The organism is Streptomyces sp. CB02366 (genome assembly GCF_001905905.1).
In the GTDB taxonomy this organism is placed as follows: Bacteria; Actinomycetota; Actinomycetes; order Streptomycetales; family Streptomycetaceae; genus Streptomyces.
The window spans coordinates 344,082-439,309 of record NZ_LIVT01000006.1; the positions used below are offsets into that span (position 1 = coordinate 344,082).

The window sequence follows — 95,228 nt, forward strand, 5'->3', positions numbered from 1 at the left end:
CTCCGGCGTGATGGAACAGGGCGAGCACGGTCATCGGTGCGCCTTCCTGAAGGGTGGGGGGCGGAGCAGCGGGACCGGAAGGGACGCGGGGGCCCCGGGGGTCCGGGCCGGGCGCGCGGGCGCGGCGGCCGGCCGGTGCGGGGGCCGCGGTGGTGGGGCGGTGCGCCGCCATGTCACCGCCGCCCCCGCACCGGGGCGGGGCCGCGGTGCGACGGGGCGGTGGACCGCCGTGCCGCCGCGCCCCTTCCGGGCGTCGCCGGTCACGTGCCGCGGGACCGGCCTGCGGGCCGGGCTCCCACGGCCCGTGCGGCCGGCCCGCCGGCACGGTCCCGGGGCGTCAGCCGCTGTACGCCTCCCGGAAGTCCCACGGGCTGAACCTGCGGCCGCGGCGGTTCTGGTCGGTGATCCTGTTGTGGCCGTACTCGTCCTTGCCGGCGACGAGCACGGAGGCGAAGTTGTCCAGCGGGATGGTGCCGCCGTACTCGGACACGTCGCCGAGGTCCGGGTAGACCTCGACCTGGGTCGGCACGTACCGGGTCGCGAACCCCATGCGGTAGTCCTTCTTGCTGCCGGTGTGCGGGAGCGAACCGTGCATCAGGGTCGACCAGAAGATCACGCACTCGCCGGGCTGCATGACGAGGGAGAACGCCTTGGACTCGTCGGGGCGCCAGTCGGGGTCCTTCTGGAGGTCGCGGTAGTCGTATCCGAAGAAGCCGCGCCGGACGTTGTCCTTCTCCCGCTTGTTGATCGTGTCCGGGTTGTAGGACATGCCGAGGGACTCGTCGTAGTTCATCACCCGGTGCGTGCCCGGCATGAGCTGGAGGCAGCCGTTCTCACGGGTCGAATGGGTGAACGCCGTCCAGGCGGTGATCGTGCCGCCGAACGCGGGCGCGTTGTTCTCCGCGGGCCACCGGATCTGGGGGCGGCCGCTGGAGTGGGCGAACGTCGACGCCTGGTGCCAGTCGGTGCCCTCGTCGCCCTGGTACTTCGGGAAGAACTCGGTGCGCCAGCACAGCAGGTCCGGGCCGAGGATGGAGGCCACCCGCTCCACGATCGCCTGCTGCATGATGTGCTCGCTGAGCAGATCTATGTCGAGGTGCCGGTCGTAGTTGGAGAGGTTGGTCACCGCGCCCAGCGCGTCTTCCGGGTAGATCGCCCGCGACCGGTCCGGAATGGCTCGGCGTATCTGGTTCCAGCGCTTCTCCATCTCCTCGGGTTCATACACCTTGATGGGGCCGATGAAGCCCTGCTCCTCGAACGTGGCGAGTTCTTCGGGGCTCAGTCGGAAATCAGCGGTGCGGTCATTCACGGCTACTCCAGTCTCTGGTCCGAATACTGGGTGAACGAATTACCTGGCAGGCTGTCCGGCCATCCGCCCGTGCAGTTCTGCGATCGCGCTGCCGAGCGACTCCTCGAACAGGACCTTCATGTCCAGTTCGTGTCCGAAGCGCTGTTGGACGAGTGTGTTGAGGTTCATGGCGATGAGCGAGTGACCGCCGAGATCCAGGAAGTTGTCCTCGGGGGACACGTCCGGATTCTCGACGGCCTCGCCCACCCAGTCGACGAGCAGCTTCTGAAGTTCGTGCACGCCCTCAGGAATGGAAACGGGCATGGCCGCCAGACTCCTCTCGTAGGGTCTCGTACGTGCCTCCGGCCATCGTTGGAATCATGTGCGAGCCGGAGCGTCTCCGTACGCTTTGCACAGGGCCAGGGAAATGTGCTTGGCTTGCTGCGCGCCTCACTCTATGGCCGCCCGGACGAGCGCGGTAATGCCGGATGCTTGGGGGGTATGCCCCGCGAACATATGCCAGGAAAATTCGCCACGAACACGGTGCTGATTTCTGCCGGACGAGAGCCCCGCCCCCTCGGCCCGGAGCGCCGGAACGGCTGAACACCCGGTCGGTCGTGACCGAACCGGACCGGTCTTCCGCCGACGTACCGAGGTCCACGGCGCCCCGCCGGGAAAACGGGTGACCACTCCGCCGGGGCGTCCGGCGCCACGAACAGCGGGACGCGGCCCGGCGCCGGGTGCGCCGCCGTCCGGGCTGGTGTGGCCGTGCCAGGCGGTGACCTGCGGCCGTGCGGACGTGCACGTGTCCCCTGGAGCGGGCCCGAGGCTACGATGAATGACTGCCCTGGACCGGTGGGCGGTGGGCTGGAGGGAGACGGGTGGGAGAGCAGGGGCGTGCCCGGCGTGGTCAGGGTGAGCTGGAGGCTCAGGTGCTCGGTGCGTTGCGCGCGGCGGAGGCTCCCGTGGACACGGCCTGGGTGCAGGAGCGGGTCGGCGGCGGTCTCGCGTACACGACCGTGATCACGATTCTGACGCGGCTGCTGGCCAAGGGGGCGGTGACCCGGGAGAAGGCGGGGCGGGCCTTCGTGTGGTCACCGGTGGCGGACGAGGCGGGTCTGGCGGCGTTGCGGATGCGACGGCTGTTGGATCGGGAGAGGGACCGTGAGGCGGTGCTGGCGAGCTTCGTGACGTCACTGCCTCCGGGGGACGAGCGACTGCTGCGGGAGTTGCTGGAGCGTGCTGCGGAGCCGGAGGGCTGACGCGGCCATGGGGGTTTTCGTCTTCCTGCCGCTGGTGCTGCCGTTGACGGCGTGGCCGATGGCACGGCTGGCCGAGCAGCGTCTGCATCCGCGGACCGCCACACCTCTGCTGTCGGTGGTCGCGGGGGTGCTGGCCGTGTGCAGCACGGTCTGTCTGGTGCTGCTGATGGTGGTGGGGACCGCGCAACTGCCCGGCAATCCGCTGCCCGATGGCTGGTCGGACGAGGAGGTGCGGGAGGCGGTCCCGTACGACGAGGTCGCCGGCCTGCTGGCCATCCCCGCCCTCGGGGCGGTGGTGGCGGCGTGCTGCCGCACGGTGTGGGTGCATCTGCGGGTGCGGCGCCAGGCGGAAAGGGCGGTGGCCGGTCTGCCGACGTCGGTGGTGGTGCTACCGGACACCGGTCCGTACGCCTACGCGCTTCCGGCTCGGCGCGGTGGGAAGGGCCGGGTGGTGGTGTCGACGGCGATGCTCTCGTGTCTGGAGGCGGCGGAGCGGCGGGCGCTGTTCGCGCACGAGCGTGCCCACCTCGCGGGCCGGCACCACCGGTTTCTCCTCGCTGTGCAGCTGGCGGCCCGGGCGAATCCGTTCCTTGGGCCGTTGCGTACGGCGGTGGCCTTCACGGCGGAGCGGTGGGCGGATGAGGAGGCGGCCGGCGCGATCGGCAGCAGGCGGGCGACGGCGAGGGCGATCGGCAAGGCGGCGCTGGTCTCCCAGGGCGCTCCGGCGGTGACGCTGGCCCATTTCGCGCAGGCGGGCCCGGTGCCCCGGCGGGTGAGGGCGCTGCTGGGGCCGGCCCCGGCGGTACGCAGGTGGCCTTCGGCGTTCACCGCGGTGGGGCCGGCGGCGTGGACGGCCGCGGCGGGCACCGCTCTTTCGGCGTTGTCGTCGGCGAACGCGACGGTGACGCTGTTCTTCGTGCTGAAGGCCGCCACGCCGCTGTAGGCGATGGGGGTGTGCCTCGGCCGCCCGGCGGGATGGCGGGCGGCCGAGGCGGGAGGCGGCGCCTGCCTACAGGTCGAACTCGTGGGGCGGCAGGTCGAGGGTGAAGCACGCCTCACGGACCACGGCTTGTTCGGACTTGTCGAAATCGCCGTCGGCGCCACCGATGACGATGCCGATCTGGATGACGGCGCGGGCCTCGGCGGGCTTCTTCCTGGCCTTGGCGATCTCCTGCAGGACGCCGACCTTGCCGAAGGCGAAGTCGGCCGTCAGCTTGGCCAGGTTGTCCTCGAAGCGTCGGCGCAGGTCGTCGGCGTCGAAGTTGTTCAGCACCTCGTTGGTGGCGATCAGCTGCGCCACGCGCTGACGCTCGGCAGGGTCGATGGCGCCGTCGGCTGCCGCGACGAGCGCGCACATCGCCATGGAGGCGTCCCGGAACGCGCCGGATGTGAGGTCGTTCTTCTTCGCCGTCAGCTGGGTCTGCATCGTCGATGCGGATTCCCGGATGCGGTCCCACAGGGCCACAAGAGCTCCTTCGTCGTGCGGCGCCCGGTCCGGGCGCCTGCGTCATGGGTGGGGGTCAGGCTTCTTCGTCACCCTCGTCGTCGCCTTCGAAGAAGTCGCCGACCTCGTCGACGACCTCGGCGGCGACGAGGCCGCCGGCCACGCCGACGGCGAGCCCGGCCGCGCCCGCGGCGATGGCGGTGCCCATGCCGGGCCCGGAGCGGTGACCGCCCTGGCCGTCGTGGTGGCTGTGGGCGTAGTGGGCGTCTGCGTGCCCGTAGGGGGCGGGGACGCTGTGGTGGCCGTGGCCGGCGACCATCTGACGGATCCAGGCGTCGAGGACCGTATTCCAGTCACGCTGGTCTGCGCCGTCGTGGCTGACGACGTGCCGGTTGACGACGTCGTGACTGGAAGAGAAGAACCCGCCGGGCTTGTCGGCCTCCAGGACGACCTCCATGCCGCCGGGGCCGGCCAGGAAGGTGACCTCCAGCTCCCGCATGGCGTGCCCGTACTGCGGGGCGGGGGTGAGTTCGATCTCCTGGTAGAACGGCAACTGCTGGCCGGTACCGCGGATGTGCCCGTATTCGAGGTCGGCGGACTTGAAGCCGAAGCCGAGCTGACCGAGGGCTTCGAGGACCGCCTCCTGCACCGGCAGCGGGGCGACGGTGAGCGGATCGAGGTCGCCCTTGTCCCTCGCCCCCGCCACCGCGAGCTCGGTACGCACCCCGAGCACGATGCCCAGCGCCTGTCCGTACAGCTCCGTGATCGGCGTCTCCCACGGCAGCGCCACCGTGAACGGCACACTGCGCTGCTCGCCGGCAGTCAGGCGGAAGCCGCCGGCGACGGTGAACCGGCCGAACGCGGCCACCCCCTCGGCCTCTCCGCCGTCGTGCTCGGCCTCCACCCGGGCCACCAGCTCCAGGGTGATCTGCTCGATGTCGAAGTCGGCGCTGCCGCCCTTCAGATGCACCTGGCCCGTCAGACCGCCGCCGGGCCGCACCGCGCCCGGCTCGAGAACCGTGTCCACCGTGGGGCCGCCCACGCCGAGCGAGCCGAGCAACTTCTTGAACACCATCGCGGCGTTCACTCCTTCATGTACGGGATCTGCCGACGCGGTGCCGCGGGACCTCTGCTCAAGGGCGCCGACGGCACCGCGCGGCCGGAGGATGGTGACTACTTCGCCTCGTCCAGCGCGGCCAGCGCCTGAGCCCAGCGGACGTACTTCAGTTCGGCGAGCTCGGCGACGGTGGTGATGCCGAACGCCTCCTTCAAAAGCTCGCCGTCACGGTCGGACACCCCCTTCAGGGCCGCGACCGGAGCGGCGAGAATCTCGTTCAGCGGCTTGTCCGCCCACGCCTTGTCCAGCACCTTGTCCAGATCGATCGAAGCCACGTATGCCCTCCCAGGCCAACAGCGAGTCAAACCAGCGGTGCGCGGCCGCACGGCCACGCAGCCGCCGCCCGAAAGCGACGGCTGCATGGGGGCGCCCAGGGGTGGCCGGGCACAATCCGACCGCCCCCTCATGTTTTCTACACGACTGTAGAAGTATAGAGCCGGGCCGGCGGGGCAAGGGGCACTTCGGGGTTGCGGGGGGTTAAAAGTCCGGAAACGCACCGTGACCGGCTGCCCCCGGGCCACTTTGCCGTTTCCTCCCTCACCGCGGGCGGGCGCGCTGATCCCGAGCGTGCCGCCGAGGCCGGTGAGCGCGGTGCCGACAGCGTCCTGAGGGCGGGCGGCTGGCCTCCCGCCTTCTGGGATCGTTGGCACGAGCAGGGAGGGGAGGGCCCCGGCCGGTGCACGCGCTGACGAGAACACCACCACCACTGGAGGAGGAACATGCCCGTCGGGCCGGTCATCAGCGGAAAGCAGACGTGCCTTGTCCCCACGTCCGAGGCCGACCTGGACCTGCTCGCGCGTTGGTTCGCCGACCCCGAATTCGTGGAGCACTGGGGCGGGCTGCCGATGCCGCGTGAGGAAGTCGCCGCCAAGTACGTAGGCCGGCGCCGCCCGCGGGTCGAGTCCTTCCTGATACACGCTCAGGGGGCACCCGTCGGCTACGCGCAGTACTGGCATGCCGGCGCCGATGAGGGCGGAATCGACATGGTCCTGGCCGTCGGGGCACGAGGCCGAGGACTGGGGCCGGACGCGGCCCGCGCACTGATCGCCCACCTGTGCACCACGCTCGGGTGGCGACGGGTGACGGTCGACCCCTCGGCGACGAACGTGCGGGCCGTGCACGCCTGGGAGAAGGCCGGTTTCCGGCGCATGGCAGGCGAGGGGGAAACCCTGTCGATGGAGTACCGCCCCGCACCCTGACCGACCCTCGACCGTCATGGAGCCTTCGCGTGGAAGTCTCCGGGCAAGGGCTGGGGGCGTGGCGAGGTGGAGGGCGCCGGGCCGTTGGAGCGGCAGGGCCGCTGCGGGCCGCAGCCCTGGAGCGGGTGGGTGAAAGGCCCTTTCATCGGCTTCCCCGAGTTTTGGTTACCGTTCACTCGAAATGTTGACGTTGTCAACTGAGGGTGTGAAGTATTTTCAGTGGCCCGTTGAAGTGTGCGCTCCGTCGCGATCACTTTCGGTCGGTAGGTGGTCGCGATCATTCTTCGTGCGGTCAAGAGTGAGGGATGCTGCTGGCGCGCGCGTGCGCACGGGGGAGTTTCCTGTTCCGTTTTCACCGCTGTCGTGCGCCTCGGCGGCGGTTGGTGCTGGGCTAGCTTCCTGGAAGGCACGGACTTCCTGGAAGGAGCGGAAAGAGCCTCCGAGTCGAGTGGCGGCGTCGGAGCCCCCCCCCGCGTTCCGGATCGATGACGCACCAAGGAGTAAGAAATTGATTCAGCGCGTTCGCCGGGGAATCATGTGATTCATTCCGGGAGACCCCGAGGCCGGAATTCCGCTCTCCGCTCTTGTGTGAACTTTTACCGGCAGGCCCTTTCGGGCGACGCTCCGCCTCGGCTCGCTGCCGCGGACGGGTCTCGTCGCGGCGACGGCCGTACGCACCGAACCGCTCCACCCGCAGGCGCCGATGACGTTCTCGGCGGCGGCCCGGCGCGACCGCAGTGCCATCGCGTACCTCAAGGTCCGGCGCCGAAGCCGACGCACCCGCGCTGACCGGGCGCCGGCCCCGCCGGAGACGGGTGGACCGCACCCCCACCGCCCCGTCCGCGCCCCGGGGACGTGCGGCCCTGGGCTGCGGCGTGCTGAACAGCCGCCCTCGGGGTGCGGCCCCGGCTACCTCACGAGTGGGAAGGTGAGCGACGTGCCGACGCGCTCGGCGAACGTCCTGGTGAGCAGGGCCGAAAGCGCCGTCAGAACCGCCGTGCGGGCGTCGGACGCCCCGGCAGGGCGAGGGCTCCGATCCGCGCTCGTCTACGACGCGTTCTGCTGTGACCGCCGGCCCGTCTATCTGGCCTTCGGTACGGCCGCGGCGGGCTGCTCCCGTCTCGGCGCGGACATAACCGGTGACGCACTGCGCGACCTCGCCTCCCGGTGGGACGCCGCACTCCGTACCGCGGCCCCTGCCGCCGTGGCCTGGGAGTTGCTCTCGGCCAAGTCCGTTCCGCATCACACGCCATCCGTACGGCGACTGAGCCGTGTTCTCGGTCCGCGCGAGGTTGACGCCCTGCTGCTGCGCTACCGCCTCGGTCTCTCCGCTCCTGACGCCGCCCATGCCATGGGGCTGGACAGGCCCGGATTTGAATTGCTCCGGACGCGTGCGCTGCGAGGGATCGCCCGGAGGCCCCTTTGGTGAATATGCCGGTGACGAATGCGCTGCCGGGTGCGGGGGAGTGCGCCGGAGCGTCGGCGTCCGGGAGCCTGACTGATTCGCGTCAGGATGTTTCGCCCGTTCGGGGATACGGGTAGCCCCCGTGCCAACGGCCCTCCTAACATGGGCGATCCGTCTTCGGGGTCCGTGGCGTCTCGCGGGAGACGTGTACGCCCGAAACCGTGAGGAGCGACTCATCGTCGACATCAGCAAGCCCAGTGTCGCCAGAATGTACGACCACCTTTTAGGCGGCACCGACAATTACCAAGTAGACCGCGACGCCTGTGATGAACTACTCCGCATGGCGCCGAGTACCCGAAGCCTGGCCTTGGCCAACCGGGCTTTCCTGGTCCGCTCGGTCAAGTACCTGGCCCGCGAATTCGGCGTGAGACATTTCCTCGACCACGGATCAGGGCTGCCGACACGTCCGAATGTCCACCAGGTGGCGCAGGAAGTCAATCCCGACAGTCACGTCGTCTATGTCGACAACGACCCCATGGTCATCGCGCACGGACGGACGATGCTCGCCGAGGACCCCAGGACGACCGCCGTTCTCGACGCCGACTTCCGCGACACCGAGAAGATCTTCTCCAGCCCCGAAGTCCGGCGCCTCACACGTGAAAACCTCCCCGTAGCCGCTCTCTTCGTTTCCGTACTCCATTGCATTCCCGACAGCGACGACCCCTGGTCCCTCGTCGCCGCGGTCGCTGAGCGTCTCCCGTCCGGCAGCTACATGGTGATCTCGCAGCTCGCCAGTCCGGACGCCGAACTGCGCGCCGAGATCACCGACTTCATGCACGGCATCACCGACGGACGCTGGGGCGAAGTCCGGCCGCCGGACGAGGTCGACCGCTTCTTCGACGGCCTTGAGCTCGTCGGGACATCGACGCCGGTCGAGGTGTCCCGGTGGCTGCCCGACAGCGACCTCGCCCCCCGGCAGAAGACCGACGAATGGATCGAGTACGGCGCGGTCGCCCGTATCCGCTGACCTACGCCTCGGGCTCCATGGCCAGCCGGTCGATGTACGTCTGGAGCAGCTCCAGCGTCTCCTCCTTCGCCAGGGCCCGCTCCCACCAGTCGTCCATCGACGCCTGATAGGTCTCCACCTCGGCGGGATCGACGAGGAACTCCCCGCCCCGGTTCTTGTTCTCCAGGTAGACGGCCTTCCCGGTCTCGCTCTCATGAGGTTTGAAGAGGGTCATCGCCGGATGGAGCGGCGAGCCCTGCCTCATCGCGCTTCCGGGGAGAACGTGGATATGGATGTTCGGCCTGTTCTCCACCAGGTTGAACAGGTGGCGCAGCTGCTCCCGCATCACCTTGGCCCCGCCCAGCTCCTTGTTGAGCACCGACTCCGCGAGGACGACGTGAACGATGGGGGCGTCCTCCTGGTCGAGGAGGCGCTGGCGCATCAGACGCATCTCCAGCCGCCGGTCGATCAGTTCCAGATTCCGCCGCCGTACCTCGGAGTCGTGCTGCGCACGGGAGTAGTCCGTCATCAGAGCCCGTGCGTAGCCGGCAGTCTGGAGAACGCCGGGGACGTTGATCTCCTGGAAGACCCGGATCACCTTGGAGGTCGCCTCCATGGCGAGCACGGTGGCGAGCAACTCGCCCACCACGTCGGAGTAGTTCGACCACCACTGCTGTCCCTGGGACTGCCGCATCAGGGTCGCGGCCTCGTCTATGACGTCCTGCGGAGCCTTGTAGAAGGTGAGCAGGGCGAAGACGCGATCCTCGTTGAGCTGCTCGCCCAGCGCCCGTTCCATCCGGCTCAGGGTGGCCGGCGACCCGAGGCCCGGCACGTCGGCGACGTCCGTGAGGTTCAGCCGTCGCTGGGCACGCAGATGCCGCAGCAGGGCTCCTACGAGCCGTGCTGCGGCCTGCGGGGTCGAAGGCGGCCCCTGCTCCTGCTGGCCCACCAGAGCCAGAATCCGACCGGACATGTTGAACTCCTCGCGCGTTGACGGCAGTTTGCCGCCACGCGTTCAGAATGAACAAGCCGCCACACCAGGTGCAAGCGTTGGCCGCCGCTTTTCAGACAGTCAGTTCGGCGAGATCTCCTGTGGCCGACCCCTCGACGAAGGCGATCATGGTGCCGCGGCCGAATACCAAAGCGGGGCCGTCCGGCGCCTTGGAGTCCCGGACCGCGACCTGGTTTTCAGCGGGCTCGCATACTTCGACGCAGTTGATCGCGTCGTCGCTCCACGAGGACTTCCTCCATTGCGCTCCGGGAATCGAACTCGCGGTCATCCCGGTGTAGAGATCCTGCATGTGTCATCGCTCCTTCCCTGCCTGAGCTGCACTGATGCCCGCGTGCCGCCCAAGACGCACCTGACGATCCGACGGTTTCGCAGGGTGGTGAAAATTTCACGACCCCTTGAGAGCACGTGAAATCCTAGGCCCTTCAGCGCGTTGGTGGAGTCCCCCGAAAGAGCGGTATCGGTGAGACGGAAAGCATTAATATGCTTAATTCGCCGTTCGGGATCGATGCCGCCTCTCTGTCGCCGAGGTTGGCTGGACTTGCCCTGTGGAGAACAGAGAGGGAAGCGGTCGGTCGACCGGGCAAGAAATTCAGCATTCAATAGATCCGACGCGTGCGGGGAAGCCGGCCCTCCCGCTTCCGATACGGGCACGGGTAATCGCGATCATGAAGTGTCCCTTTGCCGCCACCGCCACCGCCACCGCCACGGACGCGGCATCCGCCCCCTGCTGATTCGGACAGTCCTTGGGCAGGAGTGGTGCAGGCTCGGCCTTGGGGTGGGGCCCGCGCCCGGGCCCCCGCGCCCGCTACGACGCCGCGGACAGTTCTGTGTGCAGGCGCGGCGGTCTGTGTACCCGCCGCCGCGATGGGTCCCCGCACCGAGCCGGGCTTCGTGGCTGATGGGCCGCGGCCGGCAGCCGCCCCCGCTCACAGCCCGCACGAGCGGACCCACCGGCAGCCGTGGCCGGCGGAGGTCCGCCGGCCACGGCTGCCGCGTGTGCGCCTCCGGGGCGAGGAGAGCCGGCCCGCCCCCGCCCGCCGGGTCAGGTTCCGAGGGCGTGCCCGGTCGTGGAGTCCACGTGCTCCGGGATCTCGTCGTGGCGATCGCCCACGGACGGCGTCCCGGTGGGCTCGAACAGGAGGATCGCGGTGGGGGACGGAGCGTACGGCTTGTGCTCCGTGCCCCGGGGAACGGTGAAGACCGCCCCCCGGGGCAGCAGGACCGTGCGCTCACCGTCGGGCTCGCGCAAGGAGATGTGCAGCTCGCCGTCGAGTACCAGGAAGAACTCGTCGGTGTCGTCGTGGACGTGCCAGAGATGTTCGCCCTCGACCTTCGCGACGCGGACGTCGTAGTCGTTGACGCGCGTGACGATGCGGGGACTCCACAGGGCGTCGAAGGAGGCCAGAGCCTGGCTGAGGGAGAGGGGTTCGCTACTCACGGGCTCATCCTGCGCTGTTCGACAGGGCCGCCGTGAGTGCTAGGAATCGCACATGACGAAAGAATCCTCGCAGGCGGTTCCCGCGGCGGACGTGCACCGGGTCGTCGTGATCGTGGACGAGAACTCCAACCCCTTCGAGCTCGGCTGCGCGACCGAGGTCTTCGGTCTGCGCAGACCGGAGATCGGCCGTGATCTCTACGACTTCGGACTCTGCTCCCCCGAGCCCCGCACCCTCATGAGGGACGGATTCTTCACGCTCACGGGAGTCGCCGGGCTGGAAGCGGCCGACACGGCGGACACCTTGATCGTCCCCAACCGCCCGGACGTCGAGGCGCCCCGCCGCCCCGCTGTACTCGACGCCGTCCGGCGGGCGCACGCACGCGGTGCGCGGCTGGTCGGCTTCTGCAGCGGCGCCTTCACCCTGGCCGAGGCCGGAGTCCTCGACGGGCGCCGGGCCACCGCGCACTGGCAGTGGGCGGATTCCTTCCGGGCCCGCTTCCCCTCCGTCCGCTTCGCCTCGGACGTGCTGTTCGTGGACGACGGCGACATCCTCACCGCGGCGGGCAGCGCGGCCGCGCTCGACCTCGGGCTGCATGTGGTCCGCCGCGACCACGGCGCGGAGATCGCCAACTCGGTGAGCCGGCGCCTGGTCTTCGCCGCGCACCGGGACGGCGGGCAGCGGCAGTTCGTGGAGCGGCCCATGCCCGACCTGCCCGACGAGTCCCTGGCGCCCGTCCTGGCCTGGGCCCAGGAACGGTTGGACTCGCCGCTCACCGTCCCGGACCTCGCGGCCCGTGCGGCGGTCAGTCCGGCGACGTTGCACCGCCGCTTCCGGGCGCAACTGGGCACGACGCCGTTGACGTGGCTCACGGGGGAACGCGTCGCTCTGGCGTGCCGGCTGATCGAGCGGGGCGAGTCCCGGTTCGAGGTGGTCGCGCGACGCAGCGGGCTGGGCACCGCCGCCCGTCTGCGCGCCCTGATGCGTCGCGAGACCGGCATCACCCCGTCGGCGTACAGGAGCCGGTTCGGCCCGGGGGCGGGCTGACGGCACGTGTCCCCGGGCGGCGAACCGGCGTTTCGAGGCAGACGTGCCCCGGCCCGGTGGGACCGTCCTCGCCGGGCGCCCCGACCACGACTGTGCGCACGGCGGCAGACTCGCGGGCCGGGCGCGGGCAGCGGGGGCGTGCCGGGACGGCGGCCCGCACCGGGCGAGGGCGTACCTGTGCGAAAGCCGGGTTCACCGACTCGTCAGGATCTGCGGGGACAGGTTCTTGACCATGGTGGTGGTCCAGCGCATCTGCCGCAGCGTCCGGGGGTGGCAGGACGTCGCCAGGTCCAGCAGACGTGTGTCCTTCGCCGCCCGCGCCGCCTGGGCGAGCATCTCCCAGTACAGGGAGTTGCCCGCCGCGCCGAGATGGAGTCCCCGCAGGTCTTCGAGCAGGAGGAGACCTGGCGGGGGCCGATGGTCCGGGATCGCGGCGGACTCCTCGCGGAACGTCGGCGCCGGACCGGCGGTGGGCCGGTGCGCGGGACCGTCCAGGTCCAGGCCGTAGTGCCCGGCTGCCGCCGCCAGGCGGACGCAGTGCTCGTTCGACCAGGCGACCAGGTCCTTCGCGACGTGGTGGACCTCGTGTTCGGCGCTGTGGCGTTCCGCGACGGCGGCCAGTTCCCCGGCCAGCCGCCGCTCCCCGTCGTGCAGCGCCCGCAGGACGAGGGCGATCGCGTTCACCGCGAGGCTCCGTCGGTACCGTCCCCGTGGGTGTCGGTCGTCTCCCGGACCCGTGCCGGGGGGCCGCCCCGGGTGGGGCGGATCCCGCCCGTGCGCAAGGGCGCCGACGCGGTGGTCGTGGGGGCCGGAGCGGAGCGCCCCGCGCCCTTCTCGACGAGGGCGAGCGCGGCGGCGGCCGTCTTGAACAGCGGCTGCTTGGACGCCGGATCCCAGGCGGTGACGGTCGTCTCGTTCGCCGCGCGCGGCGGGGTTCCGTCGCCCGGACCCGAACCGGAGGCCGTGTCCCAGTAGCCGTAGTGGAAGGGGACGAACAGCAGGCCGGGCCGGATACCGGTGATCCTCAGACGCCCGCGCAGAGCGCCCCGGGGGCTGGTGACTTCCACGAGGTCGCCCTCCTCCAGTCCACGGGCTGCCGCGTCCGGGGAAGAGATCTCCACCCATACGTCGGGCGCCGCCGCGTTCAGCTGAGGGACCCGGCCCGTCTTGGTACGGGTGTGGAAGTGGTAGAGGGTGCGCCCGGTGGTGAGCTGGAACGGGTGGTCGCCGTCCGGCGCTTCCTGCGGGGGAACGTACTCGGCGGCCTTCAGCATCGCCTTGCCTCCCGGGTTGAGGGACCGGTACTCGACGGCTGTGGCGGAGGCGCCGGTGAGGAGGTCCTTGCCGTAGCTCTCGCACACGTTTGGGTCCGCCCAGGTGATTCCCCGGGTGTACAGGCGGTGGGTTCCCTCCGGCGCCTGCTCGGTGCACGGCCACTGGATTCCGCTGCCCCCGCGGAGCCTTTCGTAGGTGAGACCGGTGTAGTCGCAGGGGCGGCCGGCGCTGCAGCGCTTCCACGCCTCGAAGGCGGACTCAGGGTCGTGCCAGGTGATCAGCGGCGCACCGTCCTTGTCGGTGAAGCCCATGCGCCGGGCGTAGTCGAGGAAGATGTCCAGGTCCGGCCGTGCCTCGCCCGGCGGTTCCACCGCCTTGTCGGACAGGTGCACGGTGCGGTCCGCGTTCGTGAAGGCGCCGGTCTTCTCGCCCCACGTCGCCGCCGGCAGGACCACGTCCGCCAGCTGGGCGGTCTCCGTCGGGAACAGGTCCTGGACCACGACGAACAGCCGCTCCTGGGACAGGATGGAGCGGATGCGCGACAGCTCGGGCAGGGATACGGCAGGGTTGGTGCCGCTGATCCACAGCATGCGGATCGAGCCCTGCTCCGCGTAGCGGAACATCTGCATGGCGTGGGTGGGCGGGGCGTAGTGCGGGATCGTCGCGGGTTCGACGTTCCAGACCCGGGCGAGGTCGGCCACGTGCTCGTCGTTCTGCCAGTTCCGGAATCCGGGAAGGTCGCCGTTGGCGCCGCATTCGCGGGTGTTCTGCGCCGTGGGCTGCCCGTTCATCTGCAGTACGCCGGCGCCCGGCCGTCCCAGCATGCCGCGCAGGAGGTGCAGGTTGTTGATCTGCACGGCGGCGGCGGTGGCCTGGTGGGACTGGTAGACCCCCTGCAGGACGGTGGAAAGGAGCCTGTCGGCCGTGCCGAGCACCTCGGCCGCTTCCCCGATCCGCGCCGCCGGAACGTCGCAGATGCGCGACGCCCACGCGGGGGTGCACTCCTGGACCGTCTTCGCCAGTTCGTCGAATCCGACGGTGTGGGCGTCGACGTAGGCCTGGTCGACGCGGCCGCCGCGGATGATCTCGTGCAGGATCGCGTTGAGCAGGGCCACGTTCGTCCCGACCCGCGGAGCCAGGTGCACGGCAGCCGCCCGCGCGACCTGCGTGGGCCGCGGATCCACGCATACCAGGCGGGGCGGGTCGCCCCCGTCGAGCCGGTCGAGGACGCGCATCCACTGCACGGGCTGGGTCTCGGCGAGGTTGTGGCCGAACAGCGCGATCACATCGGCGTGGTCGATGTCGTCGTACGTACCGGGCTGGCCGTCGCAGCCGAAGGACTCCTTGAGCGCCTCGGCCGCCGTCGAGGTGCACAGACGCGTGTTCCCGTCGAGGTGGTTCGTGCCGATACCGGCCCGGGCCGCGACCGCCAGCGTGTAGTACTCCTCCAGGAACAGCTGGCCGGAGGTGTAGAACCCGATCGATCCGGGCCCCCGTTCCCGGAGCAGGTCACGGGAGCGAGCGGCCACCAGGCCCATCGCGGTGTCCCAGTCCGTCGGGACCAGCTTCCCGTCACGGCGGACGAGCGGTTGGGTCAGGCGGTCCGGTGAGGCGTTGGCCTGCCAGCCGAACACGTCCTTCGGCCCCAGCCGGCCGCGATTGACCCGGTCCGCCTTCCGGCCGCGCACCCCGACCATCCGGCCGTCCTTGACCGCGATGTCCATGGCGTCACCGTCGGAATGCAGGATCGAAGCGGTCTGGACCCACCGCTCCACGTCCTCGGTCTCCACGCCTTCCGACAGGTGGGCGTCCACCCGCGCGGGCCACGCCCGGCCGCGGGCGTACGGGGTACGGCCGCCCCACGGCCGCGCGATCCGGTCGACCCACGTCTCCATACGCACCTCCCGGACGGCGCCCGCCGGCGCCCGTTTCCTCGACCGGCCATCAGTACCCGCCACGGGCGTTCCCTAACGGGGAGGCGTCGCCCCGCGTACGTCCACGCATGGGCCCGCCGTCATCGGGCACGCGGCCGAACACACACCACCGTCCCCCTGCGAAAGGACCCCCGCATGCCCGAGGACCACCGTCAGAACATCTTCGTCATCGGCCTCGACGAGGCCAACCTGCCCACCTTGCGCGCCGTTCCGGACGCGGACGCCTACCGCTTCCACGGGCTGCTCACCCCGGAGGAGCTCCAGGAGGGCGAGGTCTCCGTGAACGACCTCCTCGACCGGGCCCGCAAGGTGCTCGACGCGCACGAGGGGAGCATCGACGCCATCGTGGGCTACTGGGACTTCCCCGTCAGCACCATGGTCCCGATCCTCGGCAAGGAGTACGGCACCCGCACCACGAGCCTGGAGTCCGTGGTGAAGTGCGAGCACAAGTACTGGAGCCGGCTGGAGCAGCGCAAGGCGGTCGACGCGTATCCGCGCTTCGGCCGCGTCGACCTCGACACCGACGACCCGCGGCCGCCCGAGGGCGTCTCCTTCCCGATGTGGCTCAAGCCCGCCCTCGCCTACTCGTCCGAGCTGGCCTTCGGTGTGAAGGACGAGAGCGAGTTCCGTGCCGCGGTGAAGGAGATCCGGAGCGGGATCGGACGGGTCGGGCGGCCCTTCGAGACCGTGCTCGACATGCTGGAACTGCCCGAGGAGATGGACGGCGTCGGCGGCGAGGTCTGCCTCGCGGAAGAGGCGATGACCGGAATCCAGGTGGCCGTCGAGGGCTACGTCCACGAGGGCCGGCCCACCGTCTACGGAGTGCTGGACTCGATCAACTACCCCGACTCGTCCTGCTTCCTGCGCCACCAGTACCCCAGCACCCTGCCGCCCGACGTCATCCGCACCCTGCACGACGTCAGCGAGCGCACGATGCGCCAGATCGGCTTCGACACGGCCACCTTCAGCATCGAGTACTTCTACGACCCCAAGACCCGTGACGTCAGCCTGCTGGAGATCAACCCCCGCCACTCCCAATCCCACGCGGAGCTGTTCCAGTACGTCGACGGCGTCCCCAACCACCACCGGATGATCGCGCTGGCGCTCGGCCGCGACCCGGCCCTGCCCGGCGGCAGGGGCGACTACGCCATGGCGGCCAAGTGGTACTACCGCTGGTTCACCGACGGCAAGGTGCACGAGATACCCGGCCCGGAGCGGATCGCCGAGATCGAGAAGGAGATCCCCGGCGTCCGCATCGACGTCGTTCCCGAGGAGGGGCAGAAGCTCTCCACCGTCTCGCAGCAGGACAGCTACAGCTACGAGGTCGCGCACATCTTCACCGGCGGGAACGATGAGGAGGACCTGCGCCGCAAGTTCGACCGCGCAGTGGCGGCCCTGGGCCTCTCCTTCGACTGACCGGCGCGAACCACGGCGACCACGGGCCCGACAGCACCGAGCGGGCCCGGACACCCGAGCAGCAGAGGAGGTCGCAGCACCATGCGACACGTGGACCAACTCCCCCACGCGGTCAAGGAGGAGAAGCACGTCACGATCCCGATGGCCGACGGAGCCCGGCTCTCGGCACGGATCTGGCGGCCCGTCTCCTCCGACACCGAGCCGGTCCCGGCGGTCCTTGAGTACATCCCCTACCGCAAGAACGACCTCACCTCCCCACGGGACTCCATCCACCACCCCTACATCGCCGGGCACGGCTACGCCTGCGTCCGGGTCGACATCCGGGGCACCGGCGAGTCCGACGGCGTCCTCACCGACGAGTACCTCGAACAGGAGCAGGCCGACGCCGAAGCCGTCCTCGCCTGGCTGGCCGACCAGCCCTGGTGCGACGGCGCCACCGGCATGATGGGCATCTCCTGGGGCGCCTTCGCCGCCCTCCAGGTCGCCGCCCGCCGGCCTCCGAGCCTGCGCGCCATCTGCATCTCGTCCTTCACCGACGACCGGTACGCGGACGACATGCACTACCTGGGCGGCGCCATGCTCTCCGACAACCTGGCCGAGGCCGGCACCATGTTCGCCTACGCCACCTGCCCGCCCGACCCGGCCGTGGTCGGCGACCGGTGGCGCGCGATGTGGGAGGAGCGGCTGCGGGCGGCCCGCCCCTGGGTCCTGGAGTGGCTGCGCCACCCGCAGCGCGACGCCTACTGGCGCCACGCCAGCCTCAGCGAGGACTACAGCGCCCTCGCCTGCCCGGTCCTCGCCTCCAGCGGATGGGCCGACGGCTACTCCAACGCCGTCACCCGGCTGCTGCGCCACGTCGACGTGCCCCGCAAGGGGCTGATCGGCCCCTGGTCGCACAAGCTGCCCCACCTGGGGGAGCCGGGCCCCGCCATCGGCTACCTCCAGGAAGTGGTGCGCTGGTGGGACCACTGGCTCAAGGGCCTGGACAACGGCGTCATGGACGGCCCCATGCTCCGCACCTGGATGCAGGAGAGCGTGCCGCCCTCCACCTCGTACGAGGAGCGGCCCGGGCGCTGGATCGGGGAGCCCTCCTGGCCCTCGCCGCACGTCGCGGACACCGTGCTGCCCTTCCACGACCGCGGACTCCTGATGCCCGGCGGGAGCGGCGGGGCGGCGGAGCGGCCCGAGGGCCCCGAGCGCGCGTACACCGTCCAGTCCCCGCTGTCCGTCGGCCAGTTCGCCGGCAAGTGGGCGTCCTACAACGCGCCGCCGGACCTGCCCTACGACCAGCGCGAGGAGGACGGCGGGTCGCTCGTCTTCGAGACCGACGTCCTGACCGACCGGGTGGAGATCCTCGGCACCCCCTCCGTCACCCTCGACGTGTCGGCCGACGCCCCTGCCGCGCAGGTGAACGTCCGCCTCTCCGACGTCGCTCCGGACGGACGCTCGACGCGGGTCACCTACGGGGTGCTCAACCTCGCCCACAGGAGCAGTGAGGCGGAGCCGAGCGAGCTCGTCCCGGGGGAGCGGTACACGGTCCGCGTGCCTCTGCACGGGGTCGCGCAGGCGTTCCCGCCCGGCCACCGCATCCGGGTCTCCCTGTCCACCTCGTACTGGCCGCTGGTCTGGCCCGCGCCCGAGCCGGTCCTGCTCACGGTGTACGAGAGCGGAAGCGCGCTCACCCTGCCCGTCCGCGACCAGGACGTCGCCACGGACACCGAACTGCGTCCCTTCGGCGAGCCCGAGGGCTGCGCGCCGTCGGCCGTCACCCAGCTCGGCGAACCGGAGCAGGCGTGGACGGTCTCGCGTGACCTGGTGGACTACCGGTCCGTGCTCGACATCGTGAAGGACCAGGGGGTGCGGCGGTACGAGGACGCCGGGATCGACGTCGGTCTGCGCGCCCGCGAGCGGTACAGCTGGGTGGCCGAGGACTTCGGCTCGGTACGGGGCGAGTCGGCCTGGACCATGACCTTCGGCCGGCCCGGGTGGGACGTGCGCGTCGAGACGCGCACCGTCCTGACGTCGGACAGGGACGCCTTCCACGTGGACGCGACCCTGGACGGTTACGAGGGCGGCCGCCGCGTGTTCTCCCGTACGTGGAACGAGGACGTGCCCCGGACGCGCGTCTAGGGCGTGTTTCGAAAGTAGCGTCGTCCGCCCGGAGGGCGGGCTCGGCGGCGTCCGGTGCGTGCGATCGCAAGGCGGAGGGCCGCCCCGATACCGGATGTATCGGGGCGGCCCCGACAACGCGGCGAGCGTGCGTGCCGGGCGTCGCCGAGCAGGCGGGACTTTCGAAACACGCCCTAGGCGTACTGATCACGAGCGTCGTCGACGCTGGTAGGGCTTGATCGGGGCCGGTTCCGGATGGCTTCGGAACCGGCCCCCGGCCGTCCCGGGGTCCGGCCGGGTCCGGCCCCGGGAACGGGGAGAACGTTCAGGAGGCCCGACGCGAGCGGACCGAGGCGATGGCGCCGAGAACACCGCCGACGGCCAGCACGACCAGGCCCCTCAGCCAGACCTCACGTTCGATCTGGGTGGCGAGCAGGACGCAGGACAGGGCCCCGAGCACCGGTACGACGGTGGGCGCCCGGAAGTGGCGGCCGTCCGCCGGATCGCGGCGCAGCACCAGGAGCGAGGTGTTGACGAGGAAGAAGACCACCAGCAGCAGCAGGACCAGCGTGGAGGCGAGAGTGGACACGTCGCCCGTCGCCGCGAGGAGGAGCGAGAGCGCGGTGGTCGCGGCGATGGCCGCCCACGGGGTGCGGCGGCCGGGGAGGACCTTCGTCAGGAAGCGGGGGAGGAGGCCGTCCCGCGCCATGCCGTAGGCCAGCCGCGAGGACATGATGCCCGTCAGCAGCGCCCCGTTCGCGACGGCCACCAGGGCGACGGCGCCGAACAGCTCGGTGGGAACCCCTCCTGCCGCCCGGACCACCTCGAGCAGCGGACCGCTGGAGTCCGCCAGCGTCTCCGTCGGCACGGCCGCGGACGCCGCCACGCCGACCAGGGCGTACACCGCGCCCGCGGTCAGGAGCGCGCCGAAGAGGGCTCGCGGGTACGAGCGGCGGGGCTCGCGCGTCTCCTCGGCCACGTTGACGGACGTCTCGAACCCGACGAACGAGTAGTAGGCGAGTACGGTGCCGCTGAGCACGGCCGCCACCGGGCCCTCGTGCGAGGTGCCCAGCTCCGTGAGCCTCCCCAGGTCTCCGTCGCCGCGCAGCATGATCCGGACGCCGAGGCCGATCACCAGCAGCAGCCCGCCGACCTCGACGACCGTGGCGACGACGTTGGCCCGGGTCGACTCGTTGATGCCTCGCGCGTTGAGCAGCGCCAGCAGGACGAGGAAGACGACGACCACCAGCACCACGGGGAGGGTGACGAACTCGGACAGGTAGTCGCCGGCGAACCCCCGGGCCAGGGCGGCCACCGAGACCACGCCCGCGGCCAGCATGCAGAAGCCCGCGAGGAACCCCAGGAAGGGGCCGTAAGCCAAGGTCGCGTAGTGGGAGGCGCCACCGGCGCGCGGGTACTTGGTGACCAGCTCCGCGTAGGAGGCGGCCGTGAGCAGGGAGAGGCACATGGCCGCGAGCAGGGGAACCCATACGGCTCCGCCGGACTCGGCGGCGACCTGCCCCACCAGGACATACACGCCCGCGCCGAGCACGTCTCCCAGGATGAAGAAGTAGAGCAGCGGTGTGGTCAGGGCCTTCTTGAGCGGCGCGGGAGCGTCCGAGGCCGGGGGTTTCGTGGGAGATGGTTTCACGGGGCGCCGGGTACCCCGCCCCCCCGTCCGGTAATCGGCGTGCTTTCGGCGCCCGTCCGCCCCGCCGGGGAGCCGTGGCGCGGGCCGGCCCGCGTCGCGTGGGCCGGCCCGCACCGGGCGGCTCACTCCCGGGCGGCCTCTTCCCGGCCCTCGAACACGCGGCGTGCGACGGCGCCCTCGTCCTCGACGAGGCCGCCGCGGTCGGGGGAGAACACGGCGCCGCAGTGTTCGCACAGCTTCGCCGTTCCGGCAGGGGTACCGCATGCCGTGCAGAACCGCTGCTCGCCTTCCGCCTCCGATGTCTCCGTCATGGTCGGGTCCTCCTTCGTGGTGAGTGCCTTCGTCCCGTACCCGTGCCCCTCCCGGCGTTCGGTACGCACCGGGGGCCCCGCCCGTGCGGGGCCCCCGGCAGGCGGCGTCAGACAGCCGGGGTGAACCGGTCCCAGACCCGGTGGCGGGCCAGCATCCCGCTCAGGCCCTCCAGGACCGCGGCCGGATCGTCGGAGGCCGCCACACCGGGCGCGTCGGGGGCGATACCGGCGGCCCTCAGCGTTTCGAGGCCGCCGGCCCAGGCGCCGACGGCCTTGCCGTGCCGGAACGCCTCGGTGATCAGCAGCAGGACGCGGGGGTCGATCCCGGCCGCCGCCGCCGCGACGTCGTCGACCTTGGCGTCGCGGGCGCCGTAGCCGTCCGCGCCCGGGGCGGGGGCGCCGGCGACGAGGAGGGCGTCGAACTCGATCGAGCGCGCGGTAGTGAAGGTGCGCTGGACGGTGACGGGGGCGTCGTCCGGTCCGATGGCGCCGCCGGCCGGGGCGATGACGAGCGGCACCATGCCCGCGTCCAGGATCGTCTGCCGTACGGACCTGACGCCGTCGAGGTCCGCGTCGGCGTCCGCGACGATGCCGATGATCCGGCCGTCCAGCGGCCATTCCTGGCCGAGCTGGGAGAGCGCGGGGCTCGGAGCGGGGTCGGCGAGCCGCGTGCCGGCGGCCGGCGCGGGGAGGCCGAGCCCCGCGGCGACCTGGGCGCAGAGCTCGGGGTCGATGTTGGCCAGTACGGTCAGGGCCCGCTCCTTGACGGCCTGCTCGTAGCACTTGCCGAGCTCGAAGGTGTAGGCGGCGATGGTGTGTTCGCGCTCGGTGGGGGTCATGCTGAGCCAGAACAGACGCGGCTGGCTGTAGTGGTCGTCGAAGGACGCGGGCGCCTTGCGCTCCTTGACGCTCGCGGCGACCTTGGCGGGCACGTCGATGAACGCTCCGGTGTCCTCCCCGGCGAGGAAGGGGCACCCCCCGTCGAGGCTGTTGGGCCGGTAGGGGGCGACGCCGCGGTGGACGGCGGTCTGGTGCATGCCGTCGCGCAGCATGTCGTTGACCGGGGCGTGGGTGCGGTTGATCGGCAGCTGGCCGAAGTTCGGGCCGCCGAGCCGGGTGAGCTGGGTGTCGAGGTAGGAGAACAGGCGGCCCTGGAGCAGCGGGTCGTCGGTGACGTCGATGCCGGGCACGAGGTGGCCGAGGTGGAAGGCGACCTGCTCCGTCTCGGCGAAGTAGTTCGACGGGTTCGCGTTGAGGGTGAGCAGGCCGATCGGCTGGACCGGCGCCAGCTCCTCGGGCACGATCTTCGTCGGGTCGAGGAGGTCGATCCCCGCGAAGTTCTGCTCCGGGGTGTCGGGGAAGGTCTGGATGCCCAGCTCCCACTGCGGGAAGGCGCCCGCCTCGATCGCGTCGGCCAGGTCCCGGCGGTGGAAGTCGGGGTCGACGCCGGCGGCGATCTGCGCCTCCTCCCAGACCAGGGAGTGCACGCCGAGCCTGGGCTTCCAGTGGAACTTCACCAGTGTGGTGGCGCCCTCGGCGTTGACCAGGCGGAAGGTGTGGACGCCGAAGCCCTCCATCATCCGGTAGGAGCGCGGGATGCCCCGGTCGGACATGTTCCACAGCGTGTGGTGCGTGGCCTCGGTGTGGAGGGTGACGAAGTCCCAGAACGTGTCGTGGGCGCTCTGCGCCTGCGGGATCTCCCGGTCGGGGTGGGGCTTGCCGGCGTGGATGACGTCGGGGAACTTGATCGCGTCCTGGATGAAGAAGACCGGGATGTTGTTCCCGACCAGGTCGAAGACGCCTTCCTCGGTGTAGAACTTCGTCGCGAAGCCGCGCGTGTCGCGCACGGTGTCCGCGGAGCCGCGCGAGCCCAGGACGGTGGAGAAGCGGACGAACACCGGGGTCTCCACGCCCTTCGCGAGGAACGCCGCCCTGGTCACGGGGGCCGCCGTGCCGTACGCCTGGAACACCCCGTGGGCGGCCGCGCCCCGCGCGTGCACGACGCGCTCCGGGATCCGCTCGTGGTCGAAGTGGGTGATCTTCTCCCGCAGGTGGTGGTCCTGCAGCAGCACCGGGCCCCGCGCCCCCGCCTTCAGGGAGTGGTCGGTGTCGTACAGCCGGGCCCCCTGAGCTGTCGTCAGGTACGCACCGCTCTGTGCCACTTCCTTCTGCGGTACTCCGGTCTCCTGTCCGGTCGGGCTGTACGTGTCCGGGCCGCGCTGGTCGTGCTTGGGGGGCAGCGGATCGGCCGGTGTGGTCGGCTCGTCCACCGACGGCGGCACCGGTCCCGGCGCGCCGGGGATCTCGTTCCCCGGGTCGATGGCGTCCTGGACCTTCTCGGCCACCTTGTCGGCCGCGGCCTTGAGGGGGTTCTTCTTCTCGCTCATGGGGTTCCGATCGTTGCGGGGGGTCTGTTGCCGGGGCGGGCGCTCGTCCGGAAGGTGCGGCTCAGGGGAGGAGCCGCCGCCTGAACGGCCGCGCACCGTGTTCGTGGCTCTGCTCGTGCCGGGCTGTCCGCGGCGGGCGGCGCCCGCAGACGTGCCGTGCCGCGGAAGGTCTCCACGGCTCTCGGCGTCACGTTCCCGGTCATGGACCGTCCTCTCGGCGGGGAGTCCGGGGGCCGCCCGGTGCGGTCGCGCGCCGTCCGGGGCGGGGGCCGGGGCCGGGGAACCATCCGCCGGTGGCGCGGTCCCGGTGGGCGAGCCCGCGAGCGGCGAACGCCTCCAGCCAGCCCGTCATGGGCCACCAGCCCCACCGGCGGTGGAAGATCCCGGCGTTGCGCAGGATGTCGTGCAGGTGCGCCACCGGCGGGTCGGAGACCGGGTGGTACTGGTGGAAGGCCGGGGCGCCGCCGACCCAGGTGAGCGGGACGCCGGCCGTACGGGCCCGCTGGCCGAAGTCGGTGTCCTCGCCGCCGTACCCTTCGTACTCCTCGCAGAATCCGCCGACGGCCTGCCAGGTGTCGGCCGTCACGGCGAAGGACAGGGACCAGAACAGCCGGTGGTCCTCGCTCCGGCGCAGCTCCCCGGCCGCGGGCGCCGGTCGGCCGGGGTGGGGCTCGGCCAGCCCGGGGAGGTCGGCCGGCCGGTACCCGTACGGGCCGGGGGGCGGCAGGTAGGACACGGTGCCGCAGAGCAGGGAGCGCCGGTGCTCGGGGTCGAGGGCGACCTGCCGGTAGCGTTCCAGCAGGTGCTCGCCGGGGACGCAGTCGACGTCCAGGAAGACCAGCAGTTCGGCGCCGTCGTCCACCGCGCGGGCGGCGCCGAGGTTCCGGGCGCGGGCCAGCGGCAGGGCACCGTTCCGCACCGGGCAGTCGACGACCGTCGCGGCGGGTTTCCGGCCGGCCACCACCGCGCCGAGTCCCGGGTCGTCCATGGCGACGACCACGTACCGGTCCGGGGGACGCGTGCCGGCCGCGAGGCCGAGGTGCTGCATGGCCAGGTGCCGGTGCCGCCCGGCCGCCGGAGTGATCACCGCTGTACGCATCACGTGCCCTTTCCCCGGTAGGCGGCGTCGGCCAGGGCGCGCGCGGCGCGCGCGGCGCCGTCCCCGGGCGCCCACCGCGACCAGCGCTCTCCGCCGTGGGCGTGAGCCTGCTCGAGAAGGGGGGCCCAGTCGTCGGCGTCCGGCCACCGGGGCGCGACGACGGCCAGCCGGCCGCGGGCGAGGGCGCGTCCGGTGGCCGCCTGCTCGCCGAAGGGGCGATCCTGCGGCACCACCACCGCCGGGCGGCGTGCGGCGGCGCATTCGGCGAGGGCGTTCTGGCCGGCGTGGGTGACCACGACGTCCGCCGCGCACAGCGCGGGCCAGGGGTCCGCCTCCCACCGGCCGTCCGGACCGCCCAGCGCCGTCCACCGCCAGTCGGGGGCGGCGGCCTGCGCGGCGGCGACCTCGGCGGGGGAGACATCGCGTCCGCCCGACCCCATGAACAGCAGGACTCGCCGGGGGCGCGCCCTTCCCGTCCGTTCCCCCACCGGGGCGGGGGAGCGGCCGTCGAACCGGGAGAAGGCCCCGGTGTGGACCGTCTTGGCCCGCCAGTGCTTGGGCCAGCCCGGCTCGGGCAGCGTCGACGGCCAGGGGGCGAGAAGCAGCTCGGCCAGGTCGTAGGCCGTCCGGTGCGGGGTGTCCATGCGCTCGCCCCGCATGGCCGCGACCGCCGTCGGAACCCCCAGGAGCCTGGCCAGCAAGGCCACTTCGACGGAGACGTCGGACACCAGGAGCGCCGGTGACCTCGCCGCGATCCACTCGGCGATCCGCGCCATGCGCCCCCGGAGCCCGGCGTGCAGGACCGGCGCCCAGTGCAGCCGCCCGCCGGCCGTCACGTCACCGAACGCGGCGGGGTCGCCGTCGTCGTCCCTCGGCAGCCGCACCCAGGGTCCGGGCCAGTCGTCGGGAGCCGGGAGGGAGGAGAGTCCGGTCACCGGGAGGGGGGAGTGGGCCGCGATGGACCGGGCGCGGTGGAGGTGGCCGCTGCCGTGGTGGTGGACGTAGTAGCCGATCACGCCGCCACCGACCGGTAGAAGCGTTCGTAGCTGTGCGTCATGGCGTCCATGGAGCAGAAGGCTTCCGCGTGGCGTCGGGCGTCGGTCCGGGAGAGGGCGACCGTGGGCTCGACCGCTTTCGCGAGGGCCGCGGTGTCGCCGGGCCTCACGAGCCGGCCGCACGCGCGCGTCACGATCTCCGGGAGCGCGCCCCGGGCGAATCCGCAGACGGGCGTGGCACAGGCCAGCGCCTCCGCCACCACCAGCCCGTACGGTTCGTCCCAGCAGGGGGTGACGACGGCCGCCGCCGAGGACCCGACCAGCTCGCACAGGTCCGGTTGGCGGAGGTGGCCCTCGTAGGTGATGGTGCGGCCGAGCCGGGGACGGACGCACGCCTCGAAGTAGTCGGCGTCTCCCACCGGCCCCGCGATCCGCAGCCCCCGGCCGGACAGTTCCGCGGCCTCGATCGCCAGATGCGCGCCCTTCTCGGGGACGATCCGCCCCGACCACACCAGGTCGTCCCCGCCGGGCCCGGGTCGCCAGCGCCGGGTGTCGATCCCGTTGTGCACGACGGTGGCCGCGGGGACGATGTGGCGCCAGGCGGCGGCCGTGTGGGCGCTGACCGCGTTGAAGTGCACCGGGCAGTCCGGGGCGACCTGGATGGCCGATTCGATCCACGGCGTGGGCGGGGTGTGCAGCGTGGTGACGACCGGGACGGAAAGCGCGGGGGCCATCGCCACCGGCAGGTAGTTCAGGCTGTTGTTGTGCACGAGGTCGTACCGCGACGGCCCGCGCCCCAGTTCGAGCATCAGCTGGAGATAGGCGTGGTGCTCCTCTATCCACGGCGCGGCCGCCGTGCTGGTGTCCCGGCGCGCCCCCTCGCTGATCCGGACCGTACGCAACGGCATCTCGACCACGCCCAGCCCGGGATCGGAGCCGGGCCCCGCGAAGACGGTGACCTCGTGGCCGCGGGCCCGCAGGGCCGTGGAGAGCGTCCAGGTGTGCGCTTCCAGACCACCGGCGAAAGGCTCGGCGATCGGGTACCGGGCGGAGGCGATCAGCGCGATGCGCAGCGGGGTCGCCGCGGGCCGGACCGGGGCCCCGGGGGAACCGGTCACAGCAGGTCCGCGTAGAGCGTCTCGTGGGCACGGGCGATCCGGACGCGTTCGGCCCCGCGCTCCACCGGGTCGGCGCGCCAGGCGGGACGCTCCTCGTAGGCCGTACGCAGGGCGTCGCGCAGGGACGACTCGTCCAGCCCCCGCCGGTCGTGTCCGTAGGTGAGGCACGGGCGTTGCTCGGCGTAGAACCCGCAGGAGGGCGCGACGACGGTGGTGCCGAGGTCGTAGCACGCCTCCAGCCACCCCGAGTGGGTGCCGAACCGGTAGGGCAGCACGGACACGTCCAGGCCGATCAGGTAGTCCCACAGCGCGTCGTCGTCGAAGTAGTCGTGCACGCTGAGTTCCAGCCGCCCCTCGCGGTTCATCCCGCGCAGTTCGTCGAGCACTCCCGGCGCGTACCAGTGGCTTGCCGGATCGTCGACGTCCGGATGGCAGTCGACGCGGAGCACCGCGCCGGGGAGTTCCGCCAGCACGTCGGCGAGCACCCGCACCACCGGCAGGGGGTCCATGTTGGGGCGGATGCTCTTGGCGTGGAGGCCGACCGTGAACGCCTCGTGCCGGGGCCGGGGGCGTACCAGGCCGTCGGGTCCGACGACGTGCGGATGCGGCAGGACCGTGGCGGTGCGGCCCCACCGTGCGGCGATCTCCCGGGCGGCGCCCGGGGTGAGCGTGATCAGCCGGTCCGCCCCGGGGACGAGCACGTCCAGTTGCGCCCGGTGCTCGCCCTCGTCGTGGTGGTGGGGGTTGGCCAGGTCGTGGACCGTGTAGACCAGTGGTTTCCCGTTCGCGCGCAACGCCGCGAGGAGGGCCCTCAAGGCCGCGGGAGACTGTGCGTCGAAGCCGAAGTGCAGGTGGAAGACGTCGAAGGCGTCGGCGTGTTCGTCCACCCAGGCGGGGTCGAGCATGACCGGGGGCCACCACTGCTGGGAACCGCTGGGAGCGCCGCACGGGCGGGGGTCGGTGAGCCGGGTCACGCGGTCGCCTTCGGGCGGCGACAGGTGACGGACGTAGACGTGGCCGGCGGGGACCGACGCGACCCTGATGGTGTCGGCGGACGCCTGCCGGAGGCCGGGCAGCTCCGCCGCTCGCACGCCCTGCGGGGCGCCGGGCGTCCGGAACGGCGGACGGTCCCGGGGGTGGCGGGCCAGGGGTTCGGCCACGACGGTCTCCTCGTTCTTCGATCGCGCCCCGCCCTCGGCCCGCGTCGGCAAGGGGCCGTGCCGCGCACCGCTCGGTGAAGGCCACGGCCGCGGCGGGGCGATCGGCGCCCCCGGCGGGCGGTGGACGAGCGGCTGGACCGAGGGGGTGAAGGACTCGGTGAGTGCTCAGGGTCGTGCCTCCGAGTTCCCGTAATCCACGGATCAAACGCGCCCCGGCCCAAGAAGGCGCGGATGCGCCGAGGAGGAGTACGTCGGCCGTGCGACGGGGCGGCGGCAGCGCGCGGCCGATTCCCCGGGCGGCCCCTCCCTTTTCGGCCGGGCCCTTCCTTTTCCGGCCGGGCGAGCGCGTTACACACGGGCCCGACGGGATACTCATGCGCCGGACATCTGACGGCGTCGGGAAATGCATCGGGGTGTACACATGAGCGAACCGCCGGAAGTGAGGAACGAGGACGGAACCGGCGAGAGGGCGGAGATCCCGCGGTCGCCCGTCGGGTCGCACAATGAATGGGATCCGTTGGAGGAAGTCCTCGTCGGCCGCCTCAACGGCGCCATTACACCCTCACGGCACCCGGTCGTCTCCTGCAACGTGCCGCCGTGGGCCGCCCGGTTCCAGCGGCTCGCCGCCGGCATGAGATATCCGCGCGCCCTGATCGGACCGGCGCAGCAGGAACTCGACCGCTTCGTCACGCTCCTGCAGACCCTCGGGATCACGGTCACCCGCCCCGACGCCGTCGACCACGGAGGCCTTTCGCCACCCCCGACTGGTCGTCGCGGGGTTTCTGCGACACCTGCCCCCGGGACAGCATGCTGGTGATCGGCGACGAGATCATCGAAACCCCGATGGCCTGGCCGTGCAGACACGTCGGGACCCATCCCTACCGCGGCCTCCTCAAGGCCTGCTTCCGCAGGGGCGCCCGCTGGACCGCCGCACCGAAGCCGCAGCTGACCGACGCGCTGTACGACCCCGACTACCGGACCCCCGGGCCCGGCGAGCCCATGCGGTACGTCCTGACCGAGTTCGAGCCCGCGTTCGATGCCGCCGACTTCGTCCGGGCGGGCCGCGATCTGTTCGTCATCCGCAGCAAGGTCACCGACCGCCTGGGCATCGAATGGATGCGACGCCACCTCGGCCCGGGCTACCGGATTCACGAGATCGAGAGCCGACGCCGTGCACCCGTGCACATCGACTGTCGACCGAGCCCCGCCTCCCCGCCTCCGCTTCGCCGCGGGGCGAAGGCGTGCTGTGGCGCCGCCGGGGGACCGGCGACGTTTGGACCCCGTTCGCACGGGCAGGCGGGCGACGTGCTTCGGACAGGAGGCACGCCCGTGGGGATTCCGGGCGGTGGTGTCCTCCCGTCGCCTACCGCTCCCACGGCGGTCCACCGCGACATCGACGAGGAGCGAGCACGTATGCAGGCTGTGTCCGGCCATGGACGGCACTCGGCCGCGGCGGCGCCGGCCGCGCGGCGGGCGTCCCGGAGACCGGCCGAACGGCCCTTCGGCCGCGGCCGGGGGGAGACGGTGAACGATCCGCGACGAGCTCACGCGACATGAAGCCCGACATGAGGAACGCACTCGCCCGCCTGAAACCCGGCCTGCGCCGTCCCGACCGCTACGAGGTGGCGCAGTCCTTGAAGTCGGCTGCCGCGGCCATCATCGCCTGGGCCCTGACCGGGTGGTGGCTGTCGGCCCCCATGGCCCTGATGGCCCCCTGGGCGGCCGTCGCGCTGGTGCAGGGGACCGTGTACCGGTCCGTGCGCACCGCCGTGCAGCTCGTCTTCATGATCACGGCGGGGACGCTGCTCGCCGCCGGCGCCGCCGCGCTCACGGGCGACACGATGATCGCCATGGTCGTGGTCCTCCCCCTCACCACGCTGCTGGGCAACGTGGCCCCCGTCGGGGGCCAGGGCCTGTACGCGTCCACCACGGCCCTCTTCGTCCTGGCGTACGGCTCCTACTCGGCCCCCGCCGTGGGGCACCGGCTGCTGGAGACCCTGGTGGGGGCCGCCGTGGGCGTCGCCGTGAACGCCCTGGTGCTGCCGCCGGTCCACTCCCACCACGTCGGCAGGCTGGCGCTCGCCCTGCCCCGCGACAGCGCGCGGTTGCTGCGGGACATGGCCGAGGGCGTGGAGGACTACGACACCTCCCGGGCCGAACAGTGGCACCACAGCGCCAAGGACCTGCTGGCCGCGTTGTCGGAGCTGTACGTCGGACGGGGGTGGGACTCCGAGAGCTTCCGGCTCAACCCCGGCCATCGGCTGCGCCGCTGGACGCCCGCCCCCTCCTCCGAGTGGGACGTCGTCTGGGCCCAGGTGGCGAACAGGCTGCTCGCCCTGACCCTGACGTTCTGGGAGACCGCGTCCGAGGACCGAGGGCTGCCCCGGCCCTCGCCCCGCGCCCGGAAGGAACTCGGCCGGCTCCTGGCGTCAGCGGCGGAGGCGTGCGAGGCGTGCGAAACGGTCATGGAGAACGGCGCCGACCGGGGAGGGCACGACCGGCGGCGCACCGCGCTCGCCGACGCCCACCGGGCCCTCGCCGCCGTCAAGGAACAGCTGCACGGGCAGGACCCCGACGTCGGCGCCGCGCTCGGCAGCCTCGTGGCCGACTGCCAGGCGCTGCTGGACGACCTCGCCCCGGACGGGGGAGACGTGGACACGGACGGGACACCCACCCGCGCATGACGGAAGGGCGACGCCCCCCGGGGCCCCCGCGGAACTGGAGGGCTGCCGGCCCCGGACGCCGGGACGGACCGCGGACGCCGGGACGGATCGCGGGCGCCGGGACGGGCCACGGAGGCGGGGAGGGGCCACCGAGGCGGCGCCCGGCACGTTTGAGATCGGGCGGCCGCGGTACCCCGACTGGGCCCCGGCGGCCCCGCCGCCTTCCGAGACCGACCCTGGAGGAGAAATGACCGACGCCACCGGGCCGAGCACCCCCGTCGCCGTGGTGACCGGAGCGGACTCGGGCATCGGCCGAGCGGTCGCCGTGAAGCTCGCGCGGCAGGGCATGGACGTAGGCATCACCTACCACCGCGACCGGCAGGGCGGCGAGGACATCGACGTGGAGAGCGTGGACCGGCCGGGCATCCCCCTGGGGCGGCCCGGGGACGCCCGGGAGGTCGCCTCCGTGATCGCCTTTCTCGCCGGGCCGGAATCCTCGTACACGACCGGCGCCTCCTGGGCCGTGGACGGCGGGATGCCGCGGATGGGCCCGCAGGCGGGCTCCCACCTCCGGTCCCACGACTGGCGTCGCCCCTGACCCCGCGACCGGCCCCCGGCCGTACCCGCGACCGCTTCGGCGCCCCCCACGAAGGACTCCCCATGGTCGACAGCACTCTCCCGCTTCTCCTGCACGGCTACGCCTGGCTCCCGGACCGCAGGCGCCGCAGCGGCGGAGCACCCGTACGCACCCGCCTCCTCGGCAAGAAGGCCATCGCCCTGCACGGCCCGGCCGCCGTGTGGTTCTTCTACGACGAACAGCACATCCACCGGCACGACGCCTTGCCGCAACCGGTCATCGACACGCTGTTCGGCCAAGGCGCGGTGCACACGCTGGACGGCGAGAGCCACCGGGTGCGCAAGGAGCTGTTCACCGGACTGCTCCAGGACCCGGCGGCGGTGGGGGAACTCGCCGACCGGGTCGGCGCGGAACTGGAACGGGCGCGGGCGGAATGGGCGGGTAAGAAGCGCGTCGTGCTCTTCGACGCCATGGCGAGGGTGCTCACCCGCGCCGTGCACACCTGGGCCGGGGTTCCCCTGGGCCAGGACGCGCTGGGGCACACGGCACGTGATCTGATCGCCATGGTCGACGGGTTCGCCGCCCCCGGCCCCCGCCACCTCCGGGCCCGCCGGGCGCGCCGACGCCAGGAAGAGCGGCTGGCGCCCCTCGTGGAGGCCGCTCGCGCGGACGCCCGCGACCCGGCCGCCACGGTGTTCCGGACGGTCGCGACGCACCGGGACGCGGACGGGGCCCTCCTCTCCCCGCACACCGCCGCGGTCGAACTGCTCAACGTGCTGCGGCCCACCGTCGCCATCACCTGGTTCGCCGTGTTCGCCGCCCACGCCCTGCACCGCCACCCCGAGCACCGCCGGGCCCTGGCGGCCGACGACGGGCTCCGGGCCGGGTGGGCGTTCGCCCAGGAAGTACGCCGCTTCTATCCCTTCGCCCCGTTCGTGGGGGGTCTGGCGGCCGAGCGGCTGGAGTGGGCCGGACGGACCATCGCCCCCGGCACCATGGTGCTGCTCGACCTGTACGGACTCGATCACGACCCGGACCTGTGGCCCGAGCCCTACCGCTTCGATCCGTCGCGCTTCCTGTCCGGGCCGGTCCCGGCCGACGCCCTGGTCCCCCAGGGCGGAGGCCCGGTGGAGGGCCACCGCTGTCCCGGGGAGGACGTGACGGTCTCCGTCCTGGCGACGGTGGTCCGCTTCCTGGCGCGGTCGACGTACGAGGTCCCCGAGCAGGACCTGCGGATTCCGCTCCGCCGGATCCCCACGGCCCCCCGCAGCGGATTCGTGGTCAGCGGCGTCGCCGGGGTTCCGGCCGACCGCCGTGCGGGGGACGGGGACCTCTCCGCCTGACCCGCACGCCGCCCCCGCCCGGCCCCGCGACGCGGCCGGGCGGCGGGAAAGCTCCCCCGCTCAACCGGCCTTTCCGCCGGACAGGGGCGCCGTGTCCTCGCCCCGGCCCTGCCGCACGCCCCGCAGGAACTCGCTCAACGCGTCCTTCGACGTACGGCTGGGCCGCCATCCCAGCACGTCGTGTGCCCGGCCCGCGTCCATGACCGGAATCCGCAGCACCGCGTCGAACAGGTGGGGTGAGGCCGGCACGGCCCGGGTGTGCCACGCGCCTGCCAGGGCGGTACGCACCAGGGCGCGGGGGAGGCGTACGATCCGCGAGCCGAGGAGTTCCGCCAGCAGCGGGGCGTCCACCACCGGATCCGCCGCCAGGTTGAAGGAGCCGCGGACGTCACGGAGAACGGCCAGCCGGTAGGCCTCGGCGGCATCGTCGGTGTGGAGCACCTGGAAGCGCAAGCCCTCCAGATCGGGTACGAACGGCAGCAGGTCGGGCCGCAGGAGGGGTCCGGGGAACCGGCGTCCGGCGAAGATGCGCCGCTGTTCGGGCGCGGCCGTCTCCTTGAAGATGAACCCGGGCCGCATCCGGACCACCCGGACCTCCGGATGCCGCGGCTCGAAGGCGTCGAGGACCCGTTCCAGGTAGGCCTTCTCCCGGCAGTAGGCCGCGTCGGGCCATCCGTCGGTGGGCCACCCCTCGTCCACGCCCGGCTCGTCCTTCGGACCCGGGGAGTAGGCCCCGACGGAGGAGGCGTACACCAGCGCGGGCACCCCGCTGCGGACCACGGCGTCGAACACCCGCCGGGAACCGAGCACGTTGCTCCGCCAGGTCACGACCGGATCGTGCGTGGGCTGGAAGCGCCACGCCAGGTGGACCACGGCGTCCGCACCGCGCAGGAGGGTGGTGAGCCGGTCCTCGCAGTCGGCGCGGGACAGGTCGACGGTGTCCCACCGCACCTTCGCGATCTCCATCGCGGGCCGCCTGCGGGCCAGCCCGAGGACCGAGCCGACGTCCGGATCGGCGGCGAGCGCGCGCACCACACCGGTCCCCACGTTGCCGGTGGCCCCCGTCACCACCACCCGCCTGCCGGGAGGGCGGTCTTCGGTCTCCATGCGGAACGTCCCTTCTCTCCGCCGGCCGTGTGCTGTGCCGTGGTTCCGGACGGCCGGGCGCGTTCAGTCGGTGGATCGGTTCACCGCGGAGTGGGTTCCCCCCGGAACGCGTCCCTAACGCCCGGCGAGGGCAGGACCGTCCCGAGGCGGCGCACGGGGGCGGCGGGGCGGTGGAAGACCGCACCGCTTCTCGCGGACCCGGCGGGCCTCCGAGGGGGAGCTCGCACGGGACCTCCGTAGAGATCCCGGTTGCTCTCCCCGACCGGGCGGCCCTGGGCCCGTCGCCGGGCCCCCGGAACAGGGGCGTCGTACGCCGACGGGCTCACCGGCGCCGGGCCCCGGCCCCCGGGAGCGGGCGGGCGAAGCGGTCCGTCCCGGGGATCCGTGTTAGTAATGGTCCTTCGGTCCTCGTGACCGGTTGGTCGGCGGCTGTTCGGACGGAAGCAGCCCTCGTACGGTCCCCGGGTCGCGCTCGTTCCCCCTCGAGCCCCCGGGGCCGTGAAGGGGCGCGCCTCCGTCCCGCCGGTGTCCACAGGGCTAAGTTTCCGAGGCAAGGAGCCGGTGTGGGCGACGGTACGGGCACGTCGGCGCAGGTCGTCGTCCAGCAGGAGCTGGCCGCTGTGCTGGACCGCCTCAGGGTGGGCGTGTTCGCGCTCGACGGCCACGACCGGATCGTCTGGGCCAACGCGGCGTCCTTGGCCTTCCTGTCGTGCTCCGCCGCGGAGGTCGTCGGCCGGGGCCTCAGGGCGCTCCTCCACCCGGGCGCCCGACCGGTACCCTCTCCCCGGCCGAGCCCCCCTCCCCGGTCGGCCGAGGAGGGGGCGGAGGCGCCGGCCGCCCCCGCCGAGGACAGGACGTGGCTGGCGCGCGGCGACGGTTCACCCGTGTCCGTCCGGTGGTTCCCGCTGCCCGTCGACTCCGGTGGCGGGGGCGGCGACGGGGTGCGTCTGCTGGCCTTCGACACCGACGAGGACGGACCCGGACCCCGCCCCACCGGACCGTCCTCGTACACGCGGACCCTGTCGGAGCGGGACCGGCTCGCCCTGCTGGCGGACACCACGGCCCAGCTGATCTACAACATCGACGTGGACGAGTCCCTGCGGAGAGTGGTGGAGCTGCTGCTGCCCCGTCTCGCCGACTGGGCGGTCATCGACCTGATCACGGAGACGGAGGAGGTGAACAGATCGCTCGTGCTGCACGCCCGCTCCGACGGCCTGGAGGTGCGCGAGGACCTGCAGGGGCCCATGCCGCCCGTGCCCCCCTCCTCGCCCATGCCCCTGTCCATGGCCCTGCGCGGGGTGGCCTCCACCCTCGCCGGACCGAAGACCTACGACGTACCGCCCGACAGCGCGGTGGCGCTGGAGCAGCGGAAGCTGTTCACGGCGACCGGCATCGAGACGGCGGCCATAGCTCCCGTCCAGGGGCCGAGCGAGGTCCTCGGCGCGATCACGCTGGGGCGCACCGCGGCGGAGGAGCCGTTCACCCCGGACGACCTGGAGCTGTTGGAGAACATCGGCCGGCGCATCGGCATCGCCCTGGAGAACGCCCGGCACTACCAGCGCCAACGCCAGGTCGCCGCGACCATGCAGCGCTATCTCCTGCCCCAGCTTCCCCGGCTGACCGGGGTGGAGATGACGGCGCGGTACCTTCCCGCCCCGGACGCGTCGCACGTGGGCGGCGACTGGTACGACGCCTTCCCCCTCCCCAACGGCGACACCGCCCTGGTCGTCGGCGACGTCGTCGGTCACGACCTGGAAGCCGCCGCCGGGATGGCCCAGCTCCGCAACATGCTGCGCGCCTACACCTGGGCCCAGGACGAGCCGCCGCACCGCACCGTCGAACGCCTGGACCAGGCCATGAGCCACATCACCGACGTCTCCATGGCCACCCTCGTCCTGGCCAGGCTGACCACCGCCCCGGCCGGAGGCCGAGTCCTGCGCTGGACCACCGCCGGCCACCCGCCCCCGCTGCTGCTCGACTCCGCCGGCCGGCCGCGTTTCCTCGACGACGGCAGAGGGATCCTTCTCGGAGCCTCCGCCAACCGCCCCCGGCCCGACGCCCACGTCCACCTGCCCCCCGGCTCGACGCTCCTGTTCTACACCGACGGCCTCATCGAATCCCGCCGCCAGCCCCTGGACGTCGGTCTGAAGCGGCTGAGCGAACACGCGGCCGACCTCGTCCACCGGCAACTGGACGTTTTCGTCGACCAGTTGCTCGAACGCTCGCGGCCTGCCGACAACGATGACGACGTCGCGCTGCTCGCCATCCGCATCCCCTCCACCACCTGAGCCGAGGCCCGGCCCCCTGCGGCCCGGCCGGAACCGTCCCGGCATCCGCTGCCTGCCCGAGCCGGCCGGCGGGTACGGGGCGCTCAGGGCTCCGGACACCGGGGCGAAGAGGGGAGAGCGGATGTCGGTCGATCTCATGGGATTCCTCGGCGTGGTGCTGATCGCGTACGCCGTCCCGGGCCCCGACTTCCTGGTGGTGTTCCGGTCGGCGGTCGAGCACCCTTCCCAGGGGCGGGCGGCGGGGCTGGGCGCCCAGGCGGGACTGTGCGTGCACATGCTCGCCGCCGCCGTCGGCCTGGCGGTGCTCGCCGCCCGGCGCGCCGCCCGGGAGCGGTCCGTGGTGCGGAAGGCGGAGGGGGAGGGCCCGTCGACGGGAGGGCGCGGTGGGGACCGGCGGCGGTCTCGCCCCGGGTTCCCCGCGAGGGCGGGAACCCCGTCCGCCAACGGGGCGAGGTCTCCTTCCGCCTGCCGCGGAAGCGCCTGTCGCTGCGCGTGAGGGCCCTGTGACCGTGGTTGGGTCGGATCATGGCTGGGACGACACCCCTGGGCGCCGTGGCTCGCGGCATGCTCGCCGGCGCGGCCGGCACGCTCGCGATGGACGCGCTGCTGTACCTGCGGTACCGGCGCGGAGGAGGCGACGAGGGGTTCGTCCCCTGGGAGACGGCGGCTTCCCTCCGGGACTGGAAGGACGCCCCGGCCCCGGCACAGGTCGGCCGCCGTCTGGTGGAGGGCTTGTTCCAGCGCGAGGTGGGCCCCCGGTCGGCCCGGTCGGCGAACAACGCCACCCACTGGGCGTACGGCATGCTCGCGGGCGCCCAGTACGGTCTGGTCGCCGGGTCGCTGGCCAGGCCCCGGATCGGCTACGGAATCCCTCTCGGCGCCGGCCTGTGGGGGACCGGCTACGCGGTCCTGCCGGCGGCCGGCCTCTACCGGCCGATCACCGAGTACGACCGGGCCACGCTGGCCAAGGACCTGGGCGCCCATCTGCTCTACGGCCTGACGACCGCCGCCGTTTTCGCCGTCCTCCGGGCGGGGTGTTCCTCCCGCCGGGCCGACCGGGCCCCGGGCCGGGGCCCCGGGGCCCGGTAGGCGCTTCACCGGAAACACGGTCGGGCCGTCGGGCCCTCGGGCCGCGTGGCCCTCAGGCGAGGAGCTTCGCCTTCGCCCGTTCGTACTCCTCGGCGTTGAGCGCGCCCTTGTCCTTGAGCTCGGCGAGTTTCGCCAGGTCGTCCACGTGGGATCCGCCGCCGGCCCCTCCCTGGGGCCCCGCCGCCTGGCGCACGTAACTGCGGAACGCCGCCTCCGAGTCCCTGGCCGCCTTCTCGTCGCGCTCGTGCATGCTGCGTCCGCGGACGATGAGGTAGACCAGGACACCCAGGTACGGCAGCAGGATCACGAAGATCAGCCAGCCCGCCTTGGCCCAGCCGCTCAGCGAGTGGTCCCGGAAGAGGTCGGTGACCACCTTGAACAACAGGAAGAACCACATGACCCACAGGAACAGGTACAGCATGGTCAGGAAGAGGTTCAGGAGCGGGTAATCGTCCATGGGACTTCTCCGATCACGCGGATGATCCCTCATTCATACAGTGCGACCGTTTTGCCCGCATCCGTACGGGGGTGCGAGCGCGGGAGCGGCCCGTCGGCTACGGCTTGTGGATGGTGCGATCCGCAGGACGTGCGCGGGCGGGTGGGCGATCCCCAGGTCGGGCCGCCAGGCCGCCAGGATCTGTGCCGACGGATCGAACAGCGGGGTCGGGAGCTCCTCGGGTGCGATCCAGTGCCAGGCGCTGATCAGATGCGGCTCGGTCACCTCCGCCGCCCCGGAGACGAGCCGGACGACCGCCGCCATGCTGATGCGGTTGATCCCGCCGATCACGTCGTGGACCATCGCGATGACGTCCACGGACGCCTCGTCGACCACCAGGCCCGTCTCCTCGCGCAGTTCCCGGACGGCCGCCGCGGCGACCGACTCGTGCGTCGCGTCGACCTTTCCGCCCGGCAGCTCCCACGTACCGCTGCGGTGCCGGCCCAGCAGGACGCGATGCCGGCCGTCCTCGACGATCACCCCGACCCCGAGCGACGCCTGTGCGGCGGGAGGACGGGTGTTGCGGGTGGGCTCGACGGCGGGGTCGGCCGGCATGGCGCTGGTCCTCCGGTCTGCGGTGCGGGCGGGGGCGCCCCGCCGCGCGTACGGCACGGGGCCGATCCGCCGCGGGTACGGGCACGTGCTCGGGCCACCGTAGCGAACCGGCGGCCCCGGCGCGCTCAGACCACCAGGCGCAGCGACCTCTCCGCGATGCCCAGCCGGACGCTCTGGCCCCAGGTCAGTTCCAGGGCGTCGGACTCCATGCCGTCCCCGAAGACCACCAGCCGGTCCGACTCCACGGTCAGCCGCAGCCCCTGGCCCCGCTCCAGCTCTCCGGCCACCCTCGACGTCCCGGTCGCCGGTGAGGGCCATGCCTCGCGTACGAACCACAGGAGGCGCGCGTCGCACGGCGCCGGCAGCGGGAGGCCGCTGTGGCGCTCCAGCCACAGCGAGCGGAGCCAGCCGGTGGCGCCGGTGCCGGTGCCGACCAGCACCCCGGAGGAGGCCTGGGCTTCGCCGGGGGAGCTCTCGCCGTCGCTGCCCAGCCGGTAGCGGGCCGTCTGGTGGCCGGGCGGCCCGAGGTAGATCTCGTTCAGGGCGAGGAGGCGCTGGGTGTCGTCGGCGACGGCCTCGACCATGGTCAGTTCCTCCGCCCGTCCTCCGGCGGTGGCCGCGGCGCGCAGCAGGGCCGCCGCGTCGGCGTGGCGGTGGCGGACCAGGACGCCGGGGTTGCGTCCCGGGTCGGTGTCGATGCCCACCACCGGCTGGCCGGACAGGTACTTCGCGGTGTTGGCGACCAGGCCGTCCTGGCCGACCACGACCACCACGTCCTCCGGGGCGAACAGGAAGCGGTCCAGGTCCGCCCGCTCCACCCGGGTGGAGCGCCAGGTGAGCGGCACCGCCGCCGCCACCTCGCGCAGCGCCTGCCGGGTGTCCTCGTGGCGGCGGGCCACCTCGTCGATCGCGCGCCCCCGGCTGGAGAGGAAGAACGCGGCCTGCCCGTGCGTACCGTGCCGGGCGAGCAGTTCCTCGTACTCCGTCCGCCGGTGGACGAGCACCGCCCGGGGTGCCAGGCTCACGCTCCCGCCCCGCCTTCCGCGCGGCCGAGCTTGGCGAGCAGGCCGGTGAGGACGTCGGGGGAGAGGGTGAGGCTCTCGATGCGCGGCAGGTTCTCCGCGAGGCGGGTCGTGGCCAGGGCGTGCAGCGTGGCCGGATCGACCTCGCCGTGCACCCGCAGCCAGGCGGCCTGCGCCTCGGCCCGTGCCGCGCCCGTCTCGCGCGCCGCCTCGGCCTCCGCGCGGGCCAGGCGCACCGTGCGGGCGGCCTCCGCCTCGGCCCGTACCCCGTCGGCCGCTGCCTTCTCCTCGGCCTCGCGGCGGGCGTTGGTGCCCCGCTGGTCGACCAACTGCTCCTCGCGGCGGGCCAGTTCGATCTGACTGGCCAGCTCGTTCTCGGCGATGGCGCGCTCGCGCTCGACCGCCACGGCCCGCCGCTCGTAGGTCGCCCGGTCGGCCTCCTGCTGGATCTGCTCGCGGGCCGGGGTGCGCAGGGCGCGTTCGACCTCGGCCTCGGGGCGGATCGCGACGACGCGCACGGCCACCACGTCGATGCCGGTGGCCGGGAGCCGGGGTTCGGCGGCGAGGCCGGTGGCGACCCGTTCGCGTACGGAGGCGACCCCGTCCACCAGGGCCGCCGCGAGCGGGGTGCGGGCCAGGACGTCCAGGGTGTGCTGCTGTGCGGTCTCGGTGAGGAGGGTGGCGATCTGCTCCAGCGGTGCGCCGCGCCAGCTCCCGGTGTCCGGGTCCACGGAGAAGTCCAGCCGGTTGGCCGCCTCGGCCGGGTCGCTGATCCGGTAGGTGACGGTGGCCTGCACGGTGACGTCCTGGAAGTCGGCCGTACGGGCGTGGAACGCCATGGCCAGCTCCCGGTCGTCCACCGGGACTTCGGAGAGCGCCGCCGTCAGGGACCGGTACCAGAAACTGAGTCCCTGTCCGTCGTGGGCGAGCCGTCCGCGTTTGTGGTGGCGGATGTGGGCGGTGGGCGCGGAGCGCAGATGACGCCAGCCGAAGCGGCGGGTGATGTCGGCCATGGTGGGAACCCCCTTTATTTCGTCAAGGCGACGATAAAGGGTTGCCCTCATAGTGTCAAGGTGACGATAAAGAGGGTGGGGTCCGGTGGGCCGTGTGCCGGTCGCGAGCGCCGCCCACCCGGTGGAGTGCGTCGCGGGGTTGCGGCCGGCCCTCCCGCCGGGCGGGTGCGGGCCCCGGCCCCCCGCCGACCGCCGAGCGCCTGCCGGGAGGGAGAGGGGTGGGGATGCGCGGGCGGCCGGCGGCCTCCGCAGAGGTCGCCGGCCGCCCGGGGGTGCGCCGCCCCCGTCCCCACGGTGCGGCGCGGGTGGACCGTCCCCATCCGCCGGGACGGGCGGTCCACGTCTGTCAGGACTCCGGCGCCCCCGCCGGGAGTCCAAGGCTCGGGAGGATCGCCTTCTCCACGAAGGCGGTCAGGTACGCGGCGTCGGCGTAGCGCCCCTCCAGCAGTGGGCGGGCGCGCATCACGCCGAGCAGCTGGGCGGAGACGAACGCGGCCCCCGGATGGTCGGCCGCGAGCTCGCCGCGCTCCTGGCCGCGCCGGACCATCGCGTCGATCGCCGCGACCTCCGGAACGATCAGCGCCTCGCGCAGCGCACCCAGCAGCTCCGGGCTCTGGAGCGCCGCGTGGCTGAGGGCGTGCATCAACGGCGTGTCGCGCCCCGACGCCTCGCCGATCGCCCGCGCCGCCTCCAGGAGGTCCCCCGCCAGCGTCCCGGTGTCGATCCTCGGGAGCCGCATGCGCCGGGTGCCCCGTAGCGCCGCCACCACCAGCTCGGGCTTGGATCCCCACTGCCGGTACAGCGTCGACTTCCCGCACCGGGTGCGCGAGGCGACGCCCTCCATCGTCAGCGACTCGTATCCGCTCTCCCGCAACAGGTCCAGCACCGCCGTGTAGAGCTCCTGCGCCCGCTCCGGTGTGATCTTCGACCGGGGGGACGCGAGTGCGGACTCCTGCGCGGAATCGGGCGACGGCATGGGCTGTACCTCCTGCGGCGGTGCGGCGAGGTTGTCGATACGCCAGTGTACCGATACGCACGTGTACCGATACGCCTTCGTATCGGTACACTGGCGTATCGATACGGCGTGGATCGAAACGACCGGGCCGTCCTGACACCGCTTCGCATCCAAGGGGGCACCGGGTGACACCCGCCCGCACCGAGCCCGTGGACCAGGAGCCGGACATACGTGCCCGACCGCCCCTCGTCCGCGAGTTCCTTCTCGTGGCCGGACTCTTCCTGGCCTACAAATTCGGCCGCCAGGCCGCCAACGGCCATGTCGAGGAGGCGTTCCGCAACGCGGGGAACGTCTGGGACCTCGAACGCGCCCTGCGCTTTCCCGGCGAGGGCGCGGTCCAGGGGATGCTGCTGCACGGCGGGCCCCTGATCCACGCGGCGAACACCTACTACGCCGCCGTGCACTTCCCGGCCACGGCCCTCTTCCTGGTCTGGCTCTACTGGCGGCGGCCCCGCCACTACGTACGGTCGCGCCTCGTCCTCGCCGCGCTGACGGCCGCCGCCCTGGCCCTGCACCTGGTCTTCCCGCTGGCCCCGCCCCGGATGCTGCCGGTCGCCGGCCTCGTCGACACCGGCCAGGTCTACGGGCCGACCGTGTACGGGCAGACGCCCGCGACCGACACGATGGCGAACCAGTTCGCCGCGATGCCCTCGCTGCACGTGGGGTGGGCCGTGATGGTCGCCGTGGGGCTGATCGGCGCCACCCGCTCCCGGTGGCGGTGGCTGTGGCTGCTGCACCCGGCGATCACCCTGCTCGTCGTGGTGGGCACGGCCAACCACTACTGGCTCGACGCCGTCGTCGTCGTGGCGCTGCTCGCCGTGGCCCTCGCCGCGTTCCGGCTGCCGCCGTCCGCCCGGATCCTTCCCCGCCCGGCCCGGTGGGCGAGCGGCACCGCATCCCCCGTACCGGCGTACGCGGGTGGCGTGGTCGGCGCGTACGCCGGGGGTGCGACCGTCCCCGGGATCCGCGGGACCGCTCTCGTACCCGGCCGGACGGCGGCTGCCGCGGCCCCGCCGACCGGCCCGGCCGCCGGTCCGCCCGCGACGGCCGGTTCCCGGAGGTCCGCCGCTCCCACCGTGGAGGCGGGCTCCGGGCCGCGTCCGCGCACCCGTGCCGGAGCCGTGCGATGAACGCCACCCTCCTCGCCGTCGCGCTCTCCCTCGTCTCGGCCGGCGCCTACGCGGCCGCCGCCGTGGCCCAGTCGCGGCTGGCCGGCCGCACCGACCCCGCCACCGGATTCCTGCGGATGCTCCGCCGGGGAGCCTGGTGGTCGGCGGTCGGTCTCAACGCCGCCGGAGCGCTGCTGCACGTAGCCGCCCTCAACTACGGTCCGCTGACCCTGGTCCAGCCGCTCGGTGCGCTCACCCTCGTGGTCGCCGTCCCGCTCGGGGCGCGCGCCGCCGGACGCCGGGTCGGCCGCGTCGAGTGGCGGGGCACCGCCCTGACCCTGCTCGGTCTCGGCGCGCTGCTCCTGACCGCGGGCGGCTCCGCCCCGCACGACACCCTCACCCTCCCCGAAGCGCTCGGTGTGGGCGCGGCGACCATGGCGGTCGTCGCCGGACTCGGCAGACCCGGGGTCCGCCCGGGGCTACGGCACGCGGCGGCCTCCGGGATCACCTCCGGCGTCGCCTCCGCCCTCACCCAGACGCTCACCGTCGCCGTCACCGACCACTCCGGCGGCCCGCTGTTCAGCTGGCGGCTGCTGACGGTCGCCCTGCTCGTGTCGGCCTTCGCGATGGGCGGTCTGCTGCTGTCCCAGACCGCCTACCGGGGCGGGCTCGGCGCCCCGCTCGCCGTGGTCACCCTCGCCAATCCGGTCGCCGCCGCCGCGATCGGCCTGGTCCTGCTCGGCGAGCGCCTCCAGGGCGGTCCGGTCAGCCTGGCGCTCGCCCTCCTCGGCGCAGCGGCGGCCGTGCGAGGAGTGGTCCTCCTCAGCCGGGCCCAGGCGCGGGGAACAGAGCCGGACGATGCGCCCCGGGACCCCGCCCCGGTGGACCGGCCCTCCTCCCGGGCGGTCATCCGCAGCCCCCGGCGCGCGGACACCGCGACGCCGCAGCCCGTTCCCGACCCCGTTCCCGCGCACGCCGGCGGCTGACCGGGGGAGGGGACGCCCGGCGGGCCGGTGCGCGCCCCCTGCGCGCACCGCTCGGGCGGAGGCCGCCCCGGGGCCCGCTCAGCCGTCCAGATCGGCGATGGCCCGGGTCAGCCAGCCGGTCCAGAACGTCTCCAGATCGATGCCGCCCCGCAGCACCAGGTGCCGCAGCCGCCCCTCGTCGGTCGTCGGCGCGGGGGTGAAGTCCCGCTGCTCGATCTCCCGGTACTCCGCCAGCTGGCTCTCGTGCAGCGCCAGGTGGCGGCGCAGCTCAGCGCCCATGCCGTCCGCCCCGACGACCGCCGCCGCCCGCATCCGCAGCAGCAGCGGATCGCGGACGGGTCTGGGGTCCTCGGGAAGCGCCACCCATGCCGCCAGCTCCTCGCGGCCGGCGGGCAGCACCTCGTACTCCTTCTTCTGGCCCCGGGCCGGCGCCGCCGCGGGCAGCGCCCTGATCCGCCCGGCCTGTTCCAGTTTTCCGAGCTCGCGATAGATCTGCTGGTGGGTCGAGGACCAGAAGTAGCCGATCGACCGGTCGAACCTGCGGGTCAGCTCCAGGCCCGAGGACGGCTTCTCCAGCAGGGCGGTGAGGATCGCGTGCGGCAGTGACATGGGGTGCATCCTAAGGACGTCCGGGGCGGGGCGGCGGGCCCGTCGCCCCGGCCGCCGGGGGCGGTCAGAGCGTGGCGGCCAGCTCCGTGCCCTGGCGTATCGCCCGCTTCGCGTCCAGCTCGGCCGCCACGTCCGCCCCGCCGATCAGATGGACCGGAACGGTCCCCGCGCGCAGTTCCTCGTACAGCTCGCGGCGCGGTTCCTGGCCCGCGCACAGCACCACCGTGTCGACCGGCAGCACCCGGCGCTCCCCGTCGACGGTGAGGTGGAGGCCCTCGTCGTCGATGAGGTCGTAGGAGGCCCCGGCGATCATCTCGACGCCCCGGTGGCGCAGTTCGGTGCGGTGGATCCAGCCCGTGGTCTTACCGAGGCCGGCGCCGACCTTGGTGGCCCTGCGCTGGACCAGGTGGACCGTGCGCGGCGACTCGGGACGCTCGGGAGCGCGCAGTCCGCCGCGCTCCGCGTAGGCGGTGTCGACGCCCCACTGCCGGAAGAACGCGTCCGCGTCCAGGCTCGCCGCGTCGCCGCCGTCGGTCAGGAACTCCGCGACGTCGAAGCCGATGCCGCCCGCGCCGATGATCGCGACCCGGTCGCCGACCGGCGTCCCGTCCCGCAGCACGTCCAGGTAGCTGACGACGTTCGGGTGGTCCGTGCCGGGGATCGCCGGGGTGCGCGGCTCGACGCCGGTGGCGAGCACGATCTCGTCGAAGCCGTCCAGCGAACCGGCGTCCGCCCGTGCGCCCAGCCGGACGTCGACCTCCAGCTCGGACAACCGCGTGCGGAAGTAGCGCAGCGTCTCGTCGAACTCCTCCTTGCCGGGCACCCGGCGCGCCACGTTCAGCTGCCCGCCGATCTCCTCCGCCGTGTCGAACAGGGTCACCGCGTGCCCCCGCTCGGCCGCCGTCACCGAGCAGGCGAGGCCCGCCGGACCGGCCCCGACCACGGCGACGCGCTTACGGGTACGGGTCGGGCTCAGCACCAGCTCGGTCTCGTGGCAGGCGCGCGGATTGACCAGGCAGGAGGTGATCTTGAGGCTGAAGACGTGGTCCAGACACGCCTGGTTGCAGCCGATGCAGGTGTTGATGGCGTCCGCCCGGTCCGCCGCCGCCTTCGCGACGAACTCCGGGTCGGCCAGGAAGGGGCGGGCCATCGAGACCATGTCGGCCCGGCCCGAGGCGAGGATCTCCTCCGCGACCTCGGGGGTGTTGATGCGGTTGCTCGTCACCAGCGGTACGGAGACCGCCCCTCGCACCTTCTCGGTCACCCAGCTGAACGCGCCGCGCGGCACTGAGGTGGCGATGGTCGGGATGCGCGCCTCGTGCCACCCGATGCCGGTGTTGATGATGGTCGCGCCCGCCGCCTCGATCTCCTTCGCGAGCGTGACGACCTCCTCCAGCGTGGAGCCGCCCGGCACCAGGTCCAGCATGGAGAGCCGGTAGATGAGGATGAAGTCGCCACCGACCCGCTCACGGACCCGGCGCACGATCTCCACGGGGAACCGGATGCGGTTCTCGTACGAACCGCCCCAGCGGTCGGTGCGGTGGTTGGTCGCGGAGACGATGAACTCGTTGATCAGATAGCCCTCGGAGCCCATGATCTCGACCCCGTCGTACCCGGCCCGGCGTGCCAGCTCCGCCGCGCGGACGAACTCCTCGATGGTCTCCTCGACCTGTTCGCCGGTCAGGGCGTTCGGGGTGAACCCGCTGATGGGGGCCTTGAGCGCGCTCGGAGCGACCAGGTCGGGGTGGTGGGCGTACCGGCCGAAGTGCAGGATCTGCATCGCGATCCGTCCGCCCGCCGCGTGTACCGCCGAGGTGATCTCCCGGTGCTGCTCGGCCTCCGCCCCGGTCGTCATCTTGGCGCCGCCGGGGAAGGAGCAGCCCCGCTCGCTGGGGGCGATGCCCCCGGTGACGATCAGGCCGACACCGCCCCGGGCGCGCTCGGCGTAGAACGCGGCCATCCGCTCGAAGCCGCGCTCGGCCTCTTCCAGGCCGATGTGCATCGAGCCCATGAGCACCCGGTTGGGGAGGGTGGTGAACCCCAGGTCCAGCGGGCTCAGCAGATTCGGATACGGGGTCAGGGGGGCACTCATGGGGTCTCCTCCGCACAGGGTCGTCGGGACAGTTGTAGACCACCGCCCCATTCTTGTGCAACAAGTTGCACAATGATCTGCGTCGCACCGGCGCCCCCGAAGCCCTTGGGCTGTCCCGCTCGTTCCCCGCACGGCGCAATCGGCCGTGCCCGGTCGGCGACCGCCGACGAGAGTGGGACCCGTACCGCACGTACGCCCTCCATCCCGGGAGTCCCCATGGTCTGCGTCAATCGGCGTGATCTCGGCCTGCTCGCCCTGCGCGTCGGCACCGGCGCGGTCCTCGCCGCCCACGGCGGCCAGAAGCTGGCCGGCTGGTTCGGCGGCGGAGGCATCCAGGGCACCACGGCCGCGATGGAGGCGATGGGCTTCCATCCGCCCAAGCACAGCGCGGTGGCCGCCGGGCTCGGCGAGGCGGGCGGCGGCGCCCTGCTGGCGCTGGGCCTCGCCACTCCGGCGGCGGGCGCGGCGGCGGCCGGGGCGATGGCCGGAGCGGTGGCCGTGCACGCCCCGGCGGGGTTCTTCGCCCAGGGAGGCGGCTACGAGTACCCGGCCTTCCTCGGCTTCACCGCCGCCGCCATCGGCCTGATCGGTCCCGGCCGCTACTCCGTGGACCACGCCACCCGCCATGTCTTCGACCGCCCCTGGACGGTCGCCCTGGCCTTCGCGGGCGCCGCCGTCGCGGCCGCCGCGGTGGTCGGCAAACGCGCGAAGGGGCAGGCCGAGCGGGAGCCGGAGGAGTTCTGACCCCGGCCGCTCGGTCCGCCCCTTCGCCCGGGGCCTCTACCGGGCCCCGGCGGCCCCGGACTCCGCACCCGGCGGGGTGCCCGCGTCCTGGCGGCTGAGCGCCCCGGGCCACCACGCCTTCGGTCCGATGTCCCGCACCAGCGCCGGGACCAGGAGCGAGCGGACCACCAGCGTGTCCAGCAGGACGCCGAAGGCCACGATGAACGCGATCTGGAGCAGGAACGCCAGCGGGATCACGCCCAGCGCCGCGAAGGTGGCCGCCAGGACGACGCCCGCCGAGGTGATCACCCCGCCGGTGGTGGTGAGCCCGCGCAGGATGCCCTCCCGGACCCCGTGCCGCAGCGACTCCTCCCGGACCCGGGACATCAGGAAGATGTTGTAGTCGACGCCCAGGGCGACCAGGAACACGAACCCGTACAGCGGAACCGACGAATCCGTGCCGGTGAAGCCGAACACATGGGTGAAGACCAGGGAGGAGATGCCGAGGGTGGCGAGGAAGTTCAACGCCACGGTCGCCACCAGCAGCACCGGCATCAGCAGCGCCCGCAGCAGGAAGACCAGGATCACCAGGATGATCGCCAGCACCACCGGGACGATCAGCATGCGGTCGTCCTCGGCTGTCCGCTGGGTGTCGTACTGCTGCGCGGTGTAGCCCCCGACCAGGGCGTCCGATCCGGGCACCGCGTGGACGGCGGTGCGCAGCGCGGCCACCGCCTCCTTGGCGCCGTCGCTGTCGGCCGCGTCCTCGAGGGTCGCGTCGATCCGGACCCTGCCGTCGACGACGAGGGGTTCGCCGCCCGGCCGCCCGCTCGCGCTCACCGGGGCGGCCGAGGCCACCCCCTCGGTGCGTTCGGCGGCCTCGGTGACCTCGGCCAGGCGGTCGGCCGACGCGATGATCACCGCCGGGTTGCCGGAGCCGCCGGGGAAGTGCTCGCCCAGCGTCTTCTGGGCGGCCACGGACGGCGCGTCGTTGACGAAGATCTCGTCCAGCGGCACGCCCTTCGAGGTGAGCGTGGGGGCGAACGCGGCGCAGGCGATCAGGGCCGCCAGGGTGATCGCCCAGACCTTGCGGGGCGCCCGGTCGACGAGTGCCGCGACCTTGTGCCAGACGCCGCCGCCCGACGCCTTCTCCCCGGCGGGCCCGGGCTTCGCCGGCCAGTACGCCTTCCGGCCCAGCAGCACCAGGGCGGCGGGCAGGAAGGTGAGAGCGCTCAGGACCGAGCAGACGATGCCGATCGCACCCACCGGACCGAGCGCCCGGTTGTTGGTGAGGTCGCTGAGCAGCAGGGCGAGCAGACCCGCCGCGACCGTCGCGGCGCTCGCGGTGATCGGGCCGAAGGACTCGCGCAGCGCGACCCGCATGGCGGCGAACCGGTCGCCGTGGACGGCCAGTTCCTCCCGGAACCGGGCGGTGAGCAGCAGCGCGTAGTCCGTCGCCGCGCCGATCACCAGGATCGACAGGATGCCCTGCACCTGGCCGTCCACGCGCACCACGTCGTGGTCGGCGAGGACGTAGACGATCGCGCAGGCCAGGCCGAGGGCGAAGACCGCGCCGAGGATGATGACGAAGGGCAGCAGCACGCTGCGGTAGACCAGCAGCAGGATCACGAGCACGGTGATCAGGGCGACCCCGAGCAACAGCCCGTCGATGCCGGCGAACGCGTCGGAGAGGTCCGCCTGACTGGCGGCCGGTCCCGCGAGCCGGACCGTCGTGCCGGAGACGGACGCGCCCGCCTTCTCGACCCGCTCCAGGACGGTCGGCAACTCGTCCCCGAGGTCGGGGCTCAGCTGCACGATGCCCTGGAGGGCCCGGCCGTCCTCGGAGGGCAGGGCGGGGGAGGGCCTTCCGACGACGCCCTCGCTCCCGGCGAGCGAGGCGAGGGCGTCGGTGGCCGCCTTTCGCTGGGCGTCGCCCATCGGGGCGTCCTGCTTCTCGGCGGTCCAGACGACGATGGCGGGGACGGTCTCGTTCCGCTGGAACGCCTTCTGGGCGTCGATCACCTGTGTGGACTCGGCGTTCCGGGGCAGGAAAGCGGCCTGGTCGTTGGTGGCGACCTCGCCGAGCTTCCCGGCGTACGGGCCGAGCCCGCCGCCGACGCCGAGCCAGGCGATCAGCAGGACGACGGGGATGAGCCAGCGGAGCGGCCGTGCGGGGGTGGACATGGGTCTCCCGGGGGTGGGGGTAGCTCAGCGGTTAACAATCTCAATCATTGAAATACATTACGGGACGGTTCCTCGCTCGAACCGCACGGGGTGGCCGGGAGCGGGCCGCCCCCTCATGGACGCACCGCGCAGGGCCGGAATTCAGCGACGCGCCGGGGGAAGGCCGGCCAGTTCCTCGTTCATCGCGGCGAGGAAGCGCAGGACGGTCGCCAGCTCCGGTTCGCTGAAACGCGCTCTGGCGCGCGCCGTGGCCTCGGCGAGCGGCATGAAGTAGTCGCGGGCGGCGGTGCGGGCGCTCGGCTCGTAGTGGACGTGCACCACCCGGCGGTCGGCGCTCTCCCGGGCGCGCCGGACGTGCCCCGCCCGCTCCAGCCGGTCCAGGCAGGCCGTCACCGCGCCGGAGGTGAGGCCCAGGTGCTCACGCAGCGCCCCCGGCGTCAGGGGCGAGGGGGCGTCGAGGATGGCGGCCAGCGCGCTCACGTCCGTGGGGTGGAGCTGCTGGTGCGCCGCGAAGCCGTGGGTCATCCGGTTGATCTCGCCGTTCATCCGGCGCAGCTCGACCGCGAACGCCTGGAGGTCGGCGAGCCCCGCCTCGGGTGGTGAGGCGGGGCTCCGGGGCGTTCGGTCGTCGGCGCTGGTCACGCCTTCAGCGTATAGAACCTCCGCCCGCGGGCCGCGCCCGGACCGGGCCCGCGGCCTCGCGGGCGGGCGGATCCACGGACCTCAGGAGGACGGCGGCATGAGGACGGTGTCGACCAGGTTCACCGTGGCGTTGGCCGTCGGCACGTTGCCGCAGACGATCTTCGCGGAGTCGTTGACCGTGAACTGGGAGCCCGAGCCCTTCGTCGTCAGGTCGCTGCCCTCCAGCGTCTTGAACGTGCCGTTCTCCATCTGCCGGGTCGTGACCTTCTCGCCCACCACGTGGTAGGTGAGCACCTTGGTGAGCTGGGCCTTGTTGCTGAGGAGCGCGTCCAGATCCGCCTTCGGGATCTTCTCGAACGCGGCGTTGGTAGGCGCGAACACCGTGATGTCCTTCGCGTTGTTCAGGGTGTCCACCAGTCCCGCCTTCTTCACCGCGCTGACGAGGGTGGAGAGCTCCGGGTTGTTCGAGGCGGCGGTGGCCACCGGGTCCTTCGCCATCCCCTCCAGGCTGCCCGCGCCCTCCTTCGGTACGGAGGAGCAGGCGGGGCCGTACGGTTCGGCCGGCGCCCCGGCGTGGGCCTGCGGAGCGAAGAACGCCAGGGAGGCGGGGAGGGCGAGTGCGGCGGCGGCTGCGGCGGTGCGCTGCAGACGGGTGATCGTCATGAGGTCTCCTCCGGATGTCCCTCGAGGCGAGCGAGGGAGGGTGGTCTCCGTCACTCCTACGTTCTCGTACTCCCGCCGAATCGGCCCGCCGCGTCGTTTCCGCGTCGAAAGGTCCTGCCGCGGGGAGCGGGAGCGGCGCCGGGCGTGGCGGGCGGCGGGCGGCGGAGGAGTTCCGGCCCGCTCGTGACATCGAATGCCGGGGCGGGGGCAAGGGGATGACATGAATACCCGTTCAGTAGCAGCGCAGGGACGCGGTCACGCCCGAAGAGCCGCGAACAGCAAGGCGGTCGAGGCAGGCGCCCGCGCGGGGTTCGCCGCCCGCGGGGCGATCTACGTCCTCGTGGGCGCTCTCGCCCTGCAGATAGCGTTGTCCGGCGGCGGGAAACAGGCCGACCGGGGCGGCGCGGTCGCCGAGATATCCGAGAAGCCCTTCGGCGCGGTCCTGCTGTGGGTGCTCGGGATCGCCCTGGTCGGGATGGCCCTGTGGAGGCTGTCGGAGGCACTGTTCGGCTCGGTGGGGCCGGACGGGCGCAAGCCCACGAAGCGGGCCATGGCGGCGGGCCGCTTCGTCTTCTACGGATTCGTCGCCTACTCCGTCCTGGCCTTCGCGGCGGGCGACACGAGCAGCGGCGGGGGCTCGTCCGACCAGCAGTCCCAGGACGTCACCGCCATGGCGCTCGGCTGGCCGGCCGGTCAGTGGATCGTCGGGATCGCCGGTGCCGGGGTGGCCTGCGCGGGGCTCTGGATCGCGGTCCGCGCGATGATGCGGAAGTACCGCAAGCACCTGAAGATGTCCACGATGTCCAAGCGGGTACGGCAGACGGTCGACTTCACCGGCGTCTTCGGCGGTACGGCGCGCGGCGTCGTCTTCGCCACCGCGGGCGGCTTCGCGGTGGCCGCCGCCATCGAGCACCAGGCCGACCGGACCAAGGGCATGGACGACACGCTGCGCTCCTTCGCCGACACCCCGGCGGGCCCGTGGCTGCTCGTGGTGATCGCCCTCGGGCTCGTCGCCTTCGGCGTGTTCTCCTGGGCCAACGCCCGCTACCGCAAGGTCTGAGGGGCTCACCGCCCGAGCATGCCGCCCGCCGCCGCACTCCGGCGGGCGGCGTCGGCCTCGCGTTCGGCCTCCTCCGGGTGGCGGCGGCGCCAGTACGGATTGTCGTGCGGCAGCCCGCCGGCCACCCGCCCGTACATCCCGAACGTCAGGATCAGCAGCCCCATCACGAAGCTGAAGACGACGTTCGACATGCCGAAGTCCAGGATGTTCGCGGGCCGGTCCAGGATGAAGAGGTGCACGAAGCCGCTGAGCACGAACAGCGTGCCGATCGTCATGTTCAGGGTGGAGGCGACGTTGCCGCCCACGACGGCTCCGGCGAGGAGCAGCCCGCCGACGACCAGCGAGATCAGACTGAGCAGGCCGTTGGTGGACAGCCCGGCGATGCTCTCGCCGCTGGTGTCGAAGAAGCCCAGTTTCCGGGTGAAGCCGAGGATGCCGAAGGTCACCAGGATGGCGCCGCACAGCCCCGCGCCCACCCGGTACACCTTCGCCAGCCGGTGGTCGACGGGGAGTTCGTCGCTCAGTTTCATGACCGTCTCCTTCAGTCCCTGCGGGTCGGTTTCCACGGGCGGGCCCGTGCGGTACGGGCCGGGAGGGCGCGCCCGCACGGCTCGGGCGGGCGCGGTCCCGGAGCGCGGAAGCAGCAGGTCCGCGCCCCGTTCTCAGCGAACCGCGCCACAGCCCGCGCGGCAACATGCGTCGTTTTCGCACCGTATGGTGGGTTGATGGACCTGACAGGCGACCTGCTGTCCAAGGCCCCCCCGGAGGGTGGCCTCACCACCGGTGCGGTGGCCCGCCTCCTGGGCGTCGCGCCCACCACCCTGCGCTCGTGGGACCGCCGTTACGGCCTCGGCCCGGCCGCGCGGGAGGACGGCCGGCACCGCCGCTGGACCGCCGCCGACATCGCGACCCTGCGGGCCGTGTGCCGGCTCACGAGCGCGGGACTGCCGCCCGCCGAGGCCGCCCGTACCGTCCTCGCCGGGGAGACCCCCGCTCCCGTGGCCCCGGCGCCGGGGCGTGCCTCGCGGGCCCCCGTACCGCTTCCGCCGGGCCGGGCCCGCCGGGAGTGCCGCGGCCTGGCCCGCGCGGCCGCCCGGCTGGACGGGCGGACCATGGACGAACTTCTCACGGGGGCGCTCGACCGGTACGGCCTGCCAGTCGCGTGGGACGAGGTGATCATGCCCGTGCTGCACGCGGTGGGCCGCAGGTGGGAATCGGCGGGGGAGCGGTACATCGAGGTCGAGCACCTGCTGTCGTGGCACGTCTCCGGCGCGCTGCGCAGGGTGCCGGCGCAGCCGCCGTCGCCCTCTCCCGGGGCGGGCCTCTCCCTGTTGGCCTGCGCGCCCGGGGAGACCCATTCGCTGGCCCTGGAGGCGCTTGCCGCCACCCTGGCCCACCGGGGCCTTCCCGTCAGCATGTTCGGTGCGGCGCTGCCGGCCGAGGCGCTGGTGGAGGCGGTACGCCGTACCGGGCCGGACGCGGTGGTGCTCTGGGCGCAGTCCCCGGACACGGCGGCCGGTGGGACGGTGGACCGGGTGGAGGCCGTCGAGTGGGGCGTACGGGGCGCGCGGCGGCGGCCCGCCGTCCTGGTCGCCGGACCGGGCTGGGCCGGACGCCGGCCGCCGGGAGCCCGCCACCTCTCCGGGCTGGCCCACGCCGTGGACGTACTCGCCACGGTGACCGCGCGGTAGGCGGGCCCGCGCGTCGGCGCGTGGCCGCACCGGCGAACGCGTCCGGTGGTGGCGCGGGCCGGTGCGGCGACCGCCCGCCCCCTCAGCGCAGGAAGTCCGCGAGCCCCGTCAGGAGCCGGTCCACGTCCTGGATGTCGTTGTACGCGGACAGCCCCACGCGCAGGCCGCCGGTCTCACCGAGCCCCAGGTGGCGGGACGCCTCCAGGGCGTAGAAGGAACCGGCGGGCGCGTGCACCCCGGAGCGGGCGAGGAAGCGGTAGGCGTCGGCCGGGTCGCGGCCCTCGAAGGTGAGCAGCAGGGTGGGGGTGCGCTCGGCGGCACGCGAGCGCACGGTCACCCCGTCCAGCTCGCCCACCGCCCGCTCGACGCGCTCCCGCAGTCCGCTCTCGTGGGCGTCGATCGCCGCGTACGCCGACCGCAGCCGCGCGCGACGCCCGCCCGCCGCGTCGGCCCCCGTGCCCAGGTGGGCGATGAAGTCCACCGCCGCGCTGGTTCCCGCCATCGTCTCGTAGGGCAGGGTGCCGAGTTCGAAGCGCTCCGGGACGGCGTCGGTGGACGGGGCCAGCTTGTCCGGACGCAGAGTGCCGAGCAGTTCGGGCCGGGCGGCGAGCACGCCGTGGTGGGGCCCGAAGAACTTGTACGGGGAGCAGACGAAGAAGTCCGCCCCGAGCTGTTCCACGTCCACGGTGTGGTGGGCTGTGAGGTGGACGCCGTCCACGTACAGCAGCGCCCCGGCCCGGTGGACGAGGCGGGCGATGGCGGGGAGGTCCGGCCGGGTCCCGATGAGGTTGGACGCGCCGGTCACCGCGACCAGCCGGGTCCGCCCGGTGAGCTGCGCGGCGACCTCCTCCGGCGGCAGCTCCCCGGTCGTCGGATCGAAGTCGGCCCACCGCACCACCGCCCCCGCCCGTTCGGCCTCCTGCACCCACGGGCGGATGTTGGCGTCGTGGTCCAGCCGGCTGACCACCACCTCGTCTCCCGGCGCCCACCCCCGCGCCAGAGTGCGCGCGAAGTCGTAGGTGAGCTGGGTCGCACTGCGGCCGAACACGATCCCGCCCGGGTCCGCGCCCAGCAGATCCGCCATCGCCCGCCGGAACCCGAGGACGATCTCCTCGGCGTTGACCTCCCCGGGCAGGCCCGTGCCCCGGATCGACAAGGGCCCGCTCATCGCCTCGCTGATCGCGGCCACGACGGAGGCCGGGGTCTGGGTGCCGCCCGGCCCGTCGAAGTGCGCCGTGCCGGACCGCAGGGCGGGGAACTGCGCGCGGACCGCGCGGACGTCGTACGACAAGGGGGCTCCTCTGTTGCGCCGGACTCCGCTGCCGGCCTTCGCGCCGGGCTGGGCGCCGGTCTTCGTGCCGGACTTCGTCGTGATCATCGCAGGGAGGCCCCGTCCGGCGGAAGGAGCGGGATTCCGTACGGGGCCGCCGGGCCGATGGAGCCGTTCCGGTGGGGCGCTCGGGAAGCGCCCCCTTTTACGCGGGCGCACCGCTTCCGGGAAATGCGTGCGCCTCCGTGTGAAAAACACGGTCCGGCGCACGAAAATGCACCGTTTCTCGGTATGTAGATAATCCTACAAAAGAATGGATCGCGCAGGTGGACCCGCCTCTGTCGTGCGGACTTTCTTCGTCCTGTTCCCCGGAGGGAAGCGTCCGCGAATTTCCAGGGGCGAGCTGCGGTTAAAGCCGGGAGATCGGGAAATAGATGATCTGGGATCGATGGGGCCGGGGGGCATCGGTTCACGTCGCGGCTGGAATTAATCGAAGCCGCGCGTCGGAGATCGGCCGGTGCGGCGCCCTGGCCGCCGTTGAGGAACCCGCCACTCGCCAGCAGTCCTGAACTGCGCGGATACGGTGGAGCGGACTCCCTGCCGGACAAGGTCTCTTGTGGAGGGTCACGGATGAACGAGCGTGAACGATCCGCCGATGGCGAAAATCATTCGGCCGCCTTTTCGGTTGGCCGGAAAGACGGGTCCGATAATTCCCCTGCTCGGCTCCTCCGGGTCGCGGGCTATCCTCTTCTCCTGCTCGCCGTCCTTCTCGTGGCGGGGGCCGCACTGCGGCTGCGGTGGGATCCGGCATGGGTCAGTCCGCTTTTCCTGATCGGGGTCATCTCCTATCTGGCCCTTCTGGAAAGGCTGATTCCTTACGACCGGACCTGGCATCCGGACACGAAGGAATGGCGCTGGTACGGCATCTGGTTCCTGCTCACCATGGCCGGAAGCGGACTGGCGCAACTCCTGGTCGCCGTGGCCGTCGGCCTGATATCGCCGGTGGAGCCGACTCACCCCCTCGGGGTCGAGATACCGGGGGCTCTGCTGACCGGATCCCTCGTCAGCTATCTGGTGCACCGGCTGGGCCACCGCAACGCTCTGCTGTGGCGGCTGCACGGGGTGCACCACGTACCGGAGAAGGTCAACGTCGCCAACAACGGCGTCAACCACGTGCTGGACGTCGTCCTGGCCCAGGGACTCGTCCAACTGACCCTGGCCCTCCTGGGGTTCTCCCGGCCCGCGGTGCTGGTCGTCGGACTCTTCGTCGCGGCCCAGGGCTACTTCGTCCACGCCAACGTCGACGTCCGCATCGGGCCGCTCAACCATCTGCTGGCCAGCCCCGAGCAGCACCGCCTGCACCACAGCACCGACCTGTCCGAAGCCGGCCACTACGGCTCCGACCTGGCGTGCTGGGACCACCTCTTCGGCAGCTTCACCTGGTACCCCGGCCGCGAACCCACCGCCGTCGGCCTCCACGACCCCGCGTCCTTCCCCGCCACCGGCGAGATCCTCGCCGCGCTCCTGCACCCCTGGCGGCGCCGAACCGCACCGGACGGCTGCCCGGAGTGATTGCCGCCCCTTGACGCTCCACCACGATCTGAGGAGTTCGCATGGCCGACGTGAACAACCGGGCCTCACGGAACAAGGTGGCGATCATCGGTATGGGCTGCCGCCTGCCCGGTGGAGCCTCGGACCACCGGGCGTACTGGCGGAACCTGGTGGCGGGCAAGGACTGCATCACGCCCACCCCGCCCGACCGGTACGACGTCCGTACGCTCGGCAGCCGGTTCCGCGACAAGCCCGGCCGCCTCGTGGGTGGACGCGGTGGGTACATCGACGGCTTCGACGAGTTCGACCCCGCGTTCTTCGGCATCAGCCCCCGCGAGGCCGACCACATGGACCCGCAGCAGCGCAAACTGCTCGAAGTGGCCTGGGAGGCCCTGGAGGACGGAGGCCAGCGGCCCGCCGACCTCGCCGGCGGCAACGTCGGCGTCTACGTCGGCGCGTTCACCCTGGACTACAAGATCCTGCAGTTCGCCGACCTGGGCTTCACCTCCCTCGCCGCCCATACGGCGACCGGGACCATGATGACGATGGTCTCCAACCGGATCTCGTACTGCTTCGACTTCCGCGGACCCAGCCTCTCCGTCGACACCGCGTGCAGCTCCTCCCTGGTCGCCGTCCACCTGGCGTGCCAGGCGCTGAACAGCGGGGAGAGCGACCTCGCGCTGGCCGGCGGAACGCTGCTGCACATGGCCCCGCAGTACACCGTGGCGGAGACGAAGGGCGGCTTCCTGTCACCGGAGGGCCGCTCCCGCACGTTCGACGCCGCCGCCGACGGTTACGTACGGGCCGAAGGCGTCGGCCTGGTCGCGCTGAAGCGGCTGGAGGACGCCGTGCGGGACGGGGACCGGATCCACGCGGTGATCATCGGCAGCGGCGTCAACCAGGACGGCCGCACCAACGGCATCACCGTGCCCAGCCCCGACGCGCAGGTCGATCTCATCCGCCGCGTCTGCGCGGAGGCGGGCATCACCCCCGGCGACCTCCAGTACATGGAGGCGCACGGCACCTCGACCCCCGTCGGCGACCCGATCGAGGCGAACGCCCTGGCCCGCGCGCTGGCCATCGGACGGGCCCCCGGCGCCCGCGCCTACGTCGGCTCGGTCAAGGCGAACATCGGACACACCGAATCCGCCGCCGGAGTCGCCGGGCTGATGAAGACCGTCCTGAGCCTCAAGCACCGGACGATCCCGCCCCACATCAACCTGGAGAACCTCAACCCCGCCATCGACCCGGCCACCCTGCCGTACGAGATCCCCACCCGGCCCACCGCCTGGCCCGACCACGAAGGGCCCGCCCGCGCCGGGGTCAACTCCTTCGGCTTCGGCGGTACCAACGCCCATGTGGTCCTGGAGGAGGCTCCTCCAGCCCCGGTGGGCGGCGACGCGCCCGCGCCCGCCGGGCGGTCCTGGAGCGTCCTGCCGCTCAGCGCCCGCAACCCGGACGCCCTGACGGAGATGGCGGCCGGTATCCGGGCCGAACTGGCGGGCGGCGACGGCCCCGCGGTGGCCCTCGACGACCTCGGGCACACCCTGGCCCACCGCCGCCAGCACCTGCCCGAGCGGCTGGCCGTCGCCTACTCCACCCGCGCCTCCCTGGAGGAGGCCCTGGCCGCCCACGAGCGCGGTGAGCCCCACCCCCGGGTCGTGCACGGCCGGGCCCGGGACGCCGACGACCGGCGGCTGGTCTGGGTCTTCACCGGAATGGGCCCCCAGTGGTGGGGCATGGGGCGCCAACTCCTGGAGGAGGAACCGGTCTTCCGCGACGCGGTCCTCGCCTGCGACCGGGCGGTGCGCGAGTTCGCCGACTGGTCCCTCGTCGAGGAGATGACCGCCGACGAGTCCGTCTCCCGGATGAGCGAGACCTGGCTCGCCCAGCCCGCGAACTTCGCCCTCCAGGTCGGCCTGGCAGCCCTGTGGCGGTCCCACGGCGTGCGTCCCGACGCCGTGGTCGGCCACAGCACCGGGGAGATCGCCGCCTTCCACGAAGCCGGCGTCTACTCCCTGCGGGACGCGGCCAGGATCGCCGTGCACCGCAGCCGGCTCCAGCAGACCCTGGCCGGGAGCGGCGGCATGCTCGCCGTCAGCCTGTCGGAGGACGAGGCGGAGCGCCGGCTGCGCCCCTACGCCGACCGGGTCTCCATCGCCGCCGTCAACAGTCCCACCGCGATCACGCTGGCCGGAGACGGGGCGGCGCTGACCCGGCTGGCCGAGGAGCTGCGGGCCGAGCAGCGGTTCGCCAAGTTCCTCACCGTCGAAGTGCCCTACCACAGCGTCGCCATGGAGCGGATCAAGGACGAACTCCTCGACTCCCTCGCCCCGTTGGAGCCGCGCCCGGCGCGGGTTCCGCTGTACCCGACCGGTGTCGGGGGGACCGTCCGGGGTGAGGAGCTGGACGCCGCCTACTGGTGGAAGAACGTCCGCGACCGGGTGCGCTTCCGGTCGGCGGTCGACCGCATCGCCGCGGACGGCCACCGGCTCTTCCTGGAGATCGGCCCGCACCCGGTCCTCGGCCACGCGATCCGCGAATGCCTCGACGCCGTCTCCGCGTCCGGGCTCACCCTGCCCTCCATCCGCCGCCGGGAGAACGAGAGCGAACGCTTCGCCACCTCGCTCGGCTCCCTCCACACCCTCGGCGTCCCCATCGACTGGGAGCTGCTCCACCCCGCCGGCCGCCCGGTCACCCTGCCCCGCCACCCCTTCCGGCGCGACCGCCACTGGACGGAGCCCCGCTCCGTCGCCCAGGTCCGCCTCGGCCACCGCGACCACCCGCTCCTCGGCCGCCGCACCGAGGCCACCGAACCCACCTGGCTGGCCCGCCTGGACACCGAGGACCCGCCCTACCTCGCGGACCACCGCATCCAGGACACCGTGGTCTTCCCCGCCGCCGGGTACCTGGAGATGGCCGCCCAGGCCGTCCTGCGGCTCACCGGCGGCACCACCACCGTCCTCGCCGACGTCGACCTGCGCAAGGCGCTCTTCCTGCCGGACGGCGAGGACCGCACGGTGGAGGTCTCGCTCTCCTTGGAGAACGCCGCCTTCACCATCGCCTCCCCGACCGGTGACGACGGCGAGAGGGCCGTGCACGCCACCGGGACCGTCCGCACCGGACAGCGCCGCCGCACCACCGGGCCGCTGGACGTCCCCGCGATCCGAGGCAGGTCGCTCCGGCACCTCGAAGGGCCCGACTGCTACACCGCGCTGGCCGCGCTCGGCTACCACTACGGCCCGGCCTTCCAGGCCCTGGAAGAGGTCTGGATCGGCAGCGGTGAAGTGCTCGCCAGAATCCGCGCGCCCCGGGCGATCGACGGCGGCGCCGCCGGCCACCACCTCCACCCCGTCCTCCTCGACGCCTGCTTCCAGACCCTCCTGACCCCGCTGATCCTGGACGGCCCCGCCCCGGACGCCGGGATCAGGCTGCCGCTCTCCCTGGACGAGGTCGCCCTCGAACCCGTCGGGGACCAGCCGTTCTGGGCGCACGCCACCCTGCGCCCCGCCGACGCGGACACCACCCTCGGCGACATCGCGCTGTACGCCGACGACGGCACACCGCTCGGCCGCGTCCAGGGCTTCCGCGCCGCCGACGTGGAGAAGGCCGCCACCGCCGTCGCCCGCACCACGATCGACTCCTGGCTGGCCGAACCCGTCTGGACCGACTGCCCGCCGCTGCCCGCCGAGGAGACCGGCGTCCCGCCCCGCGACGCGTACCCGGCCGCCGCGGGCGAGGCGGCCGCGGAGCGCCCGGGCGACGCGCGCCCCGAACCCCCGGCCACCCCCGCACACGGCCGCGACTGGCTGCTCCTCGCCGACACCGGAGGCGTCGCGGACGCCTTCGCGGCCCTGGCCGGGGCCCGCGGCGAACGCTGCCGCCTGGTCCGTACGGGAGCGGCCTACACCGCCTCCGGCGACGGCGCCACGTACACCGTCGACCCCACATCCGACGCCGACCTGCGCCGTCTGTTCGCGGACCTCGACCGGGACGGCGGCCCCTTCCGGGGGGCCGTCCTGCACCTGTGGAACCTCGACGCCCCCGCCCTCGCCGACTGCGACCGGACCTCGCTGCGCGACCACACCGGAGCGGGCACGTACTCCCTGATCCCCCTCGCCCGGCTGCTGGCGGCCCGGGGCGGGGGCGCCCGCCTGCACATCGTCACCCGGGGGGCGCAGCCCGCCCTGCCGGGCGAGGCGCCCGAACCCCTCGGAGCGCCCGCCTGGGGCATCGGCCGCGTCCTGCGCCACCAGGAGCTGACCGACCACCCGGGCAAGCTCATCGACCTCGACCCCCGGCGGCGGCCCGGCCCGGACGGCGACCGGGCGGAGGCCGAAACGCTCCTGGCAGAGACGCTGAGCGACGACGAGGAGGAGATCGCGCTGCGCGACGGAGTCCGCCGCACCAGCCGCCTCCGCCCCGCCGGGAACCTGACCCGGCCGCTGCCGCCCCGCCTGCGGGCCGACGGGACCTACCTGGTCACCGGCGCGTTCGGCGCACTCGGCCGGCTGCTGTGCCGCACCCTCGTACGCCGGGGGGCCCGCCGGATCGTCCTGGTCGGACGCACCCCCGTCCCGGCCCGGGAGAAGTGGGCGGGCGCCGACCCCGCCACCGCCGAGGGCCGGGCCGTGGCCCTCCTGCGCGAACTGGAGGCGCTCGGCGCCCAGCCCGTCCCCGCCACGTTCGACATCACCGACGAGGACGCCCTGACCACCTGGCTCGACGCCTACCGGCACAGCGGGGCGCCACCCGTACGCGGGGTGTTCCACCTCGCGGGACAGGTCCGCGACACCCTCGTCGCCGACCTCGACCGGCCCGCCTTCGACGCCGTCCACGACCCCAAGACCGTGGGCGCCCACCTCCTGCACCGGCATCTGCGGGACGAACCCCTCGACCACTTCGTGCTCTTCGCGTCGATCGCCTCCCTGCTGACCACGGCCGGACAGACCAACTACGCGGCGGGGAACGCCTTCCTGGACGCCCTCGCCCACCATCGCCGCGCGCAGGGGCTGCCCGCGCTCAGCCTCGACTGGGGCCCGTGGGCCACCGGCATGATCGAGGAACTCGGCCTGGTCGACCACTACCTGCACAGCCGGGGCATGAGTTCGCTCTCCCCGGAGGCGGGGATGGCCGTCCTGGAACGCGTCATCGGACAGGACCATGCCCAACTGGTCGTCGCCACCGTCGTCGACTGGCCCGTCTTCCTCGCCTGGTACCCGTCACCGCCGCCGCTGGTCGCCGAGCTGGCGGCGGCCGCCGCCCCGCCGGCCGACGCCGCTTCCGGCAACGGGTTCCTCGACACCTTCCGCGCGGCCGACGAGGAGACCCGCCGCACCCTGGTCGCCGAGCGGTTCGCCGCACTCTCGGCCGCCGTGCTGCGCACGGGCGCCGACCGCATCGACCCCGCCGCCGGCCTCGGCGAACTCGGCCTCGACTCGCTCCTCGCCATGGAGCTGCGGGCCCGCGTCCACGCCGAACTCGGCGTCGCCCTGCCCGTGGTGGCCCTGCTCAGCGGCACCCCGGCCGGGGAGCTGGCCGCCCAGCTCCACGACGGCCTCACCGCCCTGGCCGCGGCGGACGACGGCGACGGGGCGACCGGGCCGGTCGCACTCCACACCGACGAGCGGGAGTACCCGCTGACCCAGAACCAGAAGGCGCTCTGGTTCCTCAAACACCTCAACCCCGACGGCTACGCGTACAACATCGGCGGGGCCGTCGAGGTGAACGTCGCCCTCGAACCCGACCTGATGTTCGACGCCGTTCGCCGCCTCATCGCCCGCCACCCCGCGCTCCGCACCACCTTCCACCTGGTGGACGGGCAGGCCGTGCAGCGGGTCTCCGAGGACGCCGCGAGCGACCTCGCCCTCTTCGACGTCCAGGGCGAGGACTGGGAGACCATCCACGCCACGATCGTCCAGGAGTACCGCAAGCCCTACGACCTCGCCCACGACCCCCTGGTCCGCTTCCGCCTCTTCAAACGCGCACCGGACCGCTGGATCATCATGAAGGCCGTCCACCACATCGTCTCCGACGCCATCTCCACCTTCACCTTCATCGATGAACTCCTCAGCGTCTACGAGGCGTTGCGGCGCGACCAGGAGCCCCAGCTCCCGCCGGTCGAGGCCCGCTACCTCGATTTCCTCAACCAGCAGAACACCTTCCTGGCCGGGCCCGAGGCGGCCGGCATGCTCGACTACTGGCGCGCCCACCTGCCCGCCGAGGTCCCGCTGCTGGACCTCCCCGTCGACAAGCCGCGCCCGGCGGTCCAGACCCACAACGGGGCCTCCGAGTTCTTCGTCCTGGACGACGAGCTGAGCGCCCGCGTCCACACCCTGGCCCGCGCGCACGGGGTCACCCCGTTCATGGTGCTGCTGAGCGCGTACTACCTCCTGCTGCACCGCTACTCCGGGCAGGACCACATCGTCGTCGGCAGCCCGGTGACCGGCCGCACCCGCCAGGACTTCGCCTCCGTCTACGGCTACTTCGTCAACCCGCTGCCCCTGCACGCCGACCTGTCCGACGACCCCACCGTCGCCGAACTGCTGCAACAGGTCCGCCGGACCGTGCTCGGCGGCCTGGACAACCAGGAGTACCCCTTCGTCCTCCTCGTCGAGGAGCTGGGCCTCCAGCACGACCCCAGCCGTTCCGCCGTCTTCCAGGCGATGTTCATCCTCCTCACCCACAAGGTGGCCGCCGAGCAGTACGGCTACCGGCTGGAGTACATCGAACTCCCCGAGGAGGAGGGGCAGTTCGATATAACCCTGTCCGCCTACGAGGACGAGGCCGAGGGCCGCTTCCACTGCGTGTTCAAGTACAACACCGACCTCTTCCTCGCCGAGACCATGCGCCGCATGGCCGCCCACTACACCCGTCTCCTCGACCGCATGACCCGCGCGCCGGGCGACCGGCCCGCCTCCCGCCTGGAGATGCTCGGGGACCAGGAGCGCGAGCGGCTCGTGGGGGAGTGGAGCCGCCCGGCCCTGCCGTCCACCGGCCACCGGGAAGGCGAACCCTTCACCCCGGTCCACGCCCTGATCGCCCGTGCCGCCGCCGAACACCCCGGGGCCACCGCCGTCACCACGCCCTCCCCGTACGGCGAGGCGCACCGGATGACCTACGCGGAGCTGGACCGGCGGGCCGAGGAGACCGCCGCCCGGCTGCGCACGCTCGGCGTCGGCGAGGGCTCGACGGTGGTGCTGTGCCTGGAGAAGTCGCCCGAGCTGGTCGTCGCCCTGCTCGGCGTCCTCAAGGCCGGCGCGGCCTACCTCCCGCTCCGTCCCGACCAGCCCGCCGACCGGCTCGCGCACCTCGTGTCGGCCACCGGCGCGGGGCTCGTCCTGGTCGCGGACGACGCCGGGCCCGAGCGGACCGCGGCCCTGTCCGCCCCGGCGCTCACCCTCGCCGCGCTCGGCGCCACCGCGCCGCACCCCGAGGCCGCGCCCCGCGCGACCGCCCCGGACGCCCCCGCCTACGTCATCACCACCTCCGGCTCCACCGGCCGCCCCAAAGCCGTCCGCGTCAGCCACCGCAACCTGGCCTCCGCCTACGAAGCCTGGCGGCAGGCGTACCGGCTGGAGACCGACGTACGGGTGCACCTCCAGATGGCCGACCCCTCCTTCGACGTGTTCACCGGCGACCTGGTGCGCGCCCTCTGCTCGGGCGGCACGCTCGTCCTGGCCGACCGCGACCTCCTCTTCGACACGACCCGGCTGTACCGCACGGCACGCCGGGAACGCGTCGACTGCGCCGAGTTCGTCCCCGCCGTGGTGCGCGGCCTGATGGACCACTGCGAACGGGAAGGACTACGACTGGACTTCATGCGACTCCTGGTGGTCGGATCGGACGCCTGGAGCGTCGGGGAGTACCGGCGGCTGGCCGAGCTGTGCGGACCCGGCACCCGCCTCGTCAACTCCTACGGCCTCACCGAGGCCACCATCGACAGCGCCTACTTCGAGGGGCCCGTCGACGACCTCGAACCCGGCATGATGGTCCCGATCGGCCGCCCGCTGCCCAACAGCACCCTCCACGTCCTCGACGCCCACGGCGAACCCGTCCCGCCCGGCGTGCCCGGCGAGCTCTGGATCGGCGGCGCCGGCGTCGCCCTCGGCTACGCCGGCGACCCCGGACAGACCGACGAGCGCTTCGTGACCCGCACGCTCTCCGCGACCGCCGGCGCCCGCCCCGAACGGCTCTACCGCACCGGGGACGTCGCCCGCTGGGACGCACACGGCCGGGTCCACCTCCTCGGCCGCACCGACGGCCAGGTCAAACTGCGCGGCCACCGCATCGAGATCGGCGAGATCGAGGCGCACCTCGCCCAGTGGGCCCCGCTCGCCCGCGCCGTCGTCACCGTACGCACCGACACCGGGGGAGACGCGGCCCTGTGCGCCTACTGCGTACCGGAGGCCGGCGCCACGCTGGACGTCCGTGCCCTGCGCCGCCACCTCGCCCGCTCCCTGCCCTCGTACATGATCCCGGCCCACTTCACCGAGCTGCCCGCCCTGCCGCTGACCGCCAACGGCAAGATCGACACGGCCGCCCTGCCCGCGCCCCGCGCCGAGGCCGGCGACCGGCCCCGCGAGGAGCCCGTCACGCTGTACGAGACCAGCCTCGCCCGCCACTGGGCGACCCTCCTGGGCCGCGACCGGATCGGTCTGGAGGACGACTTCTTCGAACTCGGCGGCAGTTCGATCAAACTCATCGAACTCCTCCACCACCTGCGCACCGAGTTCGGCGTCGGCATCCCCGTCAGCAGGCTCTACCAGGTCACCACCCTGCACGGGATGGCCGCCACCGTCGAGGACGTCCTGCTCGGGGCGAGCGCCGAGGAGCTGCCCAGCCTCACCTTCAACGCCGGACAGGACACCGCGCTCTTCTGCTTCCCGCCCGCCGGCGGCCACGGCCTCGTCTACCGCGGCCTCGCCGCCCACCTCCCCGACTTCGCCGTCATCGGCTTCAACTACCTTCCGGGCGACGACAAGACCGCCCGGTACGCCGACCTCGTCGAGGCCGCGCGGCCCGAGGGCCCCTACCTGCTCCTGGGCTACTCCCTCGGCGGCAACCTCGCCTTCGAGACCGCCAAGGAGCTGGAGCGGCGCGGCCACCGCGTCGCCCACGTCGTCATCATCGACTCCCGCCGCATCCTCGCCGCCTACGAACCGGGCGCCTCCGGCATCGCCGCCTTCGAGACCGAACTCGCCGAGCACGTACGCAAACACACCGGGTCCGAAGCCGTCGCCCACGAGACGCTCGTCCACGCCGCCGAGTACCTCGCGTTCTGCGGGCGCACCCCCAACACCGGCGCCGTCGCCGCGGCGGTCACCGTCATCACCGCCGAGGAGAAGGCCGCCCTCTACGCCGCCGGGCAGCACGGCACCTGGCACGGCAGCTCCACCGGGACCACCGCTGTCCTGCGCGGCTCCGGCGTCCACGCCGACATGCTCGACGCGGCGCACCTGCCGCGCAACGCCGAGCTGGTGCGCTCCACCCTGAGGGAGGGAACGCCCCATGCCGGATGACGACTCCACCGACTGGACCACCAGGGAACGCGCCCCGGGCGCCCCGCCCCGCGTCATCGTCGTCGGCGCGGGCGTGGCCGGCCTCTCCACCGGCTGCTACGCGCAGATGAGCGGGGCCAGGACCCGCGTCTTCGAGAAGCACGTGCTGCCCGGCGGCTGCTGCACCGCCTGGTCGCGCGACGGCTACCTCTTCGACTACTGCATCGAATGGCTCATCGGCACCGCGCCGGGCAACGACGCCCATCAGGTGTGGGCCGAACTCGGCGCCCTGGACGGCAAGTCCGTCACCAACTTCGAGCTGTTCAACAAGGTCGAGGACGCCTCCGGCCGGTCGGTGACCTTCTACAACGACCCCGACCGCCTGGAGGCCCACCTCCTGGACGTCTCGCCGGCCGACGCCCCGCTCATCCGGGCCTTCACCCGCGACCTGCGGCGCTTCATCGACATCGAGCTGTATCCGTTCCTGACCGCGCCCGCCCTGCGGACCGTCCGGGAGAGGGCCCGCACCCTGCGCACGGTGCTGCCCGCCTTCCGGCTGTTCTGGCGGACCGCGGCCACCCCGATGCACGCCTTCGCCGACCGGTTCCAGGACCCGCTGCTGCGCACGGCGTTCCGCAACATCTTCTTCCAGGACCCGGAGGGCTTCCCGCTGCTGCCGTACCTCTTCAACATGGCGGCCGCCCACCACGGCAACGCGGGTTTCCCCCAAGGGGGTTCACTCGGCCTCGCCCGCTCGATCGAGGAGCGCTACCGGGGCCTGGGAGGCACGATCACCTACCGGGCCCGCACCGAGCGGATCCTGGTCGAGAGGGACCGGGCGATCGGCATCGAACTCCGCAATGGCAAAAGGTACTTCGCCGAACACGTGGTGTCCGCCTGCGACGGCCACACCACCGTCTACGGACTGCTCGGCGGCCGGTACACCGGACCCCGCATCGACAAGCTGTACACCGACCTCCTCCACCGCCCAGGCACCCTCTTCCCCGCCGTCGTCTCCGCCTTCGTCGGCCTGCGCGGCGACCTGGACCCCGGCGAGGCGCACAGCACCACCCACCTGCTGGCCCCGGACGACGCCGTCCACCTCCCCGGCGCCCTCCAGGACAGCCTCGTCGTGCAGGCCCGCTCCCGCTACTCCGGCGGCTTCGCGCCGCCGGGCCACTCCGTCCTGCACTGCACCTACTTCAGCGACTACGCCCACTGGAAGAACCTGCGCACCAGGGACCGCAAGGAGTACCGCCGCCGCAAACGCGAAGTCGCCGACTTCGTCCGGGACTTCCTGGAACGCCGCAGTCCCGGCACCGCCGACCGCATCGACATCGTCGAGGTCGCCACCCCCGCCACCACCCACCGCTACACCGGCAACCTCAACGGCTCCATCCTCGCCTGGAAGGCGTTCTCCGAGGCCGACGACGTCGCCACCCGCCTGGTGGGCAAGGACCGGATGCGGCTGCCCGGACTCAGCGGCTTCTCCATGGCCGGACAGTGGGCCGGCATGGGCGGCCTCATCCGCGCCGCCTCCACCGGCCGCTTCACCGTCCAGTACCTCTGCCGCGAACTCGGTCTGGAGTTCCGGGCCTGGGAGAGCGAGGGGACCGAGCCCTGGCACCCGGGGAAGCTGGGGCGCCTGCCCCAGCTCGACCGGTGGTCCGCACGGGAGAGGGAAGGCTCATGAGCGACCGCGGCGCCACCCCCCGGAAGGACGGCGACCGGCCCCGGGAGACCATGATCATCATCGGGGCGGGGCTCGGCGGCCTCTCCACCGGCTGCTACGCCCAGATGAACGGCTACCGCACCCGCATCCTGGAGATGCACGAGATCCCCGGCGGCTGCTGCACCGCCTGGGAGCGCGGCGGCTTCACCCTGGACGCCTGCGTCAGCTGGCTCCTCGGCAGCGGTCCCGGCAACGAGATGCACCAGATCTGGCTGGAGCTCGGCGCGCTCCAGGGCAAGGAGATCCGCCACTTCGACGTCTTCAACATCGTGCGCGGCACGGACGGGCGGGCCGTCTACTTCTACTCCGACCCGGACCGCCTCGAAGCCCACCTCATCGCCATCTCGCCCGCCGACGCCCGCCTCGTCCGCAGGTTCTGCGGGCAGCTGCGCAGCTTCCGCAAGGCGCTCGCCGTCTACCCCTTCCTCAAGCCCGTGGGGTTGATGGGACGCGTGGAGCGCTGGCGGATGCTCGCCTCCTTCCTCCCCTACTTCAACACCGTCCGCGCCACGATCACCGTCCTGATGAGCGACTTCTCCCAGAAGTTCAAGGACCCGCTCCTGCGGGAGGCGTTCAACTTCATCCTGTACGAGAAGCACCCGGCCTTCCCCGTCCTGCCGTTCCACTTCCAGCTCGCCTCGCACGCCAACCTCTCCGCCGGCGTCCCCGAAGGCGGCTCCCTCGGCCTCGCCGAATCCATCGAGGCCCGCTACCGCAGGCTCGGCGGCGAGGTCACGTACAACACGAAGGTCGCATCGGTGATCGTCGAGGACGACCGGGCCGTCGGCGTCCGCCTCAGCGACGGCGGGGAGCTGCGGGCCGACATCGTCGTGTCCGCCTGCGACGGCTACACCACCACCATGAAGTTCCTGGAGGGCAAGTACCTGGGCGAGGACTACCGCAAGCTCTACACCGAGACCATCCACGAACCCGGCATGGTCTTCCCCGGCTACTTCACCCTCTTCCTCGGTCTCTCCCGCCCCTTCCCCGAGGGCGACCCCTGCACGACGCACCTCATCGACGAGACGCTGGCGGCCGAGCTGACCGGCATCCGCCACCCCAGCGTCAACGTCCAGTTCCGCAGCCGCCACTACCCCGAACTGTCCCCGGACGGCACCACCGTCGTCTACGCCACCTACTTCTGCGACATCGCCCCCTGGCGCGCCCTGGACGAGGGCCCCGAACAGGTCACCCGCACCCGCGGCGGCCAGAAGCTGCACACCCTGCCCGTACGCCACGGGCGCGGCTACTACGCGGCGAAGCGCCGGGCCCGCGAGGCGCTCATCGGCTTCCTGGAGCAGCGCCACCCCGGCCTGCGGGACGCGATCGTCGTCCGCGACGTCTCCAGCCCCCTCACCCAGGTCCGCTACACGGGCAACTACGACGGGACCGTGCTGGGCTGGCAGCCCTTCGTCGAGAGCGGCGAGACCCTGGAAGAGCTGATCAAGAAGCACGGACCCGGCCTGCCCGGCCTGCGCGACTTCTACCAGTCCGGTGTGTGGGCCACCACCGGCGGCCTCATCCGGGCCGCCGCGGCCGGCCGCCACGTCATGCAGTTCGTCTGCCGCGACGATGGCAAGCCCTTCACCGCCTCGCTCGACCTCACCGCACCGCCCCCGACCCACCGGGTGATCCCCGTGCCCGCCCGTCCCGCCGCTCCGCCGGAGAGGAAGCCATGAAAATCGCGAAATGGGTGGTCCGCGAACACGTCGAGGGCGTCCCCGACGTGGACCGCGTCTACGAGAAGGTCGTCGAGAACGTCGACGTCACGCTGGCGCCGGACGAGATGCTGCTGCGCACCCTCTACGTCTCCGTCGACCCCTACCTCCAGGGCATCGCCCTCGACACCCCCCTCGGCGGGCACATGGGCGCCGACTCGATCATGGAGGTGGTGGAGGCGGGCCCGCGCGCCGCCCACCGCGTCGGCGACCTCGTACAGGGCTTCGGCGGCTGGCGCACCCACGTGGTCTCCACCGGCGCGCCCGAACTCTGGCAGACCGGCACGTTCCCCATGGTCTTCCCGGCGTACCGCAGGCTCGACCCCCGGTGGTACGACGACGCCCTGCCGCTGTCGTCCGCCCTCAGCGTCATGGGCGGCCCCGGCATGACCGCGTGGGGAACCCTCTCCAAGTACATGACGATCAACCCCGGTGAGACGCTCGTCGTCAGCGGGGCCTCCGGAGCGGTGGGCTCCCTCGTCGGCCAACTCGCCGCGCTCGCCGGGGCCCGGGTCGTCGGCACCACCTCCTCCCCGGGCAAGGCGGACTACCTCACCGGGCTGGGCTTCGACGCGGTGGTCGTCTACCGCCACGGGGACGACGCCGACACCGTGCGCGAGGCGTTGGCACAGGCCGCCCCGGACGGCGTCGACCGGTACTTCGACAACCTCGGCGGCACGGTCACCGACGCGGTGTTCCCGCTGCTCAACGTCGGCGGCCAGGTGGCGGTGTGCTGGCAGTGGGCGACCCAGGTCGGCAAGGAGACCACCGGCCCCCGGCTGCTGCCCTACCTGATGTTCCCGCGCGCCACCGTTCGCGGCATCTTCTCCCTGGAGTGGTTCACCGAGGAGAACTGGCAGCGCCTCCACACCGAACTCGGCGCCCGCGTCCGGCGCGGCGAGGTCGCCTTCGACCACACCCTCCACCACGGCTTCGACAGCATCCCCGCCGCCTACGGCAGCCTCTACGGCGACCGGGCCGCCAACCGGGGCAAGGTGCTCGTGAAACTCTGAGCGCGGACCGCCCCTTGGACAATCCGACGTCGCCGCCGAGGAGGCACGTTGCCCACCGACGACCCCACGGGCCCCGCTCCGGAGCCGATGCACCGCCTGCGGTTCGAGGAACCCGGGCCGCCACGCACTGCCGAACTGCCCGGTGGCGCCCCCGCCTGGCTGGTCAGCCGGTACCCCGACGTACGCCAGGTGCTCTCCGACCCGCGGTTCGGCCGGGCGGGCCTGTACGCGACGGACGCCCCGGCCCTCTCCGACGTACCGGACCTCGTCAACGACCCCGACCTGATGTTCAACCAGGACGGCCCCGACCATCTGAGGCTGCGCCGTACCCTGCGGCGCGCGTTCACCCCCAGGGCCGTCGCCCGCTGGCGGCCCTGGATCGCCGCGATAGTGGAAGAACTGCTCGACCGGCTGGAGAGGCGGGAACAGCCCGTCGACGTGGTGGCGGAGTTCGCCCTCCCGCTGCCGGCGGCGGTGATCAGCCGGCTGATGGGCCTGAACGAGTCCGCCTGGGCCCGGATGCGCCACTGGAGCGAGCACGCCTTCTCCGACGGCACCCACGACAGCGCGCAAGTGGCTTCCGCCCTGGAGGAGTTCAGCGCGTTCGGTGCGGACCTCCTCGCCGAGCGGCGCAGGTCGCCGGGTGACGACCTGGTCAGCGGCATCGTCGCGGCGGCCGACGCGGAAGGGGGCGTCCCCGAGGCGCAATTGGTCAGCCTGGTGTGCGGGCTGGTCGTCGGCGGCCACGACAGCACGATGACCATGCTCGGCAACGCGCTGCTCTACCTCCTGGGCGAACGCCGTGAGACCTGGCCCCGCATCGGCGCCGACGAGGAGGCCGCCGGACAGGTCGTGGACCGGCTCGTCCACCTCGTGCCCCTCGGCGACGACCGGGGGAGCACCCGGCACGCCGCCGCGGACGTCGAGGTCGGCGGGGTGACGATCCCGGCCGGAGCGATCGTGATCGCCGACTGCGGCATGGCCAACCGCGACCCCGACGTCTTCCCGCCCGCCACCCTCCACGACCTGTTCGCCCCGCTGGAGGCGCCCACCCTCTCGTTCGGTGCGGGCCCCCACTACTGCCTGGGCGTCTGGCTGGCCCGCACCGAGCTCCAGCTCGCCCTGCACCGGCTGGCCGCCCGCTTCCCGGAGCTGCGCCTGGCCGCCCCCGTGGACGCCGTCGCCTGGCGGACCGGAACGACCTCCCGCAGCCCGCTGCGGCTCGGGGTCACCTGGTAGGCCCCGCCGGTCCGCTCCCGGGCCGGCGTACAGACTGGTCGGAGCCCACAAGGAGGGGGAGGCGGGCGCGCCGTCCGAGACGGGTGAAAGGGTGGAACTCGTCTGTCATGAGGAGTGAGGCCCGCCCGCCCCTCGACGGCGCCGAACCCTTCACGGCCTCTTCGCCACGGCCGCCCGACCGTCCCCCCCGGACCACCGCCCCGCCCGCCGGCCCCAGAGATCCAGGAACCACCACGTGCTCGTCGCCCGCTCCATCGCCCTGTTCGTCGTCGCCGCCCTTTTCGAGATCGGAGGGGCCTGGCTGGTCTGGCAGGGCATCCGTGAACACAGGGGGTGGATCTGGATCGGAGCCGGAGTGGTCGCCCTCGGCCTCTACGGAGTCGTCGCCACCCTCCAGAGCGACGACAACTTCGGGCGCATCCTCGCGGCGTACGGCGGCGTCTTCGTCGCCGGCTCGATCGCCTGGGGCATGGTCGCCGACGGCTACCGCCCCGACCGCTTCGACGTCGTCGGGGCCCTCGTCTGCCTCGCGGGCATGGCCCTGATCATGTACGCCCCGCGCGGCGGTTGACCGGCCGGTCAACCGCCGCGCGGGGCGGGCGCGACCCTCGTATCCAGCCTTCGCGTCCGGCCCCCGACGACGGTGGTCGCGGACGCGTGTCACCGGCCGGCGCCTCCCGGCTTCCGCCCGGGCCGCACTCCCCGGGGCGAGGACGTCGACCGGCCCGGATCATCACGTTTGAGCACGGTGCCGGAACTGTGGCCTCCGTCACAGTCAACGCGATCATGTCCTGGTGAGATCGCCGGGTGCTCGGTTTCCTCTTCCGCCTCCTGCCCTTCTGGGTCCGGGAGCCCCTGTTCATCGTGGTCGGGTCGGTTTTCGGCGTACGCATCATGTATCTCGCCCTCCGCGACGGGGAAGGGACGGCAGCCGCGGTCGGTGCGGTGTTCCTGCTGTTCACCGCGGTACGCGTCCACGCGGTGGTCCGGGCCCTCCGCGCACGCGGGGACCGGGCCCCCGCAGCCTCCACGGACGACGTGGTACCCGCCGCTGCCCCGCCGCAGCCGCGACCTTCCGCGGAGCGGCGTCCCGCCGCGGCCGTCCCGGAGAAGGAACCCAACGCGGGCCTCCAGGCCTTCGCCGCCGTGGCCGTGTTCGCGGCTCTCGGGGCCGCGCTGTGGCTGGGCCCGAGCCTGACGCCCTCCGACGGCGACGGCACGCCTCGGGCCGCCGCTTGTCCGCGCGGACCGGACGAGGAAATACCCGGCGCCTACACGAAGACGGCCCACGCCGTCACCGGTGACGAGCTGTGCAAGGCGCTCAACAGGCCGGACCTGGCCCGCCTCCTCGGTACGCCCGGGGAGACGGCCGCCACCGCGTCCGGCACCAGCGGCACCGCGCTCCTGACCGGCGGGAAGGTCGCGCGACCGGAGGCCGAGGTCCGGTTCGACACCTACACCGTGAACGTCTCGGTCACGTACAACGAGTTGTCGATGGCGCAGTACGTGAAGCTGATGGAGTTCGGGGAGGAGACGGACGTCAGGAGGTTGCAGGTCCTCGGCCGCCCCGCGGTCCTCTCCTCCGGTCACACCATGGCGATCGAGATCGATCTCGGAAGCGGCGGAACCGGCGGTCCTGTGGGGCAGGGCCCCCTGGCCAGAACGCTGTCCGTGGCCCTGGACGAGGAGGATCGGGGCGGCTACGGCGAATTCACCGTGTGGAGCGAGTCCGGAGCTCTCCCCGACGACAGCGCGCTCCTCGATATCGCCGAGGCGGTTCTCCCGGCGATCCCCGAGCGGGCCGGGTGACCCTGCCGACATGAGCCCGCGGGGCTTTCCTCACCCCCCGGCGCCTTGACCGGCGAGCACGGTCACCCTAACGGGGTAATGCCCGGCAGGCCACGGGCCAGTACCTTGAGAAAAGCCACGAAAAAGGCGGGTGACGGGGCTTCAGCCACCCCTCTGCCGGAGCGCCCCACCCGGTTTGCCCAGCACCCGTAGCAGAAGCGCGACGAGAGGCCGACGAGGCCGCTTCTGTTCCCTGTCCCAGGACATGACCGGCTGCGGGAGCATGCGGTCGCGTGACGATCGACGTCATGTCGGTCACGCCTCGGTGAGCAGCCGCCAGGCGGCCTTCCTCGTCTTCCGGTCGCGCGGCCGTCTCCCAGCCCCCGGCATCGCTCATCGCGCTGCCTCTCGATTTCCCTCCGCTTCGGCCCACGAGCCGCCGCGTCACCCTCTCGTGCCCCGCCGCGCCCCGGCGCCACCGAGGCACGGAACGCGCACAACGCCCCCGCCTCAAAAGGAGTCGACCTATGAGCGCATGTGGTTGCGAGCAGTCCCCGATCACCCCTGGCGGTTGCCCGCCCCCCAAGCCGGCCTGCCCACCCGCCGCCTGTGCCGGTTCCCCGCGGTGCGATCGGTGCGAGACGACCCCGCTGCGCGACTCCGCGCCGTACCGGGTCGCGGCGACCGTGAGCAGCACAGACCCGACGCCGTACTACACCATCGCCAACACCCATGCCGCACTGGATCCCGTCGTCGCCCAGACCATCCTGAACAGCGGCACGGGCACCTTCCCGGCCGACGACGGGACGCACAACGGCCAGCACACCTGGCTCGCCGGAGTCGTGCGCGTCGACCCCGCCTCCCTGCGCGGCGACCCCGCCACCGTCACGATCAGCGCCTCGGTGCACGTCCACAACGACGGCCCGAGTACGGCCTGCCGGCTCTACGGACGGTTCGCCCTGTGGAACGGCACGACCCCGATCCGCACCGACCTCCTCGGCCCGCCCGACCTGGCGGCGGGCGGTGACGACCACGGCGTCATCCCGCCGACCACCGTGCCCCTCGCGGACGTCCTCGCCGGAAAGGTCGTCGTCGAGCTCAACCTGGAGACGGGCAACGACGACGCCTGTCGGGTCGGCCCCAAGCAGTGGACCGTCGACAGCTTCGTCCTCACCGTCCAGGCGTCCTCCCCGGGCTGCGGCAGAACCTTCCTGCGTACGACCTGCCGCGACTGCGACGGCGCGGTCACCTGCACGACCGACACCCTCGACGGTTCGTCCCGCCCCTACGCCCCGGTCCCGCCGGTGGTCCCGGTCTCCTCCTGCCAGGACGGGTGCGTCACCGCCCGTCCTCCGTGCCTCTCCACCGACCGGGGCAACGCCCTCACCCGCGGCAGCGACGGGTGCCTGTACGCGCCCGACGCGCCTGTCCTGGACCCGTCCCCGTGCAATGCCGCACGGCACACGACCGGTGGACTGCTCGTGCCGCGGGTCGACGTGAGGGGTATCGCTCCCGGCGGCAACAGCGGCGCCGAACGGTCGGTGGACATCGACGTCACCGGGACGCCCGGCTGCCCCGAGCGGTGGGTGGTCGGCGCCCGCCTCACCCCGGTGAGCGCCTTCCTCAACACCGAGCGGCAGCACGCCAACCTCCTGGCCCGGGCCGGCACCGACGTGCCGATCTCCGAGTCCGACATCGTGCTCCCGGAAGCCGGTGTCTACCACATCGACAGCGATGTGCGGTACGCGCTCGGTTCCGCCACGGGCGGGAGCGGCTACATCATCGGCTGGCTCCGGGACGAGACCACGGACACCCTCCTGACGAGCTTCACCCAGATCGCGGCGATCAACGCGGAGCGGCAGGAGCAGCAAGGCGGAACCACCCACATCATGACCGAGTACGCGGTCGCCTCCGGACCCCGGACGGTCCGCCTGCACCTCATGTTCGTCCCCACCGGCGGCAAGATCTCCAACGCCGAGGCCGGCGGGACGGACAGCAACGGCGCGACCCGGATGCGTTTCCTCAAGGTCAGGGACTAAGGGTTGTCCCGCAGTCCCCGACGGGCGCACGACGACGGCTGCGGCACCTCGCCGCGTTGTCGGAACATCCGCGTACATCCGGTATGCGGATGCCGCCCCGCCTTGCGGTGCACCGCCTCCGACGCCGTGCGCCGATCCACCGGGAATGGCGGGACAGCCCTTTCAGGAGAGGCGCCGCCGCCGTGCCGTCAGGGCGTAGCAGGCGAGGAGGGCGAGGGTGAAGGCGATGCCGATGACAGCCGCCTGCCGCATGTCGGGCACCTTCACCGCCGTCGCCGCGACCGCGAGGACGCCGAGCCCCGCGACGACCGCGAGCTTGTCGCCGCCCCGGACGGAGAAGCCGGTGAACTCCTCGGGGTGCGCGGCGCGGTGGCGCCGGAAGGCGATGTACGAGGCCAGGATGAGCAGCCACACCAGCATCACCGCGAAGATCGCGATCGACATCATGACGCCGAAGAGGCCGCTGACGTCGTAGAAGGCGAGCAGGGCCGCGGCCGCGATGCCCAGGGTGGACGCGGCGATCGCGACCGCCGGGACGCCCCGGCGGTTGAGCCGGGCCAGCGCCTTCGGCGCGAGGCCGTCGTCGCCGAGCGAGTGGAGCAGCCGGGAGGCCCCGTACAGATGGGCGTTGGCGGCGGACATGGCGGCGATGAGCACGACCGCGTTGGTGAGGGTCGCGGCGGCGGGCACGCCGATCTCGGAGAAGACCCGGACGAAGGGGCTCGCCTCCACGCTTCCGTCACCGTCCGCCATCCGGCGCCAGGGGATCAGGGCCAGCACCAGGGTGATGGAGAGCAGGTAGAAGAAGCTGAGCCGCCATGCCAGTTGGCGCATCGCGGTGCGTATGGTGCGCTGCGGGTCGGCGGCCTCGGCGGAGGCGATGGCGACGACCTCGAAGCCGGCGTACGCGAACATCACCACGGACATGGCCAGCCAGATCGAGCTCAGGCCGTGCGGGAGGAAGCCGCCGTCGTCGGTGAGGTGCGCGAAGCCGGTGGCCTCGGTGTCCGGCAGCCCGAAGAGGACCAGCAGGGCCGCGCAGAGAATGAAGGCGCACAGGGCCGTCACCTTGATGGTGGAGAGCCAGAACTCGGTGGTGCCGAAGGACTTCACGCTGATCACGTTGACCGCGAGGACGATCGCCGCGACGGCGAGGATCGCCACCGACATCGGCACCGCCGGCCACCACCAGCGGATGTAGAGCGCGGAGGCGACGACCTCGGTGCCGATGACGACGACGGCGCTGAACCAGTACAGCCAGCTGCTGAGGAAGCCGGCCCAGGGGCTCAGATAGCGGCCGGCGATGGTGCCGAACGAGCCCTGGACGGGGTGGGCGGCGGACATCTCGCCGAGCAGCACGGCGATGATCGCGACCAGGACCGCCCCGATCACGTACGAGACGATCACGGCGGGCCCGGCGACGGACATCGCCGAACCGGAGCCGAGGAAGAGGCCGGTGCCGAGCGCGGAGCCCAGCCCGATCATGGTGGTCTGCCGGTGGGTGAGCGAGCGGACCAGCCCCTTGCCGGGCCCGGGGCCCGAGTCGGTGTCGGGCGCGGGTCTGGCGCCGTCGGCGGTCGCCGGGGCGGGGGGTGCGGAGTCGCTGGGTGAGGCCATGGCGGTGGGGCCCTTCTGCACGGGGGTGGACGACGGGGGAGGGTCAGAACTCGCTGGTGCGGAACGGCTTGGCGGGGGCGTCGAGGTCGGGCTTGCCCAGGACCTTCGACGACAGGGCGTAGATGCCGTGGTTGGTCAGGGCCCAGGCGATGTTCCGGTCCCACTCCACGTAGACCCCGTGGGTCTGGTTGCCGTACGCGTACTCCGCCGTGTCGCGGCCGTACGCCTTCGGCACGAAGTACGCGGAGACCTCCGGGTCGGCCGGGTCCGACACGTCGAAGAACTGCACGCCCGCGTTGTAGAAGCCGTAGCCGAGGGTGCCGGCGTCGTGCTTGCCCGGATTGGTGTAGTAGCCGGTCCGCTTGGGGCCGAAGCTGCCGCGCCGCTGGCAGTAGTCCGTGATACCGGCCGACCTGGGCGGCACCGGGCGGGGGAGGACGCCGACGACACGGGGGTTCTCCGGGTCCTCGGCGTCGATCTGGTAGACGTCCTTGTAGGGCTCGTAGCAGTCCTCGGTGAGCGGGTAGCCGGAGTAGTAGATCATTCCGGTCTTCTCGTACTGGGAGACGTCGATGTTGTCGCCCTCGGTGCCCGAGACCGACGCCGGGAGGTCGAGGTGGCTCACGGTCCGCAGGTTCGACGGGTCGGAGACGTCGAGGACCGTCAGGCCGTAGCCGCCCATCGCGGCGAAGGCGTAACGTCCGCCCTTCTCCACGGGCTTGGGGAGGAAGAGCGGCATCCGGGCGCCCATCCAGCTGGTGCGGTTGCCGCAGCGCGGGTTCTGCCGGTAGGCCGTGTCCTCGCCGGTGCGCTGGCCCGGCAGGTGCCAGGTGTCCAGGAGCCTGGGGCGCGCGGGGTCGGACATGTCCCAGGACTGGTAGCCGGCCGAGTGGAGGTTGGTGGGGTACTCGGTGCCGGAGTAGGTGTCGTCGGGCGCGGTGGCGATGAACATGTACTTGTCGCCCGTCCAGTACGGCACGTCGATCGAGCCGGAGCCCTGCTGGGCGGTGGCCGGGTCGCTGCGCAGCGGGTCGGTCTGGGTGGAGTCGGTGGAGACGGTCGACAGGAGCTTCCAGTCCTTCTTCCGCGGGCCGTCGAGGCGGTACACCTTGAAGCCCTTGAGCCCCGGCTTCTCCCGCAGCTTCCGCACGCCGTCGGGGTTGTTGTACTTGTCGAGCGGAGGGTGGTCGGAGAGTTCGGAGATCTGCCGCCTGCTCTCGAAGCTCTGCACCATGACGTAGGCGTTCAGCTTCTTGTTCCACTGGACGGTGGAGGCGCCCCAGTAGTCGTGCGCCGCCCAGTCGCCGTTGGCCCGGGTCTCGTCGCCGCCGACGTCCTCGCGGCTCATCCGCTCGACGACCCTCACCTTCCGCACGTCGGTGATGTCGTAGACGCGGCCCTCGGAGCGGTCGTACTGGAAGAGGTAGCGGCGGCCGTCGAAGTCGACGACGTTCTGCCAGGTGTGGAAGTAGTCGGGGGTGAAGTCGGCGCCCTCGTACGCCGCTTCGACCTTCATGTTCTTGATGTACGAGCGGGTGTCGTAGGCGGCGTTGCGCCCCGGGAAGGGGTGGTCGGACTCCTCGTCGACGGGGGTGAGGGCGGGGTGCCGGAACGTACCGTCGAGTTGCATGCCGTACGCGCCCGGATCGGCCGGCCCGGGGCGGCGGTCGGCGCAGACGGCGCGGACGTTCGGGTCGGCGGCGGCGGTCGCGGTGTCCGCGCCGGACGCGCCGGGGACGAGCAGTCCGGCGGTGACGGCGGCCGCGGCGACGGTGGCGAGAGCCGTGTTCCTGCGGGTGAAGCGCATCGGACGGTCCTTTCGGGGCGGGAAGGGGCAGGGCGGGGAGGGACGGTCGGGGAGGGGCGGACGGGGGAGGGGCTCAGGTGACGGTGGGGCGCTGCTGGAACGCGGGGGCGAGATGGGCCCCGGAGACGGCGATGTCGCGCAGCTCGACCACCGCGCGCAGCACGTCGGCGTGCGTCACGTACAGGGCGTTGAAGCCGAAGCGGAGCAGGTCGGGGGCGCGCATGTCGCCGATCACGCCGCGGGCGGTGAGCGCCGCGACCAGCGGGTACGCCTCCGGGTGCCGCAGCGCGACCTGACTGCCCCGGCGTTCCGGCTCGCGCGGGGTGGCCGGGGTGAAGCCGAGGCCGTCGAGGAGGAGGTCGGCGCACTCCTGGAAGAAGCCGGTCAGGGACAGGCTCTTGGTCCGCACGGCGGCCATCTCCACCCCGTCGAAGGCGGTGAGCGCGGCCTCCAGGGCGATCAGGGAGAGCAGCGCGGGGGTGCCGATCCGGGCCCGGGTGATGTCCGCCGCCGGGGTGTACGCCCCCGCCATCGCGAACGGCTCGGCGTGCCCGTGCCAACCGGTCAGCGGATGGTCGAAGCCCTCCTGGTGGCGGTGGGCGACGTACGCGAACGCGGGGGCGCCCGGTCCGCCCGACAGGTACTTGTAGCCGCAGCCGACCGCGAAGTCCGCCTCGACCGCGTCGAGTCCGACCGGCAGGGCGCCCGCCGCGTGGCACAGGTCCCAGTGCATCAGGGCGCCGGAGTCGTGCGCGGCGGCGGTGAGCGCGGCCATGTCGTACAGCTCGCCGGTGCGGTAGTCGACCGGGGCGTACGCGGCGACCGCGACGTTCCCCGCCTCGGCGGCCAGCACGGCGGCGGCGTCCCGCGCCGGCACCCGGCGGACGTCGAGGCCGAGCAGCCGGCCCACCGAGTCGGCGATGTACTGGTCGGTGGGGAAGTGGTCCGGGTCGGTCAGCAGCAGCCGGCGGCCGGGGCGCAGCCGGGCGGCGGCGACCAGGGTGTTGAAGAGCTGGACGCTGGTGGAGTCCCCGGCGACGACCTGCCCGGGGGCCGCGCCGACCAGCCGGCCGATCGCGTCGCCGGTCCGCACCGGCGCCTCCCACCAGCCGTTGGCGTTCCAGGAGCGGATCAGGTCGGTGCCCCACTGGCGGTGCACGGCGTCCTCGACGGCCGCCGGGACGGCGGCGGGCAGGGCGCCGAGGGAGTTGCCGTCGAGGTAGACGACCCCGTCGGGGAGGAGGAAGCGGTTCCGGACGGCGGCGAGCGGGTCGGCGGCGTCCAGGGCCGCTGCGCGGGTGGTGAGGCCGGTGAGGCCGGTGGGTTCGGTCAGCATGCGGGGGCTCCGTGGTCGGGGGTGGAAGTGGCGGCATCGGCGGCGGTGCGGGTGAGGTCCAGGGCGATGTCCGTGAGCAGGTCCTCCTGCCCGCCGACCAGCCGCCGCCGGCCCGCCTCGACGAGCAGGTCCCGGGTGTCGAGCCCGTGCCGGGCGGCCGTCGCCTCCGCGTGCCGCAGGAAGCTGGAGTACACCCCGGCGTAGCCGAGCGTCAGGGTCTCCCGGTCGACCCGCACGGGCCGGTCCTGCGTCGGCCGGACCAGCTCCTCGGCCGCGTCCATCAGGGGGAAGAGGTCGCAGCCGTGCTCCCAGCCCATCAGGTCGAAGACCGCGACCACCGGTTCCAGCGGGGCGTTGCCCGCGCCCGCGCCCTGCCCGGCGAGGGAGGCGTCGACGCGGTGTGCGCCCGCCTCCACCGCGACGATGCTGTTGGCGACGCCGAGGCCGAGGTTGTGGTGGGCGTGGACGCCGATCTCGGTGGCGGGGTCGAGGACGTCCCGGTAGGCGCGGACCCGGTCCCGCACGCCGTCCATCGTCAGCCGGCCGCCGGAGTCGGTGACGTACACGCAGTGCGCGCCGTACGACTCCATCAGCTGGGCCTGCGCGGCCAGTTCGGCGGGCGGCGCGAGGTGGGACATCATCAGGAAGCCGGAGACGTCCATGCCCAGGTCGCGGGCGAGCGCGATGTGCTGGGCGGACACGTCCGCCTCCGTGCAGTGGGTGGCGACGCGGACCGAGGTGACGCCGAGCGCGTGGGCGCGGCGCAGGTCGGCGGCGGTGCCGATGCCGGGCAGCAGCAGCGTGGTGAGCCGGGCCCGGTCGAGGACCTCGGCCGCCGCCTCCAGCCACTCCCAGTCGGTGTGGGCGCCGGGGCCGTAGGTGATGGAGGAGCCGGAGAGGCCGTCGCCGTGCGCGACCTCCACGGCGTCCACGCCGGCCGCCTCCAGGGCGGCCGCGATCGCCCGCACCTGGTCGAGGGTGTAGCGGTGGGAGACGGCGTGCATGCCGTCCCGCAGGGTGACGTCCTGGACGTAGACGCGGGTCATCGGCCCGTGCTCCGTTCGGCCAGGCGCTCGGCGGTGCGCAGCGCGGCGGCGGTCATGATGTCGAGGTTCCCGGCGTAGGCGGGGAGGTAGTGGGCGGCGCCCTCGACCTCCAGGTAGACGGAGACGAGCAGCCGGGCCCCGCCGCCGAGCCGGACCAGCGGGTCGTCGGCGGTGAGCGTCCGGAACTGCGGCTCCTGCTTGAGCCGGTAGCCGGGGACGTACGCGGCGACCTCCGCGGCCTTCGCGCGCACCGACGCGGCGATCCGATCGGTGTCGGCGTCGTCGACGAGGCAGTGCACGGTGTCCCGCATGAGCAGCGCCGGTTCGGCCGGGTTGAGGACGATGATCGCCTTGCCCCGGGCCGCGCCGCCGACCCGCTCCAGGGCGCGGGAGGTCGTCTCGGTGAACTCGTCGATGTTGGCCCGGGTGCCGGGCCCGGCGGACCGGGAGGCGATCGAGGCGACGATCTCCGCGTAGTGCACGGGGGCGACGGCGGCGACGGCGGCGACGACCGGGACGGTGGCCTGCCCGCCGCAGGTGACCATGTTGAGGTCGGGCGCGTCCAGGTGCTCGTCGAGGTTGACGGACGGGACGACGTAGGGGCCGGTGGCCGCCGGGGTGAGGTCGATCAGCGTCTTCCCGTACGGGGCGAGCGCGGCGGCGTTGCGGTGGTGGGCGGCGGCCGAGGTGGCGTCGAAGACGACGTCGATCCCGTCGAAACCGTCCATGGCGATCAGCCCGGCGACCCCGTCGGAGCTGGTCGGCACACCGAGCCGGCGGGCCCGCGCGAGCCCGTCCGACTCCGGGTCGATGCCGATCATCGCGGCGGCGGTCACGAGCCCCGAGCCGCGGATCATCTTGATGAGGAGATCGGTGCCGATGTTGCCCGATCCGATGACGGCGGCCCTCACCGCACGACCTCCTTCAGCAGGGAGGCCAGCCCGAAGAAGCGGACGGCGTTGCCGCCGAGGACCGCGTCCCGCTCGGCGGGGGCCAGGCCGCTCTCCCGCACCAGCCGGCCGATGGACTCCTCGCCCAGCGGGAACGGGTGGTCGGAGCCGAGCAGCACCCGCTCCGCGCCCATCACGTCCACCAGGAGCCGCAGCGCCCCGGGGTCGAAGACGGCCGAGTCCACGGCGAAGCGCTCGGTGTAGTACGACGGCGGGTGCGGGCTGTCGGCGCGCACGATGTCCCGCCGGTGCCAGGCGTTCTCCGCCCGGCCCAGCAGGTACGGGAAGCTGCCGCCGCCGTGCGCGAACAGCAGCCGCAGCGACGCCGGGAGCCGCTCGAAGGCGCCGGAGAGGATCAGCGACAGGATCGTCAGGTGCGTCTCGCCCGCCATCCCCGCCAGCCAGGCCAGCATGTAGCGGGAGTGGCGCGGATCGGTCGGCAGGTCCCACGGGTGGACCAGGACGGCCGCGTCCTCGTGCGCGCAGTGCGCGAGGAACTCGAGGAGGGCGCCGTCGTCGAGATCGCGGTCGCCGAGGTGGTTGCCGATGTGGACGCCGTGGAAACCCTCCCGCATCGCCTCGGTGACCAGCGCGCAGGCCGCCTCGGTGTCCTGGAGCGGCACCTGGCACAGCGGGGCCAGCCGGCCGGGGGCGTGCGCGGCGTACCGCAGCAGGTGCCCGTTGACGGTCCGGCACCAGTCGGCGGCCCGCGCCGCCTCCAGGCCGTAGCCGAACAGCAGCGGCGTGCTGGACAGCACCTGCACGTCCACGCCGAGCCGGTCGAGATCGGCGACACGGGTGGCCGGATCCCACAGGGTGCGGCGCACGGGCCGGTACTCGGCGGACCCGGCCATCATCATCCCGGCGTCGGGGCCGTCCGCGGTGCGCAGCCACGGGCCGTCCTCGGAGCCGGTGATCCGGCGCGACTCGGCGCGGCCGATCTCGGGGAAGACGTGTGCGTGGACGTCGACGACGGTCATGCGCCGCCCGCCTCGTCGCGCCGGGTGCGGGGCCGCAGCTCCTCGGGCCAGTCCTTGCCCGGGTGGAGGGCGCCGCAGTGCCCGCAGGTGCGGGCGGCCTCATCGGCGTAGAAGGCGGAGAAGACCGGCGGCAGGTCGTCGACGATCGAGGTGAGCTGCACCTCGCTGCGGTGCACCAGGTGGTGACACCCGACGCAGTACCACTCGAAGGCGTCGAGGTGGCCCTGCGGCCGGGCGAACTCGACGACCAGGCCGATGCTGTCCTCCTCCGGCCGCTGCGGGGAGTGCCGCAGGTGCGCCGGGGCGAGGAAGACGTCGCCCTCGCGGATGTGGATGTCGCGCGGCGGCCGGCCCTCCTCCTCCATGACGCGGAGCACCATGTCGCCCTTGAGCTGGTAGAAGAACTCCTCGATGGGGTCGTCGTGGAAGTCGGTGCGGCGGTTGGGGCCGCCGACGACCGTCACCATCAGGTCGGCGTCCTGCCAGATCTGCACGTTGCCGACCGGAGGCTTCAGCAGGTGGCGGTGCTCTTCGATCCACGCCTGGAGGTTGAACGGTCTCATCGTCATCGGTGCTGTTCCTCGCTCGGGTGCTGGGGGAGGTGGGCCACCGCGCTGATCTCGATCAGCAGGTGGGGGTGGGGGAGTTGGTGGACGGCGACGGTGGTCCGGGTCGGCCCGGTCTCGTCGAAGTACTCGGCGTAGACCTCGTTGTAGCCGCCGAAGTCGTTCATGCTGACCAGGTAGGCGGTCACCGACACCAGGTCGTCCAGACCGCCGCCGGCGGCGGCCAGGATGGCCGCGATGTTGTCGAGGACCGCCCGGGTCTGGACCCGGATGTCGAGGTCGGTGACGCCCATCGGGTCGACGCTCGCCCCGGTGAAGCCGCCGTCCGGACGGCGGGAGCTCGTACCGGAGACGAAGACCAGGTCCCCCGCGCGCCGCAGGTGCGGGAACCGGCCGCGCGGCGGGGCCGCGCCGGGGACGATCACGCCGCCTCCCCGGTGGTGAGGCCGACGGAACCGAGCCGGGCCACGGTGGCCCGCACGTGCGTCCCCGGAGGCAGCGGTACGGCGGCGGTCGCCGCCCCGGCGAGGACGACCGTCCCCGCCGCGAGCGGGCCGGCCAGCCGGGCGGCGGCGGCCAGCGCGCGCAGCGGGTCGCCGAGGATCGCGGCCGTCGAACCGGTCTCGGCCGGGCGGCCGTCCACCTCCAGCACCACGCCCAGGTTGGCCAGGGACCGCAGTCCGCCCAGCGAGGCCGCCGGGGTCCAGGGGCCGAGCGCGTACCCGGCGGCGGAGGTGTTGTCCGCGATCACCTCGGGCAGCGAGAAGCGGAAGCCGTCGTAGCGGGAGTCGATGACCTCCAGGGCGGGGGCCACCGCCGCGACCGCCGCCGCCGGATCGCCGCCCGGCGCGAGGACCGCGCCGAGCAGGAAGGCGATCTCGGGCTCGATCCGGGGGTGGATCAGACCGGAGACGTCGCAGCGCCCCCCGTCCGGGATTTCCATCCGGTCCGTCAGCCGCCCGTGGATCAGGTCACAGACGCCCATCTGCCGCATCTTGGCGGCGCTGGTGAAGCCCAGCTTCACCCCGGTGGGCCGCTCGCCCCGGGCGAACCGCCGCGCCAGCAGCGCCTCCTGCACGGCGTACGCCTGAGTGGTCGTGGTGAGGCCGCTGCCGCCGCCGGGCAGCGGGCGCGCCGCCAGGGCTGCCGCGTCCAGCGCCTCCGCCAGGGCGGCCGGGTCCACCGCCGCCGTCGGATCTGCCGGGGTCACCGGGTCTGCCGGGGTCATCGGGGGTCTCCTTCCGCGGCGGCGGGTCCGAAGACCGCGCGCACCGAACCGAGTCCGTCGATACGGGCCTCCAGCACGTCGCCCGGCGCCACCGCCGCCATCGGCCCGAGCGCTCCGGTGAGCACCGTGTCCCCGGCCCGCAGCGGCGTGCCCAGCCGGACGAGCGTGTCCGCCAGCCAGACGGCGGCGTGCAGGGGATGGCCGAGGCAGGCGACGCCCGCGCCGGTGGAGACGGGCTCGCCGCGCCGCTCCAGCACCATCCCGGCGGTCCGCAGGTCCAGGTCCCGCAGCGGTACCGGGCGGGCGCCGAGCACGTACGCCCCGCTGGAGGCGTTGTCGGCGACCGTGTCCACGGCCGTGATGTCCCAGTCGCGGATCCGGCTGCCGACCACCTCGACGGCGGGCAGCGCGAAGGCGGTCGCCCGGATCACGTCGGCCACCGTGTGCCGCTCGTGCGGCAGGTCGTGCTCCAGGACCAGCGCCACCTCGGCCTCGGCCTTCGGCTGGAGCACCGCCCCCCAGGGCAGCTCCGCGCCGTCCGGGACGGCGGTGTCGTCGAACAGGGCCCCGAAGTCCGGGGTGTCCACGCCCAGTTGCCGCTGCACGGCGGGCGAGGTCAGGCCGACCTTCCAGCCGGTGATCCGGCGGCCCTCGGCCAGCCGGCGCCCGGTCAGCAGCGACTGCACGGCGTAGGCCGCGTCCAGGTCCCCGGCCGGCAGCAGGTCCCGGACGGGGGCGCAGGGCGTCCCGGTGCGGCGCGCCCGGTCCAGGCGTTCGGCGGCGTCCCGCACCGCCGGGTCGTTCCGGGTCGTCGTCACAGCTTCACGCACACGTTCATCGGCTCCGAGAAGAAGTCCAGGGAGTGGTCGCCGCCCTCGCGCCCGATACCGGACGCCTTCACCCCGCCGAACGGGGTGCGCAGGTCGCGCAGGTTCCAGGTGTTGACCCAGGCGATGCCCACGTCGAGGGCCGGGGCGACCCGGTGGGCGCGGCGCACGTCGCCGGTCCACACGGTGGCGGCCAGCCCGTACGGCCCCGCGTTCGCGAGGGCCAGCGCCTCCTCCTCGGTGTCGAACGGCGCCAGGTGCACGACCGGGCCGAAGATCTCGTCCCGGACCGCCGGGTGGTCCTCCGGCAGCCCGGTCAGCACGGTGGGCTCCACCCAGAAGCCGCCGTCCCGCTCGTCCCCGAAGCGCGGCGTCCCGCCGCCCGCCAGCACCTCACCGCCGTCGGCGGCGGCCCGCTCCAGGTGGCCCAGGACCTTGTCGCGGTGGGCGGCCGACACCATCGGCCCGTAGCCGGACAACTGCTTGGCCCCGGCGGCCAGCGCCGCCGCGAACGCGTCGAACACCGGCCGCTCCACGTACACCCGCTCGGTGCACAGGCAGACCTGACCGCTGTGGGTGAAGGCGGACCGCAGGGTGCCCGCCACCGCCTCCTCCAGGTCGGCGTCCGCGAAGACCAGGCCCGCGTTCTTGCCGCCCAGTTCGAAGGAGACCGGCGCCAGCCGGGCCGCCGCCGCCCGCATGATCTCCGTACCGGTGCGGGACGCCCCGGTGAAGGCGACGGCGTCCACGCCGGGGTGCTCGGTCAGCCACTGGCCGGCCGCGTCCGGACCCCGCCCGTGCACCAGGTTGAAGACGCCCGGGGGGACGCCCACCTCGTCCATCACCTCGGCCAGCAGGCAGGCCGTGCCGGGGGTCAGCTCGGACGGCTTGGCGACGACCGTGTTGCCAGTGGCGAGGGCCGGGGCGACCTTCCAGGTGAGCAGCAACAGCGGCAGGTTCCACGGCGACACCACCGCGACGACGCCGAGCGGCTTGCGCACCGTGTAGTTCAGAGCGCCCCGGCCGTCGGGCGTCGGGGTGTGCCAGGACCGCTCGCTCCGCCCCGCCAACAGCTCCGCGTAGGAGCGAAAATTGGCCACCGCGCGCGGGATGTCCACCGTCGAGGCCAGCTCACGGGGCTTGCCGGTGTCGGCGCACTCGGCGGCGGCGAACTCCTCGAAGCGCGCCTCGATCCCGTCGGCGATCCGGTGCAGCAGCCGCGACCGCTCCGCAGGGCTCCACGCGGCCCACGGCCCGCGCAGCGCCGCGCGGGCCGCGGCCACGGCCCGGTCGACCAGCTCCCGCGACGCCTCCGGTACCGCGCCGACGGTGCGGCCGGTGACGGGATCGACGAGCGGAAACGGCACGCCGGACGCGTCGAACCCGCCTCCTACGTAATGCCGCACGGGTGAACTCACCTTGCAGACCTCCGTTGCTGAGCCGGGAGCTGTCCGAAAATCGCCCCGGTGCGTGTCGGTATAGTGCGCCCACCCAGCTATGCCGATCCAATGCCGATCGGTAAGAGAGCCATAGCGATCCTGGTATACCGCCGTACGGCCCCGCCCCCGGGTGCCCCACCGACTCCCCGGAAGGAGCCCCGGCGATGGACCTCCTGGACGGCCGGCTGAAGTTCCGGCACCTGACCCTGCTCATCGCGGTGTACGACCACGGAAGCGTCGGCCGGGCGGCGGAGAGCCTCCACCTCACCCAGCCCGCCGCCACCCGCACCCTGCGCGAACTGGAGACCGTCGCCGAACTCCCGCTCTTCGTCCGCGTTCCGCGCGGCATGCGGCCCACCGTCTACGGCGAGGCGCTCGTCGGCCACGCCCGCGCGGTGGTCGCCGAGATCCGGCGGGCCAAGGAGCACCTCACCGGACTGCGCCAGGGCCAGGACGGCACCGTCACCGTGGGCACCCTGCTCGCCGGGGCCAACGTGCTGCTGCCCCGGGCCGTGGCCCGCCTCAAGAATGAGCGCCCCCGGCTCACCGTCGTGGTCCGCGAGGGCACCCCCGACGTCCTCCACCCGGCCCTGCTCGGCGGCGAACTCGACCTCATCGTCGGCCGCGTGGGGCCCGCCCCGGGCGGCGGGGAGGCACTGCGGCAGCGGATGCTCTACCGCGAGCCCATCCGGCTCGCCGTCCGCGCCGGGCACCCGCTCCTGGCGGAACGGCCGGCCGGGGGCCCCGTCGCGCTCACCGACGCGCTCGCCCACCCATGGATCCTGCCGGTCGAACAGACCGCACTACGACAGGAGTTGGGAGCCCTCTTCGTCGACCGGGGGCTGGCGCTCCCCGCCGACCGGGTGGAGTGCACCTCCATCCTCACCATGCGGGCCCTGCTCCTCCAGACCGACATGGTGGCGCTCCTGCCCGAACTGGTCCTGCGCGACGACGAGCACCTCGCCGCGCTGCCGGTCGACCTCCCCTCGGTGGGCCGCACGGTGGGCGTCACCGAGGCCGCCCACCGCACCCGCACCCCCGCCCTCGAAGCCCTTCTGCGCCACCTCGACGAGGAGGCGGCGCTGCTCCGCGCGAGCCTCGGCGCCGGCCCGCAAGGGTGACGGGGCGATGGCTCCGGATCTTCCATACCCGGTCCGAGGCGCTGACCCGCAGTCGGATCGGGCTGCCCCCGTGCCGCCTCGAAGTCCGGGCCTGGTAGAGGCCTTTCAGCAGAGGGGGCCGACGCCCTCGGTCCACTGTCCGTGCCGACGGTCGTGATTCGCGTACGAGCGGAGCGCGCGGGGGAAATCCACCCGCCGGAATGCCGGACAGTGAGCCTTTTCCAACCTCACGCTGACGCGTGGTGAAGGACGAGGACGGCCTGGACGATCGCTGTGATGCGGTTGGTGCTGCAGCGGAGCTTGCGTAAGGGCTGTCCCGCAGTTCCCGGTGGATCGGTGCGCGGCGTCGGATGCGGTGCATCGCAAGGCGGAGGGGCATCCGCATACTGGATGTACGGGGATGTTCCGACAATGCGGCGAGGCGCCGTAGCCGTCGTCGCGCGCCCGCCGGGAATTGCGGGACAGTCCTTAGGGGGCCGTGCTCGCGGGTGGAGGAGTGGTGGAGGGTTCGATGGTCGATCGGACGTAGATCCGCGTGGTGCCGGGTGTGAACTCGTGGGCGAAGAGGTCGACGCAGCGTTGGAGGTATTTGCCCTCCGGGGACGCGAGGTCGTCCGGGCACAGGCTGGCCTTTCGCAGGCCCTGGACGAACGTCTCGGGTTCGGGCAGTCCGAGGTGACCGAAGGCGGCGGCGGGCCGGTAGTCCTTCCCCTCGGGGTGGGAGTTCCCGATCATCTCGGTGCCGCTTCGGATGAGTCGGCCTGTGTACCGCTCCGCGTCCTCGCTCGGCAGGACGAAGGCGAGCAGGCCGGTGTCGTAACGCTGGCCGGTCTTGTAGCCCGACCGTCGGTCCGAGGCTCCCTCCGGAATGCGGATACCGAGCTGGTCGCTCATCCAGGCGGGCGTGGCTCCGTCCTCCCAGCAACACGTCATTTCCTGGTCCGTCAGGTCCGACGACACGTCGTCGGCGACCCAGGACACCACACCGATCGCGGTGGCGACGCAGGCGAGGAGCGCCACAACGACGACGAGTGCGGCCGGCGCACGGCGGCGGCGCACGGGCTGCGTGTCGGCAGCGGTCTGGGGGGAGGTGTCCATCAGTGATCCTCTATCGCGCTTCCTGCTGCTCACGACCCGGATCCGTCCGGTCGCCCTCGCGGCCGGGCTGGTCCGGCTGCGGCAGAGAGCCCTGGTTCGGGGCGGGTCCGCCCAGATCGTAGTGTTTGACGGAGCTGCTGCCTGCCATGTCGAATTCCTGGGCGATGCCGGTGGTGTGGAGGCGGGCCATCTGACCGTCCGGAATGCTCATGCCGCTGCCCCACGGAAGATCGATGGTCACGCCTTTGCTCTCGTCCCAGTTGTAGCGGTCCCAGGCGTTGGCCTGGTAGTCGAGACCGACTTTGGGCTGTCCGTTCTCGTCCGGTACGACGGTGACCACCCCGGTCACGTTCGACCGGGTGGACCCGACCGCATAGAACCAGTTGTTGTCGACATCCGGTGTGAAGGCGAAGTCCCGGTTTCCGGTCTCCACCGGCATCGAGACGGGTTGTCCGCCATTACGCCGGAACTCCGCGAGAGCGTCGTCGCGCCAAGCCGCCTGATGTTCCCTGATGCCGTCCTCGATGTGCGCGTTGAAGCCGGGCACGTCCGACATCATCTTGTCGACGGGCAGGTCCATGTCCGTCCCGCTGTTCCCGAGGTAGTGCGCCATGTGCCGCGCGGCGTCGTTGTCGCCCTTCCAGTCGGCGGCCTCGGCGATCAGATTCATCTTCTCCCGGGTCCTGTGCTCCTCGGCCCCCGGATCTTCGACACCGTGGGGGCCGGAGCCCCGGTCGGGGGCGGCCTTCTTGATGGTCGGAGCGAGCAGTCCCGCCGCGAGAAGGTCGTCCTTGTGCCCGATCCACAACTCCGCACGCGCCTGGGGGCTCAGCGATGTCCACAGTCGCCGCAGCTCGGCCCGCTGCGCCGTGTTCGCATCGTTCCCGAGAGAGGCGAGCTTGGTGGCGCGGGGGAGTTGGTCCTCGTCGAGCGAGGTGTACGTCGCGTGCCCCGCGTTGTGCGGGTCGCCGCCGTGGCTTCGCTTGAGGGCCCGGGTCACGGCGGCGTCGATCTCCGCCGCGTGCGCGACCAGACCCGTGAGGGTGTCGGCGTACCACTGCATCAGGTCCTTGGTCCGCTGGGACGTGCCTTCCACGCCGCAGAAGGCCTCCATGACCTTCACGGTCCCGTTGGGACCGTCCGACACCAACAGCCCCGGATCGGGGCCCGCCGCCCGGTCAGGATTGCCCTTGCGTGCTTCCGCGGAAAGCTCGCGAGCACGCTTCTGCACGTGCGTCAGTTCGGCGTGACCGTCCCGGAGGACTGACACGATGCTCTGTGCCTCCATCTGGAGATCCGCGACCTCCTTGACCGTCTTGCGGACGAAATTCTTGGTGACGGTCGCATTCAGCCCAGCCCAGTCGGCTCCGTCGGACAACTGGAGGAGGCCGCTGTAGACCTCGGTCCTCAGCCTTTCCAGACCGGCCGCCGTCGAGGTCCAGTCGTCGGCCGCCGAGTTCAGCTTGCCCAGGTCGGCTTCGATCAGATCCGTGTATGAGAACGCCCCCATGCTGTCCCGCTCCCCCTGGTCACTTCACGTACTTCTGCAGCTCCGACACCGGCACGGCGGAGCCGTCCCGCCCTCTGAGCGTGGCGGCGATCTCCACCTCGTCGTTGGCGTGCGACTTCCTCGAGTAGTCCAGGTGGTTGGAGATGTGCGCGAACATCTGCAGGACCGTCTTCACCTGCGAAGTCCAGACTTCGAGCGTGGTGTACAACTCGCCACCCGTGCTGAAGTTCCGGCCCTGCAACTCCGCCGCAGCCCGGGCCGTGGTTCCCGCACCGGCCTTGTCGGCACCGGCGCCCGCCACGTCAGCACGCTTCCGCAGTTCGCCGTGGATCCGGAAGGCCTCGTTACCGACCGCGCCCAGCTCGTCCCGGTGCACCACCAGGTCGCGATCGGTGCCGGACGCAGAAACACCGGGCTGGGCCCCAGCCGTGTCGAGGCTCATCTGTGCCGACTGCTGGTCTCGCGCGTCGGACTTGAGTGCTGCCCACTCGTCGTCGAACGTCATGGGTCCCCCGCCCCTGATCGAAAACAACGGTTCACCCTAGCAACAGGGATGGAGGCATGCTCCGGGACCAGGGCCTCGTGGTGTCCGGGCTCCTGGCTGCGGGGTGGCCGGTGCCGCTGCTGGGGGAGGTGATCGCCCGCCCGCTGCCCGGTCCTCGCCGTCGTCGGCGACACCCGGTGCGCCCTCCACCTCGGGTGGCCGTTCTGCCCCGGCCTCGACGGATACACCTGCACCGTCCGCACCCGCACCGGCAACCAGCGCGCCACTTGCCAGGACCAAGCCCGCTACGCCCGCCTCGACGCCGCACTGCCCCCGACCGCGACCGACGGCGGCGCCTGCACCGGACACAACGGCCTCTGCGGCCGCGCCGCCCTCCCTGGAGACCCGCTTTACGCCCGCTGCCGTGTCGCCCCTCCCAGTGCGACCGCGACCGCGTCCTGCGGGAGTGGGAAGCGATCTGGGACGCCGCCGTGGAGGCGGTCAAGGCAGAAGAGGCTCCAGAGCCGTTCTGAGCAGCGATCCTCCGCCCCGGTCCCCCGGGTCCTTCACCCGGGGCGGAGATCAGCTCTCAGCGGCCCGCACAGCTGATCACCAGCCCCGGGGCGCGGCCTCGCACGGCGAGCGTGGATCCGGCGTCGGCACCCCTGAACGAGAACGGCTACTAACCGACGTTGTGACCACACCGTGCACATGCGGGCCTGTCAACCGAACTAACTCAGCTGTCTTCGCAGGTCAGGCCAGATATCTGCTAGCTCCCCGAGGTGCTTGATGAGCAGCGGTCCGGAAGGGACCTGAGGAACTTCGTCCTGCCCCAGTTAGGCCAGCTACTGAAGACGGGAGATCCCTGGGAGCCGTACAGAGTGCTGGATGGACGCGGCAGGCCGGTCGAGCCCGCTGCGCTCTACCTCAAGGAGCTGATAGCGAGGGGCAGTTCGCCGACATCGGCAGTGTCCGGTTCGAACCGGCGGTGGAGCATCAGATGCGGCTCTTGTGGCCGACAGGGGCTGAGCGGGCACGGGGGGCGCACCCAGGGCAGGTGATGGGTTGCTCATGCGAGTCCTCGCTTCGAGACGAGCCGGGAACTACAAGGCGGCGAGGTCGGTGGCGTCCGGCAGCTCGGTGAGGGGCTGCCGCGCGGCACGGGGGATCCCGAGTCGTGCGCGGGCCTGGTGGACGGCGGCGAGCTGGTCGGCCGCCGGGGAGCCCCAGTCGAAGAGTTCCAGAGCCTGCTCGGGTGTGGCCAGGAGGCGGATGCGGGTGCGGCCGGTGGCCGGGTCGGCGGATGGCGGGCCGAGGCGGGTGAGGGGCGCGGCGTAACGGAGGCGGGTGTACGGCTTGCCGGGGTCGTGCAGGTGGCCGAGGAACAGCGGTACGCCGAACTCGGCCGCGGCTTCTTCACGCGCTTCCCGGCGCAGTGTGACGAGCGGATCGCCGCCGTCCGGGAGTTCGGGGGCGCCGCCCGGCAGGAGAGCCGCGCCGGTGTCCGGTTCCAGAAGCACCAGGACGCGGCCGTCGGGTCCGAGGAGCCAGCCCCGGACCTGGACCACCGAAAGCTGCTCCGGGGCGGGCCCGACGTGAAAGGACAGATGGTGTGGGGCGCGGGCGGTACGAAGGGCGCCGGCCCGGTCCAGGACGGTGGCGGCGATCGGGACGCCGTTCTCCAGCAGGGCGGGCCCGGCGGAGTTGATCCGGGCACGCAGGGCGGACAGGACCCGGCGGGCGTCGCCGGGAGCCATCAGGTCCGGTAGCCGAGCGGGTTCGACGAACTCGAGGGCCGTGATCTCACGGTCGGGCAGCCGGATGGCGGCGATCTGCTCCTCGTCCCACGTCCCGCCGTCGTAGACGTGGAGGATCTCGCCGGGGAAGCGCATGTCGGCGGGCGCGTTGAGGCTGTCGGCGCTGACCCAGTCGATGGCGAGCCCTTGGTCGACGGTCGTGGTGACGCCGAGTTCCTCGCGCAACTCCCGCGCGGCGCCCCGGGCCGGGGCCTCGTTCGCGTCGACGGCGCCGCCCGGCAGGAGACAGGCCGTGCGGTAGTCGACGTGCTGGATCAGGACCCGGCCGCGCCGGTCGGTGATCAGCACGGACGTACCGGCCCAGAGGGCTGCCGATGCGCGTGAGGCCCCGTACTCCTCGTCGGTCATCATCGTGCTGGGCGGTGCGTCAGGGGCGGGGGTGGCGGTCATCTCGTCTCCGATCATGCGGGCGGAACCACGTGGACAGCGGTCAGACGGCGAGCCGGTGGGGGTCGCCCGGCGCGGGGCCGGGGGAGAGCCGGGTGAAGGACTCGGTGCGGATGATCTCGTCGCGTTCCGCTTCGGGCAGGCGGGCGAGCAGGCCGGGCAGGGGCCGCTCGCGGGCGACCTCGCTGCGGTGGGCGCAGATCGCCTCCCACTTCACGGCGGCCCACGGTGAGACGTCGACGACCGTGCTCACGTACGCGTCCGGCACCGCGAGGAGCGTTTTACCCACGCTCTGAAGGAGCGGGCCGAGTCGGCCCATCCCGGATTCCGCGTGTGTAGCCGCGTACAGAGCGGCAGGCTGCCAGGGCTCCCCGGCGTCGGGATACAGGTGCGGGAGGCCGGCGGCCTCGACGGCGAGGAGGGTGATCTGGTGGGCGCGCCGGTGGTCGGGGTGCCCGGTTTCCCTGATGATTGAGCGTGTTCAAGCATCAGGGGAGGCGCAGGTTGAGTACGTGGCATGTGGTGCGGGTACCGGATCCAGAGCACTGGGGGACGCTCCCAACTGGTGGTGTGCTGGGGGTACAGGACCTGCCGACGGCGGTGTCCCAGATCAGGCTGATGCCGGGGGACCCTGTATTCGTGCGACCGGACGGCATGGTCGATTCGGGTCTGCTGGATTTTGTCCGTTCCAAGGAGTTCCGGAACCTGGAACGGGAATCCAAGCGAAATTACGCGACGGATATTCGCATCCTTCTTGACTTCCTGTCTTCGCGCGGAGTTGCCTGGCAGCAGGCGACCGAGCAGGATCTCGTGGACTTCCGCGACTGGCGGTGCCGAGCCGTGGAAAACCCCCAACGGGTCGGCGGGACGAAGTGGAACCGCGAGGCGGCGGCGTTCACCAAGCTGTTCAAGTGGGGCAAGGTCTACCCTCTGCCGGTAGACATATCGCGGCGAGAGGACCGGGCCGCAGACTCGGTCAGCGCGCGGGTGTCGTGGCTGACGCCGCGGACATGGGGCCTGTGGTCGGACGTCGGGCTGCGCGGCCACACCCGAGCCGGGGTGGCGGCGCCCGGGTGGGAGTCGCGGACGGAGATCCGCAACACCAGCTTCGTGCAGCTTCTGCTGAGCTCGGGCCTGCGGCGGCAGGAGGGCGGTTCGCTGCTGACGTTCGAGCTGCCGACCCAGCACCTGCGGCACGGCCGCTACCTGCATGGCCGTATCGCGGGCGCGGTGACGAGGGCGAAGAACACCCGCACGTTCTACGCGTCCGTGGACGCTGTCGGCCAGGTCGAGGCGTATGTCCAGTCGGAGCGGGCCTGGGCCGTTCAGCAGGCCCAGGCTGCGGGCCGCTACGACCGACTGACGACGATGCGGCTGGTGACGAGCGTGACGCGCGGGATCAAGCCGAAGGTGGAATGGGTGGATGCCCACGGCGTCATCGGCGGGCAGGAGCTGAGCCTCTTGGGCTGGCGCGAGCGACGGTGGTTGTTTCTGGAGGGTCCGGACGGGCCGGAGCCGGCCTGGTTGTGGCTGACTGAGCAAGGCCTGCCCATGGAACCGGATCGCTGGAACGGCGTGTTCAGGAACGCGAACCTGCGCTGCGAAGATGTCCTGCTCAGCGACGAGGAACGGAAGGTCGACCGGACGTTCCGGCTGGCGAATGTTCGCGGCAAGAGCCCGTACGCCACCCCTCACGCCGCCAGGCATTCCATGGCGCTCTACATGCTGATCCTGCTGAACGAGCTGTTCGAGTCCCGGTACGGTCTGACGAAAGCGGACCTGCGTGACTTCGCCATGCTGTTCGGCGATCCGTGGTGGTTGGTGAAGACCCTCCTCGGTCACTCCGACGTGGAGACCACGAAGCGGCACTACCTCGCACCCGTGTCGCACCTGCAGCTGGAGTCCATCCTGGCTGCCGCGGAGACCACTGCCGACGGCCAAGACGTCGAGAGTCTGGACGATGTCTTCGCGCGCCTCGCTCGGGAGACGCAGGGTATCCAGGACATCGACAGCCTCCTCGAGGCGGCTCCGTGAGTCCCCGCGGGCGTCGTGCTGCCCGGCCACCATCTGGGCACCGCGCCGAGGCCCCGCTTGCTCAAGGCACACTGGTGGTGACCGTACTGAACAAAGCGGGCCATGCGAAGGAGTTCGACTTCGCGCAGTTGGCCGTGGCCGCGCCGATGCAGCAGTCCCTGGCTGCCCTTTTCGCCGCCCAGTCCGTCCGGTGGACGAGCCACGGAACGGCGGAGAGTACGTGGAAGAAGCTGCACCGGTTCGCGCGGTTCCTGTCCGAACTGGAGAACCCACCGTCGGACTTGGACGGCTTGACTGCCGCCATGCTCAAGCGTTGGCGCACGCAGCACGTCGGTTCCAGTGCGGGGCGGAACGCGCTGCAGCTCGTCCGTGCCCTGCTCTGGCGGGATCCGCGACTGGCTGACGGACCGGTGGCCGAGGAGCTTGCCCGGCGCATTCCCAGTTCCAGTCCGAGTAAGAGGTCATCTCATTTGGCGAGTCTGCGGTAGCAGATCAGGGTGCAGGCGATGCTGGTGAAGGCGAGGAAGTGGTCG

At 72.6% G+C, this 95,228-nt stretch carries 77 protein-coding genes and 1 pseudogene (1 of these 78 only partly in view); 31 read left to right on the forward strand and 47 right to left on the reverse strand.

The window, feature by feature from the left end; translation table 11 throughout:
- The 3 genes from AMK24_RS20520 to AMK24_RS20530 all read right to left on the reverse strand — a co-directional run.
- Window positions 1-34: the beginning of a thioesterase II family protein gene (locus tag AMK24_RS20520; protein WP_073770254.1), read on the reverse strand. The gene continues 692 nt to the left of window position 1, outside the view; only the first 34 of its 726 coding nucleotides appear in the window; it begins with the start codon at window positions 32-34; the stop codon falls past the left edge of the window.
- A gap of 303 nt (window positions 35-337) precedes the next feature.
- Window positions 338-1,309, reverse strand: a complete 972-nt coding sequence (locus AMK24_RS20525) for a chlorinating enzyme (protein WP_073770255.1) — start codon at window positions 1,307-1,309, stop codon at window positions 338-340.
- 39 nt (window positions 1,310-1,348) lie between these two features.
- Window positions 1,349-1,612 carry an acyl carrier protein gene (locus tag AMK24_RS20530; RefSeq protein WP_073770256.1) on the reverse strand — a complete coding sequence of 88 codons (264 nt, stop codon included), beginning with the start codon at window positions 1,610-1,612 and terminating at the stop codon, window positions 1,349-1,351.
- Between the two features lie 557 nt (window positions 1,613-2,169).
- Between AMK24_RS20530 and AMK24_RS20535 the strand changes: the two genes are divergently transcribed.
- Complete coding sequence (locus AMK24_RS20535) at window positions 2,170-2,550, forward strand: BlaI/MecI/CopY family transcriptional regulator (protein WP_073770257.1); 381 nt, start codon at window positions 2,170-2,172, stop codon at window positions 2,548-2,550.
- Window positions 2,551-2,557: 7 nt separating this feature from the next.
- Window positions 2,558-3,493, forward strand: a complete 936-nt coding sequence (locus tag AMK24_RS20540; RefSeq protein WP_073770343.1) for a M56 family metallopeptidase — start codon at window positions 2,558-2,560, stop codon at window positions 3,491-3,493.
- A 66-nt stretch (window positions 3,494-3,559) separates the two neighbouring features.
- Here AMK24_RS20540 and AMK24_RS20545 read toward each other — a convergent pair whose 3' ends face one another.
- The 3 genes from AMK24_RS20545 to AMK24_RS20555 all read right to left on the reverse strand — a co-directional run bounded on the left by AMK24_RS20545 (window position 3,560) and on the right by AMK24_RS20555 (window position 5,386).
- The gene (locus AMK24_RS20545; protein WP_073770258.1) at window positions 3,560-4,015 is read right to left on the reverse strand and encodes a tellurite resistance TerB family protein; all 456 of its coding nucleotides are present in this window, start codon (window positions 4,013-4,015) and stop codon (window positions 3,560-3,562) included.
- A gap of 55 nt (window positions 4,016-4,070) precedes the next feature.
- The gene (locus tag AMK24_RS20550) at window positions 4,071-5,069 is read right to left on the reverse strand and encodes a sporulation protein (protein WP_073770259.1); all 999 of its coding nucleotides are present in this window, start codon (window positions 5,067-5,069) and stop codon (window positions 4,071-4,073) included.
- Window positions 5,070-5,167: 98 nt separating this feature from the next.
- Window positions 5,168-5,386 (reverse strand): hypothetical protein, encoded by a 219-nt coding sequence (locus AMK24_RS20555; protein ID WP_073770260.1) that lies wholly within the window; start codon window positions 5,384-5,386, stop codon window positions 5,168-5,170.
- 444 nt (window positions 5,387-5,830) lie between these two features.
- Here AMK24_RS20555 and AMK24_RS20560 point away from each other — a divergent pair, with 444 nt between their 5' ends.
- Together AMK24_RS20560 and AMK24_RS20570 are read left to right on the forward strand one after the other, a co-directional pair.
- Window positions 5,831-6,310 carry a GNAT family N-acetyltransferase gene (locus tag AMK24_RS20560; protein ID WP_073770261.1) on the forward strand — a complete coding sequence of 160 codons (480 nt, stop codon included), beginning with the start codon at window positions 5,831-5,833 and terminating at the stop codon, window positions 6,308-6,310.
- A gap of 1,610 nt (window positions 6,311-7,920) precedes the next feature.
- A complete protein-coding gene (locus AMK24_RS20570) occupies window positions 7,921-8,742 on the forward strand; it encodes an SAM-dependent methyltransferase (RefSeq protein ID WP_073770263.1) in 822 nt (273 codons plus the stop codon).
- Window position 8,743: 1 nt separating this feature from the next.
- Here the strand turns inward: AMK24_RS20570 and AMK24_RS20575 are convergent, their stop codons facing one another.
- The 3 genes from AMK24_RS20575 to AMK24_RS20585 form a co-directional block, all read right to left on the reverse strand.
- Window positions 8,744-9,694: a helix-turn-helix domain-containing protein gene (locus AMK24_RS20575; RefSeq protein ID WP_073770264.1), complete on the reverse strand. Its 951-nt coding sequence runs from the start codon at window positions 9,692-9,694 to the stop codon at window positions 8,744-8,746.
- Between the two features lie 91 nt (window positions 9,695-9,785).
- The gene (locus AMK24_RS20580) at window positions 9,786-10,022 is read right to left on the reverse strand and encodes a DUF397 domain-containing protein (protein WP_073770265.1); all 237 of its coding nucleotides are present in this window, start codon (window positions 10,020-10,022) and stop codon (window positions 9,786-9,788) included.
- 753 nt (window positions 10,023-10,775) lie between these two features.
- Window positions 10,776-11,171, reverse strand: a complete 396-nt coding sequence (locus AMK24_RS20585; protein ID WP_073770266.1) for a cupin domain-containing protein — start codon at window positions 11,169-11,171, stop codon at window positions 10,776-10,778.
- Between the two features lie 52 nt (window positions 11,172-11,223).
- Here AMK24_RS20585 and AMK24_RS20590 point away from each other — a divergent pair, with 52 nt between their 5' ends.
- Complete coding sequence (locus AMK24_RS20590; RefSeq protein WP_073770267.1) at window positions 11,224-12,216, forward strand: GlxA family transcriptional regulator; 993 nt, start codon at window positions 11,224-11,226, stop codon at window positions 12,214-12,216.
- Between the two features lie 192 nt (window positions 12,217-12,408).
- Here the strand turns inward: AMK24_RS20590 and AMK24_RS20595 are convergent, their stop codons facing one another.
- Window positions 12,409-12,900: a hypothetical protein gene (locus tag AMK24_RS20595; RefSeq protein WP_073770268.1), complete on the reverse strand. Its 492-nt coding sequence runs from the start codon at window positions 12,898-12,900 to the stop codon at window positions 12,409-12,411.
- Window positions 12,897-15,386, reverse strand: a complete 2,490-nt coding sequence (locus tag AMK24_RS20600; protein ID WP_073770269.1) for a molybdopterin oxidoreductase family protein — start codon at window positions 15,384-15,386, stop codon at window positions 12,897-12,899. Before AMK24_RS20600 ends, AMK24_RS20595 begins: the two co-directional genes overlap by 4 nt.
- A gap of 174 nt (window positions 15,387-15,560) precedes the next feature.
- On the opposite strand from AMK24_RS20600, the gene AMK24_RS20605 reads away from it, so the two are divergent.
- Both AMK24_RS20605 and AMK24_RS20610 read left to right on the forward strand, forming a co-directional pair.
- Window positions 15,561-16,841 (forward strand): ATP-grasp domain-containing protein, encoded by a 1,281-nt coding sequence (locus tag AMK24_RS20605; RefSeq protein ID WP_073770270.1) that lies wholly within the window; start codon window positions 15,561-15,563, stop codon window positions 16,839-16,841.
- 81 nt (window positions 16,842-16,922) lie between these two features.
- Window positions 16,923-18,971 (forward strand): CocE/NonD family hydrolase, encoded by a 2,049-nt coding sequence (locus tag AMK24_RS20610; protein WP_073770271.1) that lies wholly within the window; start codon window positions 16,923-16,925, stop codon window positions 18,969-18,971.
- Between the two features lie 304 nt (window positions 18,972-19,275).
- Here the strand turns inward: AMK24_RS20610 and AMK24_RS20615 are convergent, their stop codons facing one another.
- The 7 genes from AMK24_RS20615 to AMK24_RS20645 all read right to left on the reverse strand — a co-directional run bounded on the left by AMK24_RS20615 (window position 19,276) and on the right by AMK24_RS20645 (window position 27,671).
- Window positions 19,276-20,601, reverse strand: coding sequence for an APC family permease (locus tag AMK24_RS20615; protein WP_073770272.1), 1,326 nt, complete (start codon window positions 20,599-20,601; stop codon window positions 19,276-19,278).
- 122 nt (window positions 20,602-20,723) lie between these two features.
- A complete protein-coding gene (locus tag AMK24_RS20620) occupies window positions 20,724-20,912 on the reverse strand; it encodes a hypothetical protein (RefSeq protein ID WP_143203721.1) in 189 nt (62 codons plus the stop codon).
- Window positions 20,913-21,019: 107 nt separating this feature from the next.
- Window positions 21,020-23,299, reverse strand: coding sequence for a catalase (locus tag AMK24_RS20625; protein WP_073770274.1), 2,280 nt, complete (start codon window positions 23,297-23,299; stop codon window positions 21,020-21,022).
- A 199-nt stretch (window positions 23,300-23,498) separates the two neighbouring features.
- The gene (locus AMK24_RS20630) at window positions 23,499-24,398 is read right to left on the reverse strand and encodes a glycosyltransferase family 2 protein (RefSeq protein ID WP_079190564.1); all 900 of its coding nucleotides are present in this window, start codon (window positions 24,396-24,398) and stop codon (window positions 23,499-23,501) included.
- The gene (locus AMK24_RS20635) at window positions 24,398-25,414 is read right to left on the reverse strand and encodes a glycosyltransferase (RefSeq protein WP_073770275.1); all 1,017 of its coding nucleotides are present in this window, start codon (window positions 25,412-25,414) and stop codon (window positions 24,398-24,400) included. The genes AMK24_RS20630 and AMK24_RS20635 overlap by 1 nt, the downstream gene beginning before the upstream one ends.
- Window positions 25,411-26,511 (reverse strand): glycosyltransferase family 4 protein, encoded by a 1,101-nt coding sequence (locus tag AMK24_RS20640; RefSeq protein ID WP_242435200.1) that lies wholly within the window; start codon window positions 26,509-26,511, stop codon window positions 25,411-25,413. The genes AMK24_RS20635 and AMK24_RS20640 overlap by 4 nt, the downstream gene beginning before the upstream one ends.
- Window positions 26,508-27,671, reverse strand: coding sequence for a glycosyltransferase (locus tag AMK24_RS20645; RefSeq protein WP_242435201.1), 1,164 nt, complete (start codon window positions 27,669-27,671; stop codon window positions 26,508-26,510). The genes AMK24_RS20640 and AMK24_RS20645 overlap by 4 nt, the downstream gene beginning before the upstream one ends.
- A gap of 421 nt (window positions 27,672-28,092) precedes the next feature.
- Here AMK24_RS20645 and AMK24_RS20650 point away from each other — a divergent pair.
- From AMK24_RS20650 to AMK24_RS20665, 4 genes and pseudogenes are all read left to right on the forward strand, one after another.
- A pseudogene (locus tag AMK24_RS20650) lies at window positions 28,093-28,862 on the forward strand (amidinotransferase); the annotation flags it as partial.
- Window positions 28,863-29,236: 374 nt separating this feature from the next.
- Window positions 29,237-30,355 (forward strand): FUSC family protein, encoded by a 1,119-nt coding sequence (locus AMK24_RS20655; protein WP_073770346.1) that lies wholly within the window; start codon window positions 29,237-29,239, stop codon window positions 30,353-30,355.
- A 226-nt stretch (window positions 30,356-30,581) separates the two neighbouring features.
- Window positions 30,582-30,932, forward strand: coding sequence for an SDR family oxidoreductase (locus AMK24_RS20660; RefSeq protein ID WP_073770276.1), 351 nt, complete (start codon window positions 30,582-30,584; stop codon window positions 30,930-30,932).
- A gap of 62 nt (window positions 30,933-30,994) precedes the next feature.
- Complete coding sequence (locus AMK24_RS20665) at window positions 30,995-32,254, forward strand: cytochrome P450 (RefSeq protein WP_073770277.1); 1,260 nt, start codon at window positions 30,995-30,997, stop codon at window positions 32,252-32,254.
- Window positions 32,255-32,314: 60 nt separating this feature from the next.
- Here AMK24_RS20665 and AMK24_RS20670 read toward each other — a convergent pair whose 3' ends face one another.
- A complete protein-coding gene (locus tag AMK24_RS20670; protein ID WP_073770278.1) occupies window positions 32,315-33,361 on the reverse strand; it encodes an NAD-dependent epimerase/dehydratase family protein in 1,047 nt (348 codons plus the stop codon).
- Window positions 33,362-33,924: 563 nt separating this feature from the next.
- Here AMK24_RS20670 and AMK24_RS20675 point away from each other — a divergent pair.
- From AMK24_RS20675 to AMK24_RS33730, 3 genes are all read left to right on the forward strand, one after another.
- Window positions 33,925-35,649, forward strand: coding sequence for a PP2C family protein-serine/threonine phosphatase (locus tag AMK24_RS20675; protein ID WP_073770279.1), 1,725 nt, complete (start codon window positions 33,925-33,927; stop codon window positions 35,647-35,649).
- Between the two features lie 121 nt (window positions 35,650-35,770).
- Entirely contained in the window at window positions 35,771-36,145 is a 375-nt protein-coding gene (locus tag AMK24_RS34810) for a hypothetical protein (RefSeq protein ID WP_073770280.1), read from the forward strand.
- A 29-nt stretch (window positions 36,146-36,174) separates the two neighbouring features.
- A complete protein-coding gene (locus tag AMK24_RS33730) occupies window positions 36,175-36,738 on the forward strand; it encodes a hypothetical protein (protein ID WP_143203722.1) in 564 nt (187 codons plus the stop codon).
- Window positions 36,739-36,790: 52 nt separating this feature from the next.
- Here the strand turns inward: AMK24_RS33730 and AMK24_RS20690 are convergent, their stop codons facing one another.
- The 5 genes from AMK24_RS20690 to AMK24_RS20710 all read right to left on the reverse strand — a co-directional run bounded on the left by AMK24_RS20690 (window position 36,791) and on the right by AMK24_RS20710 (window position 40,800).
- Window positions 36,791-37,195, reverse strand: a complete 405-nt coding sequence (locus tag AMK24_RS20690) for an SHOCT domain-containing protein (RefSeq protein ID WP_073770282.1) — start codon at window positions 37,193-37,195, stop codon at window positions 36,791-36,793.
- A gap of 33 nt (window positions 37,196-37,228) precedes the next feature.
- Entirely contained in the window at window positions 37,229-37,789 is a 561-nt protein-coding gene (locus AMK24_RS20695; RefSeq protein WP_079190565.1) for a nucleotide triphosphate diphosphatase NUDT15, read from the reverse strand.
- A 125-nt stretch (window positions 37,790-37,914) separates the two neighbouring features.
- Window positions 37,915-38,814 carry a hypothetical protein gene (locus AMK24_RS20700; RefSeq protein WP_073770283.1) on the reverse strand — a complete coding sequence of 300 codons (900 nt, stop codon included), beginning with the start codon at window positions 38,812-38,814 and terminating at the stop codon, window positions 37,915-37,917.
- Window positions 38,811-39,824, reverse strand: coding sequence for an SPFH domain-containing protein (locus tag AMK24_RS20705; RefSeq protein ID WP_073770284.1), 1,014 nt, complete (start codon window positions 39,822-39,824; stop codon window positions 38,811-38,813). Before AMK24_RS20705 ends, AMK24_RS20700 begins: the two co-directional genes overlap by 4 nt.
- A gap of 346 nt (window positions 39,825-40,170) precedes the next feature.
- Window positions 40,171-40,800 (reverse strand): TetR/AcrR family transcriptional regulator, encoded by a 630-nt coding sequence (locus tag AMK24_RS20710; protein ID WP_073770285.1) that lies wholly within the window; start codon window positions 40,798-40,800, stop codon window positions 40,171-40,173.
- A gap of 164 nt (window positions 40,801-40,964) precedes the next feature.
- Between AMK24_RS20710 and AMK24_RS20715 the strand changes: the two genes are divergently transcribed.
- Both AMK24_RS20715 and AMK24_RS20720 read left to right on the forward strand, forming a co-directional pair.
- The gene (locus tag AMK24_RS20715) at window positions 40,965-41,969 is read left to right on the forward strand and encodes a phosphatase PAP2 family protein (RefSeq protein WP_073770286.1); all 1,005 of its coding nucleotides are present in this window, start codon (window positions 40,965-40,967) and stop codon (window positions 41,967-41,969) included.
- Complete coding sequence (locus AMK24_RS20720) at window positions 41,966-42,934, forward strand: DMT family transporter (RefSeq protein ID WP_073770287.1); 969 nt, start codon at window positions 41,966-41,968, stop codon at window positions 42,932-42,934. Before AMK24_RS20715 ends, AMK24_RS20720 begins: the two co-directional genes overlap by 4 nt.
- 78 nt (window positions 42,935-43,012) lie before the next feature.
- On the opposite strand, the gene AMK24_RS20725 is transcribed toward AMK24_RS20720, so the two are convergent.
- Both AMK24_RS20725 and AMK24_RS20730 read right to left on the reverse strand, forming a co-directional pair.
- Window positions 43,013-43,543, reverse strand: coding sequence for a PadR family transcriptional regulator (locus AMK24_RS20725; protein ID WP_073770288.1), 531 nt, complete (start codon window positions 43,541-43,543; stop codon window positions 43,013-43,015).
- 64 nt (window positions 43,544-43,607) lie between these two features.
- Window positions 43,608-45,623 carry an NADPH-dependent 2,4-dienoyl-CoA reductase gene (locus AMK24_RS20730; RefSeq protein WP_073770347.1) on the reverse strand — a complete coding sequence of 672 codons (2,016 nt, stop codon included), beginning with the start codon at window positions 45,621-45,623 and terminating at the stop codon, window positions 43,608-43,610.
- Between the two features lie 228 nt (window positions 45,624-45,851).
- Between AMK24_RS20730 and AMK24_RS20735 the strand changes: the two genes are divergently transcribed.
- Window positions 45,852-46,379 carry a DoxX family protein gene (locus AMK24_RS20735; RefSeq protein ID WP_073770289.1) on the forward strand — a complete coding sequence of 176 codons (528 nt, stop codon included), beginning with the start codon at window positions 45,852-45,854 and terminating at the stop codon, window positions 46,377-46,379.
- Between the two features lie 36 nt (window positions 46,380-46,415).
- Here the strand turns inward: AMK24_RS20735 and AMK24_RS20740 are convergent, their stop codons facing one another.
- From AMK24_RS20740 to AMK24_RS20750, 3 genes are all read right to left on the reverse strand, one after another.
- Window positions 46,416-48,542 carry an MMPL family transporter gene (locus tag AMK24_RS20740; RefSeq protein WP_073770290.1) on the reverse strand — a complete coding sequence of 709 codons (2,127 nt, stop codon included), beginning with the start codon at window positions 48,540-48,542 and terminating at the stop codon, window positions 46,416-46,418.
- Window positions 48,543-48,683: 141 nt separating this feature from the next.
- Window positions 48,684-49,184 carry a MarR family winged helix-turn-helix transcriptional regulator gene (locus tag AMK24_RS20745; protein ID WP_073770291.1) on the reverse strand — a complete coding sequence of 167 codons (501 nt, stop codon included), beginning with the start codon at window positions 49,182-49,184 and terminating at the stop codon, window positions 48,684-48,686.
- An 81-nt stretch (window positions 49,185-49,265) separates the two neighbouring features.
- Complete coding sequence (locus tag AMK24_RS20750; protein WP_073770292.1) at window positions 49,266-49,847, reverse strand: fasciclin domain-containing protein; 582 nt, start codon at window positions 49,845-49,847, stop codon at window positions 49,266-49,268.
- Window positions 49,848-50,067: 220 nt separating this feature from the next.
- Here AMK24_RS20750 and AMK24_RS20755 point away from each other — a divergent pair, with 220 nt between their 5' ends.
- A complete protein-coding gene (locus AMK24_RS20755) occupies window positions 50,068-50,907 on the forward strand; it encodes a DUF1206 domain-containing protein (protein WP_073770293.1) in 840 nt (279 codons plus the stop codon).
- Between the two features lie 5 nt (window positions 50,908-50,912).
- Here AMK24_RS20755 and AMK24_RS20760 read toward each other — a convergent pair whose 3' ends face one another.
- The gene (locus AMK24_RS20760; RefSeq protein ID WP_073770294.1) at window positions 50,913-51,437 is read right to left on the reverse strand and encodes a DUF4383 domain-containing protein; all 525 of its coding nucleotides are present in this window, start codon (window positions 51,435-51,437) and stop codon (window positions 50,913-50,915) included.
- Between the two features lie 195 nt (window positions 51,438-51,632).
- Here AMK24_RS20760 and AMK24_RS20765 point away from each other — a divergent pair, with 195 nt between their 5' ends.
- Window positions 51,633-52,598, forward strand: coding sequence for a MerR family transcriptional regulator (locus AMK24_RS20765; protein ID WP_073770295.1), 966 nt, complete (start codon window positions 51,633-51,635; stop codon window positions 52,596-52,598).
- Between the two features lie 82 nt (window positions 52,599-52,680).
- Here AMK24_RS20765 and AMK24_RS20770 read toward each other — a convergent pair whose 3' ends face one another.
- Complete coding sequence (locus AMK24_RS20770) at window positions 52,681-53,889, reverse strand: cysteine desulfurase-like protein (RefSeq protein ID WP_073770348.1); 1,209 nt, start codon at window positions 53,887-53,889, stop codon at window positions 52,681-52,683.
- Between the two features lie 609 nt (window positions 53,890-54,498).
- Here AMK24_RS20770 and AMK24_RS20775 point away from each other — a divergent pair.
- From AMK24_RS20775 to AMK24_RS20815, 9 genes are all read left to right on the forward strand, one after another.
- A complete protein-coding gene (locus tag AMK24_RS20775; protein WP_073770296.1) occupies window positions 54,499-55,440 on the forward strand; it encodes a sterol desaturase family protein in 942 nt (313 codons plus the stop codon).
- A 41-nt stretch (window positions 55,441-55,481) separates the two neighbouring features.
- On the forward strand, window positions 55,482-64,940 hold the full coding sequence (locus AMK24_RS20780) for a non-ribosomal peptide synthetase/type I polyketide synthase (protein ID WP_073770297.1): 9,459 nt from the start codon (window positions 55,482-55,484) through the stop codon (window positions 64,938-64,940).
- The gene (locus tag AMK24_RS20785; RefSeq protein WP_073770298.1) at window positions 64,930-66,612 is read left to right on the forward strand and encodes a phytoene desaturase family protein; all 1,683 of its coding nucleotides are present in this window, start codon (window positions 64,930-64,932) and stop codon (window positions 66,610-66,612) included. The genes AMK24_RS20780 and AMK24_RS20785 overlap by 11 nt, the downstream gene beginning before the upstream one ends.
- Window positions 66,609-68,330, forward strand: a complete 1,722-nt coding sequence (locus AMK24_RS20790) for a phytoene desaturase family protein (RefSeq protein WP_073770299.1) — start codon at window positions 66,609-66,611, stop codon at window positions 68,328-68,330. The genes AMK24_RS20785 and AMK24_RS20790 overlap by 4 nt, the downstream gene beginning before the upstream one ends.
- Window positions 68,327-69,382, forward strand: a complete 1,056-nt coding sequence (locus tag AMK24_RS20795) for an MDR family NADP-dependent oxidoreductase (protein ID WP_073770300.1) — start codon at window positions 68,327-68,329, stop codon at window positions 69,380-69,382. Before AMK24_RS20790 ends, AMK24_RS20795 begins: the two co-directional genes overlap by 4 nt.
- Before the next feature lie 48 nt (window positions 69,383-69,430).
- Entirely contained in the window at window positions 69,431-70,621 is a 1,191-nt protein-coding gene (locus AMK24_RS20800) for a cytochrome P450 (RefSeq protein ID WP_107427430.1), read from the forward strand.
- A 235-nt stretch (window positions 70,622-70,856) separates the two neighbouring features.
- On the forward strand, window positions 70,857-71,192 hold the full coding sequence (locus AMK24_RS20805; protein ID WP_073770301.1) for a YnfA family protein: 336 nt from the start codon (window positions 70,857-70,859) through the stop codon (window positions 71,190-71,192).
- Between the two features lie 236 nt (window positions 71,193-71,428).
- A complete protein-coding gene (locus AMK24_RS20810; RefSeq protein ID WP_073770302.1) occupies window positions 71,429-72,430 on the forward strand; it encodes a DUF6215 domain-containing protein in 1,002 nt (333 codons plus the stop codon).
- A gap of 665 nt (window positions 72,431-73,095) precedes the next feature.
- Complete coding sequence (locus tag AMK24_RS20815) at window positions 73,096-74,448, forward strand: hypothetical protein (protein ID WP_242435202.1); 1,353 nt, start codon at window positions 73,096-73,098, stop codon at window positions 74,446-74,448.
- A 162-nt stretch (window positions 74,449-74,610) separates the two neighbouring features.
- Here the strand turns inward: AMK24_RS20815 and AMK24_RS20820 are convergent, their stop codons facing one another.
- From AMK24_RS20820 to AMK24_RS20870, 11 genes are all read right to left on the reverse strand, one after another.
- Window positions 74,611-76,065 (reverse strand): amino acid permease, encoded by a 1,455-nt coding sequence (locus tag AMK24_RS20820; RefSeq protein ID WP_073770304.1) that lies wholly within the window; start codon window positions 76,063-76,065, stop codon window positions 74,611-74,613.
- Window positions 76,066-76,108: 43 nt separating this feature from the next.
- A complete protein-coding gene (locus AMK24_RS20825) occupies window positions 76,109-77,872 on the reverse strand; it encodes a hypothetical protein (RefSeq protein WP_073770305.1) in 1,764 nt (587 codons plus the stop codon).
- Between the two features lie 73 nt (window positions 77,873-77,945).
- Complete coding sequence (gene kynU / locus AMK24_RS20830) at window positions 77,946-79,208, reverse strand: kynureninase (protein ID WP_073770306.1); 1,263 nt, start codon at window positions 79,206-79,208, stop codon at window positions 77,946-77,948.
- The gene (gene dmpG, locus AMK24_RS20835; protein WP_073770307.1) at window positions 79,202-80,254 is read right to left on the reverse strand and encodes a 4-hydroxy-2-oxovalerate aldolase; all 1,053 of its coding nucleotides are present in this window, start codon (window positions 80,252-80,254) and stop codon (window positions 79,202-79,204) included. The genes kynU and dmpG overlap by 7 nt, the downstream gene beginning before the upstream one ends.
- Window positions 80,251-81,111 (reverse strand): acetaldehyde dehydrogenase (acetylating), encoded by an 861-nt coding sequence (locus tag AMK24_RS20840; protein WP_242435211.1) that lies wholly within the window; start codon window positions 81,109-81,111, stop codon window positions 80,251-80,253. Before AMK24_RS20840 ends, dmpG begins: the two co-directional genes overlap by 4 nt.
- Window positions 81,112-81,161: 50 nt before the next feature.
- Complete coding sequence (locus AMK24_RS20845) at window positions 81,162-82,184, reverse strand: amidohydrolase family protein (RefSeq protein ID WP_073770309.1); 1,023 nt, start codon at window positions 82,182-82,184, stop codon at window positions 81,162-81,164.
- Window positions 82,181-82,753 (reverse strand): 3-hydroxyanthranilate 3,4-dioxygenase, encoded by a 573-nt coding sequence (locus AMK24_RS20850; RefSeq protein ID WP_073770310.1) that lies wholly within the window; start codon window positions 82,751-82,753, stop codon window positions 82,181-82,183. The genes AMK24_RS20845 and AMK24_RS20850 overlap by 4 nt, the downstream gene beginning before the upstream one ends.
- Window positions 82,750-83,175 (reverse strand): RidA family protein, encoded by a 426-nt coding sequence (locus tag AMK24_RS20855; protein WP_073770311.1) that lies wholly within the window; start codon window positions 83,173-83,175, stop codon window positions 82,750-82,752. The genes AMK24_RS20850 and AMK24_RS20855 overlap by 4 nt, the downstream gene beginning before the upstream one ends.
- Window positions 83,172-83,978 (reverse strand): 2-keto-4-pentenoate hydratase, encoded by an 807-nt coding sequence (locus AMK24_RS20860; RefSeq protein ID WP_073770312.1) that lies wholly within the window; start codon window positions 83,976-83,978, stop codon window positions 83,172-83,174. Before AMK24_RS20860 ends, AMK24_RS20855 begins: the two co-directional genes overlap by 4 nt.
- Entirely contained in the window at window positions 83,975-84,796 is an 822-nt protein-coding gene (locus AMK24_RS20865) for a 2-keto-4-pentenoate hydratase (protein ID WP_199876465.1), read from the reverse strand. The genes AMK24_RS20860 and AMK24_RS20865 overlap by 4 nt, the downstream gene beginning before the upstream one ends.
- Window positions 84,793-86,211 carry a 2-hydroxymuconic semialdehyde dehydrogenase gene (locus AMK24_RS20870; RefSeq protein WP_199876466.1) on the reverse strand — a complete coding sequence of 473 codons (1,419 nt, stop codon included), beginning with the start codon at window positions 86,209-86,211 and terminating at the stop codon, window positions 84,793-84,795. Before AMK24_RS20870 ends, AMK24_RS20865 begins: the two co-directional genes overlap by 4 nt.
- Window positions 86,212-86,408: 197 nt before the next feature.
- Here AMK24_RS20870 and AMK24_RS20875 point away from each other — a divergent pair, with 197 nt between their 5' ends.
- Window positions 86,409-87,365: a LysR substrate-binding domain-containing protein gene (locus AMK24_RS20875; RefSeq protein ID WP_073770314.1), complete on the forward strand. Its 957-nt coding sequence runs from the start codon at window positions 86,409-86,411 to the stop codon at window positions 87,363-87,365.
- 468 nt (window positions 87,366-87,833) lie between these two features.
- Here the strand turns inward: AMK24_RS20875 and AMK24_RS20880 are convergent, their stop codons facing one another.
- From AMK24_RS20880 to AMK24_RS35335, 5 genes are all read right to left on the reverse strand, one after another.
- On the reverse strand, window positions 87,834-88,463 hold the full coding sequence (locus AMK24_RS20880; RefSeq protein ID WP_073770315.1) for a hypothetical protein: 630 nt from the start codon (window positions 88,461-88,463) through the stop codon (window positions 87,834-87,836).
- Between the two features lie 10 nt (window positions 88,464-88,473).
- A complete protein-coding gene (locus tag AMK24_RS20885; protein WP_073770316.1) occupies window positions 88,474-89,973 on the reverse strand; it encodes a hypothetical protein in 1,500 nt (499 codons plus the stop codon).
- Window positions 89,974-89,992: 19 nt separating this feature from the next.
- Window positions 89,993-90,478, reverse strand: a complete 486-nt coding sequence (locus AMK24_RS20890) for a hypothetical protein (protein ID WP_073770317.1) — start codon at window positions 90,476-90,478, stop codon at window positions 89,993-89,995.
- A 1,082-nt stretch (window positions 90,479-91,560) separates the two neighbouring features.
- A complete protein-coding gene (locus tag AMK24_RS20900) occupies window positions 91,561-92,679 on the reverse strand; it encodes an NUDIX domain-containing protein (protein ID WP_242435203.1) in 1,119 nt (372 codons plus the stop codon).
- A 25-nt stretch (window positions 92,680-92,704) separates the two neighbouring features.
- The gene (locus tag AMK24_RS35335) at window positions 92,705-92,950 is read right to left on the reverse strand and encodes a hypothetical protein (RefSeq protein WP_338012701.1); all 246 of its coding nucleotides are present in this window, start codon (window positions 92,948-92,950) and stop codon (window positions 92,705-92,707) included.
- Window positions 92,951-93,165: 215 nt separating this feature from the next.
- Here AMK24_RS35335 and AMK24_RS20910 point away from each other — a divergent pair, with 215 nt between their 5' ends.
- Complete coding sequence (locus AMK24_RS20910; protein WP_073770352.1) at window positions 93,166-94,695, forward strand: site-specific integrase; 1,530 nt, start codon at window positions 93,166-93,168, stop codon at window positions 94,693-94,695.
- Window positions 94,696-94,772: 77 nt separating this feature from the next.
- Entirely contained in the window at window positions 94,773-95,183 is a 411-nt protein-coding gene (locus AMK24_RS20915) for a hypothetical protein (protein ID WP_158072164.1), read from the forward strand.
- Window positions 95,184-95,228: the final 45 nt, after the last annotated feature.

Bases quoted from the DNA above. Each gene is read 5' to 3' on its own strand.
- AMK24_RS20530 (WP_073770256.1), bottom strand. From the start codon at position 1,612: ATGCCCGTTTCCATTCCTGAGGGCGTGCACGAACTTCAGAAGCTGCTC.
- AMK24_RS20540 (WP_073770343.1), top strand. From the start codon at position 2,558: ATGGGGGTTTTCGTCTTCCTGCCGCTGGTGCTGCCGTTGACGGCGTGG.
- AMK24_RS20550 (WP_073770259.1), bottom strand. From the start codon at position 5,069: ATGGTGTTCAAGAAGTTGCTCGGCTCGCTCGGCGTGGGCGGCCCCACG.
- AMK24_RS20560 (WP_073770261.1), top strand. From the start codon at position 5,831: ATGCCCGTCGGGCCGGTCATCAGCGGAAAGCAGACGTGCCTTGTCCCC.
- AMK24_RS20575 (WP_073770264.1), bottom strand. From the start codon at position 9,694: ATGTCCGGTCGGATTCTGGCTCTGGTGGGCCAGCAGGAGCAGGGGCCG.
- AMK24_RS20580 (WP_073770265.1), bottom strand. From the start codon at position 10,022: ATGCAGGATCTCTACACCGGGATGACCGCGAGTTCGATTCCCGGAGCG.
- AMK24_RS20590 (WP_073770267.1), top strand. From the start codon at position 11,224: ATGACGAAAGAATCCTCGCAGGCGGTTCCCGCGGCGGACGTGCACCGG.
- AMK24_RS20600 (WP_073770269.1), bottom strand. From the start codon at position 15,386: ATGGAGACGTGGGTCGACCGGATCGCGCGGCCGTGGGGCGGCCGTACC.
- AMK24_RS20605 (WP_073770270.1), top strand. From the start codon at position 15,561: ATGCCCGAGGACCACCGTCAGAACATCTTCGTCATCGGCCTCGACGAG.
- AMK24_RS20610 (WP_073770271.1), top strand. From the start codon at position 16,923: ATGCGACACGTGGACCAACTCCCCCACGCGGTCAAGGAGGAGAAGCAC.
- AMK24_RS20620 (WP_143203721.1), bottom strand. From the start codon at position 20,912: ATGACGGAGACATCGGAGGCGGAAGGCGAGCAGCGGTTCTGCACGGCA.
- AMK24_RS20625 (WP_073770274.1), bottom strand. From the start codon at position 23,299: ATGAGCGAGAAGAAGAACCCCCTCAAGGCCGCGGCCGACAAGGTGGCC.
- AMK24_RS20630 (WP_079190564.1), bottom strand. From the start codon at position 24,398: ATGCGTACAGCGGTGATCACTCCGGCGGCCGGGCGGCACCGGCACCTG.
- AMK24_RS20655 (WP_073770346.1), top strand. From the start codon at position 29,237: ATGAGGAACGCACTCGCCCGCCTGAAACCCGGCCTGCGCCGTCCCGAC.
- AMK24_RS20660 (WP_073770276.1), top strand. From the start codon at position 30,582: ATGACCGACGCCACCGGGCCGAGCACCCCCGTCGCCGTGGTGACCGGA.
- AMK24_RS20665 (WP_073770277.1), top strand. From the start codon at position 30,995: ATGGTCGACAGCACTCTCCCGCTTCTCCTGCACGGCTACGCCTGGCTC.
- AMK24_RS20670 (WP_073770278.1), bottom strand. From the start codon at position 33,361: ATGGAGACCGAAGACCGCCCTCCCGGCAGGCGGGTGGTGGTGACGGGG.
- AMK24_RS34810 (WP_073770280.1), top strand. From the start codon at position 35,771: ATGTCGGTCGATCTCATGGGATTCCTCGGCGTGGTGCTGATCGCGTAC.
- AMK24_RS33730 (WP_143203722.1), top strand. From the start codon at position 36,175: ATGGCTGGGACGACACCCCTGGGCGCCGTGGCTCGCGGCATGCTCGCC.
- AMK24_RS20690 (WP_073770282.1), bottom strand. From the start codon at position 37,195: ATGGACGATTACCCGCTCCTGAACCTCTTCCTGACCATGCTGTACCTG.
- AMK24_RS20695 (WP_079190565.1), bottom strand. From the start codon at position 37,789: ATGCCGGCCGACCCCGCCGTCGAGCCCACCCGCAACACCCGTCCTCCC.
- AMK24_RS20705 (WP_073770284.1), bottom strand. From the start codon at position 39,824: ATGGCCGACATCACCCGCCGCTTCGGCTGGCGTCATCTGCGCTCCGCG.
- AMK24_RS20710 (WP_073770285.1), bottom strand. From the start codon at position 40,800: ATGCCGTCGCCCGATTCCGCGCAGGAGTCCGCACTCGCGTCCCCCCGG.
- AMK24_RS20720 (WP_073770287.1), top strand. From the start codon at position 41,966: ATGAACGCCACCCTCCTCGCCGTCGCGCTCTCCCTCGTCTCGGCCGGC.
- AMK24_RS20725 (WP_073770288.1), bottom strand. From the start codon at position 43,543: ATGTCACTGCCGCACGCGATCCTCACCGCCCTGCTGGAGAAGCCGTCC.
- AMK24_RS20735 (WP_073770289.1), top strand. From the start codon at position 45,852: ATGGTCTGCGTCAATCGGCGTGATCTCGGCCTGCTCGCCCTGCGCGTC.
- AMK24_RS20740 (WP_073770290.1), bottom strand. From the start codon at position 48,542: ATGTCCACCCCCGCACGGCCGCTCCGCTGGCTCATCCCCGTCGTCCTG.
- AMK24_RS20750 (WP_073770292.1), bottom strand. From the start codon at position 49,847: ATGACGATCACCCGTCTGCAGCGCACCGCCGCAGCCGCCGCCGCACTC.
- AMK24_RS20755 (WP_073770293.1), top strand. From the start codon at position 50,068: ATGAATACCCGTTCAGTAGCAGCGCAGGGACGCGGTCACGCCCGAAGA.
- AMK24_RS20760 (WP_073770294.1), bottom strand. From the start codon at position 51,437: ATGAAACTGAGCGACGAACTCCCCGTCGACCACCGGCTGGCGAAGGTG.
- AMK24_RS20765 (WP_073770295.1), top strand. From the start codon at position 51,633: ATGGACCTGACAGGCGACCTGCTGTCCAAGGCCCCCCCGGAGGGTGGC.
- AMK24_RS20775 (WP_073770296.1), top strand. From the start codon at position 54,499: ATGAACGAGCGTGAACGATCCGCCGATGGCGAAAATCATTCGGCCGCC.
- AMK24_RS20780 (WP_073770297.1), top strand. From the start codon at position 55,482: ATGGCCGACGTGAACAACCGGGCCTCACGGAACAAGGTGGCGATCATC.
- AMK24_RS20785 (WP_073770298.1), top strand. From the start codon at position 64,930: ATGCCGGATGACGACTCCACCGACTGGACCACCAGGGAACGCGCCCCG.
- AMK24_RS20790 (WP_073770299.1), top strand. From the start codon at position 66,609: ATGAGCGACCGCGGCGCCACCCCCCGGAAGGACGGCGACCGGCCCCGG.
- AMK24_RS20795 (WP_073770300.1), top strand. From the start codon at position 68,327: ATGAAAATCGCGAAATGGGTGGTCCGCGAACACGTCGAGGGCGTCCCC.
- AMK24_RS20820 (WP_073770304.1), bottom strand. From the start codon at position 76,065: ATGGCCTCACCCAGCGACTCCGCACCCCCCGCCCCGGCGACCGCCGAC.
- AMK24_RS20825 (WP_073770305.1), bottom strand. From the start codon at position 77,872: ATGCGCTTCACCCGCAGGAACACGGCTCTCGCCACCGTCGCCGCGGCC.
- kynU (WP_073770306.1), bottom strand. From the start codon at position 79,208: ATGCTGACCGAACCCACCGGCCTCACCGGCCTCACCACCCGCGCAGCG.
- dmpG (WP_073770307.1), bottom strand. From the start codon at position 80,254: ATGACCCGCGTCTACGTCCAGGACGTCACCCTGCGGGACGGCATGCAC.
- AMK24_RS20840 (WP_242435211.1), bottom strand. From the start codon at position 81,111: ATGATCCGCGGCTCGGGGCTCGTGACCGCCGCCGCGATGATCGGCATC.
- AMK24_RS20845 (WP_073770309.1), bottom strand. From the start codon at position 82,184: ATGACCGTCGTCGACGTCCACGCACACGTCTTCCCCGAGATCGGCCGC.
- AMK24_RS20850 (WP_073770310.1), bottom strand. From the start codon at position 82,753: ATGACGATGAGACCGTTCAACCTCCAGGCGTGGATCGAAGAGCACCGC.
- AMK24_RS20860 (WP_073770312.1), bottom strand. From the start codon at position 83,978: ATGACCCCGGCAGACCCGGTGACCCCGGCAGATCCGACGGCGGCGGTG.
- AMK24_RS20875 (WP_073770314.1), top strand. From the start codon at position 86,409: ATGGACCTCCTGGACGGCCGGCTGAAGTTCCGGCACCTGACCCTGCTC.
- AMK24_RS20880 (WP_073770315.1), bottom strand. From the start codon at position 88,463: ATGGACACCTCCCCCCAGACCGCTGCCGACACGCAGCCCGTGCGCCGC.
- AMK24_RS20885 (WP_073770316.1), bottom strand. From the start codon at position 89,973: ATGGGGGCGTTCTCATACACGGATCTGATCGAAGCCGACCTGGGCAAG.
- AMK24_RS20890 (WP_073770317.1), bottom strand. From the start codon at position 90,478: ATGACGTTCGACGACGAGTGGGCAGCACTCAAGTCCGACGCGCGAGAC.
- AMK24_RS20900 (WP_242435203.1), bottom strand. From the start codon at position 92,679: ATGATCGGAGACGAGATGACCGCCACCCCCGCCCCTGACGCACCGCCC.